Origin of the sequence: Paradesulfitobacterium ferrireducens (assembly GCF_017310645.1) — a bacterium.
GTDB classification, from domain to species: domain Bacteria; phylum Bacillota; class Desulfitobacteriia; order Desulfitobacteriales; family Desulfitobacteriaceae; genus Paradesulfitobacterium; species Paradesulfitobacterium ferrireducens.
Genome location: NZ_JAFLRH010000040.1, coordinates 173,015 through 288,357 on the forward strand (window position 1 = coordinate 173,015; position 115,343 = coordinate 288,357).

Genomic DNA, 115,343 nt, shown 5'->3' on the forward strand with positions numbered 1-115,343 from the left:
GGTGTTCTGGGTGGTTGTGACGGCAGTGGCAGCAGTCATCTCCATGCTGGCGGGTGCGCTTGATCATCTGGGTCCGATGCTTACCTTCCAGGGAGTCTTCTTGTTCGCCTGGGTGGCTCTGCTTGCGGCTGATCTGCTGGTGGTAAAAGGGCTGCTAAAACTGGGGCCGATTCACATTGAACACCGGCGCGGCCATTTGCGTGATTGGAATCCGGTGGGCGTCGTTTCCCTGGTGGTTTCCAGTGGCATTGGCTCTTTAATGGCCTTTGGCCTGTTCGGCGGTTTCTGGGCTTCCATCTCAGCCTTTGCTGCGGCGGTCATTGCCTTTGTCTTGCATATTATTATGGCAGTGGCTACTCAAGGAAAATACTATGAAGCCAGCAAGTGCAAAGAGAACTTTCATGCGGAGGTCGTCGAGGTCAATCATTTCGGTGAGCACTTGGTCAAGTGCCATAAGTGCGGGCAGGCCTTTATTGCGGAGGATATGTTAACTTGTTGCGTGCATAAAGAGCCTTACTGTTCCCAGTGCTGTGCCGAAGCCGCCTGTGCAGCCGCCTGCCAGGCCTAAGAAATAAAGGCCGTCCCTGATTCATTGTTTGATAATAGTTAGTTAGATAGGTCTTACAATGTTGAAAGGACGGTCCTTTTACACTTTTTCGAAGGGGGAGAGAAGATGCAGCCCAAAGATTATCACGTCATCTTGGACAGTCTGGCGGAAGCCGGTTCACGGCCGCAAGTGCTCTTTCGGCAAGCCGGGGATGGTTTTCTGCAGGTAGAGTATGGGGAGAACCCTAGGTTTAATCTGGTGGATTCCTTTCGCGTCTTAACGGTTAACGGAGCGGTCAAGGGTAAAAGAATTCCCGGGTTGTTCGAAACCGTTCCCGGGATAAGGACCAATCTCTATCACTTTGACCCTGAGGTTCTCTCAGTGCGGAAATTGATTGGGGAGATCAAGGAAGTGGAAGAATCTATTTCCGAAGTGATGGAGATTGAATTTGAATCCAGGTTAATTACCTTGCCCATTGCTTTTGAAGACAGCGAAACCAAAAAATGCGTTCAGAAGTATGTTAAAGAAGTACGGCCGGATGCCCCCAATGTGATCAATGGTTATAACATTGAATACATGGCTCTTTGCAACGGGGTATCTGTGGCTGAAATCAAAAATATGGTCTGCAGTACCGAATGGTATAACAGCGGCAATGGCTTCTGGCCCGGCGGAGGATTCTTTTGGCCATTGGATCCGAGGCGTGCCATCGTAGTGCCTAAATATAACCCGCCCCGGACCTGGACGCCGGAAGGGACGGTTGGGATCGGGGGGCCATGTCTGTACGTTTATCCCACTCCAACGGGCGGAGGTTACCAGGTGTTTGGGCGCACCATTCCCATCTTTCAGTTCAGTCAAAAACATCCCTTGTTCAAGGATAACCCGACTTTTTTCCGGGCGGGTGACAGGATTAGATTTTTCGAGGTTCCGGAGGAAGAAATCTTGAGAATCTACCAGCATGTGCATGTGGAAACAGACTATGAGTATGACATTAAGAGCGGGACGTTCGTGGTTAAGGACTGGCTCGATTTTTACAACTCGGGCTCCGTGCAGCAAGAGGTGGGGGAACTCCTAGCCAAGCAAGAGGCCGGAACCAGAATTGCGCCCAAGGTTTGAGAAAAGGGGGGATATAGATATGCTAAGCGTGTTAAACGGAGGAATTGAAACAGTGGTTGAGGATTGGCCCGGCCGGATTGGATATTTGGATAACGGGATGTCAGCCTCCGGTGCCTTTGACAATGTGGCGCTCGGATTGGCCAATTTATTAGTAGGCAACTCCCCCGGAGAGGCTGGTTTGGAGATTACCGGGGGATACTTTGAAGCAGAGTTTGGAATGGATACCGTGATCAGTGTGACCGGGACGGACATGAAACCGACGCTCAATAATCAGGCGCTGCCTTTGTGGGAATCAGTCAAGGTAACAAAAGGGGACATCATCAAGTTCTCCCATTTTGGGGAGTTCGGCTTTAGAGCCTATCTGGGGGTCGGCGGTGGGGTTGACGTTCCGCTTTACCTGGGGAGCAAGTCTACCTGCCTGTTCGGCAGTTACGGCGGGTACAACGGCCGCAAGCTCCAGGCGGGGGATGTCATTCGCTTTGGACCTGTCACCCAAAAGCTTGAGGCATTGGCGGGAAGAAGGGTCAAAGAGAGTGCCCGGCCCCGGTACGTGAGGGAATGGACGTTAAGAGCGATCCCCGGACCCAATGCCTCTCCGGATTACTTGACGGAAGAGGGGATGGATTTTCTCTTTAGTACTCCCTTTAAGATCCAGCATAGTTCCAACCGGTCGGCTTACCGCCTGCAGGAAGCTCAGGGGCTTTCTTTTGCCAGGCCGGATGGAGGAGTTGCGGGAAGCCACCCCTCGAATGTCTTAGACCACGCTTATGCCATTCGGGGTACGCTCAATATTTGCGGTAATACTCCCATTCTGCTGGTGGCCGATGGCCCGACCTTAGGGGGATATATGTGCGCCCTTAGTGTGATTAACGCGGATTTATGGAAAATCGGTCAAGGTACTATCGGCAGGGATTTTATAAAGTTTGAGTATTGCACCCAGGAGGAAGCGATTCAGGCACGGAGTGAGCAAAGAGCGTGGCTGAGCGAGAGTTCCTTAACTTAACGTAGCTTAGAGGAAAGGGGTATGTGGTATGGATTTGAACGTGGATATGGGTGAAAGTTTCGGCAGGTACCAATTGGGGAATGACGAACAGGTGATGCCGTTTATTACCTCAGCCAACATCGCCTGCGGGTTTCACGCAGGAGATGCCCTGGTGATGTATCACACCGTTCAACTTGCAAGACAGCACGGGGTCGCAGTGGGTGCTCATACCGGGCTGCGGGATTTGCAGGGGTTTGGACGCAGGAGGATGGAAGTCACGCCGGAAGAGTTAAGCGCGGATACTCTGTATCAGCTGGGAGCATTACAGGGAATTGCGGGCAGCGCCGGACTGAGGCTGCATCATATCAAGCCCCATGGCATCCTTTACCGTATGGTGTCAGATGAAGAAAAGTATGCCCAAGCTTATCTTGGGGCGGTGAAGCAATTTGACCCGGAATTACTTATTTATGTGCCCCGGGGAACTTTAGCCTGGGATATGGGCAAGAACATGGGATTTAGGATGGCTGCCGAGATTCTGGTTGATCTTAGCTATGATGATGAAGGCAATTGGCTGTTGGAGCGAAACAAACAGGCAAGGTCGCCGGAGGAAGTTGCCGAAAGGGCCCTCATGGTGGCACAGGAACAATTAATCCCGACGGTCAGTGGGAAGAAGATTCCGGCCGCAGCCGATACGATTTGCTGTCATGGGGATTCCCCCAATGCGGCCGAAGTCGTGGCCAAGATTAAAGCAGTATATGAAGATAAAGGGATTTTATTGAAAGCCATTTAGTACACTTCAGGGTAGACAAATGGAATAGATTGCAGGGAGGAAGATAACATGGAAAAGACTGTCCAGGCACATATGCCGGGTCTGGTTGCTAGAGTCGTGGTGAATGAAGGGGAAAGCGTGCACAAAGGGCAGGAAGTGGCGGTGATCAACTGCATGAAAACGGAACTGTCTGTTACCGCTGAATGGGCGGGGGTAGTTAAGAAGATATTAGTCAAAGAATGGGACGAGATGGAAGTGGGGAGTCCCATGGTGGTGATGGAAGTAAATTGATCCCCTTGCTTCAGCCGCTTTTCCTGGGGTATAATAGATTCAACCCTTACCTCGGACTGTACTTGAGAGTAAGGTACGGACACGGTTGGAGGATACCCTATGTTTGAGCTTTTCAGCCCCGGCTATCAAGTGGATTCCATTGACAGCATCAAGATCGAGATGCTGAAGCAGGCAGGAATTCGGGGTTTAATGATTGATCTGGATAATACCATGACCCCATGGAACGACGTGGAAGTAGGGCCGAAAGTTGCGGATTGGTTTAAGCGGCTGCAAAAAGCCGGTATCCGGGCCTGTATCCTTTCCAACAATAAAAAACGCCAGCGCGTGGCGATTGTGGCGGAAAAGCTGGGGATTCCCTTTGTTTTTAGGGCCAGCAAGCCCAGGCAGCGCGCCTTTCAGGCAGGAATGGATATTTTAGGTACAGGGCTTAAGGATACGGCGGTCATTGGGGATCAGTTGTTTACGGATATTCTGGGCGGAAACAGGATGAGGCTGTTGACCATTCTGGTTTTGCCCATCAGTGAGCGCGAATGGATTGGAACCCGTTTTATGCGGCAGCTGGAACGGGGACTGGTATGGGCGATGAAACACTTTGCCCGCTATCAACTCCATGATTCTAAAGTGCGCTAGAATTTCTTCAGAGTGTGTACGGAATGGCTAGGCCATTCCGTTTTATGTCTTAGATAGGGCAAGTTTTTGCCTTTTTAGCTAATTAGTAGAATGGAAGGACGGGATGTGTTGGTGGAGAAACACTTTGCAGTGATAGGGGATCCGATCGGGCATTCTCTATCCCCGGTAATGCATCGTGCTGCTTTTAAGGCGAAAGGAATCGAGGCTGAATACCAGCGCTTTAGAGTTAGCCCGGAGCGTCTCAAGGAGGCGGTCGAGGGGTTGGTGTCTCTAGGATTTGACGGTTGGAATGTGACCCTCCCGCATAAAGAAAAAATCATTCCTTTTTTGCATGAACTGACTCCGGAAGCTGAAAAAGCCGGAGCTGTCAATACAGTAAGAGTAGATCACGGAAAACTGACCGGACATAATACCGATGGACTGGGGTTCGTGCGTTCGATTGAAGAAGATACATCTGGACTCGCTGCCGGGAAAGACAGCCGATCTCACGGAAAATATGCGGTCATTCTAGGGGCCGGGGGTGCGGCCAAAGGAATCGCTTTGGCCCTTGCGGACCGGGGGCTGAAGTTACATATTTTGAACCGGACGGCGGGGAAAGCCGAGGAATTGGCGGGCTTGGTCCGGGCCCGGGGCGGAGAGGCTTCCTGGGCAGAACTGGTGCCGGGAGCATGGTTGGGACAAGCTGATCTTATCGTCCAGACCACTTCCGTGGGGCTAAAGGGAGAAAAGTTCTTATTTTCGTTGCAAGGGATTAATCCGCGGGCGTTGGTCGTGGATATTATCTTTCGTCCGGCGGAAACCCTCTTTCTTAAAGAAGCCAAGTCCTATGGCTGCCGAACGCTTAACGGATTAGGCATGCTGCTGCATCAAGGAGTTCTGGCGTGGGAGTATTGGCTCGGGGAGCAGGCTCCCGTAGCGGAAATGTGGACTGCCTTAACTAAGGCCGTTGCTGCGGACTAAGTAGGCCGGTCATTGAAGTTATGGTTGCAGGACTCGAAAGGGTTGAATCTCATGACGGCTGAACTGGGAATGGAAAAAGGAACGCTCTGCCCAACCGTAGGTGCAAGTGGTGTTGTCGGGGTAACAGGTGCTGCCCGTGCAACAGCTGCTGCCCGTGGGACAGGTATTTCCGGAGCGACGCTGCTGGAGCTGATGCTGGCGCTTGTCATCCTGGCTGGGAGTACCTTTATCTTAGGGGTGAAGCTGCCCGGGTACTTGCAGGAAGCGCGCCTGGACCAGGCGTCCACTCAGCTTCTGGAAGAATTGAGAGATGCCCGCCAGGCTGCGATGGCTGAGAATACCTGGTATCAGGTGCGTTTTTTCCAAGAGGGCAGGTACTACCAGATCCTGCGCGGGGGTACCCAGATGCGCAATATCCGTTTGCCGGAAGGGGTTTCTTTTGTGACCGTACCCCAAGATTTACAGTTCAATGCTGTCGGAACCCCGAATATTGGAATGACTATTTTGCTCAGGGCTAAGAACGGGGAAGAGCGCAAGGTGATTGTAGCCCCGGTGGCAGGCCGGATACGCGAGGAATAGCAGCTCATCACATGGGAAATAGATGAAACAGGATTTACAGAATGAGATAGGTTAAGAAAGAATAATGCAGAAATAAAGCAGGATGAAGGAGCGAACAACATGCGTTTTCTGACAGCCGGAGAGTCACACGGCCCCAAGCTGATCGGCATCATTGAGGGTCTTCCTGCCGGGGTTAAGCTGAATAAAGCGGAGATTGACCGGGCATTGCATCAGCGCCAAGGCGGCCCTGGCCGCGGCGGGAGAATGAAAATCGAACAGGATGAAGTGAATATTGTCTCCGGTGTGCGCGGGGGCCAAACGACCGGGGCTCCTGTGGCCTTGGAATTGGAAAACCGGGACTGGGTTAACTGGGAGCAGATCATGACTTACCGCGAGGATGCTGACCTTGAGAGCCGCAAGGTAACCGCTCCCCGGCCGGGGCACGCCGATTTAAGCGGAGCTTTGAAGTACCGGACGGAGGTGCGCAATATCCTGGAACGGGCGAGTGCGCGTGAAACGGCGATGCGGGTCGCGGTGGGAAGTGTGGCTCGCCAGCTTTTAAGTGCGCTTGGGGTGATAATCCGGGGCCGGGTTGTGGCTGTAGGAGGTGTCCACGCTTCAATTGAAGAGACTCCGGAGTATTGGCAGAAGGTTGAATCTTCGGAATGGTCGGTGGGTGACCCGGAAGCGGAAAAAAAGATATGGGAGCGTTTGGACCAGGCGCGGGCTGAGGGGGAATCTCTGGGAGGAATCATTGAAATCCAGGCACTTAACTTGCCCGCCGGACTGGGGTCTCATGTCCAGTGGGACCGCAAGCTTGATGGACGCTTGGCCCAGGCAGTCTTATCCGTTCAGGCGATCAAGGGAGTTTCGTTCGGGCGCGGCTTTGAGTTGGGAGATTTGCCGGGTTCCCAGGCGCACGACCCGATTGTCTATACAGCGGGGTCGGGTTATAGCCGGCTTTCTAATAACGCAGGTGGTATTGAAGGTGGGATGACCAACGGGCAGCCATTAATACTTAAAGCTGTAATGAAGCCTATTCCGACATTATATAAGCCATTGGGAACCGTCGACTTGGAAACGAAGGAACCAGTTCTGGCCAGCATTGAACGTTCCGATATCTGTGCCGTTCCGGCGGCTAAAGTAGTCTTGGAGCACGTGGTGAGCTGGGTTTTAGCGGATGCTGTGTTAGAGAAATTCAGCGCGGATAGTTTTGTGGAATTGGAGAGTGCTTGGCGCGAGTACGCTGATTACTTGAGAAATTGACAAAGGGTTATTGACTTTTCATGATAGGACAGGTGCACTATGAAGAAAGTCCGAAATATCATTTTAACCGGTTTTATGGGTTCCGGAAAAAGCACGGTCGGAAAACGTTTAGCCCGCACGCTGGGTTGGGAATTTATCGACACGGATCTTGAAATCGAAAGAATTACGGACATGACGGTAGCCGAAATTTTTAAGCGTCACGGGGAAACCCGTTTTCGTTCTGAAGAAAGCCTGATGGTTAAAAGGCTGATGGACCGGGAAAACTGTGTGATTGCGACCGGAGGCGGTACCGTACTTAATCCGGAGAACCAGACCCTTTTGGCACAGATGGGTGTGGTTATATCTCTCTATGCTCCCGTAGAAACAATTCTTGAAAGGGTAGGGCACCGTACGGACAGGCCTTTGCTCAAAACTGGCAGGGAAGAGATAGAAGCTCTGTGGGAAGCCCGGCAAGCGGCGTATGCCCGCGCGGATTACATTGTAGATACTACAGAGAAAAATATTGAGGAAGTAGAGAAGGAAATTCTAGTTTATCTTGAGGAGGAGGACAAACTTGGCAAATCTGCAAAAGATTGAGGTGGCAGCAAGCCGCCCGTATCCGGTGTTTTTGGGTGTTAGACTTGAAGATTTGGGAGAATACCTTCAAACCCGCCAGACTTTAGGCAGCCAGATATTAGTCATAACCCAGCCGGTCATTGCTGAGCTCCATGGGGAGCGTCTAGCCGAAGGTCTTAAAGATTTTAAGGTGGATATCATCAACGTTCCGGAGGGAGAAGGGGAAAAGTCGCTTGATCGCTTAAGCAGCCTGACGTCAGAGGCCGTACGCCTGGGGGTGGACCGCTCTACCTTGGTTGTGGCACTGGGAGGTGGAGTGATCGGAGATTTAGCCGGTTTTTTTGCCAGCGTCTTCATGCGGGGGATTCGCTTTGTTCAAGTTCCAACGACTTTGCTCGCTCAGGTGGACAGCAGTATAGGCGGGAAGGTAGCTGTGAATCATCCGGCCGGTAAAAATTTATTGGGAGCTTTTTATCCGCCGCTGGCAGTGTGGACTGATTTCTCTGTGCTTGCAAGTTTGCCTTGGAATGAAGTGCAAAACGGCCTGGCAGAAACAGTAAAGCATGCTCTGATTGCAGATGCCGACTTGTTTGCTTTCTTAGAGCAGCACCAGGAGCAAATCAAAGAGCGGGAGCAGGGAATTTGGCGCGAGATGGTTACCCGGTCCGTGGCCGTGAAAGTAAAAATTGTATCTCAAGATGAACGGGAAGCGGGGATCAGGGCCTTGCTCAACTTGGGTCATAGTTTCGGACATGCCCTGGAAACCGAGATGGAGTTTCAAGGGATTTCTCATGGACAAGGGGTTGCTCTGGGAATCGTTGCGGCCGCAGGACTGGCACAGGCACGAGGCTTTATTACGGAAGCGGAAGTTGAACGAATTGTGCAATTGCTGAAAAGTTTTGGGCTGAAGACAGAAGTTTACGATAAATCCGCCGCGAATCTTTTGCACCTCATGGAAGCGGACAAAAAAAACCAGGGCGGCCGCAAAGTGTTAATCCTGCCCAAAGGAATAGGGCAAGCGGTGGTTGTAAAAGATTGCAATGATGAGGAAATTCTCAGTGCTTGGGAGAAAGTGATACGGTAAAACGGGGTAAAAGGGGCAATATCTTGTCCCGTTTCTATAAAATATTTGGTATAATATGTGAGGGATATGGGGTGATCTTTTGGATAACGATAAGTTTCAGGAACTCGTGCTTGAACAATTAACGGATATGTCCAAGAGGTTTGATTCGGTAGATGCCCGGCTGGACAAGATCGAGACGCGTCTTGATGGGATAGACGAGCGTCTTGATGGGATAGACGAGCGTCTTGATGGGATAGACGAGCGTCTTGATGGGATAGACGAGCGTCTCGATGGGATAGATGAGCGTCTCGATGGGATAGATGAGCGTCTCGATGGGATAGACCAGCGTCTCGATCAGGTTGAAATGCGCCTCGATAAAGTCGAAACAGGCCTTGACAAAGTCGAAATGCGCCTCGATAAGGTGGAAACGCGTCTGGACGGAATGGATCAGCGCTTTGACGCCATGGAACAACGCCTTGACGGGATGGATCAGCGCTTTGACGCCATGGAACAGCGCCTTGACGGGATGGATCAGCGCTTTGACGCCATGGAACAGCGCCTTGACGGGATGGATCAGCGCTTTGACGGGATGGATCAGCGCTTTGACGGGATGGATCAGCGCTTTGATACTCAGGAGACTTTGTTGGAAACAGTAGCCAGAAAGGTAAATCAGTTGGAGGTAGGACAGCTGCAAATTACGAAACAGCTGGCCCAGATGGCTAATGTCCAAAGTGAAATGGCTTATTCTCTAAAAGTTTTGGTGGAGTCGGATAGGCTTCAGAATGAGAGATTAAGTATTCTTGAAAAAGCAGTATTGTAATTGGGATACCTAAAATTGTCTGAATTAATAAAAAAGTATATAAACATGCAAAACTGCACAACTTTTGCCTGATTTATGTCGATATTAGACAACCTCTGTCGTGCAAACAGGATTTTCCCGAGCAAAATAGAAGTAAATGAGGGAAGCCTATGCAAAGACTGAAGCAAAGGCTTTGCGAAAGATTTGTACATAAAGAAGAGGGCTTTACCCTGTACGAAGTATTGCTCGTACTCTTGCTAATGGGTCTGGTGCTTCGTTTAGCGGTGCCCAACTTTGCTACCTCACATGACGGAATAAAGCGGAATGTGGATGAAGCGAACATCAAGAAAATTGAAGGGGCCGCCCAGCTCTACCGCCTGGATGTGGGTGCGTTTCCCGGTTCAGTTGCTGATCTGATGGAGCCCCCTGCGGGAGTGAGCGCTTGGAACGGCCCGTATCTCGAAAAGTTGCCTGTCAATCCGTTTGAGCCGACTCAGTCCTATGAGTTAAACTCTATCGGGCAGGTTAGGGAATTACATTAACGAGGACAGAATTAAGATACAGTACACAGTAGTCAGTAGTCGGAATTAAGAATTCAGAAAACCAGCAGAATAAGTAGGAAATCAGGGTTTGTGGATGGAAATTAAGTTATATGCGGACAGCTAAGTCAAAAGGATATGTATTGCTTGATGCTCTGATGGCGATTCTTTTCTTCAGCTTGAGTTTTGCTGTCCTTTTCGGTTTAACAGAATCGGCCGTACGGGAAACGGAGCATGCGCAGGATTTGACCCAAGCGGCAAACCTGGCACAAAAGAAAATTGAAGAATTGGCAGCCAAGCCCTGGAGCCAGAATTTGGCCCAGGGTCTAGTAGTCCCCGGTGAAAGTGTCGGGGGCCAGGAAGGAAAGTTCCAGTGGTCGCTTAACTCTGAGTGGGAGGTTCCTTCCAGCCTTATTTACATAAACGTACTGGTGAGCTGGCCGGAACAGGGGAAGGCTCGTACTTATAATTTAAGAAGTGTGTTTTATGTAGATGACTAATGTTTTGCATGCATAGGAAGATATGCTGGGGATGAAATATGCATTATAAGTTCATGCATTATAAGTTCATGCAGTATAAGTTAAAGAAAACGTCTGCTGGAATGACGTTGCTTGAGGTAATGGTTGCGCTCCTTATTTCCGGGATTTTTCTGTCTACTGCGCTTTATTTCCTGGTGGGCCAGTGGCGGACGGCCAAGGAACTCCGAGAACGGCTCGAACTTCAGTATGCGGTGGTCTCGGCAGGGAAAACAGTCTCTGACGCAATTCGGACGGCTCGAGCCTTGCGCTGGGTTGAACCTGGGGTTTTAAGGGTACAACCCCCGGAGTCAGTGGTGACTCCTGATCAGTATTATCTTGACGATAAGGACTTTGATGGCATCATTGACTTGTACTGGGATCATCTAAATGTTCCTAATCCGGTAGCAAGCAGGATTAGTGCCTGGGAATGCAGGGAGGTGGAGCCAGGGTTATGGAAAATCAGGCTTCAAGCTTCTCAAGGAAGCCAGCGAGTGGAGTGGGAAGGGTTGATCCGGCAGCGCGCTTACGTTGTGCCCGCAACTTGAGTCAGAGCGGGTTCGCAAGTTTAATCGTCCTAATTATCCTGACGACGGCTGTGTCCTTGGGGATGGGGATCTATCTCAAAGCCAATGGAGAAAACCGGGTAGCCGAGCGGGAAGTCCAGGGAAGGCAGGCTGTCTATGCAGCAGAGGCCGGGATTGAGTGGGCGAAGTATCAACTGGGGCAAAATCTGTCCTGGCGCGGAGGAACGTTCACCTGGGAGGGTGGCCAAACAGTGGTCACGGTTGCAGCGGTCAACGGGACTTACCAGGTCACGGCAAGTGCCCAAGCTTCTTTAGCCAGAAGAAAGATCCAAGCCGACCTTAAGTTAGATGAAGGGGTTTGGGTTACGAGCAAATATCAGGAACTACATTATTAGGAACTATTGTTCAAGCAATGAAGCCAGGTGATAGGATTGAACGGTCAGAACCCGATACTTAAGCCTAACCCAAAACCAGTTGTTGAAGAATTTGGACAATTCCTGGTGAGGAATGGCTATATTGACGAACAGGCATTGATCAAGGGGCTGCGGGAGCAAATAGGATCGGGAGGGAGAATAGGAGAGACCCTGGTCCGCTTGCACTTTCTAACGGCGGAACAACTGACCGATGCCCTAAGCACATATTTAAACATACCCAGAGTATTTCTGACCCAAGTCAAAATTGACCCAACGGCGGTTCGGTTGATACCGGAAGAGTTGGCCCGCCGGCATCTTTTGTTGCCCTTGCGCGTATCAAATGGCGAGTTAGAGCTGGCTATCGCCGACCCCACCAATGTCCGTGCCCTCGAAGATGTTCAACTGAAAACAGGATATAGACTGAAGCTGATGCTGGCCATGGAGCAGGACATTTTGGCTGCAATCCGTCAGCATCTTACCGTGGAAACATCACTGGCCCAGCTGTCTTCTTTGCCAGGTCGTTTAGGAGAAGACCCCGGCGCTTGGGGGACACCCGGCACCTTGGTGTCAGATATTGGGGAGCATGTAAGTCAGGACGGTCCCACAGTCCGGATCGTTGATTCCCTTTTAGAGCAAGCGATTGAGCTGGGAGCAAGTGATGTGCATTGGGAACCGGGAGAAAAAGAATTCTCCGTCCGTTTCCGGCTCGACGGCCAGCTTCACCTCGAGCGGCGTCTCCCTCTTTCCGCAGCCCGAACCGTAACTGCCCGCCTAAAAGTGATGGCAGGGATGGATGTGGCTGAACGAAGGCTCCCTCAAGACGGTCGGATTGTGCTGCCCGTCAAAGCCCGTCATATCGACTTGCGGGTATCCTCCCTGCCCACAGTGTATGGGGAAAAACTGGTCGTAAGGATTCTTGACTCCGAAACAGCACACCGCTCTTTGAATGCGTTAGGAATGCGTTCGCCGGTTGAAAAGGAATTGAGATCCCTGCTTACCCGTCATCATGGGTTGATTCTCGTAACCGGGCCTACGGGGAGCGGAAAAACCACAACCCTTTATGCGTTGCTCAGGGAATTGAATGCAGAACGCTTGAATATTGTGTCGGTAGAAGATCCGGTCGAATACAGGCTTGCCGGAGTAAGCCAGGTTCAAGTGCATACGCGCATTGGTTTGACCTTTGCTGCGGGTTTAAGGGCTATCCTGCGCCAGGACCCGGATGTGATTATGGTCGGCGAAATCCGAGATGAAGAGACGGCAAGGATGGCGATTGGAGCGGCTTTAACCGGGCATTTGGTCTTGTCTACCCTTCACACCAATACGGCGGCTGAAGCCATTACCCGCCTGCTTGATATGGGCATAGAACCTTATTTTTTGGCCAGCGCCGTCAGCGCTGTGCTTGCTCAGCGCCTGGTCCGGAAATTGTGTGAGCAATGTAAAACAGAATATATGTTAGATGAGGCTGAACAAAAAGCCTTAGCGCTCGAGGCCGGGACGCTCTTTCGTCCTCAGGGCTGTCCGGCATGCAGGGGCACCGGCTTTCAAGGAAGGATTGGGGTTCATGAGCTTTTATTATATAATCAAGAAGTCAAGGAATTGGTCTTAGCCAAACACAGCTCGCAAGCGCTCGAACGCGCGGCCATAAAAACAGGAATGGTTACCTTGCTTAAGGATGGACTGTTAAAAGCAGCCGCCGGTTTAACTTCTTTGGATGAGGTATTGGCGTTAGGGATAAATGAGTAATTAGGAGGCAAAACAGAATGATGTTCCTGCAAAGTCTTCTCCAGGAAGCGTTTGAGAAAAAGTGCTCAGATATTCACCTTACGGTGGATAGCCCGCCGGTTTTTCGCATTGATGGTTCACTGGTGCCCCTTCATTATGAAAAACTGACTCAAGCCGTCATGTCTGAAATTGTGAGCTCAGTGATGAACGCGGAGCAGCTCAAACGTTTTGAAGACATGGGAGAGCTGGATTTTTCCTACAGTGTGCCCGGCGTTGGGCGCTATCGTATGAATGCCTTCCGCCAACGCGGATCGTTTGGCATGGTTATCCGGCTTATCCCCTTTACGATTCCGGCGCCCGAGACCCTGGGGCTGCCGCCGGTCAGTCTGGAGTTTGCGCGGATGCATAAAGGGTTGGTGCTGGTGACCGGACCGACCGGAAGCGGCAAATCGACCACGCTTGCTTCCCTCATTAATTACATCAATACCAACCGCGCTTGTCATATTATGACGATTGAAGACCCGATTGAATATTTACATACCCACCAGAAAAGCCTGGTGAACCAAAGGGAGTTGGGCAGTGACACCCATTCCTTTGCCAACGCTTTGCGGGCGGTTTTGCGCCAAGACCCGGATGTGATTTTGGTGGGAGAGATGCGGGATTTGGAGACGATCAGCACAGCCATCAGTGCCGCGGAAACCGGACACTTGGTCTTCAGTACCTTACATACGAATGATGCCACACAGTCCGTCGACCGGATTATCGACGTCTTTCCTCCGCATCAACAACAGCAAATCCGAGTTCAGTTGGCGGCAGTCCTCCAGGGGGTTATGTCCCAGCAGCTTTTGCCGAAAGCTTCCGGCAAGGGCCGGGTGGCAGCAATTGAGGTTCTGCTGGCGACAGCCGCAGTGCGCAATCTGATCAGAGAAGGAAAAACCCATCAGATTCCGACCGTATTGCAAACCGGGGGCAAGTTAGGCATGCAAACCATGGATAAAGCACTTCAGGACTTGGTGCGTCAAGGGCTTGTCAACCCGGAGGTGGCTCAGGAAAAAATGTTAAACCCTGAAGGAATGAGGCGATGAAGCTCTTAGGCTATGCTTGGAAGGCTGTGGATGAAAGCGGGCGCTTGCAAGAAGGAGTTTCGCATTTGGGCGGAGTGGAGGAAATCCGTGCCTGGTTAAGGGAACAGGGTTACTTTCCTGTAAGCATTACTCCCCGGCGCCAGGCGCTGGCAGTGCTTGGGAGCTTTAGTCAATCACAGGATGTATGGGTCAGCGTCATCCGCCGGTTGGGCTTGCTTTTAGAAGCCGGCATCCCCTTGTTAAAATCTCTGCAGATTCTGGCCCTTGAAGAAAAAGACAAGCCTAAGCGGGAGCAGTGGCAAATGATTGCTGCTAAAATTGAATCAGGGAGTGATTTATCGGAGGCATTTAAGCTTCTGACACCTGCGCCTACGGTTTACCTTACGGCCATGATCCAGGCGGGGGAACGCACCGGACGCCTGGCTGAATTCTTGACGGAAGCAGCTGCGGAATTGGAGCAGGAGTACCGGTTCCGGCGCAAAGTCCGGGGGGCTTTGGCTTATCCCCTGTTTTTACTGGCGGGAAGCATCGCCATCATCCATCTCTTAAGCTGGTGGGTGCTTCCGATGTATGAACAACTGTTTTCCGGACTGGATGCCGAACTGCCTCTTTTGACCAGGGTCATATTTGGATTGGGTAAACGGATTCCTGTCCTTTTATGGATTCTTACCGCTATCCTCGGCCTTTTCTTAGTGGCAGGGCAGTTTGATTACCGAGCCGGTTGGAAACTCCGGATGGAAAAAACATTAGCACTGATCCCGTTTTTTGGTTCCCTCTACCGTGAAGCTGATTTAGTGCAATTTAGCCGTATTCTCGGCGGGCTTCTAAACGCAGGAATTCCCTTGCTCGAATCCCTCCGGCTGGCGGCCGAGAGTGTGCGCAGTCTGGAAATGAGACGGTTAATTCATGACCTCGGTCAGGGGGTAAACGAGGGCAAACCATTGGCACCGGTCATTAGAGCCAGCCGTCTTTTCCCGGTTGTTGCAGTTGAAATGATTGTGATCGGGGAAGAAACAGGGCGCCTTGACGAGATGTTTAAGCATTTGGCGAAAATCCAGCGCGGCGAACTGGAAATAAAGCTGGAACGGCTGGTGCGCATGCTGGAGCCTGCCTTTATTAGTGTTCTCGCTTTTGTAATTGGGCTTACCGCTGTCGGAGTACTGCTCCCGGTGTTTGAAGCGAGTGTGCATTTGGGATAAATCGATTGAGTGCGAGGAGAACAGGCGGATGCTTATTTTACCGGAAGGAAAAAATGTATCAGAGGTTAAGAAGCAGCACAACCAGGGATTTACCCTGGTTGAAGTGATGGCTGTAGTCGTAATCTTAGCGGTTCTGGCAGCGGTCGCAATACCCAAACTCACGTCTGCCGGGGAAACCGCGCGCGTCAATGCGGATATTGCCACCGGGCACCAGGTGAAATTGGCCTTGGACCGCTACCAGGTAGAAAACGGGGTGTACCCCACCATCGATGAGATGGATGACTCGGTTAGCAACGGGGAGATTGTTAATCCTAATTTCATTCCGCTATACATTAGCAAACTGGACAAGTCAACGACCCAGCAGCGGGCGGCCGATGATGTCAAAGGATTTGGAGTGAAAGCCATTCCTGCCGGCTGGCCGGATACGACGCCCACTCACCTGATTATGGTTTACCTGACCACGGATGGCTCGGCGGCTGAGGTCTGCACCTATAATTCTGACCTCAGTCAAGTGTTATGGACATCCGCGAACTAGCCATCTATCCAATGGCTTTTGTCCAAAGCAAATTGGTTCAGTACCCGTTATGACTAGGAGGTGCCCTAAGATTGCTTTACTACTATACTAGCGTTTGTGCTCTCTTCGGACTTCTCATAGGAAGCTTTCTGAATGTCGTGATCTACAGGGTTCCGCGCGGGGAATCGATCGCTGTTCCTCCCTCCCATTGTCCGAGTTGCGGGCATTTCCTTAAACCTTGGGAGTTAGTGCCGGTATTTAGTTATCTTTTCTTAAAAGGGCGCTGCCGCCAATGCCATGCCCGGATTTCCTGGCGTTATCCGGGAGTGGAATTATTAACAGCCGCCTTATTCTTGGCCGCCGCTTGGCAGAATCAGGGGGTCTTAAACTTGCGGTTAGGTCTGAACTTAATCTTTATTTCTATTCTCATTGCTTTAACTTTCATTGATATTGATACCTTAACCTTGCCGGATGTCCTAGTTTGGCCGCTGCTGGGGATTGCTTTGGCGGCAGCTTTTTTTGTTCCCGGAGGGCCATCCGGGTGGGTAAGCCTGGTCAGCGCTGTCGGAGCAGGGGCATTGTTTTGGCTGATCGCCCTGATTTATCCCCAGGGAATGGGTTTAGGGGATGTAAAACTGGTGGCCGCATTAGGCGCAATGCTGGGGTTTCCGCTCATTATCTTAGCAGTCTTTTTGGCCAGCTTTTTCGGTTCACTGATCGGCGGCAGTCTCTTGCTGCTGCGCAAATTGAAATTTAGGCAGCATATCCCGTTCGGACCGTTCCTGGCCGGGGGAGCAGTGATCAGCCTTCTCTGGGGTGAAAGGATCATTGCCTTGTATTGGTCTGTTATTTTTCCCTCCTGAGAAAGGAGAATGAGATTGAACAAAGAAGGTTTGATCGTTGAAATTACGGATCAAGAAGTCCGGTTGCTCCTTTTTTCTTTCAAACGAAAACCTGGCAATGGTCAAGGTTTATCTGACATTGCCCTAAATAAGAATTGGGTCATTTATGAACGAGTTCAATTAGATGAGGGAGTTGTTGCCCAAGGTCTTATTCAACAGCCGCAAGTGTTGAGTTCGGCACTGAGAGCATTCTTGACGAAACAGAGCCGCAAATTGAGCAAACTTCCGGTGTTTCTTGCCCTTCCCGCTCAGCATGGCTTTATCCGGCATTTCTCCCTGCCCTGGATTGCTCCGCATTTGAGGGCGAAAACCCTGTGGCATCTGGTAGAGGAAGAAGTTCCTTTCCCGGAGGGAGATAAGCTGTATGATTATCTGACCTTGGATGAGAGCGTGCAGGAGAACAGATGGCACGTTCTTATCCTTGCAGCCCGGGATTCCCTGGCCCAAGCGTACGTCAGCCCGCTTGTTCAAGCCGGTTTGCGGGTACAGGGAGTTGGTCTGCCCATTGCGCACCTCGGACACACCTTGGAGCTTGAACCGGATGAACATCTTGTCTATTTGAACGTCGAGCAGGGGCACATTCAATTTGTGATGTATCACGGGAAGATACCGGAAATTGTCCGGACACTGGCTGTGGATACCGATCTTTCTGATCAGGTCGCGTTCGTGAGAAGAGTTCTATTATACTATGCGCTTCAACAAACCCCGGGCAGAATACGCAAGATTATTGCGGACGGGGAAGAGGCCCGGATGCTGGCAGCCCGTCTAGTGGAGCAAGAGGTCGCACCCCTGTGGGAAGGGGCTGAAAAGCCATATCTAACGCTTTTCAGCTATGCGGAGGCTTTGAGCGCCAAAGGCAAAAGGCTCAATCTTTGGCGCGAGCATGAGCAAGCGCGCAGAAAGCTTAAACGAGGGCGTGCCGTTCTGGCCCTTGGAATGATATCTCTGGTATTAATGAGCGCAGCCCTTATTCCTTTAATCAGGGAAAAATCCGGTTTGGCTGCAGAGGTGCAAGTCTTGCGAGTGCAAGGAGAGCGCATGCGCCAGGAGCAGGAAAAGCAGGCTTCTTTGACCCAAGCTTGGCAGAATGTTCTGTTTCATCCCGTGCCAGTCGGAGAGAGTCTAAAAAAAGTTCAAACAAGTATTTCCCCCCGGGTTGCTTTAACAGACCTTGAATACAAGCAAGGCGGGCTCAATTTAAAAGGAAAAGCTTCCGCTCCGGGAGAAGTGGAAGCTGTGATGAAAGGACTGAAAGAGATAGGCTGGGGCCAGCCCATTCTCACCTCATACCGGCAGGAGGGAGAAATCATTGAATTTGACATTAGTACCTCGATTTCTTCAAAGAAATGAATCCCGCGCTCAGCCGAAAATTCAATTAACAATGGATTTAACCTGGCAGCTTATGCTGGCAGGGACTGCTCTCGTCGGATTAGCCCTCTTGTCATTGGCATGGTTCAAGCTAAAGCCGACTTTGAATGATATTAATTCCCTGACCCAAGAAAGAATAGCTTTGACCGAATTTATCTCAGACAAATCCTCACACTTTTCGAAGGCTGCACAGCTGCCGCCGGGGATTGTAGATCTGCCGGAAATTGTAGGTCGATGTGAAGAAGCTTTTCGGTCCCAGGGAGTCCATGTTACCAGTGTGAACATGGAAAATATCGGGAGTAAAAACTTAACCCAAGGGCAAAAGCAATATAGTGCTCAAAGACAAAGCGGCACCCAGAAATCGGACCTGTTGGAGGCAGGCTTGTTTCGTTTTCGGGTAAAGGGTCAGTGGCCGCAGATTCTGGCCGCGGTGAGTGCGTTAGAGAACAGCGAGACCTATGCTATTCATGTTCAAGAGATTATCTTGGATGAAGCCGGCGGGAATTTGCTCCTGCAAATATATTATACCCCCGAAAAATGATCTTCGGAGGATTTAATCTAGCGTATCTGCTTCACGATTTCTTCTTACGAGCCATATAAATACTTTGATCTTCTCCCGGAGTCAAATTGCCAATAAACATAATTTCATTACCGGAAGGAGAAAAAGCGTATGATCTAATATTTAAGAAATCCGGGGTCACTATTTCACTAGTGTTTGTGGCCACATTCAACACCACAAGTCTTTCCGGGGGATACTTACCCTTTTCAAGTTCGCCCTGATCTTTGTGAAGATAGAGTACTTGATCTCCGAAAGGAGATGAATCCATTTCGACATCGCCGGTGGTTTGATATTCATGGACTTCGTCATTGCCGGTATCAATTACCGTGATCTTTGGAATTAAACCAATAACTGCCCCGGTACTAAAGGTCACAAACCGTTTACTATCATCAAACCACCAGCCAGATTCTAAGTTGCTCACAGTAAACGATTTTTGTTTTCCGCTAATAGGGTCTAAGATCAGCACTTGATTGAGAGCTTGATTTGCGTGATTGTAAAGAAAATAACTGATTTTCTTATCATCGAAAGACCAAAGTGGCTTTGTAGGTACCGGTTGATTTTCCCTGGTATCTCTTTTATAAATTAAGGTATCTTGGGATGAGGGAGAATTCAGAGTATGTAAGTAGAGGCCGCCTTCATTGTTATATAAGACTTGGGATTGATCGTGTGAGGAGTCCTCCTCATAAGTGCCTTGGGGAAAAGGTATTAATCCCTTTAATTTGAACGTATCTTTCTCAATTTCTAATGCCGAAATACTTCCTTCTATGAGAAAATTGCCTAGGTTTGTTTGTTTGAAATTAGCTATCCAATTATTTCCGAGAAATTTTCCTTCGAATACCAGAGATTTATTTTTCGTCTCTAAATTATAGATATAAACTCTATCGATTAACTCTGAGTGTGGTTTACCAGGAAATTTATTGTTTAGGATGACTGCCATATTTTGATCATCAAGTAATTTAACAAAAAGCGGACGAAAATCAGTAATACTGAATTCAATTTTTTCAACCGTATATTTCTCTGTTTCCATTGGACGGTTTTGATTTGAATTAGCATGATTCACATTGGCTTCTTGGTTATTTGAAGGTGATGGAGTATTGGCTGAGCATGACACCGAAGTAAATACTATTAAAATAAGTAAAGCGTATCGCCAGATTTTCATATACTCTCCCGCCCTTTTACTTAAAAGAAGGGGGCGTGCCCCCTTCTTTAATAAATATACCAAGTCATAATACTATAGGGGCTACGGGTTGACAGCGTATTATAGCTTGCTGCAGGGATAGAAGTCGTTTTTCCGTCTACAGCTTGAAAGCGCGTATGCCCCGTCGAAGAACTTTGATAACCAATTGGATCGCCGGCCATTATATACTGTCCTTTACTTACTTTTGGCTCACCAATGTGCATATAGGTAACTGTCGCATCCAAATAGGAGTCATAAACCTGAACATAGCCGTAAAGCGACGTCCCCGTAGCAATTACCTCTCCCTTAAATAAAGAGTTTCCTATTACGTTCTTAACCTGTCTGCCGTTACTATCGGTTTCCCTTTTCTTTAAGTATACCTTTTAAAATAAAGATAGTCACAATACAAAATCCTTGACATTCTACCGAATGTCGCTAAATTTCGAGAAAGAAATTACTTCATTGACTGCAAAACAACTGATTCGACTCGACTGGGAATGAGCCCTTGTAGGTATGCAATTGGACTAAGATTTGATATAATAGTATTTGGAGGATATATTTGGTATCCGTTTTATGGTACAAAGGATGTGAAATGATGAGCATAGAAAAAGTGTCCAAGGAGCTCTTTTTGGAGATTTTAGAGGTATTGGATCAAAAACTTGAAGAGAATCGATTAGAGCTAACGTTAAACCTGTATGGGGGAACCGTTATGATGGCCTGTTTTGATGCCCGACCCGCCACAAGAGATATTGATGCTTTATTCGAAACTTCACCGCTTATTGACAACATATTAGCCGATATAGCTGAAACCTACGATTTACATAAAGATTGGATCAATCAGGATATTAAGGAACCTTTAAAATACCTTAAACAAGAGAACTTAAACGAAATTTACGCTTTTAAAAATCTTAGGGTTCTGGCACCAAGTGCTGAACAAATGCTTGCCATGAAAATATTATCAGCCAGGACTGAACCCTATCGAGATTTTAGTGATGCAGAGTATTTGATAAAATATCTGAAATTAGAGACTCTCGAGCAAGTCTTAAGTATCTTTGACAAATATATCGGAAGAAAAAATTTAGGAGACCGGCAAAAGATGTTTTTGAATTATGTTGGAAAGGATTTAAGAATGTCATGGAAAGAATTCTCGGTATAATTAAAGCAGAAGATTTTAACTTAGCCGTGACGAATTTACTTATTGATCTTTATTCTCCTGATTATGAGAAATACTTTGAAATGCTTTGGTTTGACCCCGCCCAGATCGGTCAATTGACACTAGAAGAAGTGGATAAACTAACGAAGTTAGCGGCAATTATCGAATATGTTGGGAACAGGCAACCTAAGGCAAAGTTGTATGAATGGATTTATTCAGATCAATTAAAGCTACAAGATCCTTATACACCCGGAGTGGAGAACGAGAGTCTACAGAGGATCAGAAGGATCTTTTCTGCGCCGAGGGAGTTTTGTTTAAGAAATGTATTCTATGATGAGAAAACATTAAGGCCAGTTTGACGTTATATTAATACACCCCAAACGGAGGTGTATTTTTTTGGTGCGCCAAATTTTCAACCTGTCACAGGACATTCTCCTTATTCCATAATCTGGATAAGGAGGGATGCGTATGCGCAGGGAATATATCATTCAGCCTGGGGACAACTTCTTTCTCTTAGCCCGGCGTTTAGGGGGTACGTGTGAGGACTGGGTGCGCGCCAATGCCCACCTGGACCCGGTGATGCTGCAAGTGGGGCAGAAAGTAGTGATGCCTGAGATTAAAGCCGAGCTAAAAAATAAAGAGCAGTATGCCCAAATGAGCACAGCCGCCGGAGAGGAATTCGCCGGGGAGCACTTTGATGAAATCGCCATGGAGATTGCGGGAGTCCAGTTTAAAGTCAAGCGCATCGGGGAGAGCAAAATTCCGCATGAAATCCATTTAATTATGCCCCGGGCTGAAATCCGGCAGATACAGCCTTCAGGGCCGAACGGGCCGACCGAGGTGCAGATTATGCTAAGCAATGTCAATATTGTCCATTCTCCGCGCCTAATGAGCGAAGGCGTTGATAAAGCCGAGCGGGCAGAGACGGCTCAACGGGCCGGGCGGGCAGAGAGAGCTGAGGGAGCAACAAAAGCCGGCGCGGCTGAGGGATTCAGTGCGCAAACGGAAAGTGCGGATAGAGGCTATACCATGATCATTCCGCCAGGGCAGCAGTTCCGCTAGAATACAAATTTAGTGACTAAATTCCGTTAATCGCGGAAAAGACTATGCTAAGGCGGGGAATTGTGTTAAAATTTTGGGGTGAGTGGCAAGGAAGTGGTTTGCGTGCAAAAAATAAGCGTGTTCCATGGTCCGAATCTCAATCTGCTGGGTCGCCGGGAGCCGGAACATTACGGGCGCTTAACTTTAGAAGAAATTAACGCCCGCTTGAAAGAGATGGCACAGGCGGCCGGATTTGAAGCAGATTGCCGTCAGACCAACCACGAGGGAATTCTCTTGGATTGGATTCATACCCTTACCCCAGAGGATTTTCTTATTCTTAACCCCGGGGCTTTTACCCACACTAGTTATGCTTTGCGCGATGCGATTGCCGGAGTGAATGTCCCCGCACTTGAGGTGCATTTATCAAATATACATGCCCGGGAAGAGTTTAGATCGCGCTCCCTGATTGCCCCGGTCTGCCGCGGGCAGATCTCCGGCTTAGGAGCGGAAAGCTATGTCCTGGCGATGGATTATGCCATTCGCTGGCTTCAAGGTCAGGGGGTGAAAAAATGAGCCGTCTAACCAAACTTCGCACAAAAATGACTTCGGAAAAGTTTGACGCTTTTTTGTGTATGCGCCCTGAAAATAGGCGCTACCTTAGCGGGTTTACCGGCAGCGCGGGGATGCTCTTAATTACCCAGGATCAAGCGTTTCTCTTGACCGATTTCCGCTATCTGGAGCAAGCTGCGGCTCAAGCTCCGGAATTCCAAGTCGTTAAAATCGGAAATGAGCCCTTTAAGACGTTGGCTGAGTTGGATCAGGGCATTGAAGTGCTGGGGTTTGAAGGGGATTTTGTTACCTTTGAAGAATACGGCAAGCTGGAGCAAAACTTTGCCCGGACCCGTCTTGTTTCGCGTCCGGAGCTTGTGAACCATTTGCGCTCCGTCAAGGAACCCTCTGAAATCGAGCTAATCAGGGAGGCTGTACGCATTGCCGATGATGCCTTCTCTGAGATTCTGCAGTTTATCTCAGTCGGCCAAACGGAAGCAGAGATCGCACTGCACCTGGAATTTTCGATGCGCCAGGCCGGTGCCAGCGGTCCGTCCTTTGATTTCATTGCTGCCTCCGGCTGGCGTTCCGCCATGCCGCACGGGGTTGCAAGCTCAAAAAAGGTGCAGCAGGGCGAATTTCTGACCCTGGATTATGGTGCGATTTATCAAGGGTATTGTTCAGACATAACCCGTACTGTGTGCCTGGGAGAACCGGATGAGAAACAGCGTGCTCTTTATGACACCGTGCTTGCCGCCAACCGGGCAGGTATCGCTGCAGTAAGGCCGGGGCTCACCGGGAAGGAAGTTGACGCGGCCGCCCGCAAGTTGATTGAGGATGCCGGGTATGGGGAGTATTTCGGCCACGGCCTTGGCCATTCCGTAGGGCTCGCGATTCACGAAGGCCCGAACTTAAGCCCGCGGGAAGAAAGAGTACTTGAACCGGGAATGGTGGTGACCGTTGAGCCCGGAATCTATCTGCCGGATTATGGCGGCGTTCGCATCGAGGATATGGTGCTGGTAACCGAACAGGGTTGTGAAGTCTTGACGAAAGCGCCTAAAGACTTGATAATCATTAATTAGGATCAAACAAATCAGGAAAAACCGTTCACGGATATTTCCGGCTTGAACATGGATAAACTAAGTTATAAGTAGAATTTAGTAGTCAGAATTCAGTAGTCGGAATTCAGAATTCAGAATCTCGAGAAATACTTACAGATGATAAACAGGTTTATTGCAATACTATTTTTTAGGGGGAAAGGGAATTATGATTTCTTCAAATGATTTCAAAACCGGTCTGACCATTGAGCTTGACGGAGATGTGTTCACAATTATCGAATTCCAGCACGTAAAACCTGGCAAAGGGGCGGCTTTCGTACGCACCAAGCTTAAAAATGTCAAAACCGGAGCCGTGATCGAGCGCAAATTCAATGCGGGCGAGAAAGTTCCGAAAGCCCATGTGGAGCGGAGGGAAATGCAGTACCTCTATAAAGACGGGGATCATTATGTGGTGATGGATACAGAAAGCTATGAGCAAATGTCTCTGACCGCCGAGCAAATCGGGGACGGGATTAAATATTTGAAAGAAAACATGAACTTAGGAACCTTGTTCTTTGGCACCAATGTAATTGGAGTTGATTTACCGAATGCGGTAGTCCTGAAAGTCGTGGCTACAGAGCCTGGAATTAAAGGAGACACTGCTTCCGGCGGTTCCAAGCCTGCTACTTTGGAAACCGGCGCAGTGGTGCAGGTCCCGTTCTTTGTCAATGAAGGAGACGACCTTATTATTGACACGCGTACAGGCAGCTACGTACAGCGCGCTTAAGTAGTACAATTTACGAAGCATTAAATGACCTTCTGCGGGGCAAGATTTGAATGTATTTGCCAGTGCAGGAGGTTTTTCATTGCTATGAAACTGAGCGTAATTCCCCTGGGTGGAACGGGAGAAATCGGAAAAAACCTGATTGTCTTTGAATACGGGGAGTCGATTGTAGTCATCGACGGCGGGGTGAAGTTCCCGGATGACGAACTTTTGGGAATCGACTTAGTGATCCCGGACATTTCGTATTTAGAGAAACGCAAGGATAAAATTAAAGGATTGTTCCTTACGCACGGGCACGAGGATCATATCGGGGGCTTGCCCTTTATTCTGCCGAAGCTGAATATCCCTGTTTACGGAACGAAATTAACGATTGGTTTGGCCCGGGAGAAACTTAGAGAAAACAGCGGCTATCCCGAATCTTATTTACATATCATAGAACCCGGGGTGCCTGTGCGCACCGGGGATTTTGAGGTCGAAGGGTTTAGGGTGACTCACTCCGTGCCGGATGCTCTGGGCTATTCCCTGCTCACTCCGGTTGGACGGGTGATTTATACGGGGGATTTCAAAGTCGATTATACTCCAATTGATGGGGTAGAGATGGACTTGGGCAGGCTTGCGGCTTGGGGTCAGGAAGGGGTTTTGGCCTTGATCTGTGATTCCACCAACGCTGAACGGCCGGGCGTGACTATGTCCGAGAAAGTGGTGGGAGGTACCCTGCACGACTGGTTTGGCAAGGCCCAAGGGAAAATAATTATGGCCACGTTCGCATCCAATGTTCACCGTATTCAGCAAGCGATTGACGCCGCCGAGCACTACAAGCGCAAGGTTAGCGTTGTCGGGCGCAGTATGGAGCAAGTGGTTAATGTAGCCCGGGAATTAGGGTATCTTCAGGTGCCGGATGACATCCTGATCGATAGTGCCGATGCCGCTAAAATCGCCTCTTCGCGCTTGCTTGTTCTAAGTACGGGCAGCCAGGGTGAGCCCATGGCCGCTTTAACCCGGATGGCTACCGGAAATCACCGGCAAGTGAATGTGATGCCGCAGGATATGGTGATTATTGCTGCGACTCCTGTACCGGGAAATGAGAAACTGATAGGGCGTACGATCAACCGCCTGTACCAGATTGGAGCAGAAGTGGTAAGCAAAGACCTGGCGCAGGTCCATGTCTCCGGGCATGCCAGCCAGGATGAGATCAAACTGGTTGTCCGGCTGACAAAACCCAGGTTTTTGATTCCGCATCACGGGGAGGTGCGCCACCAGGCGGCTTTCCGGCGGCTGGGCCATTCTTTGGGCTATAGTGACAAGGAGATTGCCATTACCGAGCTGGGTTCAAGGGTCGAGCTTTCTCCGGATGAGCTGTATCTTGGGGAAAGCGTGGAGGCAGGAAGCGTGTATGTTGACGGGTTGGGCATCGGAGACGTGGGACAAATTGTTTTGCGCGACCGGCAGCAGCTATCCCAGGACGGAGTCGTGGTCGTAGTCGCGGTGCTCAGCAAAAGCAACCCCTACAAGATTTCCTCCGGACCGGATATTATTTCGCGGGGATTTACCTTTATGAAAGGTGCCGGGGAGCTTGTAGAAGGCGGGAAAAAGGTGGTCGCTTCCGCTCTGGAAGCCCAGCTCAGTCGGGATAACTGGGAATGGGGCACCTTGAAAAGCGCAGTCTACGAATCCCTCAGCGGTTATCTGTGGCTGAAGACGCGGCGCCGGCCGATGATACTGCCGATTTTGCTCGAGCTATAGCAACGCCCCCGAGCCTGGTATTAAGAACCAGGCCCTTTCTATTTTAAATATGGAGATTCTGGGAGTAAAGCATGTCTAAAACTGACTTTAGGAACATACCTTTCTATCAAGGAGGGACAAAGGTTGTTGCTGCATGTTAATTCATCCTTACCTTTTGAATGGATAAAGATAGCTCACTGGTTTGGAGGGAATTTAAGCAGAATCTTCGCCCATACCTCTAGGATTTCTGCAGCTGATATCGAGGAAATCCGGCTGCGGATCGGACAACCTCTGTTGCTTCAAGGGTGTAAGGGTGATATTTTCCTCAATGCTTCCGGAAATCCTTGCCGCCAGAAAGAGGCTTATTATATCACCCATGAAGACTTGGCCTTGACTCTTGAACGCCTGACCCAAAGCTCATTGTATGCGGCTGAGGAAAAACTGAAACAAGGTTTTTTGACTCTCCCGGGAGGGCATAGAGTCGGAGTTGTGGGAGAGGCGGTGCTGCGGGGGCGAGAAATTCAGACCTTGAAGCACATCTCGGCCCTTAACTTCCGTTTGGCGCGGGAAATCAGGGGCAGGGCCAGAGAGTTAATCCCTTATCTTCTTAAACCGGACGGGGAGTTGTGTCATACCCTTATCCTCTCGGCGCCAAGGGCCGGCAAGACCACCTTGCTGAGAGACCTGATCTGCTTTTTAAGTTCAGGTGTCCCGGAGTTGGGTTTGCGCGGGCAGACCTTAGGAGTTGTGGATGAGCGCGGAGAATTAGCGGGGATGCACCAGGGAATTCCGACGTATGATCTTGGACCGCGTACCGATATTTTGGATGGATGCCCTAAGGCGATAGGCATGAGTATGCTGGTGCGTTCAATGGCTCCCCAAATTATTGCAGTGGATGAACTGGGGCATGTGGATGATGTCCAGGCGCTCACTGACGCGATTCGAACCGGAGTAAAAATATTAGCGACCGCTCACGCCTCTTCCCGTGAGGAAGCCCTTGAGAGGCCGACTTTGGCAGGCTTGTTTAAAGAACAGGTGTTTTCCCGGATAGTGCTCTTAAACCGTGAGCAAGGGCCGGGAACAATCGCCGGGGTCTATGATACCTTGAACGGAAGAAACCTTTACACGAGAACAGAGTGAACGGTTAATAGCTCGATTAAGAGGAGGAATCTATGCTTGTTCTAGGATATGTAGGGCTAATCGCCGGCTGCGGCGGAATCGGCCTCATTATAGCAGCCCGCATTAAACGCAGGCCCCAGGAACTGCGGGAATTCCTGACCGCTCTTGCCCTTTTGGATACCGAGATTGTCTGGGGGGCGACTCCGCTGCCGGAGGCTTTTGCGACCTTGGAAGAACGCCTGGAAAAACCTTGGCAGGGATTTTTTGCTGAGCTAAAGGAGCGGCTGTTAAATGGAGAAAGTGCTGCCGTGGCCTGGAAAGGTGCCATCCGCTCCCAAAAGGGGCAGTTTGCCTTGAATAAAGAAGATTGGCTGGTGGTTCAAGACGTCGGTAAAGGATTGGGGCAATCTGACCGCCAACAGCAGCATAAACAATTGGAGCTGGTGCAGAGACAACTTACCTTGCTTCAGGAACAAGCAGGGGCTTGGGCGGAAAAACAGGGGAAAATGTGGAGCTATCTCGGGTTTCTCTGTGGGCTCGCAGTCGTAATTATTCTTGTCTAAATACGGAACATCAAGGAGGAGAAGGGTATGAGTTTTAACATTGTACTGACGGTAGCCGGAATCGGGATTTTAGTTGGAATTTTAGTCATGCTTCTCAATGAATCAGGACGTAAGGAAATGGCACAGGCTGTGACCATTTTAGGTGTAGTGGTCGCGCTTTACATTGTTGTGCAGTCGATTTCTGACTTGTTTAGCTTGGTTAAGAGCGTATTCCAGTTATATTAGGAGGACGCAAGGTGGATATCTGGCAAATCGTAGGCCTAGCATTGATTGTTACAGTAATTGGCGTTGTCTTGCGCCAGTTCCGGCCGGAAATCGCCCTCCAATTAACGATTCTTGCCGGAGTCACTATCTTTCTGCTTATCCTGGGGAAGATCAAGATCATCATCGAGCTTCTGCAAAACTTAGCTGACCAAGCCAGCATTAGCTCCTATTATTTACTGATTGTGCTTAAGATTGTGGGAATAGCTTATGTGTCAGAATTCGGGGCCCAGATCTGCCGGGATGCCGGGGAAGGGGCCCTGGCCAGTAAAGTGGAGATTGCAGCCAAGGTGACGGTGCTGATCTTAGCTATTCCTATCATTACAGCGATTCTGGAATCCTTGATCCGGCTTTTGGGGTGAGGTGAAAAAATGGCTCGTGTGCTCGTAATGTTTTTCTTTTTTTTGATTTTCAGTGGGACAACTGCCCCGCCACCGGTTTATGCTGGAGAACAAACTCAATCCGAAAGTGTGGATATTGCCCAGGAACTCGATCTGACTCAAATCCGGGCTTTCCTGGAGAAAATTGACGCGGATGTCGAGCAGTCTTTGCCCGGGTTTTCTCTAAGCCAAATGTTCGAGGACGTAAAGGCGGGAAAGTTAAACTGGCAGCCGGATCAATTAGGCAAAGCTTTGCTTACTTTTTTAACCCGTGAAATTCTGAATACCGGGCCTTTAATCGGGAAATTGCTTATTCTCGCTGTTTTATGTGCTGTCCTGACTCAACTGCAGTCCGCTTTCGGTGGCAGTATCGGGAAAATGTCCGAGATGATGGCCTATCTGGTGCTGCTCGGAATCGCTCTCGCTTCCTTTCAAGTGACGATGGAGATGAGCCGGGGTGCGATCGATCAAATGGTTGGTTTGATGCAGGCCTCTTTCCCGGTGATGCTGACCCTGCTTTTAACCATGGGGAATATAACGACAGCCGCCTTGTTTAAGCCGCTGGTCATGGGCAGTCTCACTTTTTTGGCTACCTTGGTTAAAACCGTGGTCCTCCCTCTCTTTTTCCTCAGTGCGGTGCTGCATTTATTCAATAATATCTCGGAACAGTTCAAAGTCAGTAAATTGGCCGGGTTTATGGAATTTATCGGGAAAATCAGTCTGGGCTTGACTTTGACGCTGTTTATCGGGTTTATGGCTATAGAGGGGGCGACCGGCGGGGTAGCAGACGGAGTGGCCTTACGCACAGCCAAATATTCAGCCGATTTGATTCCGGTCGTGGGCAAATTTTTCAAAGATGCGGTGGAGCTGGTGGTGACTTCCGGGCTCTTAATCAGAAATGCCCTGGGGATTGTAGCGATTATTGCGATTGCGTTCATCACCTTAAGCCCGATCGTCAAGATTTTGGCCATGATGTTTGCCTTCCGCATATCGGCGGCCCTGATCGAGCCGCTAGGAGAGAAGTATTTGGCAGACAGTCTCCAGACTATGGCTAAAAGCCTGATCTATATATCCGGTTCGGTGGCCACAGTAGGGATTATGTTTTTCGTCATGGTGGCCGTGGTTGTCGGGGCCGGAAATTTAAGCGTGATGCTGCGTTAGATCCTGATGCTGCGTTAATTAGGCAGGTGTTGGAGAGATCATGGAAACATTACAGAACTTAGTACGCAACCTGGCAGTGGTGCTCCTGTTGGCAGGCTTTCTGGAAATGCTCTTGCCCAATAGCTCAATGCGCGGTTTTGTGAAACTGGTGATGGGTTTATTCGTCATATCTGCCGTACTCGGACCGGTTACTGATTTTTTGCGGGCTCCGCTGGCCATGGGGGTGCCGGCTTGGAACATGACTGCCTCCCAGGATTTGCCGGTCATGGCCAACGGACAGGAAGTGAAAGCAGGTCAGAATGCGGTGCAGGAGCAGTTCCGGAGAATCATTGTGAACCAGGTTCAAGCTTTGGTGGTGACGGTAAAGGGTGTAAGTGACGCCCAGGTAGAGGTGGAATTTGAAGAGGGCGCGAAGGGACTGACCGAACAGCCACGGATTGCCTGGATCCGAGTTAAGCTGGACGGAGTGAGGCCGATTGAGCCGGTGAAGATCGGAGAGGCTTCACCGGAGCTTTCCGCGCGGGCAGGGGAAGTGCGGCGGCAGGTCGCGTTATTTATGGGGCTGCCGGAAGACAAGGTGATTGTGGACGAATAGGCATCGAGTATAGACAATTGAAAACCATTAAAAGGAGGAAGAGCTATGAGCAAGATTATGAATCAATTTAATTTTTGGGGGAAAGACAAACAAGACCCAAAGAAAGAAGAGCTGAAAAAGGATCAAGGGAAAAGTGATAAAAAAACTCAACCGGTTCCGCGCGAGCTCATGATGCTGGTTCTCGCCGCTGTGGTCGTGGCGGCCTCGGGCGGGCTGGTTTTCTTTAGCAAGGACAGTGCCGTACCCACTGCCGCTCCGCTTAAAACGGCTCCGGAGACCGCCCAGAGCTCCAAACTGAATGCCTTGGAAAAAGAGTTGGAAAATAAAATTCAAGCGACCATTGCCCGTATCGAGGGCGTCGGTCAAGTGCAAGTGACCGTAACTTTGGAAACCAGCCTCAAAAGCGAGTATGTGCGCAATGAAAATGTAACCAAACGGACCAGTGAAGAAACCGATAAAGAGAGCGGTACCCGGAAAACGACTGAGGTCAATGAAAATAACCAGGTAGTCATTCCCAACGGGGCTTCGCAGCCGGCGATTGTGATGGAAGCGCGACCGGAGATCGCCGGGGTTTTAATCGTGGCGGAAGGAGCGCGCAATGCCCAGATCAGAGAGGCCATTCACTCTTCTGCCCGCATTCTGCTTAACATTCCGGCATCTAAAATCTCGGTGCAGCCGATGGGAGGAGTCTAAATGGCCAAGATCGAACGGCCGCTGATCATGTTTATCGGGCGGCGCAGCATCCTCTTGGTTATTGCAGTAGCAGCAATTCTGGTTGTGGCAGGGCTGTTTGCCTTGGCAGCCCAAAAAGAAGAGGTTCCCGGTTCTCCCGAGAAGAACAGCCTGCCCGTCAATGCCAGACTTTTTAATAATGAAAGTATTAAACCTTCTCCTGATATAGTGTTTGAAAGTGAGATTATCCAGCCGGAAGGCAAGGGGCAGAGCTATTTTGTCAACTATCGTTTGCAAAGGGAAAATGTCCGTCAGGAAAATAAAACGATGCTGGCAGCGCTTTTGAATTCCCCTCAGGAAGGAACAAGGCGGCAGGCTCAGGAAAAATGGCTTGAACTCAGCAATAAAATTGAAAAAGAAGGGGAGCTGGAAAACCTTCTTAAAATCAAGGGATTCCAGGACGTGATCGCCAATGTAAGCCCAGATAGTGTGAGTATTGTGATTTATGCACCGGCTCTTAGGCAAGAGGAGGTAAAGATTATTCGCGATGCAGCTGAGCAGGTAACCAAAATCAAGGGGGATCAGATTTGGATTTCTTTACGCTATTGAACGAGACTTCATTCAGAGACGAAAGTGTCCTGTGGACACTTTTGCCGAAAGCGCTTAGCCATTACCTTACGCTATTGCGCTGAAGGATGGATTAAACCCCCGCTGAATGTTAGTCGAGTCCATACTGGACCTAACCGCCCTTGGCACCCGCATTTAAGGCGGGGGACTTTAGGGCGGGTTAGTTCAGTGTTAATGTACGGGCCTCATCACCGGATTAATGGATACAGAACTTTAGAGATTGGGAAGGAAATTTTGATTTGAGCACGAATCTTCTATATTAATCTCATGAATGAAAACAGGCAAATTATTCTTGCAGGCAATTTCAAAGTAGATACCTTCGCTGCTTAAATCAAGAGAGAGAGGTACCCGGGTATGAGCACTATTCTCGTAGCCGATGACGCCAGTTTTATGCGTTTGATGATTCGGCAAATCCTAGCCCGCCAAGGTTACACGGAAATTTTCGAAGCGGAAAACGGAAAAGTGGCTGTAAGCCTTTTTCAAACGCATAAGCCTGATCTGGCTTTATTAGACATTACCATGCCTGAGTTGGACGGCTTGGCGGCATTGAAAGAAATTCTTGCTTTTGAGCCTAAAGCTAAAGTTGTAATGTGCAGCGCGATTGCTCAGGAGAACATGGTACGGGAAGCACTAAAACTCGGTGCCCTTGATTTTGTTGTAAAGCCCTTCCGCCCGGAAGAGCTGTTGAAGACCGTCACGAAATATCTGTCTTAGGAAAAAAGGTTGCCCGCAAGTTTTAGTAAACAGCCGCCATGAGTGGGCGGCTTTTTCTCATTCTTGATACATCGATACACCGGGGGTCCGACTCCTAAAATTTTCTTAAGTTGTTAGGAACTCCATTTACTGATAAAATAATTGTAAGGGACACATGCAGAAAGATAGGAGGAACTAATGAAGAAAAAACTTGTTTGGCGCTACCTCAAAAAATACAGCTTTTTGCTTTTAGGGGCAGCCTTTGCCTCGATAGGTCTAGAGATATTCTTAGTTCCCAATAATATTATTGACGGCGGAATCATCGGGATCTCCATTATCTTAAGCTATCTCTTCCGTCAACCCTTAGGGATTTTTATCCTTGTCTTGAATCTTCCTTTCCTCCTTCTTGGCTACAAGCAAATTGGGAAAACTTTTGTTTTATCCACGGCTTTCGCGGTTACCGGGCTTGCGATCGGAGTGTCCGTACTGCATCCGGTACCCGGTTTGACCCAGGATGAACTGCTGGCAGCCGTTTTCGGCGGGATTATCGTAGGCATTGGAGTAGGACTCATCATTCGGTACGGAGGATCCTTAGATGGTACGGAAATTGTCGCCATCATTTTCTCGAAGAAGTCAGGCTTTTCCGTTGGGGAAATTGTCATGTTCTTCAACCTGTTTATTCTGAGCAGTGCCGGTTTCGTGTTTGGCTGGGACCGGGCGATGTACTCTTTGATAGCGTATTTCATTGCCTTTAAGGTGATTGATTTGACCATTGAAGGGTTGGATGAGTCTAAAGCCGTGATGATTGTCTCGGATCATCCGGAACTGATTTCTGAACGCTTAATGGCCCGGTTAGGCCGGGGAGTGACTAGACTGGAAGGAAAAGGCTGCTACAGTAAAGAAGCCAAAGGAGCCTTGTATTCCGTAGTAACCCGTTTGGAAGTTGCGAAATTAAAATCAATTATTGACGAGACCGATCCCAATGCTTTTGTCACGATTACGGACGTACATGATGTGATGGGCGGAAGCTTTAAGAAACGGGCCATTCATTGAACTATTAAAATTTCTAGAATCACAAATACTGTATACTTCCCTCAATTGAATTGAAAAAGAACGTTCTCAACCATATAATAAAGAAGACTTACTTCGAGATGGAGTTTCTGACTCCATCTATTGTTTAGTAGGCTATAGAATTGTTTCCCAAGGTGAAAAAATTCACTCCTAAGACCAAAAACACTGTATCAAACATAAGAGAGGAGAAGGGCAGTGAAATCGGTTAAGATCACAGACACTACCCTAAGAGATGCCCATCAAAGCCTATGGGCCACCCGGATGCGCACGGAAGACATGCTGCCGGTTTTAGCGGAATTGGATGCGGTAGGATATCACTCCTTGGAGGTCTGGGGAGGTGCGACCTTTGACGTCTGTATGCGTTACCTGGGCGAAGACCCTTGGGAGCGCCTGCGTACGATTAAGCGGTATGTGCACAAAACTCCGCTCCAGATGCTCTTGCGGGGGCAGTCTTTGGTCGGGTACCAGCATTACCCGGATGACGTGGTGGAGGAGTTTGTCTCGCTGTCCGTGAAAAACGGGATTGACATCATCCGTATTTTTGATGCCTTAAATGATGTGCGCAACATGGTGGTCCCGATGAAGGCCGCCAAAAAAGCCGGAGCCCATGTCCAGGCGGCGGTGGTGTATACGGTAAGCCCGGTGCATACCATCGGGCATTATTTGGAGACGGCGCGCGAGCTGGTGGAATTAGGTGCGGATTCGATTTGCATTAAAGATATGGCCGGGCTGCTGACGCCCTTCAAGGCTTATGAGCTGGTATCTCTGTTCAAACGCGAACTGGGGGTAATGATCCAGCTGCACAGCCACTATATCGGCGGGATGGCAGTCGGGGCTTATTTGAAAGCAGCTGAAGCCGGAGTTGACGTGATTGACACCGCCAGTGTATCATTGGCCTTCGGGGCCAGCCAGCCCCCGGTGGAAACCGTTGTCAGAGCCTTGCAGGATTCCGAGTATTCCTCCGGGCTCGATATCCAACAGTTGTTCAGACTGGCCCAGTATTTTGAGAACCTGCGCAAGCATAAAGGGTTTGAGCGGGGAGTTACCCGGATTTCCGATATGCGGGTATTTGAGCACCAAGTGCCGGGAGGGATGATCACCAACCTGATTTCTCAGCTGGAAGAACAGAAGGCCCTTGACCGCATTCATGATGTCCTGTCCGAGATTCCGAAAGTGCGGGCTGATCTGGGCTATCCGCCTTTGGTCACTCCCACCAGTCAAATTGTGGGTACCCAGGCTGTATTAAATGTGCTCAGCGGGGCACGCTATAAATTAGTGCCTGGAGAAGTGAAGAATTATGTGCGGGGATTGTACGGCCGCCCGCCTGCCCCGATTAGTCCGGAGGTTCAGAAAAAAATCATCGGGGATGATGAAGTGGTGACCGTCAGGCCTGCTGATTTGCTCGAACCCGGTTTGGCCAAAGCGGAAAGGGACAGCGCCTCATTCGCCCTCTCGAAGGAAGATGTCCTCAGCTATGCGCTCTTTCCCCAGGTGGCCAAGAAATTCTTGGAAGAGAGGCAGGAAGGCGGTTCCCAGGCTGCAGCAGCCAGTGCAGCAGGTGCAGCGGGCACACCAGGTAAAGCAGGCATGGCGGGTGCAGCTTCAGTACCGGCTTCCGCGCCGAAGCCGGCAGCGACCCTTAGATCAAAGGAGGATTCAAGTAAAATGAACTTAAATGAAATTAAAGAACTGATTAAAATTATAGATGGAACAGAAATCTCAGAACTTAACCTGGAAAGTGAAGGGGTAAAAGTCTCCATTCGTAAAGGAAGCGCCATCACTGCCGCTCTCCCGGTGACAGCTCCAACGGCTGCGGTTGCGGTCAGCGCCCCGGTGCAGTCTGCTCCAACTATTAGCTCGGAGGCTGCCCCAGTAGCGGCAGAGGAAGAGTTCGATGAAGCGGATTACATTACTTCCCCGATGGTGGGAACTTTCTACCGGGCCGCCGCTCCGGATGCCCCCGCTTTTGTGGAGTTGGGACAGCATGTGCGTGAAGGGCAAACCGTCTGCATTATTGAGGCCATGAAGCTGATGAACGAGATTGAGGCGGAAGTTGAGGGCAAGATCGTAGAAATATTGGTGGACAACGGGCAGCCGGTTGAGTATGGCCAACCCCTCTTCAAGATTCAGAAATAAGGAGAATTTGGATGTTTAGAAAAATCCTGATTGCGAATCGGGGCGAGATTGCCCTGCGCATCATCCGGGCTTGCCGGGAATTGGAGATTGAGACCGTAGCGGTGTTCTCGGAAGCGGACCGGGATGCCTTGCATGTGAGAGAAGCGGACCAGGCGGTGTGTATCGGCCCGGCTCCCAGCGTCCGGAGCTACCTTAATATCCCGAATATTATCAGTGCCGCTGAATTGACGGGTGTCGATGCGATCCACCCCGGATATGGCTTCTTAGCTGAAAATGCGCGCTTCGCTGAAATCTGCGAGTCCTGCGGCATCACCTTTATCGGCCCTTCAACCACCGCCATTGAGATCATGGGGGATAAGGCCAAAGCGCGCAAAACCATGATTGAGGCAGGAGTTCCGGTCGTTCCGGGATCGAAAGAGTTAATTACGGATGTCGGGACGGCCTCCAAAATTGCGGCGGATATCGGGTATCCGGTTATGATTAAAGCCTCCGCAGGCGGCGGGGGCAAAGGAATGCGCATTGCCCAGAATTCCAAAGAACTGGCTAAATCCATTCAGGCGGCTCAGGCTGAAGCCCAGGCGGCTTTCGGCAATTCCGAGATATATCTCGAGAAATATGTGGAAGAGCCTAGGCACATCGAGTTTCAGATCATGGCCGACAAGCACGGGCATGTGATTCATTTAGGGGAACGGGATTGTTCCCTGCAAAGAAGAAATCAAAAGCTTTTAGAGGAGGCTCCATCCAGTGCCTTAACTCCCGAGCTGCGGGCGCAGATGGGAGAAGCCGCGGTCAAAGCGGCCCAGGCTGCCAACTATTACAGTGCCGGTACGATTGAATTTTTGCTGGATAAGCACGGGAATTATTACTTTATTGAAATGAACACCCGGATTCAAGTGGAGCACCCGGTCACGGAATTAGTGACGGGACTGGATCTGGTAAAAGAACAAATCCGGATTGCCGCCGGAGAACATCTGAGCATTGCTCAGGAGGATGTGCAAATCCGGGGTTGGGCGATTGAGTGCCGGATCAATGCGGAAAATCCGGATAAGAACTTCATTCCGATGCCCGGAACCGTGGAAATTTACCATCCGCCGGGGGGGCCGGGAGTCCGGGTGGACAGTGCCGTGTATCAGGGGTATACGATTACTCCTTACTATGATTCGATGATTGGGAAAGTGATTACCTGGGGTGCTGACCGGGAAGAAGCCATCATGCGCATGAAGCGGGCTTTACAGGAATTCGTGGTGGAAGGCGTGCCTACAACCATTCCCTTTCACCTAAAAGTATTGGACAATGCCTTTTTCCGCAGGGGAGAAGTGTACACCAACTTTATTCAGCGCCGGATTTTAGGGGAATAAGCCCTTTGCCAGGCATACGTTATTCTGCTATAATTGTTATAGCAATGATTTGGTTAAATTCGGTAAAAGAGGTGACGGCATGGAGAAACAGGCAATGGGAGGAACGCTGGGGGCAATCAGGATTGCGGATGAAGTGGTGGAAATCATCGCTGGGTTGGCTGCTTCTGAAGTTGACGGGGTTGCGGGTATGAGCGGCGGCTTTGTCGGTGATTTGGCGCACATGCTCGGGCGCAACAAGAATTTAGCCAAAGGGGTTAAGGTGGAAGTCGGGGAACAAGAAACCGCGGTGGATCTTTTCCTAGTTGTGGAATACGGGGTATCGATTCCGGAAGTCGCGGTCAAAGTTCAAGAAGTGGTGAAAGATGCGATTGAGAGTATGACCGGACTGGCCGTTGTCGAAGTCAATGTACATGTACAGGGTGTAAACTTCCGGGCCTTGCCAGATAAAACCGAAGAAGAACACCGACTGAAGTAATCAATAACCCCCCCTGGCAAGCCAGGGGGGGTTTCTGAAAGAGGTGTCAAAATGTTAGGATATGTCATTGGGGCTTTGCTGGTACTGATTGCGGCTTGGATCTTCGCGATTGCCACCGGCTGGATTTGGCCGTATGCGGTGCTTGTCGAAGGCTTGGATTGGTTAAAGTATAATACCTGGGAAAGCGCTGCCGCAGCTTTAGTGCTTTTGCTGGCCGGACTTTTACTTTTTTTCCGCCCGCGCGGAGTTCCTGCCATGGTCTTTAATACCCTCTCCAGTCACGGGGAAGTAAGAGTAACCCAGGAGGCTATCCAGGAGATTATCAGTCAAGGTGCCCAGAGTGTCCAAGGGGTGCGGAGTGTTTCCTCCAGCCTTAAACCGCGTGAGGACGGTCTGGAGATAACGGTTGTCAGCCAGTTTAACCCGGAAGTAGTGATCCCGGCAACGGCTGCGGAGTTGCAGCTGAGAGTCAAGGAAGATGTCGAGCATTATACGGGAATCCGGGTAGCCGAGGTGAAGGTGCTGGTGCGCAGTCATGAAAACATGCGCCCGGCCCGGGTGAAATGAGCAGCTTTTGGGCCCGATTGGGAGAGAAAATTTCCCGGTTTTTTCTCTGGGCTTTAGAAAATCACCCCGGGAAACTCATCGGCACAGGGTCAGGCTTTCTCTTGGGAATTTTAGTCGTACTCATCGGATTCTGGCAGGCGCTTATTTTGGCCTTGTTTGTTGCCGTTGGCTTTTTTCTGGGCAAACGCCATGATGACCACCGGGATTTGCCCGCCTGGCTTGACCGGATAGTGAATAATACACAAACAGGAGGCAGAAGATGAGCAGGAGATTGGCCCGCGAGACGGCTTTACAGGTTTTATTCCAGCTGGATTTAACTAAAGAATCTCAAGATGTGGAGGCCGTCGTCAAACACTGGGCCGCAGAATTCGGCGTGCCTGAGACCAGTATTCCTTTTGCCATGGAACTTGTTCAAGGGACTCTGGAGAATTTGGCGGAAATCGACCGCAGGTTGGGAGAATTGGCCCCGGAATGGAAAATTGAGAGAATGGCGGGAGTAGACCGTAATCTCTTGCGCCTGGCAGCCTTTGAAATCCTTTACCGTTCGGATATTCCCGGACCGGTCAGCCTGAATGAAGCCATAGAATTAGGCAAGCGTTTCGGCGGAGCGGAATCGGCCAAATTCATCAACGGAATTCTGGATAAGCTGTTAGCCAAGAGCGGGAAGCTAGAGTCTTAAGTTTTATCTCAAGGTTTCGAGGGAGATCCTATTTCATGAACTACTTGGGAATTGACACCAGCGTCTACACAACATCTTTGGCGATTGTGGATGAAAGCGGGCTGATCTGGGAGGCGAGACGTGTCCTTGATGTTGCGCAGGGGGAGACGGGCTTGGCCCAATCAGCTGCTTTTTTTCAGCATGTCCGGAACCTCCCTCTGCTGGTGCGGGAAGTGCCGCCGGCCTTGTGGAAGGAACTGGGCGGGGTGGGTGTGAGTCTAAAGCCGCGCCCTCAGGAAGGTTCATATATGCCGGTTTTTACGGCCGGGTACGCGGTGGCTGCGGCCATTGCCAGCGCCCGGGGACTGGCTCTCTTTGAAACCACACACCAGGAAGGGCATACAGCGGCAGGACTTTATTCCAGCGGTCTTTCGAAGGAGCTTTCTAATAAGATATTGGCAGTTCATCTTTCCGGAGGCACAACCGAACTCCTGCTGGTAGAAAGAGAGAAACCGGGCAGCCTCAAGATTGAGATTCTCGGCGGCACCACTGATCTCCATGCCGGGCAGTTTGTGGATCGGGTTGGAGTGCTGCTTGGTCTTCCGTTTCCGGCCGGTCCCGCTTTGGAAAAGCTGGCCCGGCACGCGGGCCCGGGTGCGGAGACTATGCTGCCGTCTTCGGTTCAGGGGTTTCAGGTGAGTTTTTCCGGGGTGGAGACGGCGGCTCGCCGCCTGTTGGAACAAGGAACAGCTCCGGAAGATGTAGCCCGGGCGGTGGAAGGGTGTGTCGCCCGCACAATCAGTAAATTAATCTTAACCGGAATGGAACACACAGGCCTGGGGCAGGTTCTGGTGGTGGGCGGAGTGGCGGCCAACCGTTTTGTGCGCGCTGAAATCGAGCGCCGCTTATCTAAATACGCCAAATTACGTAGCCATCGTAATCGGCCTCGGCTTTACTGGGCCGAACCCAATTGGAGCCGTGACAATGCGATTGGGGTAGCCTTTTTGACAAGGGAGAGAGTTAAATCTTTTTTCTCATTTAGTTCTTTTTAAAATCAAAAAATGTGTTATAATAGACAAGGTGGTTAAGGGATCAAAAACGAGCCGATTTTTCCGAATTAGGCTCGTTTTTCGGTGTGCTTACTATAAATAATGCTCTTATCTACGTAGTTTTTTATGCTATTTTTTCAAGGCCAAGTTTATACTAAAAACTGTACCAGCTTTAAGATCCCTTTATCAGAGAAAACATCATAGTCCTAACAGATTATCCGGGGAATGTCAAGAACAATACAAGGAGGAGTGTAGAGTGTACCGCGTAGTCAAAAGAAGACAGCTGGCCCCCTCGATTGTCCTGTTGGAGGTCGAAGCACCGGCTGTGGCGGCCAAGGCTGAGCCTGGCCAATTCGTCATTGTACGCATGGATGAGAAATCCGAACGTATTCCTCTCACTGTGATGGATTTCAACCGAGAAAAAGGAACCATCACGATTGTAATCCAAGACGTAGGTTATTCTTCGGCGCTCATCAACCAAATGGAAGAAGGAAGCGCATTCCTTGATTTTGTCGGTCCCTTGGGCGTGAAGACCGAGATTGAAAAATACGGCACCGTTGTCTGTATCGGCGGCGGGCTTGGAATTGCTCCGGTTCACCCGATTGCCAGGGCTTTGAAAGAAGCCGGCAATAAAGTGATCTCCGTTCTTGGTTCCCGCAGTGCGGATCTTCTGATTTTGGAAGATGAAATGCGGGCAGCCAGTGATGAAATAGTGGTTGCAACTAATGACGGCAGTATGGGCATTCAAGGGTTTGTCACCGACGGGTTGGCCCATGTCTTAAACCGTGGGGAAAAAGTAGATATTATCTGGGCGATTGGTCCTATGATCATGATGAAAGCCGTATGCGACTATACCCGTCCCTTAGGAATTAAGACGATTGTCAGCTTGAACCCGGTCATGGTTGACGGCACCGGGATGTGCGGAGCCTGCCGCGTCAGCGTTGGGGATGAGACGAAGTTTGCCTGTGTCGACGGTCCGGAATTTGACGGGCATTTGGTCGATTGGGAATTGGCGATGCAGCGCCTGGCGTATTTCAAAGATGAAGAGAACCGCGCTAAAGCCAGACTTGAGTGTGAAGGGGGGCATCACTAATGGCACTGAAAGTTCCGCGTCATGAAATGCCTTGCCAAGACGCGCAGGAAAGGGCGCATAACTTTGACGAGGTTGCTTTAGGATATACCAGAGAAATGGCGGTTGAGGAGGCTCAGCGCTGTCTCCAGTGCAAGAACCCTCTCTGCCGCACCGGCTGCCCAGTTGAAGTGTTGATTCCGGATTTCATCAAGAAGGTCTCGGAAGAGGACTTCCTGGGAGCGGCCGAAGTCCTGAAAGTTAAAAACTCTCTGCCTGCGATCTGCGGCCGCGTCTGCCCGCAGGAAAACCAATGTGAAAGCAAGTGTATCCTGGGTATTAAAGGGGAGCCGGTGGCCATTGGCCGTCTGGAACGTTTTGCCGCCGATTATGAAATGAAGCACGGTGATGGTACTGTTGAAAAAGTACAGCCCAGCGGCAAGAAGGTTGCCATCATCGGTGCCGGCCCGGCCGGACTTGCCTGTGCCGGGGATTTGGCCAAAGCGGGGCATGCAGTGACTGTGTTTGAAGCCCTGCATGTGGCGGGCGGAGTACTCATGTACGGGATTCCCCAGTTCCGTCTTCCGAAAGAAATTGTGCAAAGAGAAATCGGCAACCTGGAAAAGCTGGGTGTAGAAATTCTGACCAACCAAGTGGTGGGTAAAGTAACTTCTGTGGATGAATTAATGGAAAACGGCTATGACGCGGTCTTTATCGGGACCGGAGCCGGGCTTCCTTACTTCATGGGCATCCCCGGCGAGAACTTAAACGGGGTGTACTCCGCCAATGAGTTCCTAACGCGGACCAACCTGATGAAAGGGTACAAGTTCCCGGAATATGCGACCCCGGTTAAAGTCGGGAAAAAGGTGGCGGTTTTAGGCGCGGGGAACGTGGCCATGGACGGTGCCCGTACCGCTTTGCGTTTAGGGGCCGAAGAGGTATCGATTATTTACCGCCGTTCGCGCGAAGAAATGCCAGCCCGTAAAGAAGAAGCTGAGCATGCGGAAGAAGAAGGGGTTCAATTCCGCTTGCTGACCAATCCGGTGGCGATTCACGGAGATGAGCGCGGCTGGGTTAAGAGCATGACCTGTCTCCGCTACGAACTGGGCGAGCCGGATGCATCCGGACGCCGTTCCCCGGTAGCGATTTCGGGTTCTGAGTTCGAAATTGAAGTGGACACCGTGATTGTCGCCATCGGTCAAGGACCGAACCCGCTCGTAACCAAATCTACCCCCGGACTTGAACTGAATAAGCGCGGCAATATTGTGGCCGATCCAGAAACTCTGGCTACTTCCAAGCCTGGGGTTTTTGCCGGCGGCGATATCGTTACGGGTGCAGCTACGGTCATTCTGGCCATGGGTGCCGGCAAGAAAGCAGCTGCTTCCATTGATGCTTATCTCAAAAGCAAGAATTAAGAAATAGGGTACCATACTAAATTTGCAGCTCGGAATGGGTGCCGGGCCTTTGGCCCGGCACTTACATACAGTGATCCTCTTGAGGTAAACTGAGATATGATTATGTGGAAGGAGTGAACTGATTTTGGCTCAATTACTCGACGGGAAAGCAGTATCCAAAGTTCTGAAAGAAGAGATTCAACAGGAAGTGGCACAGTGGAAAGAAAAAGGTGTCAATCCTAAATTGGCGGTTATCCTGGTGGGGGATGACCCGGCTTCCGTGGTCTATGCCAAATCCAAGCAAAAAGTAAGCGAAAACTTAGGGATAGCCTTTGAACTTTTCACTATGCCGGGAGACACTCCTGAGGCGGAAGTGCTTGGGCTGATCGAGCGCTTAAATCAAGATAAAAACGTACACGGGATTATGATTGAACTCCCGCTGCCTAAACATATTTCGAAAGAAACCGTGATGAAAGCGGTTCTCCCCGAAAAAGATGTGGACGGAGTGCACCCCATCAACCGCGGGTACATCTTAAGCGGGGAAGAGGGATTGTTCCCGGCCACTCCCCAAAGCTGTATTGAACTCATGCTTCGTTCCGGCGTGGAGATTTCCGGAAAGCATGTCGTGATAGTCGGCCGGGGAGAAACCGTTGGCAAGCCGCTTGTCTTCCTGATTCTAAAACACAATGCCACGGTTACGATCTGTCACTCCCGGACCCCGGATCTTGGAGCATTCACTCGTCAGGCAGACATCGTGGTGGCTGCTGTCGGCAAAGCAAAGCTGGTTAAGAAAGATATGATTAAGCCCGGTGCGATTGTGGTTGACGCCGGTATTAATGAGACGGAAGACGGAATCTGCGGAGATGTGGATTTTGAGGCGGTTAAGGAAGTTGCCGGCATGATCTCCCCGGTCCCGGGCGGAGTCGGCTCTTTGACCACAGCCCTTATCATGAAGAATGTGCTGAAGGGAATTAAACTGCAAGGAGTGGGTAAGTAATGGATGTTTGGCAATGGAGTACTGAGGAATTCTTAAACCAGGCCGCCAGTGCTGCCCCGACTCCCGGCGGCGGCAGCGTCTCCGCCTACGTAGGCTCGTTAGCGGCATCCATGGTTTGTATGGTAGCCAACCTAACGGTGGGCAAAGAAAAGTACAAAGATGTGGAACCGCAAGTACAGGAGATTCTGGGCCAAGGGCAAGCCTTGCTTGATTCCCTGAAAAAAGGGTTGAGCCAGGATATCGCCGAGTTTTCGAATTTCATGGCAGTCCTCAAACTCCCCAAAGATACCGATGAACAAAAAGCTGCCAGGGCAGCAAAGATGCAGGAAGTATTGGTTTCAGCAACCGATACCCCGCTTGGCATTGCCCGCAACTGCTTTGAAGTGTTAAAGCTGGCCCATGCTTTAGCTCCTATCGGCAACAAGGGAGCGATCAGCGATGTCGGTGTAGCTGCTTATTTAGCAGAGAGCGCCCTAAAATCCGCTATGTTCAGCGTGGATATTAACCTGCCTCAAATCAAAGACGAGTTGTACCAGAAGAAGGTCAAAACGGAACGGGCCCAAATGTTTGAACAGGCCGCCAAGCTGGCGGCAGAGGCCGTGGAAGTCGTGCAAAGCAGGCTGTAGCAACGCTAGCGGCATAGCCTAAAAAGAAGAACCCCCAGCTGTATTTCCATAAATACAGCTGGGGGTTTTGTTCTAGCAAAAACCAATTTGTCAAAGGTAGGGATGAGATGGCAAAAAGCATTACTATGAATAAGATACATAAACTGAAAGAGAACAATTTGTTAGAGCAAATTAATCTTAACGGAAGGTGAGGAACTTTGAAACGATGGATTTTTGTAATCTTGCCTATTTTGTTCGCCCTGCTTATCGGTTTCCGAATGTTATGGGGGTCTGGGTATATTGGATATATAGACGGTAAAAGTGTATCAGTTAGCGTTTTTGATTATGCTATTATGCACCAAGCGTGGAATTTGCTACTTTGGCCCATTGGAATATTTTTACTATCCATTGTGTCGAGTATAGGGATATATCGGCGTAAAGTTATGCTGATTGGCATTCCTGCCTTAATCCTTCTAGCTATATCCTTTTTAGGGATAATGTGTTTTGGTCCTCTGCTTTTGCCCTTGGGAATATTTCTCATTATATATTCGTTCCGGTTAAAATCTCTGACGGCATAGTCAAATATTTTGCGAAATGATCTATGGTTTATTTTAGAGAATAGAGAGTGAGACCGAATAAATCATCTAACTCAAAAACCTTGCAAAACTTCACTAATTGCAGAAAGGAAGTGATTTGCGTGAAATCTTAAACCCTGCAGCAAAGGCGAAAATGAATAATAAGTTAGTTTATGGGATGAAATAGGCGGATTAGCAAAGTAACCCGCCCCTTCTTGCTGTCTTTGACAGAGCCCTTGCGGATGATATATCCGAGAAAGGGCACGTCATTATCAGCGGCAGGTGTGTTAGGCTACTGTTAGGGCTCTCTGCCATATGCCAAGAACGGCACTTAGGCAGGTCACGTTTGACAGCTCCATATAGTGTCTCCATACGTAGGTATCCGGTTGGTCGTTACCCTGCTTATCGCAGGTGCGTCAATAGGCCTGCTTATCCCCAATCCTTCTTATATTGGAGATACCCATTGATACCGGTGTTTTACGTCCGGCAGCGTTCCACAGCCACAGACCCGGATTCAGCCCACAGGCTTTACCATATATGGCCTGACTCGCCAGGCTACTCGACAGCAGTTGCTTTCTGATCCTGACTTTACCGACATGCTGTTGTCCCCCAGAGGCTTTCGCATGAGGTTAGTCGGTTGTCTTACATCGCATCGCAGGAGCGATGATTTCTGGGAAATGTATATGAAGCGCACAACGTGCGCACAAAAGGAAGTTATTCAGCATCAGTAACAGTGGTAACATATGATCCGGTTTATGCAGATTTAGCCAGAACATCACAAAGTTTAAGTTGGGCAGTTCTAATAGACAATACTGCTGCTTTCAGTAATAGAAGTAAATCAGTCTGGGCTGCAAATCCTTCATCCTTAGGAACCCACTGGTATGTAAACCAGGACTATTGGGTAGGGTCTGTTTCTTATGCTTCAGGCTATCAATCCCTTTCTTCAACCAATTATGCATCTTATTATAACTGGGATTTTCAAGATAATGATCAGATAACCGAAGCTTGGCATCAGGTTCAAATCATTGGACTCAACTCCGGCTCGTACGATTACAATTATTGGTTTGATCATACAGGTGAATATGCAAATTTATTAAGTGTCCAGGTTTGGTTAAGCTAAGTTGAGATTATTGCAAGACGTTCAATAAGTAAAGCTTATTGAAAGTCTTTACTTTTCGACTCTTCGATATTGCTAATCAGCTGAAACTTGCCATAACCGCCCTTTTTTGTGTATGATGGACATGAGGTGATCGTGTGCCGAAAATCTGGACGATTTCTGAGCTTGCAAGTGAAATTACGCGCACCTTGAATGAAAAGGGGACATTCCAAAGCTTATGGGTCAGTGGGGAAATATCCAATTTTAAAAACCACCGGCCATCCGGCCACTGGTATTTTACTCTGAAGGATCAGCATGCGAGTCTTAAGGCCGTGATGTTTAAAAGCAGGGCGGAACGGATTGGATTTATGCCCCAAGACGGGATGAAAGTATTGGCCCGCGGCGGAGTGCGCATGTATGAACGTGACGGGAGCATTCAGCTGTATGCCGAAGAACTGCAGCCCAGCGGTGTAGGGGCATTGTACTTGGCTTTTGAGCAGCTGAAAGCACGCTTAGCCGCCGAAGGGTTATTTGAGCAAAGCCGCAAAAAACCCATTCCGCGCGTGCCGCGCCGCCTCGGGATTGTGACCAGTCCTACAGGGGCTGCTTTAAGAGATGTGCTTAATATCCTTAGCCGCCGCAATCCGCGGCTCTCCTGGGTCTTAGCCCCGGCGGCCGTGCAGGGAGAGGCGGCTCCGCGGGAAGTCGCGCAGGCTCTGGGGCGTCTTAACCGCTGGGGCGGGGTCGATGTCATTATCGTCGGCCGGGGCGGCGGATCTTTAGAAGAATTGTGGGCCTTTAATACGGAAGAGGTAGCCCGGGCGATTGCCGCCTCTGAAATTCCGGTCATCTCTGCCGTGGGGCATGAAACCGATGTGACCATTGCCGATTTTGTGGCCGATTTAAGGGCACCGACCCCGTCCGCTGCCGCTGAACTGGCGGTTCCTCTGTTAAGCGACCTTTATGCTGAAGTAAACCTGCTGTCCCAGGGCTTAAAGCAAGCTATGGCCGCCCAAATTTCCGGCAAACGGCAGCGGCTTGATTTTTTGGCAGGGAGAGGCCCTTTGGCCAACCCTTTCTGGCGCGTCGAACAAAACCGCCAGCAGTTGGACCAACTTGCAGACAGGCTTACCGGCAGCATGACTAGATTTGTTTCGGATAAAAATGGTATACTAAAGCTATTGGCTGCTAAACTTGATCTTCTCAGTCCGTTGGCGATCCTGGGGAGGGGTTATTCCCTGACTTATGATGCCGGAGGGAAACTGATCCGTTCTGTCCGGGAAGTGGAAGTGCAGACGGAAGTAAGAGTGCGTTTGGGGGAAGGATCCCTTAAATGCCAAGTTCTGGCAAAGGAGAATGAAGCGTGAGCGCGAAACGACAAGAGATTCAGCAAGAACTCTTCGGGACAATAGAAAATGATGATGCGTCGGCTACGAACGGCGTTAAGGAGAATCAAGATCTGAAGTTAACGGAAATGATTGACTCATCCGATCAGCTTGAGGTTGTGGATACCTTAGACAATATATTAGTAGTGAAAGAAGAAAAACCTAAGACTCAGATAGAGGCTCAAGGAAAACCTACCAAGGGTGGACTGGGGTTTGAGCAAGGCGTCGGGCGCTTGGAACAAATTATTGCAAGCCTGGAGCAGAAGGACATTCCGCTCGAACAGGCGTTGGCCCTCTTTCGTGAAGGGGTAGAGCTGGTGCAAGAATGCAACCGCATGCTGGACCAAGCGGAAGCCCAAATGCAAATACTGCTTGAAGGTCCGGACGGGGGGCTGAAGGTAGAAAAAGCCAACCTCTAGCCTTGAAAACAAAACGCCTACAAGCATGCGGAAGGATGAAGCCTGAAAATGTTCGTGGATCAGTATCGGTCTTATCAGGAGATGATAGAAAATTATCTTGAGAACTTACCCTGGGGTGAGGGTATCTTAAGTGAAAGCATGTGCTATTCCCTTTTAGGCGGGGGCAAGCGCATTCGGCCGGTGTTGGCCCTGGCATCGGGAGCGGCTTTGGGCGGGAAGTCGGAAGACTTTTTGCCGGCAGCGTGCGCCTTGGAAATGATTCATACTTACTCCCTCATCCATGATGACCTCCCGGCGATGGATGATGATGACTACCGGCGGGGCAAACTAACCAACCACAAGGTTTTTGGGGAGGGAATCGCCGTCTTGGCCGGAGATGCGCTTCTTACTTATGCCTTTGAGCTCCTGGCTGAGCCGTTGCCGATTGCGCCCGAGCGCCAGCTGCGAGTCCTAAGGGAAGTGGCGGCAGCTGCCGGCAAAAGCGGGATGGTGTTCGGGCAAGTTCAGGATTTGGCCGGAGAGGATAGGAGCCTGACTCTAGAAGAGATTGAACAAATCCACCGGGATAAGACCGGGGCTTTGCTGGTCGCTTCCGCCCGCTTAGGCGCCATTCTGGCAGGGGGGTCAGAGCCGGAGCTCGAAGCGTTTACCCTTTATGCCCAAGCTCTCGGACTCGCTTTTCAAATCAAAGATGACATCTTAGATATCGAAGGAGACAGTAAACTCTTAGGGAAAACGGTTGGCAGTGACCTGCGCCGGCACAAAGCCACTTATCCTTCCTTGCTTGGTCTGGAGGGTGCCAAAGAGCATCTGCACAAGCAAATTGCGAAAGCGAAACAGTCCCTTAAAGGGCTTGGCCCAAATGCAGCTTTCTTGAACGGTTTTGCAGACTACATCGAACAACGTCAACACTAAGGAGTTTCACATGACCATTTTTCCTGGCATTTTGCACAATACCATTCTCCTTTCAGCCCTTACGGCTTGGATTATTGCCCAGGTGTTAAAGGTTGGGATTAATCTATTAATTCAGCAAAAACTGGACTTGGCTCTGCTTTTAAGTTCAGGAGGATTTCCGAGTTCCCATTCAGCCATGGTTTCTGCTTTGGCCCTGGGAATCGGGAAGTATTCCGGCTGGCAGTCCCCCCTGTTTGCCGTGGCGGCGGTCTTTGCCCTCATTGTGATGTATGATGCTGCCGGGGTTAGGCGGGAAGCGGGAAAACAAGCGGAAGTCATCAACCAGCTGGTCGAACGTTTTCATCAAAGTTCTGATCTGGCCCAAGAGCGCTTGAAAGAGCTGATCGGGCATACTCCCTTAGAAGTGTTTGGGGGTGCCTTGCTGGGAACGATTGTGGGCTTGCTGGCTTGATGGTTTGATGGCATGATTTTGGGAGGGTAGTGATTGGGGTCTAAGAGAACAAAGGGATGGAAGCATCTGCTCTTGATATTTGTCGGCACCTTCCTGACCGCTGCTTTGGTCGGGATAGGCTCGGAACTGCTGGTACGCCATTCTTCACTGTTGGCGGCAGGAGTGTTCTTGCTGGCAGTGATCGGGACAGGGATTCTGTTCGACATTATCGGGATGGCAGCGACTGCGGCCACCGAAGCCCCGCACCATGCGCGGGCGGCGAACCGGGTGTTTGGAGCCCAGCAAGCGGTGTATCTTATTCGCAATGCGGATGTCGTGGCCAATTTTTCCAATGATATTGTCGGGGATGTGGCCGGTACCCTTAGCGGCGTCACTGCGGCTACCATTGTTTTAGATCTGATACGCTACTCCCCGGCGTTGTCAACCTATGAAATCTGGCTTAATACGGGAATGCTTGCCCTGGCCGCATCTCTGACGATCACAGGCAAGGCGGCCGGGAAAACCTTTGCGATTCAGGAGGCCAATGAAATTATTGCCTTAGTCGGAAGATTGATTGCAACGGTGGAAAAACTTACGGGATGGACGTTGACCAAGCCCAAAAAGCGCAGGGGGAGAAAAAATGAGCCTACTCGAAAAAATTCATAAACCCCAGGATTTACGGGCGCTCACATATGCCGAACTGAAACAGCTGGCCGCAGAAATCAGAGAGGAAATGATCCGGGTGGTCGCCGCCAATGGCGGGCATCTGGCCCCTAACTTAGGTGTAGTGGAGCTAACCTTGGCCTTGCATCGCACCTTCGCCAGTCCCAAGGACAAAATCATCTGGGATGTTGGGCATCAGACCTATGTCCACAAATTGATAACCGGACGGCGCGAAAGTTTTAAGACCCTGCGCCTCTATCACGGGATATCAGGTTTCCCCAAACGGGCGGAAAGCGAGCATGATTGTTTTGAAACCGGACATTCGAGTACCTCGATTTCAGCGGCAGTCGGCTTTGCCAAAGCGCGGGATTTGACCGGGGATGACTATCATGTGGTCGCGGTCATCGGAGACGGGGCCATGACCGGCGGTATGGCTTATGAGGCCTTGAACCATACCGGACATAACGGTACGAGCCTGATTGTGGTTCTCAATGACAATGAGATGTCAATTTCTCCGAATGTTGGGGCCATGTCCTCCTATCTTAACCGCCTGCGCACAGACCCCCGGTATGACAAGCGCAAGGCCGATCTTGAAACCATGATCAAAAAGATCCCCGGCATCGGCTCTAAAGTTGCGAAAGCAGCGGAAAAGGCCAAAGACAGCCTCAAATACCTCTTAGTACAAGGTCTTTTATTCGAAGAGCTGGGCTTTACTTACCTTGGCCCGATTGACGGGCACGATCAGATGCTGATGGAGCAAGTCTTTGAACTGGCCAAGCAGAAAAAAGGACCGGTTCTGGTCCATGTGGTGACGCGCAAAGGGAAAGGATTTGGACCGGCCCAGAACAACCCGGATGTGTTTCACGGGGTCGGGCCGTTCAATTCGGAAACGGGTGAGATTCCCAAGAAATCCTCCCCTCCGACTTATACCCAGGTCTTTGGGGATGCTTTGTGTGAGCTGGCCCGCCGCGATGATAAGATTGTCGCGATTACGGCAGCCATGCCCACGGGCACGGGTTTGGGGCTGTTTGCCAAGGAATTTCCTCAGCGCTTTTTTGACGTGGGGATTGCAGAGCAGCATGCAGTGACCTTTGCTTCCGGGCTGGCCTTGGCGGGAATGAAACCAGTGGTGGCGATTTACTCGACCTTCTATCAGCGGGCGTATGACCAGGTATTGCATGATGTCTGCCTCCAGGGTGCCAAGGTCGTGCTGGCTATTGACCGGGCCGGGGTTGTCGGGGATGATGGCCCAACCCACCATGGAGTTTTTGATATTTCCTTTCTGCGCGTGATTCCGAACTTAGTTTTGATGGCCCCTAAGGATGAGAACGAGCTGCGTCATATGCTCTATACCGCCATGCGCCACGAGGGGCCGACGGCCGTGCGTTATCCGCGCTCAACAGGGCAGGGCGTTGAATTGGATGAGGACTTTCAAGGGATCCCCATCGGTAAAGGGGAAGTTGTGCGGGATGGACGGGATTTAACCATCATCGGGGTCGGGCCCCTGGTTAACACTTGTGAACTGGCTGCTCATGAGCTGCGTCACCGCGGGGTCGACGCCGCCGTCATTAACCTGCGCTATTTGAACCCGCTTGATCGTGAACTTATTTTGCGCTATGCCCGCCTGACCAAACACGTTATCACCGTGGAGGATCACGTGTTAAGCGGAGGCATGGGCAGTGCTGTGCTTGAAATATTGGCTGACGAAGGGTTAAGCGGGGTTGCCGTAGAACGCTTAGGCTATCCCGGGTTTGTGGATCAGGGGTCGATCCCGATACTGCACCAGGCCTACGGACTTTCGGTGAAAGGGATTCTGGGAGCGGCTGAACGCTTGCATGTCGGACGGCGGGCTGCCAGGTCATGAGCAAAGGGAAAGAGCGATTGGATTTGTTGTTAGTGCAAAAGGGTTTGGCCGCAAGCCGGGAAAAGGCGAAAGCCGCGGTCATGGCCGGATTGGTATATATCGACGGGCAGAGAGCGGACAAGCCCGGCATGGAAGTCCCGGAGGGTGCTCTGCTGGAAGTCAAAGGAGACAGTCTCCCTTATGTATCCCGGGGCGGCTTGAAGCTGGCGAAAGCGGTAGAAGTATTTAACTTAAACTTTAACGGGTTGATGGTGGCCGACATCGGCGCCTCGACCGGCGGGTTTACAGACTGTGCCTTGCAAAACGGAGCCCAAAAAGTGTATGCCATCGACGTGGGCTATGGGCAGCTTGACTGGAAATTGCGCACCGATCCGCGCGTAGTGGTGTATGAACGGGTAAATGCCCGTTATCTCGACCGTGAGTCGTTGCCGGAGGCGGTGGACTGGGTCGTCTGCGATGTGGCTTTCATCTCCGTCACCAAGATATTTGCCGCCATGGCCGCCATCCTCAAACCGGACGGGCAAGTCATGACCCTGATTAAACCCCAGTTTGAAGCCGGGCGCGAACATATCGGAAAAAAAGGTGTCGTCAAGGATAAAAGTGTCCAGCGGCAAGTTCTATACGACGTGCTGACAGAAGCCGAACACCAGGGTTTCAGCGTGCGCGGCCTCGACTACTCTCCGATTCGCGGCCCGGAAGGAAACATCGAATTCCTCGCCTGGCTCACCCGCACCCCAGCCCCCGGTCCTGCCTTCGACTGGAGAAACAACCTAGATGAGCTAGTCAATCAGGCTCATCAGAAAACTACTTAGACTTGCAGCACCCACTAGAAGAATAAAATCAGGAAGTTGCATTTGCTTAGCGAACCGTCTGAGCAGAGGAGCGTTAAGCGAGTGCAGTTGGCGTAGCGTTAAACGCACCGACGGGACTAGTCCACGGAAACAAGTGCGTTAGTCCGTGCAAGGACTAACGGGACTGATGCCGCGTGTGCCATGGACGGCACATAACGCGGCGCACATGCAGAAAGCAGAAGGGTTTCGGATGCGTTAGCGAAGCCAACAAACTCGATCCTTCGGCGAACAGCTTCACGCTGTTCGAGCATCCGGCACCCAGGTGAGCGGGGCTGCGGCTTGGCCATCCCACCAAATTACCTTAAGGAGACATCCATGAACATTGTCGGCCTCTGGCCCAATCAAAGCAAGCCCGAAACTGAAAACTTATCCCTCCAACTCAAGCACTGGTTCCGGTCACGCCAGTGGGAGGTTGTTCCCAAATGGCAGGAAGGTGCGCGCGAGAAAGTTAACTTCCTGATTTCTCTAGGCGGGGACGGCACCCTTCTGGAAGCGGCGCGGGAAGCCGCTCCCTTAGGCATACCGGTGCTGGGGGTTAACTTTGGCCGCTTGGGGTTTCTATGTGAGATTGAGCGGGATGAAGTGTTTGTGTCCTTGGAGAAAATCCTGCGGGAAGACTTTGTGGTGCAGGAACGCTTAATGCTGGAAGCCAGCTTGCGCGGAAGCGGAGAGGGCAGCTTCAGCACCACGGTTTTAAATGATGTGGTCTTTATGCGCGAAAGTTCAGAAGGGCTGATAACCTTACAGGCCAATTTATCCGGAGAGCCGTCCGTCAGCTATCCGGCCGATGGTTTGATTGTAGCCACGCCCACAGGGTCAACGGCCTACTCTCTCTCAGCCGGGGGACCGGTAGTGAGTCCGGATGTGGAAGCGATTATACTTACTCCTTTAGCCGCTCATTCATTGTCGGCCCGGCCGATGGTCGTATCTCATGGAGAAGAGATTGAAATTCTATTAGCACGGGGCCGTACCTGTGATGTAACCTTCGACGGCCAGCATCACCTGGTGCTGCATCCCGGAGAAACCATCTGCATCCGCCGCTCTGCCCTTAAGGCTTTGCTTATTCGTTTGGGTAGCCGGAGCTTCCCCAGGGTGGTGCGGGAAAAATTGAGGGACCGCTGGCATGATTGAGCGCATTCAAAGGATTCAAGATATTCAGGGGCTTTTGCGCTTGCTCTTAAAGCAATTTATTGCAGAAAGGGATGTCGTGCTTGATGCCACGGCCGGACGCGGGCGCGATACGGTATTTCTGGCCGAGTGCGTTGGCGCTGCCGGAAAAGTCTATGCTCTGGATATTCAGGAAGAGGCCATACGTGAAACCGGCCAACTTCTTGAGATATACGGGCTTAAGGACAGAGTCATGCTATATCTGCTCGACCACGCTGCCCTGGACCAAGTCGTTCAGGACAAACTGGCGGCAGCCGTGTTTAATTTGGGTTATCTTCCCGGCAGTGACCATCAGATTACGACTGAGCCCGCCTCAACCCTTGCAGCTATCCGGGCTGTACTCAAACGGCTGAAGCCGGGCGGGGTGCTGGCGTTGACCCTGTACCGGGGGCATCCGGGGGCCGGGGCAGAGGCAGCAGCCGTTGAAACCCTGCTTCAGTCTTTACCGCCTAAAGAGTACAGTGTCTTAGCCGGAAACTACTTAAATCAGAAGAAAGAAGCGCCTTCATGGGTGCTTGTGCAAAAGATCGGAGAGGATTGAGCATATGAAAGCCCGCCGCCATATGAAAATCCAAGAATTGATTAGCAAGGAACCGGTCCATACTCAGGAAGAGTTGGCCGAAAAACTGAGGGAAGCGGGTTTTGATGTCACCCAGGCCACAGTCTCCCGCGATATTAAGGAATTGGGCCTGATCAAAATTCCCACCAGTGATGATGAATACCGCTACGCCATTCCGGGTGAAAAGCACCCGTCCAACCTCCATGAACGCCTGAAACGCATGCTTCGGGAAACGGTCGTCTCAATCAATGACAGTGAAAACCTGGTGCTTATCCGTACGATTCCGGGCAATGCCCATGCCTTAGCCTCCCTTTTGGATAACAGCAACTGGGTAGAAGTCATCGGCACCGTGGCCGGGGATGATACCATTCTCCTGGTGATTAAGCCCAAAGAAGCCGTCTCCGCGGTTTTGGAACGGATTAACCAGCTGCTGTAAGGGGAGATTGAGATGCTCTTAGAAATGCGCCTCGAGAATTTTGGCTTAATGGAAAAGGTTGAGCTGACTTTCGGCAAAGGCCTCACGTTATTCAGCGGGGAAACGGGTGCCGGAAAATCCATGCTGATCGATGCCCTGGGCGTTCTGCTGGGGGGCCGAGGGAGCGCTGATTTGATCCGGCATGGGGAAGAACAGGCCCGCCTGGAAGGTGTGTTTGCAGAATTGCCTGCGGAAGTCATGGATTACCTGGAAAGTGAAGGATACCCGGCAGAAGAGGGCCAGCTCTTCCTTTTTCGCGAGCTGAACATTTCCGGCCGCAATATCTGCCGGATTCAGGGCCGTTCCGTGCCCTTATCTCTTTATAAAACCCTTTGTCACAACTTGGTGGACATTCATGGGCAAATGGAGCAGCAGTCCTTACTGCGGGCGGACAATCACTTAAAGCTCCTGGATGCTTTAGGCGGGCCCAAGCAACAGGAGTTATTAGACAAGGTTCGGGCCTTAGCCCGTTCCTATAAAGAACTGGTGCATCAAGAACAGGAGCTGAAGCTTTCCGAGCAGGAGCGGGAGCGGCGCGAGGATTTGCTCCGATATCAAATCGAGGAAATCGACCAAGTCGCCCCGGTTCCGGGAGAAGAAGAAATCTTGGAACAGGAGAAGAAGCGCCTGAGCAATGCGGAACGGATTATGAACCTAGTGGGACAATCCCACGCGCTGCTCTACAGGGGGGCTCAGGGTACCCCGGCGGCTTATGACATCTTGGGGCAGGTGCACAAATTCATGCAGGAACTGGTGCGCATAGACGAAAGCTGCACCGGTCTGCTTGAATCGCTGGAGAATGTATATTACACCGTCGAAGACTTGGCTGATCAAATCCGGGCTTATCAATTGAGTTTTGACTTTGAACCCGGACGGCTGGATGAGATCGAAGACAGGTTAAACCAGCTCCACCGCCTGCGCAAATACGGGAATCAGGCAGAAGAAGTGTTGAAAACGCGCTCTGAACTGGCTCAAGAACTGGATCAGATCACGCATATGCAGGAAAAGCTGGAAGAGATCGCTTTGAAAAAAGCCGGGCAGCTTAAGGAATACGAGCACTGGGCCCAAAAACTCAGTGCTGCCAGAAAAGAGCAGGCCCTGCTGCTGGAACGCGGGCTTGAAAGTGAACTAAAGGATTTGGCTCTGGAACAAAGTAAAGTAGAAGTGCGTTTCAGCGAACGGACTGAGCCGGGACTTAGCGGCAGCGAGGACGCTGAGTTTTTCTTCAGTGCGAATCCGGGAGAGCCGCTCAAACCATTGTCCAAGGTTGCATCCGGCGGAGAAATCTCGCGCCTGATGCTGGCTTTTAAGAGCATGCTGGCCCAGGTCGAAACGGTAGGCACCTTTATTTTTGATGAGGTAGACAGCGGGATTGGCGGGCGTACCTTAATTAAAGTCGGAGAAAAACTGAGTAAAATCGCCTGTTATAAACAAGTATTCTGTATTACCCACGCGGCCCAGGTTGCTGCTTTTGCCGAGGAGCATTACGGAATTTATAAAGACATATCAGGCGGCCGTACCCGAACCCATGTTAAAAAATTAACCGTGGAGGAACGGGTTCAGGAACTAGCCCGCATGCTGGGCGGGGAACAAGAGGAGATTACAAGGCAGCACGCGCTTGAGCTCTTGCAGCATTTTGGTTCAAATTCGAATTATAGTTTTTGAAATATATTCTAAGAATAATAATAACGAAGTTAGCAAAGAGGCAGTTGATTAAAATTGAGCGTTAAGGCTCAATTTTTTTATGGGAATTTAGCAAAGCACTAGAAAACGTGGAACGGATTTTAGAGGATGAAATCAAAGATATCTGGACATTTTAAGATTAGGTTTCGTTAAACAAACAAAAATGCAAGAATTCGAGGGGAAATGGAAGAACAATGGGGAGAAAAATAGGTGGAGGGATAAGAGAATGAAGATCAGAAGAACCATTGCTCTTCTCAGCATCCTTCTCTGTACCTTCCTCAGTTTTGCTCCCGGAATTTTGAATCTGACTCAAGTCCCGGTTGTGCCTGGCCAAGTTCCCCAAGTTTCCGGAATGCTTTCAAAAATTGTCTCGGTTGTACCGGTATCAGCCGCTGAAGCAGCCAGTGTGAGCACGGTAAACCGGCCCCAAGTCATGGAAATATCCTATAAGCTGTTCGGAATCTTTCCCTTAAAAACGAATAAAGTTGAAGTGATGCCGTCTTTAATGTTAATCCCAGGCGGCCAATCCATTGGAGTCAGTCTTCAAACTCAAGGAGTGATTATTGTTGGTCAGGCTCCTGTCATGGGTCAAGACGGAAAAAAACGCTATCCCGCTAAGGAGGCGGGAGTAGAAATCGGAGACGTTATCTTAAAAATTGACGGCAAAGAGGTACACTCCGATCAGGAAGTTGCCGAAGCGATTCACCAAGCCGGCGCAAGTCAAGGAAAAGTGGGGTTATTATTAAAGCATAAGGGAGAAATTATAGAAAAAAGTGTCGCTACTGTTTATTGTCCTGAAACCTCGAGACATCGGATTGGTCTTTACGTTCGAGATGAAGCCGCGGGAGTTGGAACTTTAACCTTTATTGATCCTGTCACCAGAAAATATGGTGCCTTAGGTCATATCATCAACGATGCCGATACCAATCAGAGAATCGAAGTGGCGGATGGGAAAATTGTAAACTCATCGATCTATGGGATTGAAAAAGGAAGCCGGGGTCACCCCGGGGAAAAAGTTGGTTCCTTTGATACGAATTCAATGTTCAGTGGCAGTATCGAAAAAAATACCATGACCGGAATCTTTGGAGTATTAAACGGTCAGATTTCCAATCCTTATTTTGAAAGGGCGATTCCGGTAGGATGGGAATCGGAAGTTAAAGAAGGACCGGCTAAGATTTATACTGTAATCCAGGGAGACCGCATCCAGGAATATGATGTAAACATTGAACGGATTTTAAGCCATCGTACGGACGCGAAAAATATGGTCATCCGAGTGACCGATCCGGAACTCATTAAAGCGACCGGCGGCATTATTCAAGGGATGAGCGGCAGTCCGATTGTGCAGGATGGTAAACTAATTGGAGCAGTGACCCATGTTTTTGTTAACGATAGTTTGCGAGGATATGGAGTCTTTATGCAAAACATGTTAAGGGAATCCGGAATCCTCGAACGAAGCGAAGCGGCTTAGTTAAAGGTATAAGACTGTCCAAGAAAATAGGTTGGACAGTCTTTTTTTAAATTAGAATCAATTTTTTTTGCCATAAAAACATTTTTCTAAGCTAAAAGCAGAAGGAATAAAGAAAGAATTGTCGAAACATTAACAGGATAGGACCCACTTAAGGGAGGCAATAGGATGGATAGGTCAATACGCGTATTAGTGGCCGATGATAATCGAGAATTTGTTGAAGTCTTGAAAGAGTACATACAAAGACAAGATGATATGAATTTGGTAGGGGCAGCCTATCATGGGAACGAAGCTTTAGATTTGATCTTTCGCGAGTCACCGGATGTCGTTGTGCTGGATATAATCATGCCTCACTTGGATGGGTTAGGGGTGTTGGAACGGCTCCAGAATGAAGCTGACAAACCCCACGTCATTATCTTAACCGCTTTTGGCCAAGAGAGTATGACTCAGCGTGCCGTGAATTTGGGAGCCGATTATTACATATTAAAGCCTTTTGATTTGGATACGTTAGGTAAACGGATTCGCCAGCTTTACGAACAAAATTTCGTATCTAATCCTGCAACGTCCCTGAATCGTGTCATTAACAGCTCTGGTTTTGCTAACCCTGCCGTTGCCAATTCGGTTTTGCCGCAAATGTCCAGCAAAAACCTAGAAGTTGAAGTCACGCGCATGATTCATCAAATGGGTGTTCCTGCGCATGTGAAGGGCTATCAATACTTGCGCGATGCCATCGTAAGCGTAGTCCAGGAAGTTGCTCTTTTAGGAGCAGTGACTAAGGAACTTTATCCGATGATAGCCACAAAATATCAAACCACGCCCAGCCGGGTGGAAAGAGCGATCCGGCATGCAATTGAACTGGCTTGGGACCGTGGAAATGTGGATTTTATGAACCGCTTCTTTGGGTATACCATCAATGTCGACCGCGGAAAGCCTACAAATTCCGAGTTCATTGCCATGGTTGCCGATAAGCTGAGAATGTCCAAACTGTTTTAATTTCATGATGTCACGATGAAATTTTCGCGGCCGCTTATTAAGCGGCTCTTGTTATAAGGGGGCATTTTTGGATGCATGACACTCCGCGGGCCAATAGGCTTCAGATTGCGATTTTCGGACGGCGTAATGCCGGGAAATCTTCACTAATTAATGCTTTGACTCATCAGGAGATTGCACTGGTATCAGAGACACCGGGTACAACGACCGATCCGGTCTTTAAAGCAATGGAAATTTTGCCGCTGGGTCCGGTATTGCTAATTGATACAGCGGGGATTGATGATGAGGGAGTTTTAGGGGAACTGCGCACCGCCCGAACCTGGAGGGTGCTGGACCAGGCAGACTTGGTGCTTTTAGTTGTGGATAGCGTTAATAGAGATCTAACTCATCGGTTAGGGGATTATGAGCGGGAAATCATCGGCCGTTGCCAAGAACGAAAGATCCCGGTGATTGGGGTATTAAATAAAATCGATCTAACGGATCAGCTGATTCTATCGGAAATGACGGTACTCAAAGCCGGCCTGGGCATTCCATGGGCGGCTGTTAGTGCTACTGAAAGCGAAGGAATGGAAGAACTGATCCGGCTTATGATCGCCCACGCTCCCCGGAATTGGGATGAACCGGTACTGGCTGGGGATTTGGTTTCTAAAGGGGAGCTGGTCGTGCTGGTTACCCCCATTGATGCCTCGGCTCCCAAAGGACGGCTGATTCTGCCCCAGGTCCAGACCATTCGTGATTTGCTGGATCATGATCTCTGGACCTTGGTGGTCAAAGAAACCGAATTGGAGGAACTGCTGGCCCAAGTCTCACCCAAACCCGCGCTGGTGATTACCGATTCCCAAGTCTTTCCCCTGGTTGAGCGCCTGACTCCTCCGGAAATCAAGCTGACTTCATTTTCGATCTTAATGGCGCGCGCCAAAGGAGATTTGGGGACATTAGTCCGGGGAGCGTTAGCGATTGCTGATCTGCGGCCCGGTGACCGGGTCTTGATTGCCGAGGGGTGCACCCATCACCGCACGGATGATGATATCGGCAAGGTGAAAATACCGCGCTGGCTTGAGCAGAGAGTGGGAGAAACCCTTGAATTTACCTGGGCCAGCGGCACGAGCCTCCCGCCGGATTTAGAATCCTACCGATTAATCGTGCACTGCGGCGCCTGTATGCTTAATAAGCGCGAGATGCTTTCCCGGATCATGCATGCTCAACAGGCCCAAGTTCCTATCGTCAACTACGGCGTGTGCATCGCCTATCTGCACGGGATACTTCCGCGAGTCTTATCCCCGTTCCCGGAGGTACGAAGGCTACTGGGGAACAGTCTTGAGTAATATATTAACTGTAGGAGATGAGGATTTCTTGGAAAGAGAACGGGCAGACTTTATCAACGAGTCTGAGATTCAGGACATTCTGGCGCAGGCTCGCGTGGCCGGTCCGGAGGAAGCGCACAGAATCCTGGACAAGGCGGAACACGGAAAAGGTCTCAGGGCTGAAGAGGCGGCGGTGCTCTTAGAATTAGCGGATTCAGAACTCTTAAAGCGCATGTATCACCTGGCTGCAGTGATTAAAGAGAAGATTTACGGCAAGCGGGTGGTTTTATTTGCTCCGATCTATATTAGCAATTTTTGCGTCAATAACTGCCGTTATTGCGGGTATCGCCATCAGAACGAGCTCAACCGCCGCCGCCTGAGTATGGAGGAATTGGCGGACGAGGTCAGGATTTTGGAAAGTTTGGGTCATAAGCGTCTGGCCTTGGAATGTGGGGAAGACCCGGTTCAGGCTCCCATCGAGTATGTCCTGGAGGCCATCCGCACCATCTATCAGGTGAAGGAGGAAAACGGAAGCATTCGCCGGGTCAATGTCAATATCGCGGCCACCACGGTGGATGAATACCGTTTATTAAAAGAGGCGGGAATCGGTACCTATATTCTGTTCCAAGAAAGTTATCACCGGGAGACCTATACCAAAGTTCATCCGTCCGGCCCGAAACGGGATTATGACTGGCATACGACGGCCATGGACCGGGCCATGACCGGTGGCATTGATGACGTGGGCTTAGGGATTTTGTTCGGGCTTTATGATCATAAGTTTGAGCTGATTGCCTTGCTTAAGCATGCGGAGCATTTGGAAGAGCGGTTTGGCGTGGGCCCGCATACCGTGTCTTTCCCCCGGCTAAAACCGGCCCAGGGAGTGGAAATGGGACAATTCTCCTTGGTTCAGGATGATGATTTCCGCAAGCTGATTGCCATTACGCGCTTGGCTTTGCCTTATACCGGAATCATTTTATCCACAAGGGAAAAAGCTGAACTACGGGATGAATTGATTAATCAGGGTGTATCTCAGATTAGTGCGGGCTCCTGCACCGGCGTCGGCGGTTATAGTCAGGAACATGCTAAGCAGCTGGTTAAGCAGCTTGATCCGCAATTTACGGTGGAAGACGTGCGGACACCGGACGAAACCCTGCAGAGCGTGTGCCGGGCCGGATTTATCCCGAGCTATTGCACTGCCTGCTACCGTCAGGGGAGGACGGGTGACCGCTTTATGGCTTTGGCCAAAAGCGGGCAAATCCAGAACGTGTGCCAGCCCAATGCAATATTGACTTTTAAAGAGTTTTTACTTGACTACGCTTCTCCCGAGTTAAAAAGGATCGGGGAGCAAACGATTCAGGCCCATTTGGAGCAGATCGCCGATCCGCGTATCCGAGCTCTCACCGTAGAAAGACTTGGGCGGATTACGGCGGGAGAGCGGGATTTTTACTTTTAACCTAGGGGGAGTTACCGGTATGGACTTGAAAGAAAAACGCCTTGACGGAGAAGTCTTGTTCGAGGGACGCATTCTGCGGCTGGAACGGGACCGGGTGGAACTGCCCAATGGACAGGAGTCTATGCGGGAAGTTGTGCGTCATCCGGGGGCCGTGGCTATTGTGGCTTTGAAAGGGGAAGAGCTGCTGTTGGTGCGCCAGTTCCGCTATGCTCCCGGGTGCGAATTGTTGGAGATTCCGGCCGGAAAACTGGACCCGGGAGAATCCCCCAGGGCTTGCGCCGAACGGGAATTGCGTGAGGAAACAGGCTATCGCGGGAGTCTCGAACGGCTGGGGACTTTTTATATGACCCCGGGTTATACCGATGAAGTGATTCATATTTTCTACGCCACAGACCTGGTGTACGATCCCCTGCGCCAGGATGAAGACGAATTTCTGGAGGTGGAGAGTATTCCTTGGTCCAGGGCTTTGACCATGGCGGCTCAAGGGGAATTTAATGACGGTAAAACCGCTCTTGGAATACTCTTAGTACAGGAGAAACTCAAGTGATTTATGCGGACTTGCACATACATATCGGGCAGAGCCTGGATGGGCGAGCGGTCAAAATAACCGCCGCCAAATCTCTGAGCCTGCCCAATATTATCGAGACAGCCCAGGAAGTGAAAGGCCTGTCACTAATTGGAGTTGTTGATGCCCAATCTCCGGGCGTACGCAGGGATTTGACGGCACTCCTCAGTGCAGGGGTCTTGCATCCGCACAGCGGCGGCGGGTATACAACCGGCAAACTGACGCTCATCCCGGGGACGGAAATTGAATTGAAGGCAGGAACAGGCAGCGCTCATTTCCTGGCCTTTTTTCCTGCGCTTGAGCAGCTTGAGCGCTATGCCAGACGCTTAAGCCCCTATGTCAAGAACTTGCAATTAAGCTCGCAGAGGGCGTATCTAGCCGTGCCGGATTGGCTGGAGATTGTACAGGAGACCGGAGGGATCTGGCTTCCGGCCCATGCCTTCACCCCGCATAAGGGGATCTACGGGAACTGCTGCCGCCGTCTGGCCGAGGTTCTGCCAGTGCTTCCCCAAGCGCTGGAAATCGGCTTGAGTGCAGACCGCTCTATGGCCTTGTCTGTAAGTGAACTGCAAGGGGTGCAGCTGTTCAGTAATTCCGACGCCCATTCCCTGCCTAATATTGCGCGCGAGTATAACGCCCTCCGTTTGGGAGACAATTCCTTTCAGGGACTGGAAGACCTGTTCGCAGGCAGGGCCGGGGAAATCACGGGCAACTATGGTCTGCCTCCGATCGTCGGCAAATATCATCGTACCTACTGTCTGGTGTGTGAGCAGGTAGTGGAGGAAGAACCGCCCCGATTAACCTGCCCCCGCTGCGGCAGCAGCAAGGTGGTCATGGGAGTCCTGGACCGTTTGCGGGTGATTGCCGACAGAATTCCTCCGGATGATTTCCGCTACCACTATCAGGTGCCGCTAAGCCAGCTTCCCGGGATTGGACCTAAGACCTACGCCCATTTACTGAAAGCCTTCGGCACGGAAATGGCTGTACTGCATGATGCGCCTGAAGGGGATCTGGCCCGGGCAGGCGGGGAGAAAGCTGCTTACTGGATTATGAAAGCCCGCTCCGGAGAGCTTAATTTCAGTCCCGGCGGGGGCGGTATTTTCGGGCATGTCAAAATGTAAACTGTGGACATACTTTTCCCTGGCTCTGAATAAACATGTCCTAGAAACCTGCGGGAGGAGCAAAAGGCCATGTGGACGAAGCTGGGGGAGCATATCAAGCAGTATTGGGTGATTTATTTAACGCTTTCCTGTGTTTATTTAGCGGGAGTGATTTTTGGAGCGGTTGGGGTAGAGGCTTTGGGGGTTTCGGAACAGGGCCAGCTGGCGAAATTTTTGGATTCCTTGCTCCAAAGCCAGCCGACGGCCTTAGATTCCGGCTTCCTGGAGCAACTGGCCAGGGATACGTTTATTATGATGGCGGGAATCTGGGTCTTGGGGCTCACGGTGATCGGCGCCCCCTTGATTTACTTGATCGTCTTTACCCGTGGCTTTATTCTCGGGTTTACCGTTAGTTTTTTCATAGAAGCTAAAGGCTTGCTCGGTTTGGCTTTGACCCTGGTGTCCGTGTTCATCCCGTCCTTATTCGTAATACCTCTATTGCTGCTGGGGGCAGGGCTGGCGACCGTCTTTTCCGTTTTGCTCTTAAGAGGAAAGAACAGCGGTCAGTCCCTCAGGGGGGAATTTCTTTATTACAGTATGGCGGCGGCTTTGGTTTCCCTGGGTGCGGTAGCCGCCGGAGTGACACAGGGGTATTTTTCTTTGCTGGGGGTGCGGTTGTTTCTCGGGTAATTCTTAAAAATGTTTTATAGGAAATTGAATGACTTTTAACTTTTACGCAGAAAATAAGGGAGTGTTCGCTCCCTTTTGTTTTTTATATCACTTCAGTTATAATTTACTAATAGGGGGTTAGTTAAAATGATTATCGGCTGTCCGAAAGAAATCAAGAATAACGAAAACAGGGTTGCAATCACTCCGGGCGGAGTGCACGACTTTGTTCAGTCCGGACATAAGGTGCTGGTCGAGAAGTCGGCCGGGGAAGGAAGCGGTATCCGGGATGAGGAGTATACGGCGGCCGGTGCTCAGATTGTCAATTCAGCTGCTGAGGCCTGGGGCGCGGATATGGTGATTAAGGTCAAAGAGCCCCTGGCTCAAGAGTATAATTTCTTTAGAGACGGTCAGATTTTATTTACTTACCTTCATCTCGCACCTGAACCAGAACTAACCAAAGCTTTAATGGATAACAAGGTTGTGGCCGTCGCTTATGAAACGATTCAGCTGGATAACGGATCCTTGCCTCTGCTCGTTCCGATGAGTGAAGTGGCCGGAAGAATGTCCATCCAAATCGGAGCCCAGTTCCTGGAAAAACCCCACGGGGGCAAAGGGGTGCTGTTAGGCGGTGTTCCAGGAGTGCCGCCCGCTCATGTAACGATTGTGGGCGGTGGGATTGTGGGAACCAACGCCGCCAAGATGGCAGTCGGCTTAGGTGCGGATGTGACCATTCTGGAGAAGAATCCCCAGCGCTTGCGCGAACTGGATGATTTGTTTAACGGGCGTGCCAAAACGCTCATGTCCAATACTTATAACATTCGCAACGCTGTGGCTCAGGCTGATCTATTGGTGGGGGCGGTTCTGATTCCGGGTGCACGCGCTCCGCGCCTGGTCACGGAAGATATGGTGAAAAGCATGACCCCGGGAAGTGTGATCGTGGATGTGGCGATTGACCAAGGGGGCAGCATTGAAACGATTGACCGGGTGACCACGCACAGTGATCCTACCTTTGTCAAGCACGGGGTGGTCCATTATAGTGTGGCCAATATGCCGGGCGCGGTTGCCAGAACATCGACCTTTGCCCTGACCAATGCGACCCTTTCTTATGCTCTGGAAATTTCAAATAAAGGCTATCTGAAAGCGATTAACGAAAACCGGGCGTTGCGCAAGGGAGTCAATGTGATTAATGGCAAACTGACGTATAAGGCTGTGGCCGCGTCGCTCAATATTCCTTACACCCCGTTGGAGGAAGCGCTGATGTAAAGAATGAGAAAGTATCCGGCACTCTTCTTTACCCGCTCACCACGCGCCGGAGCTGTTCGCTTGTCGACTCTGCTACCGCGCCAAACCTTTGGGTAATACCTGGATTGAAATCCACTTGCTAATGCCCTGCCGGGCGCAAGTGGCGTTAGTCCACACCGTGGACTAACGTGTGGCGCGGCTTCACGCTTCGTCGACTACGCTCTCGACGCTCCTCTGCTCGAACGGTTCGCTAAGTAAGGAAGAGTGCCTGGTACGATCGTTTTTAAGTTTTTTGCTCTCTGCTGTGGTGTGGCAGGGAGTTTTTTTTGTCACTAATTTCCTAGGAAGTAGAAGGCTTGAGACGTGCTTTCCCGGCATAAATTCTTATGGATGGGGGGGAGAGGGATGCGTCAAGCCGGAGTGCGCGAGGTGATTCTTTACGTTGGCAGAGTGTTCTTGCTGCTTTTATTATTGGCCGTCCTCTTGCCGAAGCTGGCCGGGATTGCCAACACCTGGCTGGGTTCTGTCGGCCGCGATGAAGAAAAGCCAAGCGGGAATCCCATGCGGGTGGAAAAGCTGCCCCTAAGTGAATTTGTGCTTCATCTGTTCACCGGGAATGAACGTTAAAGGAAAAACAGGAAAAAATCCTTCCCGTGTAGAATTTAACTGGCAGGGGGAGGATAAGCATGAAGCACTCGAGCCTTCTCAAAAGCTATTTGAACTTTCTCTATGTGGAAAGGGGTTTGGCGGAGAATACCCGTGAAGCCTATGCCCGGGATTTGCGGCGGCTGGAAGAGTTTCTGGAGCGCAAGGGCAAAAACCCGGGTGATTGTGATGCCAATGATTTGTTTGTCTTCCTATTGGAACTAAAGAAAGAAGGCATGGCGGCACGCACAGTGGCACGGGTCACGGCTGCGCTGAGGGGTTTTTTTGCCTTTCTGGAGGCGGAAGGATTACGTGCGGATGATCCAACGCCCTATTTAACCAGCCCTAAACTAAATGAAGTGATCCCAAGGGTGTTGTCTGAGAAGACAATGGACAAACTATTAACTGACAAGCTTGAGGCCGGGGAGTTAGCCGTCCGTGACCGGGCGATTATGGAGGTCTTTTATAGCAGCGGCTTGCGAGTGTCGGAGTTAACCACGGTGCGGATAAATGATATTGAACTGGAGCTTGGGTACGTTAAATGCCGCGGCAAGGGAGGAAAGGAGCGGATTGTTCCCCTGGGGGAAGAAGCCGTGGCCGCTTTGCGCAGGTATCTGGGGAAGGCACGCCCGCTCTTGACCAAAGGGAGAAGCGTTGAGACCTTGTTTCTGAATGCCCATGGCCGGGCACTCACCCGCCAGGGAGTGTGGCTGATCCTTAAGAACTGGGCCAAAAGCCACGGCATCGAGGAAAATATTTACCCGCACATGCTGCGCCATACCTTTGCCACCCATCTTCTGGAGCACGGAGCGGATCTGAGGTCTGTGCAGGAAATGCTTGGGCATGCCGACATCGCGACTACCCAGGTGTATACACATTTGACGCGCAAGCGCCTGCTGGAGGTGTTCCGGCAAGCGCACCCGCGCGCGGATTGAACGAGACTTCATTCAGAGGGGAAATCAAGTCCCACTGAATGTTAGTCGAGTCCATACTGGACTTAACCGCCCTTTGGCACCCGCCGCCTATAGAGGCGGGGGACTTAGGGCGGGTTGGTTTAGTGTTAAGGAGGGATTTCGTGGGACGTCGAGCGATTGTGATCGTTCTGGACAGCGTGGGAATCGGAGCTTTGCCCGATGCCCGCGAGTATGGAGATGAAGGCAGCGATACCTTAGGGAATATCGCTAGAGTGCAGGAAGGGCTTACTCTGCCCAATCTGGAAAAGTTAGGCTTAGGGAATATTAAGCCGCTGCAGGGGGTGAAGCCGGCTTTAGAGCCTGCAGGGAATTACGGCAAGATGGCAGAAGCTTCCGCGGGCAAGGACACAACCACCGGGCACTGGGAAATGGCCGGGGTCATTCTCAAGCAGGCTTTTCCTACTTTCCCGCAAGGGTTTCCGGCGGAGTTTATCTCGGAGTTTGAGCAAAAGATCGGACGCCGGGTGATCGGAAATGAAGTGGCTTCCGGGACGGAGATTATCCAGCGCTTAGGGCCCGAGCATATGAAAACCGGGAAACCGATTGTCTATACATCGGCCGATTCCGTGTTTCAGATTGCAGCCCATGAGCATGTGATTCCGCTGCCGGAGTTAATGCGCATTTGTACCATAGCCCGGGAAATGCTGGCGGGGGAGCTGAAGGTCGGCCGGGTGATTGCCCGACCCTTTGTGGGTGAGCCGGGGAATTTCACCCGCACCGCCAACCGCCATGATTTTGCCGTGTCTCCGCCCCACCCCACTTTGCTTGATTATGTGCAGCGGAAAGGGCTGGCTGTGCAGGCGGTTGGCAAAATCCGCGACATCTTTAACGGCCAGGGTGTTACGGAACATAAGCCCAGTAAGAGCAATGCCGAGGGTGTGGACAAGACCCTGGAATTCATGATGGAGCACCAAGACGGCTTGATCATGACGAATCTGGTGGATTTCGATATGCTCTACGGGCACCGCAATAATGCTGAGGGGTATGCCGAAGCTTTGAAAGAATTCGACCGCAGGCTGCCGGAAATTTTACATAACTTGGAGGATGATGATCTTTTAATCATCACGGCGGACCACGGCTGCGACCCGACCACCTCCAGCACGGATCACTCCCGGGAATATGTGCCGCTCTTGGTCTATGGGAAAAAGCTGCGCCGGGGAGTTGATTTAGGAATCAGGAACACTTTTTCCGATGTCGGAGCGACCGTAGCCGAGTATCTGGAGACGGAAGCCTTTCCCTGGGGGAAAAGTTTCTTTCGATCAATAAGCAGATAACTGAACTCTAAAATAATGTTATATTATAAGAGGCAAGCTTCCTTGCAGAGCGAATTTCAAAAGGAGTGTGATCATTATGCTGCCGGAGCAGGAGCAAGTGAACCGGTTGGCGGAAACGCGCCGCTTTTTAGTTGGAAAAACAAATCTAATGCCGGAGATTGGGATCATTCTCGGTTCAGGACTTGGCGGTTTTGCTAGTTTAATTGACGAGAAAACCGTAATTCCCTATAAAGAGATTCCGCATTTCCCGATTTCTACGGTCGAAGGCCACGCCGGGCAGCTCGTATTCGGCAAGGTCAGCGGGAAAAGCGTTGTCGCCATGCAGGGGCGCTTTCACTATTATGAAGGGTATAACATGCAGGAAGTGACCTACCCGGTGCGGGTGATGCAAGTCTTAGGCGCCACCGGCTTAATCGTCACCAACGCTTCCGGAGGGATAAATCCCGCTTACCGGCCGGGTGATCTGGTCTTAATCCGGGATCATATTAACTTAATGGGGGAAAATCCGCTGCGGGGAGCGAATCTTTCAAGCTTGGGGCCCAGGTTTCCGGACTTGAGTGAAGCCTATGATCTGGAATGGCGGCAAAAAGTCCTGCCCCTGGCGCAGGAACTCGGAATCACCCCGCAAGAGGGAATTTATGCGGCCTTAAGCGGGCCCAGCTACGAGAGCCCGGCGGAAATCCGCTACCTGCGGACGATTGGGGCGGACCTTGTCGGGATGTCGACCGTACCGGAAGTGATTGTCGCCAATCACGGCGGAATGCGGGTACTGGGGATTTCGTGCGTTACCAATATGGCGGCCGGGATTTTGCCGCAGAAGCTCTCGCATGCTGAGGTAATCGAGACCACCGAGCGCATTGAGAAGCTGTTTGTGCGCTTTATGCAGGCGCTGCTGAGGGTACTGTAGAAAGAATTGGGGATAGAGATATGCGGATGGTTGATCTGATAGAGAAGAAAAGAGATGGGAAAGCGCTTACCCGCGAGGAGATCCGGTTTATCATTGACGGATATGTCGGCGGAGAAATTAAGGACTACCAAATGTCAGCCTGGGCGATGGCTGTATTTTACCAGGGCATGAATGCGGAAGAAACGGCGGAATTAACCCTGGCGATGGCCGAAAGCGGGGAACAGCTTGATCTTTCCACCCTTGAAGGCAAATTCGTAGATAAGCACAGCACGGGCGGAGTCGGAGATAAAACCACCTTAATCCTGGCGCCGATGGTTGCCGCCTGTGGAGTGCCGGTGGCTAAAATGTCCGGCCGGGGGCTGGGGCATACAGGCGGCACCATAGATAAGCTCTCATCCATTCCCGGCTTCCAAGTTGAACTGGAGCGGGCAAGCTTTCTATCCCAGGTCGAGCGGATCGGGCTCGCTGTCATGTCCCAATCCGGGAATTTGGTGCCTGCGGATAAAAAGCTTTACGCTTTGCGCGATGTGACTGCCACGGTCGATTCCATACCCCTGATCGCATCTTCCATTATGAGCAAAAAGATTGCAGCCGGGGCGCAGGGGATCGTGCTTGACGTCAAATATGGTTCCGGCGCTTTTATGAAAGACCTGAATGCAGCCCGCACCTTGGCGGAGGCCATGGTGCAGATCGGGAACTCCTTAGGACGGCGGACGGTTGCACTCTTAAGTGATATGGAGCAGCCTTTGGGCCGGGCTGTGGGCAACAGCCTGGAGGTTTTGGAAGCGATCGACACCCTGCAGGGTCAAGGCCCGGCGGATTTAGTTGAGGTTTGCCTGGAACTTGGCGCCTGGATGCTGGTTGCCGGCGAGAAAGCCCCGAATGCCGCAGCCGGAATAGAAGTTGTACGGGAAGCCCTTGAAAGCGGAGCCGCCTGGGAGAAGTTCCTTGAGCTTGTCAAGGTTCAAGGCGGGGATGTGCAAGCGGTACAGGAGAAAAGGTTAGCTGTATCCGCTGAGCGGGTGCCCTTCCCGGCCCCTCAAGCCGGGTATGTCCAGAAAGTGGATGCGCGGACGGTGGGCAACCTGGCGATGGTACTCGGTGCCGGGCGAGAAACCAAAGAATCAGCCATTGACCTGGGAGCGGGTGTGATCGTCCGCAAAAAAGCGGGAAAATGGGTAGAAGCCGGGGAAACGCTGCTGGAGCTTTACAGTGCGGACGAGAAGAAAATGGCTGCGGGCCTAAGCCTTGCCCGCGAAGCCGTGACGCTGGGAGCGGAGCCTCCTGAGCATAAACCGCTAATCGCAGAGGTAATACTTTAGGTCTAGTTCTCTGTCCCCCCGCGTATGGTGTAGGAGAAAGCTTACGCGGGGGTGTCTTTTTTGGCACGCGAGAAGAAGATATATACTCTGGCAGAAGGGCTGACAACTGCCCAAAGCTTTGCGGTCCTGGGCAGCGAAGAAAAGTTCAAACGCCATAAACACGCTTGGCAGGTCTGGCGAACCTTAAAAGAATTTGGATGTAAGGTTTATCCGGTGGCTGCTGGAATCAAGCGGCTGGACGGGTTTAAGTTTTATGCCGGTTTGAAGGAGCTGGAAGGGAAAGTGGATGTGGTTGTTCCCTGTCTCCTACCGCCGGATGCTCCTACGTTGGTGGAAGACGCAATGGCGGCCGGGGCGAAATATATTTGGTTTCAGGAGCAGACCTGGGCTCCGGAATTTGAGGATAAGTGCCAAGAAGCGGGAATAATACCAGTACAGGGGTGTGTGCTGAAGCATAAAATCTATCGCAAGCCGTGGGGATTCTTGCATCCCTGCTATTGGCACGGTCTCCATGCGAGTAAAGCGGTAAGCCGGAGGTTTTAGAACTCCGGCTTTTTTCTTTTTTCGATAGATTTTCTGTTTCCGGGAATAATAATCATATCAATTGTTTGAGGAGGGTGTAAGATGCGCAATAAGCTTGCAGTCATGTTAGCGTTGGTGCTTGCCTTAAACCTCGGGGTAGCGGTGCAGCCTGCATTTGCGGCCGAGATCGAGACGGAGGCGACCAGCGCTATTTTAATGGATGCCGCGACCGGCAAAATTCTGTATGAAAAAGATCCTCATAAAGAACTGCCTCCTGCCAGTGTCACCAAGCTCATGACATTACTTGTGGCGGCGGATGCGATTGAGAGCGGGAGAGTAAAGCTAACGGATAAAGTGACAGCCAGTGAGAAAGCCTGCAGTCTCGGAGGGTCGCAAATCTATCTTGAACCCGGAGAAACGTTCTCCCTTGAAGAAATGCTGATTGCGATTGCGGTTGGATCTGCCAATGATGCCTGTGTTGCGGCAGCTGAACATATCAGTGGCACCCACGAAGCCTATGTTGAAGAAATGAATAAAAAAGCTCAGGAGCTGGGTCTGCAGCATACTCATTTTGTCAACAGCTACGGCCTCCCGGCTGACGGACACTATACCAGCGCCTATGACCTGGCTGTCATGGGGCGGGAAGCTTTGAAATACCCACTGATCCGAAAATTAACCAGCATGAAAGAATATGACCTGCGCGGCGGCCAATTTAAGCTCTGGAATACCAATAAGCTCTTGTGGTGGTATCAGGGAGCGGATGGTTTCAAGACCGGTTGGACCAATGAAGCCAAGTATTGCCTGGCCTCAACCGTGGAGCGGGACGGCTTGCGCCTGATTGCCGTGGTGATGGGTGTGCCTCAACCCCGGGGGCATTTTGCCGAGTCTATGAAAATCTATAATTACGGCTTTGCTAAATATACATTCAAAGAATTTGCCCCCGCCAAGTCGAAACAAGGAACGGTACTTGTGCGCAAAGGGAATGGGGCCGTGATCAATGCCGTAACCGAAAAACCATTGGGAGTGACCGTGGAAAAGGGTAAAGATAAAAAATTCTGGGTTGAGACGAAGCTTAACCCAGAAATAACAGCCCCGGTGCAACAAGGGCAAAAAGTAGGGGAAATCTTGCTTTACCTGGATGATCAAGTGCAGGCTTCTGTAAACTTAGTCGCAGAAACCGCAGTCCCGCGTGCAGGGTTGTATCAGCAGTTAACCCAAACTTTAAAATCGGTGCTCGGTTTTTAAGAATCTCCTACCACACTCTAAGAACTCCGCGGCGGCTCGGGTACTTGCATCAGTTGGCGGATGCGGTGCAGGGCCGCCCGTTCAATGCGCGAGATTTGGACCTGGGAAAGTTTGAGTTGTGCTGCAATTTCGCTCTGAGTCTTGTCTTCAAAAAAGCGCATGAGCAGAACTTTCTTTTCCCGCTCAGGGAGTTTATCCAGGACTTCTTTGAGCGCAATTTTTTCAAACCAGCTGCTCTCCTGGTCTTTTTCCTGAGTCAACTGGTCGAGGACGTAAATTGGATCGGAGTCGTCCTGGTAAAGGGTGTCGTGAATGGAGGTCGGGCTTTGCACCGCTTCCAGCGCAGCCACGATTTCTTCCCGGTCCACTCCGATATTCTGCGCGATTTCTCCGATGGTGGGATCACGTCCAAGCGTGGCGGACAGCTGATCACGGGCGCGGTTTACTTTGTACACTAATTCTTTATAGGAGCGGGGCACTTTGACAGGATGATCATCCCTCAAAAATCTCCGGATTTCTCCGATAATCATGGGCACGGCATAAGTGGAGAATTTAACTCCATAACTAAAGTCGAATTTGTCAATCGCTTTGATGAGGCCAATGGTGCCGATCTGAAAAAGGTCTTCGATTTCATACCCGCGGTGGGCGAAGCGTTGCACCAGATTAAAAATTAGTTTAAGGTTGCAGTTAATTAATCTTTCCCTGGCTTCCTGATCTCCTTCGCGCGCCGCCCTGAGTAACTTCATCATCTCATCGTCGGAGAGGAGTGGGAAACGGGGCAGGTTCATTTCTGTTAAGCGTTGGATCATATCTTTTCCTCCTAATGCGAGGAGGGCTTGGTGCGGTCAAGAAACTTCACCATGGTGACCGTGGTGCCGTTGTTCACAACGGATTCAACCTGAAGATCATCCATGAACGATTGCATGAACACAAACCCTAACCCCATCCGCTCCGGATCCGTGCTGTAAGCCGGCTGCAGTGCCTGCTCAATGTCCGGGATACCGCAGCCGTTGTCTTTGACTGTGATTTTTAGGGCTTCGGGATCAATATCCAGGGTTAGATGGACAATATGGCCGGGTTCATTGTGATACCCGTGAATAATGGCATTGGAAACAGCCTCTGAAACGACAACTTTCAGCTCTTCGATATCGTTGAGGGAAAGATCGAGCTGGGCCGCAACAGAAGCGATTAACATGCGGGCAATACTTACATTTTCAGCGAGACTGGTAAACTTAAGCGTTAACTGGTTGCTTTTCATCCTTTAAGCTCCCCTTCCTTCTTCCGATGCCAGAGTTTCATCGGGATAAAAATTAATGATTTTCGGCAGACCGGATAATTCCATGATTTTGAAGATATGAGTCGGGACATTCGTGATTTTCAGCTTGCCGCCTAAAGGTAAAAGTTTCTTATAGCGGCCGAGCAGAACTCCCAAACCTGAGCTGTCAATAAATTGGACGTCCTGAAGATTGAGGATAACGGTGCGGACACCCCGCTTGTCGATCTCGGTGTCAATTGCCACGCGCAAAGAATCGGCCGTTCTTAAGTCGAGATCCCCTTTCAAGCGCAAAAGCAGCGTTTGGCGCTCGAGTTTTTTCTCAAACTGCATGGTCACTCCCCCTGTTGAACAATTCTCCCTAAAGAATTCGACGACATCCATAATTTTCCTGCTAGCCTTACAGGAAAATATTTACGTATAAACCGCCGGTTCCAGAATCATACTAAAGATTAGTTTTCCTTAACGTGAAAACGGCATTGGAAAGGAGGAGGGACAAAATGGCCAGCCAAAATCTGCGTCAGCCGACGATTGGAGTGACTCCGGATGAGTATCAGAATCTGAGTAAGCAATTTACACCCAAGCCTACGGTGGTGAAGAATACGGTGCGGGCTTTTTTCATCGGGGGCCTAATTTGCGCCATAGGTCAGGTCATGATTAATCTGATGGTTATGGGCGGAATGGCATTGACCCAGGCTCAGACCGTTGCCACAGCCGTGTTAATTTTCTTGGGAACCTTGCTCACCGGTTTGGGCGTATATGACGAGATTGCCAGATTTGGAGGGGCGGGTGCCTTTATTCCGGTCACGGGATTTGCGAATTCCATCGTATCCCCGGCCCTTGAATTTAAGCGCGAGGGGTATGTGGCCGGGGTAGGGTCACGTCTGTTTATGGTGGCCGGACCGGTTTTGGTCTATGGCATTTCCACCTCAATTCTTGTAGGTTTAATTTATTACCTGCTTCTAATTTTCTAGACCTGGGGGTGATGCGGCTTGAACTTAAAGCGTGTTGGGAATCAGACGGTGGTCTTTGGCATGCCGCCGGTCATTTTGGCTTCGTATACTGTCGTCGGTCCAAAGGAAGGTCAGGGTCCCCTGGGTACAACCTTTGATGAGGTTTGGACAGATAATATACATGGTGAAAAATCGTGGGAGCGGGCAGAGAGTAAGCTTTTGGAAACGGCGATGCAAGGGGCATTGAAGCAGTCCGGGCTAAATCCGGAGCACGTGGATTATATGCTGGCCGGAGATTTGCTGAATCAGATCATTTCCTCTAATTTCAGCGCCCGTACCATGGCCTTGCCCTACATAGGGCTTTATGGCGCTTGTTCAACCATGGCCCTAAGTATGGCTGTTGGAAGCATGCTGATTGACGGCCAGTTCGCACGCAATGTTCTGGTGGGGGTATCCAGCCATCATGAAACGGCTGAACGCCAATACCGCCTGCCTACAGAGCAGGGAATGCAAAGACCCATGAGTGCCCAGTGGACAGTGACGGGTGCGGGAAGTTTGGTCCTGGGGCAGAGCGGCGCTGGGCCGAGAATTACGGCTGCTACCATCGGCAGGGTGCTTGATTATGGAGAAAAAGATACCGCCAATATGGGCGCAGCGATGGCCCCAGCTGTAACTGACACTTTAGTAAATCACTTTAATGATCTTAATCGAAAGCCCCAGGATTACGATCTCATTGCCTCCGGTGATTTAGGAATGGTTGGATTGGCCCTGTCTCAGGAACTCTTAAAACGCAGCGGCATAACCTCCGGACCCGAATTCACGGATTGCGGGGTGCTAATCTATGACAAAAACCAAGACGTGCATGCGGGAGCCAGCGGGTGCGCCTGCTCCGCGGTGGTATTTGCGGGTAATATCATGCAGCGGTTAAAGGCCGGGGAACTGAAGAGGGTTCTCTTGGTTGGAAGCGGAGCTTTACACAGTCCGACTTCCCAGCAGCAAGGGGAGTCCATTCCCGGAATCGGGCATGCAGTCGTGATTGAGGCGTAAAGGGGGCATAGACAATGTTTGAAATGGTGATTCCGGCGTTCATTGTCGGTGGGCTTATTTGCGTAATCGGTCAGCTTCTCATGGATCTGACCAAGCCTTCTTTCACTCCTGCTCATATGATGGTAGTCTTTGTCACCGGCGGGGCCATCTTGGGAGCCTTCGGCTGGTATACTCCATTGGTAAAAATCTCCGGAGCCGGGGCCATGGTTCCTTTATCCGGGTTTGGCTACAGCCTTTCCAAAGGGGCTATGGAAGCTGTGCGTCAAACCGGGCTGATCGGGGCTTTTTCCGGCGGAGTGCAGGCTACGGCAGTCGGGATTGCGGCGGCAGTGCTTTTCGGGTATTTGGTGTCGGTGACGTTTAATCCGAAAGGGTGACGGGAGACAGGAGACAGGAGTCAGGAGTCAGAATGAGATAGCTTAATCGTGGGTCTTTTTAGCTGGACTTTTAAGAGCACGGCAAAGCGTGGCATGATCATCTACTGATTACTGAATTCTGAGTACTGAATACTGCTGAAAGGAGGGGATTCGTTAGTGGATGCACCCAGTGAGAAGAATATGCCGGTGAGCAAAAACTATCAGGAAAACGTGAATTTCCTTAATAAGCAATTCGGTATTCCTGAGAGTTTTGATGTGATGCTGAGGGAAATGACGATTGGCGGCAAAAAAGTCGCTATCTATGCGATTAATGGCATGGTGGATGCCCAGGTTGTGAGCTTGGTTCTGGACGCCTTAATTGAGCTTGAGCGTGCGGACTTGGTGGTAAACGCCCTGGATAAGCTGGTAAAGGGCCGGATTATCAACCTTCAAGTATCTGAAATTGATACCATGGATAAGGTGATCTATTTTATTCTTTCCGGCCCGATGGCTATTTTTGTTGAGGGCCAGCCCAAGGCAATTATTGTAGATTTACGCAGCTATCCCGGCCGCAATTCAGAAGAGCCGGATATCGAGCGGGTAACCAGAGGGTCAAGGGACGGCTTTACGGAAACGCTGGTCTTCAACACGGCTTTAATCCGCCGCCGCATGCGCGATCCAATGCTGCGTACGAAGCTGATTCAGGTAGGGAGCCGCTCAAAGACCGATGTTTGTGTGATTTACATAGAAGATGTCACCAACCCCCAGATGGTTCAGGAAATCATCGAGGAGGTACAGAAAATAAAGATTGACGGGATTCCCATGGCCGAGAAAAGTGTGGAAGAGTTCATTCTCGGCAGCAAGTTTTGGAATCCCTTTCCGCGCGTACGCTATACGGAGCGTCCGGATGTAGCGGCAATTCATTTACTGGAGGGTAATGTGATTGTTATTGTGGATACGTCGCCCTCGGTCATGATTGCCCCGGTCACCTACTGGCACCATGTCCAACATGCCGAGGAATACCGGCAGGAGCCTGTGGTTGGTGCGTATTTGCGCTGGGTTCGGTTTCTTGGAATTATTATCTCGGTATTTTTGCTTCCACTATGGCTCGGAATCGCTCTGAATCCGCAAGCGGTACCGGAGTGGCTTCAGTTTTTGGGAGTGGAAAAAGAAAGTAAAGTCGGGCTGCTCCAGCAGGTCGTAATCGCAGATTTAGCCATTGATCTCTTACGGATGGCAGCTATTCATACCCCGTCTCCTCTGGCCACGGCTTTAGGTTTAATCGCTGCCTTTATGATGGGTGAGGTGTCGATCAAAGCCGGACTCTTTGTGCCGGAAGTGGTCATGTATGCCGCTTTCTCGGCGGTGGGTTCATTTGCAACCCCTAGCTATGAATTGGCTCAGGCTAACCGGCTGGTCCGCTTGTTTCTCATCCTTTTGACCGGATTTTTCAACTTTACCGGATTCTTTATTGGAATCCTTTTAGTCTTTTTCTTGTTGCTTAGAACCAAGTCCTTTGGGATACCCTATTTGTGGCCGCTCATTCCTTTAGATCTAAAGGCGTTAGGGACAATTATCGTCCGCTCACCGGTGCCTATTAAGAACAAACGTCCCAGCATCTTAAAGCCTAAAGACCGCATCCGGCAGCCTGAGGGGCGCAAAGAATAATGCAAGAGGTGATCCTTTGAAAATCGGGTTTCCACGGGCAATGTTTTATTATGACACGTTTCCGTTTTGGGCGGGGTATTTCGAAGCATTGGGGATTGAGTTAAAGGTATCTCCCCGGACCAACCGGGAAGTATTGGAAAGAGGATTAAAAAAGGCAAGCGATGAAACCTGCCTGCCAATCAAGCTTTTAAGCGGACATCTGGCGTCTCTGCCATCCGATGTTGAGGCAGTGTTTCTGCCACGGATGGTGAGCATCGAGAAAAAGACCTATATGTGCCCGAAAATCCTGGGTCTTCCGGAAAGTGTCCTGGCCTCCGTTCCGGAAGGGTTGCCGGTCATCAGCGTCGATATTAACTGGCGGGAAGGTAAAGCCCAGGTGCAGAAGGCTCTGGAAAAGTTGGGTGAGCAGCTGGGCAAGAGTAAAGGTGAGGCCCGCAGGGCTTTTGCCAAAGCTCAGAAATATCAGCAGGTGTATGAAGAGATGCGGCGCTCGGGGCAGGGTTTCGAAGAGAGTATGAGGTATTTTGAAGGCCTGGGCAAGCCGGATGGGAAGGGTGTTTCCGACGCCGGCTTGGGGTCGTACGGCGGTTCACACTTGACGTCTTCAGAACGGCTGCCGACGATTGCCTTGATCGGGCATCCGTATTTAACATACGAGTCTTATGGCAATCTTAATTTGCTTTCCAAATTAAAGGCTAAGGCTAAGCTCGTATTCATGGAAAATGTGGAGCAAGTCCAGATTGAAGATCATTTGAAGGATTTGCGCAAACCCCTCTTCTGGAGTCAGGGCAAGCGTCTTCTGGGGGCTGGGCATTCATACGCCATCAATCAGTATGTGGATGGGGTCATTTACCTTTCCTGTTTTGGCTGCGGTACGGATTCCATGACCCAGGATATGCTGGCACGCCGGGCGCGTACCCATCATAAGCCTTATATGGTGCTGACCCTTGATGAACACAGCGGGGAAGCCGGTGTCATCACACGGGTGGAGGCTTTTCTAGACATGATCGAACGCAAAAGGATCGGATTGTCAAATAAGTCCGGATACAGTTCGAGTTCAATAGGGGAAATTAATCGCTAAGGAACGGTTGTCAGCATGGAGGAAGATTAGATAAAGATATTCTGAAAAATATACGGAAACGAGGGGAAGTGTCGTCTTGTCTACGCAAAATAGATATTTTCTAGGGGTAGATGTGGGCTCGGTCAGTACAAATTTGGTTCTGTTGGGCTCGAACAACGAAGTTGTACAGGCTCTTTACCTGCGCACCCAGGGACGGCCCATGCACACGATTCAGGAAGGGATCAAAATCCTGCGTGAACAGATTGGGTCGAGCGCCGAAATTATCGGGGTCGGAACCACCGGAAGTGCCCGCCAATTAGCAGCCACCCTTTTAGGGGCAGATGTGGTCAAAAATGAAATCACTGCCCACGCGGTGGCGGCGTCGCGGGTGCGCCCGGGAGTACAGACCATCCTGGAAATCGGGGGGCAGGATTCCAAAATCATTATTCTCAGAGACGGGGTCGTAGTAGACTTTGCCATGAATACGGTGTGTGCGGCCGGAACCGGCTCTTTTCTCGACCAACAGGCTTCCCGTTTAGGTATTGAGATTGAGGAATTCGGACCGCTGGCCGTTCAGGCTGAGCACCCCGTCCGGATTGCCGGGCGCTGTTCCGTGTTTGCCGAGTCGGATATGATTCATAAGCAGCAGCTGGGTCATCCCCTGCCCGATATTTTGGCCGGGCTGTGCCAGGCCATGGTGCGCAATTACTTAAATAATGTCGGTAAGAATAAAGACATCCAGGGGCCTATCCTCTTTCAAGGGGGAGTGGCCGCTAACCCCGGTATCCGCAAAGCTTTCGAACAGGAATTAGGCCAAGAGGTCATTGTGCCGGAGCACTTCGCCGTGATGGGTGCTTTGGGTGCAGCCTTTTTAGCCCAGGAAAGGGTTAGCATGCAGGGACAAGAGCAGACCCGCTTCCGGGGCCTGCAGCTGGCGGAAAGCAGCTTCCAGGCCCGCAGTTTTGACTGCAACGGCTGTGCCAACCATTGTGAAGTGGTGGAAATCCTGCAGGAGCAAGAGACCCTGGCCCGCTGGGGAGACCGCTGCGGTAAGTGGTCCGGGACGTTAAAGAATGATGAGCGGGTATCGGAAGCAAGGGCGTAGGAATATGGGAGAGAGATTGATGCTTTAAGTATGTAAAGTGGCAGTAAGCCCCTGGTATAGAATTGTCCGAATCTACGATTTGGTGCCAATTCTTACCCTGGTGAGGGATAAGTCAACTAAACTTCAGAAGGGCTATTCGCCCCTCTGAAGTAAGTTTTCTTTACCCGATGGCTAACTGCCACTAGGCTTCTGCTTTAAGTATGTGAAGTGGCAGTAAGCCCCTGGATAAGTGCAACTAAACTGCAGAGGGGGTTACTTCCCCCTCTGCAGTAAGTTTTCTTTATGTGGGCGGACTAGGATGAGGTCGAGTGCGGCAAGAATGAGAATCGCAATAAGAATGGCTTCAAGTCCTTTATCTGAGATAGAGTGGATCGCATGGCGGGCGGGCCAAGCCGTTAGGCCATAAGAAGCGGGAAGCGCGTGGGGAAGTGTGCTGGGAAAAGCTTGCCCAGGGTATGAATTATAATAAGGCAAATGACCGGTGGAAGGGATTGAATGATAGTAAGGATTGGTGTAAGTCGAATAATTCGGCGGATAAGAGTTTGAAGGAGAAATGGGAAGAGGAGGAGCACAACCTTGCGACCGCCTTGAAACGGAAGAATAAAGCGGATTTGTATTAGGAGCGGCGTATGGTTGGAGTTGTGGGTGCGGTTGTGCTTGCGGGTAGGAAGCGCGTGTGGGAGCGCTCCGGAAAAGATGGGGAGAAGAAACGCTATAGTTGTAATATGGATTCATTCTTTACCCCCCAACTTTAATAAACTTAGCGTTAGCATATTTCATCCCAAAGGAAGGGGGCCCGGTTCAAAGGAACTGGGCCCTAGGGTCATTGGGGACCGGAAGATGAGGATGCCTGCTCCTCGACGATGGCCCTGTGTTTGCGAAAGAGCCCCACTGATTCAGTTTCCGGTGCCCAAGCTTCATTTTCATATGATGTCTCCGGCCCAGAGAATTTTTGATTGCGGAAGAACATTCTGCCGAAAACGCCCGTGGTATTTGTAGGTGCTGCTGGAGCTTCAGTTAGTTCAGCTGTATTGGTTTCCGGCACGGTGACTTGCTCTTGCCCGGCCGAATTTGGCTGGTTGGGCTGAGTTTTAAGAGATTTTTTATTGAAGAACATTATTGCATCCCCCCTGTTCTATTGGTAGTATATTCCAGATAATAGCGGGTGCTACAATTTCTTTTAATTCTAACTTAGTGTTTAACGAGTTGCTTTAATCCGTTTCATGCATAGTGAATTACCCCCCTGCCTATACTAAAACGGGTGATGGCTGTGAATGGAAAAAATAAAGTAATTGACTTAAACCGGACCTTATATAATTTAACGGAGGAATACCCCGAACTGATTAAGGTCTTTTCGGACTTGGGGCTGGCCGGAGCCGGGAATGCGCTTTTGCGCAAGACCTTAGGCCGGAAGGTAACAATTAAGGAAGGAATCGAGCGCAATGACCTTTCTCTGACCGAGGTTAAGCAGCGTTTGGAAAAAGAGGGTTTCACAGTGGAGGATGAACGGCGTGCACGCAGGGAAACTTTAAAGGAAATTATCCGGGATATCCACCGCCAGAAAAGTCCGGAGGAACTGAAAGAACGGTTCCGTGATCTAATATCGGATGTAGGGGCGACGGAAATCGCGCAACTGGAACAGGAACTTATTCAGGAGGGTCTGCCGGAGTCTGAGGTCAAGTCTTTGTGTGATGTGCATGTGGCCGTCTTTCAAGAGGGTCTGGAGAAACAAGAACGGCCGGAAGAACAGGGCGGACACCCGGTGCATACCTTCCGCAAGGAAAACGGGGCGCTCACCGAACTGATCGGAAAATATAAACCGGTGCTTGAACGGGTTCTGGCCGCGTCCTCTGCAGATGAAATGCATATACTTGTCCAGGAATGGCAGGCACTACACCGGCAGTTGTCCGAGATTGAAAAACACTACAGCCGCAAGGAAAACATTCTCTTTGCCTATCTGGAAAAGCATGGCGTAAGCGGACCGCCCAAGGTGATGTGGGCCATCCACGATGACATTCGGGAGCAGCTGAAAGAAGTGAGAAATACCCTAACCGAAGTCGGGGACATCAATGTGACTGCCCTGCACAATGTAGCGGAACGGACGGCCCAGCCTATGCTCAAGGCGATCGAGGATATGATCTATAAGGAAGAAAATATCCTCTTTCCGATGAGCCTGGAGACTTTAACTGAATGGGAATGGGCTGCTGTTGCCGAGCAGAGTGCCGACATCGGCTACGCTTTGATTGAGCCGGATCAGGGTTGGACAGCCAGCGTGCCTCCCGAACCCATTGCTCCGGGAACCTATCTAAAGCCGAGCACAGAGGCGGGAGAAACCTTAGATGCAGGAGCGGAAGCAGAATCAGTGAAGCCTCTCGCCTTCGAGACCGGGGTGCTTACTCCGGAACAAATCAGCCTGATTTTTAATCATTTGCCGGTAGATATTACCTATGTGGATGAACATAACAGCGTCCGTTATTTTTCCCTGGGCAAAGAACGGATTTTCCAGCGCTCGAAGGCGATTATCGGGCGCCAGGTGCAGAACTGTCATCCCCCGGACAGCGTGCATATCGTGAACAGGATCGTGGAGGATTTCCGCAGCGGGAAGCGGGATGCGGCCCATTTTTGGATTCAGTTAGGCGGTAAGTTTGTCTATATCCAATACTTCGCGGTCCGGGACCAAGAAGGCAGGTACCGGGGGGTGGTGGAAGTGACGCAGGATGTGCAGGAAATCCGCCACTTGGAAGGGGAAAAAAGGATTTATTCTGAGGAATAAAGAATCTGCCTCAATAGGGATATAAATTCATGTCTCAAAAATGAAAAGCCTATTTATCGAAATACGGGATATGAGACCTTAGGTTCTATATTTGAAACATTATGTTTCATCTATTGAATAGCACCTTTCTGTTTTGGGAAAGGTGCTATTTTCTATTGCCGGGGATGGTTCGCCATTCAAGGCGCGAAACAGTGTCTTCGGGTACCGGATTCTGCTATTCAGGCCGGGAGACATGAGATTGGTACAAAGATTGCTCTATAGAAAAGGTAGACCGGAAAGGGGGGATAAGGTTGAAATTATATGAATACATGGGTAAAGAACTTTTTAACTCCTATGGCTTGCCGGTTCCCGAAGGGACTGTGATCAAGAGTGCCGCAGAGGCCAAGCAAGGGTTTGCTGCCATTGGCAGTCCAGCAGTGGTTAAGGCCCAAGTTCTGTCCGGCAAACGGGGCAAGGCCGGTGGGATTAAGTTTGTCGATACCCCCGAGGAAGCGGAGCATGCTGCCGCTGAGCTTTTGCACATGAGCATCCAGGGATTAGCCGTTGACCAATTGCTGATGGAAGAGAAGCTGAAGATTGACCAGGAGTACTACCTGGCTGTGACCATTGATGCCCGGGCCGGGAAGCCGGTGGTGATCGCCTCTGCAGCCGGCGGCATGGATATTGAAGAAGTCCCGGAAGATCGGATCGTCAAGAAACACGTAGACATCAATTTGGGCATCCAGCCCTATCATGCCCGGGAAATCAGCTACCGTCTGGGCCTGAAGGCGGAATTTTTCCCGGAGTTTGCCCGCATTCTTACGGGTATTTTCCTAATTTTTAGGGAAAAGGACGCGGAACTGGTGGAAATTAATCCCCTGATTTTGAGCGGGGATCATTTCGTGCTCGGGGATGCCAAAATCACGATTGATGATTCCGCCCTGGCCAAACATCCGGAGCTGCCAAGGGTTGAAGAAAAAACTGAGAATGAAAAACTGGCCAATGCCCTGGGACTGGCTTATGTGGAATTAGACGGAGATATTGCGATTATGGCCAATGGGGCCGGGATTACTATGGGTACGATTGATGCCATTCAATACCACGGCGGCCGGGCGGCCAATTTCCTGGATGCGGGCGGAGGGAGCAATAAAGAGGCGACAGCCAAGGCTTTGGAAATTTTGCTGATCAGCAAGCCGAAAGCCATCTTTATCAATATCTTCGGCGGAATTACCCGCTGTGATGATGTGGCAGGAGCCTTTGCCCAAGTGAAAGCGGAAAAAGGGATCGAAGTCCCGGTCGTGATCCGCTTGGTGGGCACCAATCAGGAAGAGGGGCTGCGGATTCTGCGCGAATGCGGGATTGAAGCCTATAAATCCATGAACGAAGCGGCAATGAAGGTGGTTGAGCTGGCGAAGCTTGCGTGAGAGGGGGTGAAGGAATGGCAGTGATATTGGATGAGACAGCGCGGGTTGTAGTTCAGGGAATTACCGGACAGCAGGGGCTTTTCCACACCAAGCGCATGCTGGCATACGGCACCAAGGTGGTCGCAGGGGTGACTCCCAGCAAAGGCGGCCAGGCGATTGAGAATGTGCCGGTATACAATACCCTGGCGGAAGCAGTTCAGGAGCAGGGTGCCAATGTTTCCTGTTTATTCGTTCCGGCGCGCTTGGCCAAGGATGCCGCCCTGGAGGCGATGGACGCGGGAATCAAGGTTGTGGTGGCGATTACGGAGCATATCCCGGTGCACGACGCGATGGAAATGGTGGATTTTGCCCGGCGCCGGGAAGCCGTTTTGATTGGGCCCAATACGTTTGGCATTATTTCACCGGGAAAGAGCAAAGTGGGAATTCCGCCTGACCAGTACTTTAAGCCCGGACCTATCGGCATTGTGGCCCGCAGCGGGACCTTGACCTATGAGATCGTGGCGAATCTGACGGAGGCCGGCTACGGCCAGTCCACGGTGGTGGGGATGGGCGGCGACCGGGTGGTAGGACTGTCCTTTATTGATATGCTCCAGCGTTTTGAGGAGGATCCCGAGTCCAAGGCTGTCGTTCTTATCGGAGAGATCGGCGGCAATGCCGAAGAGGAAGCTGCGGAGTACATCAAAGACATGAGTAAGCCGGTCATTGCCTATATCGCAGGCAAGAACGCGCCGCCCGGCAAGCGCATGGGCCATGCCGGGGCGATTATTGAACGGGGCAGAGGGACCTTCCAAAGCAAGGTCAATGCCCTGAAGGCTGCCGGGGCTCTGGTTGCGGAACTTCCGTTCCAGGTGCCGGAACTGCTGCGCACGCTTAAGCTTTAATGATATTGTGTCTGGGAGCTTGGCTAGTGTCATTGCCATAGAAGCAATGAGAGACCGTGCTGAGTTTTCTATAGAAAATTTTTAATCAAAGGGAGGATAAAACATGCCTGAAAAAGACATTACCAGTCTGAGAAGCACCTTAGAGTATCTCAAAAATGAAGAAGGAGAACTGCTGGTTTCCGACGTGGACATTAATCCGGAATTGGAATTAACCGGAATCCAAAAATCGTTTGAAGGCGGACCGGCCCTTCTGTTTGAGAATGTGAAAGGGTATCCCAATGCCCGCTTGTTTACCAACTTGTTTGCCACTGGAGAAAGATTGGCCAAGATTTTCGACGTGGATGACATTAGCAAGATGAAGTTCAAAATTGCCAATGCCCTTAATAACCCGATTCCTCCGCGCGTGGTGGATGAGGCTCCTTGCCAGGAAATGGTGATCACGGAAAATATCGATGTCTGGCCGATTATTCCGATGATCCAGCACACCCCGAGTGACCCGGGCCGGACCTTGGGCGGCGGCAATACCTTAGTCACCGGCAAATACTTCTGGGGCGGCACTCATATCAGTTATAACCGGATGAATTTCCGCGACAATAAAGATTTCTCCAGCTTCCAAATCTCCCCGGGTTCCCATACAGATATGATTGCCACCGAATGGTATAAAAAAGGCCCCATTCCGATGACCATTAACATGGGCGTTCCCCCCGCCTGCACCCTGATGGCCGGCAGCGGCTTTATGTACGCCATTCTCCCCAAAGGCTGCGATGAACTGGGTGTGGCCGGGGCCATGCAAGGTTCCCCAATTGATATCGTCAAGTGTAAGACCATTGATGCTTACTCCATTGCCCAAGCTGAAATCGTCATTGAAGGCTATCTTGACACCACGGAGCACGTGTGGGAAAGCCCGCTGGCCGAGAAAGACCAAAAACAGGGGATTTATCCCTTCCATCCGGAGTGGTCGGGCTACATGGGCAAAGCCTACCGTACCTATAAGTTCCAAGTGACTGGGATTACCCACCGCAAGGATAAGCCCATCTATTATCCGCTGGCTGTCCACAGCTATGATGACCACTACATTGACTGTTCCGTACGGGAAGCCACCTTCTTCGAATTGGCCGAGCGCATCGTTCCCGGACTCGTGATCGACACCCATATCCCGCTGGGCATGACAGACTGGGGCGGTGTTATCTTCCAAGTGAGGAAGCGCCGCAAGCGGGATGACGGCTGGCAGAAAAATATCATGGCTGCAGCTGCCGCTCTTTCCCAAGGACTGCGCTTAACTATCGCGGTCGATGAAGACGTCGACATTTATAATGCGGAGGATGTGCTGTGGGCTCTGTCTACCCGGGTTGATGCGGATAAGGATATCCAGGTCATCGCTGCCGGCGGCATGGGCCAGACCTTCCAACCGGCAGAGCGCAGTGCAGCTGCTCCCGGGGCGCAGTGGGTGCGTTCTGAGTCCAAGTATTCCGGTGCTATCGCCATAGATGCCACCGTTCCGTTTGAATTCAAGTGGGCTTATGAGCGGGCCGGATATCCGGTGGATAAGGTCAACTTAAGCAAGTGGTTTAAGGAAGACGACATCAAACGCGCTTTGGAATCCGCCAATCCGTATTCCAAGTGGCTGGCCTTAAAGGGCATCTAAGCCTGAAATCTATTTGGAGTGTATTCGAAGGACTGGAAGCAGGGATTTCCCTGCTTCCACCGTCAATCACGAAAAACAATATCCCTTTAATCTTTTTTCCTTAAAATTCTCTTGGAGGTGGTGGTTATGGCTTCCCAAGGGCAGCAGGGATTACTGGAAGGATACCGGGTCCTTGATCTCACGGATGAACTTGGTTGGCTGACGGGAAAAATTATGGGCGACCTGGGAGCCGATGTAATCAAAGTAGAGAAGCCGGGGGGAGATCCGGGGCGCAACATTGGGCCGTTTTACCATGATATCCCGCACCCGGAAAAGAGCCTGACATGGTGGACCTATAACAATAATAAACGCGGCATTACCTTAGATATTACAGTGCCTTCCGGGAGGGATTTGTTTTTGCGCCTGGCCGAAAAGGCTGATTTTATCATTGAGGGATTTCCGCCGGGTTATCTCGAGGAAATCGGGCTGGGATACGGGAAACTGCACCAGCTTAACCCGGGACTAATCTTAGTATCCATTACCCCCTTCGGCCTGAGCGGTCCCTACAGCAACTACCGGGCTTCCGATTTGGAAATCATGGCCGCGAGTGGGCTTTTAACCTTGTTTGGCAGCCCGGATCGTCCTCCGGTGCGGGTGGCTGTGCCTCAGTCTTATATGTGGGCGGGAATGAGCGCCGCCATGGGAGCCTTGATTGCCAACTATTACCGGGGGGTAAGCGGACGGGGCCAGCATGTGGATTTATCCGGGCAAGCCAGCTGCCTGTGGGCGGTGACTCCGGCCCAGGCTAACTGGGATGTCCTGGAGAAGGATTTGACCCGGGACGGAGAATTTATTACCGGGCGCAGCACCACCGGAGCCAAAATGCGGGCCATTTATCCCTGCCGCGACGGGTATATCAACTTCATTGTGTATGGCGGGGTAGCGGGGCGCGCCACCAACAAGGCTTTGGTCGCCTGGATGCAAGAAGATAACATGGCGCCCCAGTTTCTGCTGGATAAAGTATGGGATACATTTAACATTGCCACGGTCACCCAGGAGGAAATCGATGAAATCGAGAAGCCCATTGCCGCTTTCCTGGCGACCAAAACCAAAGCGGAATTTTTTGAAAATGCGATTAAACGGAGAATGCTGGGTTATCCCGTGGCCACAGCCGCCGATATTGTCACTGACCCGCAGCTTAAAGCCCGCAGCTTCTGGCAGGAAATCGAGCATCCGGAGTTAGGGGTTAAGATCACTTATCCCGGAGGGTTCGGCAAGTTTTCGGGCGCCCCGTGCGGGATCAGAAGGCGGGCCCCGCTCATTGGCGAGCACAATCAGGAAGTGTATAGAGAAGAACTGGGATTGAGTTCAGCTGAACTGGTACGACTGAAAGAGAGCGGCGTAATCTAAGGGGGGAGAAGGATGAACAGACAGGCTTTAGCCGGACTTAAAGTCGCGGAATTTGCCGCCTATGCCGCAGGGCCGGTCACCGGCAAGCATCTGGCTGACTTTGGGGCTACCGTTGTGCACATCGAATCCGGCGGGAGGCCGGACGGCTTTCGCGTCCAGTACCCCCCGTTTGCTGGAAACATTCCCGGAGTGAACCGCTCCGGTACCTTTGCGGTGTGCAATAACAATAAATACGATATTACGATTGATCTCAAGGCCCCGGGCGGAATTGACTTAGCCAAAGAAGTCGTAGCCTGGGCTGATGTGGTGATCGAGAATTTTACGCCGGGAACCATGGACCGCTTGGGGCTCGGCTATAAGGAACTCAGCCGAATAAACCCCGGTTTAGTGATGCTCAGCACCTGCAACCAGGGCGCGGACGGCCCGCATGCCAGCCACCCGGGCTTTGGCTCCCAGCTCACTTCTTTGTCCGGTTTTACCTATTTGACTGGATTCCCGGATGGACCGCTTTCCCTGCTCTTTGGTCCGTATATTGATTTTATCGGGGTGGGCTACGGGGTGATAGCGGTTCTGGCAGCCCTGGATCACCGGCGGCGTACCGGAGAAGGGCAATATATCGATTTAGCCCAGTATGAAAACGGGCTGCAGTTCCTGGGCCCGATTATATTGGAATACAATGCGAACGGCCGGGTGTGGGAGCGCGCGGGCAACCGCTGTGATTATGCCGCACCTCACGGGGTGTATCCCTGTCAAGGAGAGGACCGCTGGTGCGCCCTCAGCGTTTTTTCCGATGAGGAATGGCAGAAGCTGCGCGTGCTCATGGGCAATCCGGTCTGGGCTGCGGACGCAAAATTTGACACCCTGCTCGGACGCAAGCAGCATGAGGATGAGCTAGATGCGAAGATGGCGTTCTGGACGGCACAGTATACCCCGGAAGAACTAATGGCTAAGGCTCAGGACGCGGGTTTGCGTGCCGGGGCGGTCAACCGCATCCGGGATGTCTATTCCGACCCGCAGTATGCCCACCGTAACATCTGGCGCGGGCTGGAACATGCGGAGATGGGGATTTTCCATTTCCAGGGGCCGCCGTTTGAGCTGTCTGAGACTCCGGCGCTCATCGACCGGCCGAGCCCGCTCTTGGGCGAGCACAATGAGGAGTTTTTCTGCGAGATTATGGGGATGTCCAAGGAGCGGTTCCAGGGGTTGGTGGAACGTAAGGTTATTGCGTAGGACCCACCTTGGAGTAAAATATTAGCTCAGAATTCAGGAGTCAGAATTCAGGAGTCAGGTGTGTAGCCTATGTCGTATATGTGGTTAGGTTAATATTTAGTTTTGTTACAAAATGAAGTTTATTTTAACAAGCCTTCCTTCTAAGTGCTATTTTGTGAGCGCTATGGGAAGGCTGTTTTCTAATTCGAGTTACGTTTTCTTAACTAAGAAATTTCTATTTCTTAAACACTTTGAGCATATTTAGTCTGCGTTATCCTGGAGAGTGAATTTAGTAAAGAGGGGGCGAAGATTTGAGTGCTGAGATGAGAAACGGTGCTACTTTAATACGCAGGGAAACTTGGGAGAAAGTGACCGGGGAAGCGGTGTTCGCCGCCGATTTTGAGCTGCCGCAGCATCTTGAAGGCAAGGTGCTGCGCAGTCCTTATCCGCATGCCAGAATTGTCAGGATCGATACGGTTAAGGCCCGTCAGCTGCGGGGGGTTCATGCGGTGATTACCGCCGATGATATCCCCAACGTGCGCTTCGGCAATGGGGTGGCTGATCAGCCGGTGCTGGCCCGGGGCAGGGTTTTATTCGCGGGGGAAAAGGTGGCGGCGGTGGCGGCCGTGGATGAGGACACTGCTCTTGAGGCTTTGTCCCTGATTACAGTGGAATATGAGGAACTCCCGGTGCTGGCAGATCCGCTGGCAGCCATGCGGGAAGGGGCGCAGGTGCTGCATCCCGAACGCCGCAACTATCGCCATAACCGGGTTCTGGAGAAAATACCCGGGCTGGAAATGATGAATATCGGCGACCACGCCCGTTACGGAATTGGGGACGTTGAGGAAGGGATGGCCGAAGCGAATATAATTCTCGAGCATACTTTCCGCACCCAAACTGTGCACCAGGGCTACCTGGAGCCGCATTTCACCCTGGTGCAGACCGGGAGGGACAAAGGGGTCAGGGTATGGACGAATAACAAAGCCCCCTTTCAGCTGCGGGGTGAGCTGGCGAAGGTACTAGGCCTTCCTGTAACCGATATCGAGGTAAACTATGGTTTCATCGGGGGAGATTTCGGCGGGAAAGGAGCAGTGATGGATGAACCTGTCTGCTATTATTTAAGCAAAGCCAGCGGCCGGCCGGTGCAGATGGTGATGACAGCCCGGGAGGAATTGCTGGCGGCAAACCCGCGCCATGCGACGGTGATTACCCTTAAAAGCGGGTTGAAGCACGATGGGCGGCTGCTGGCGCGGCAGGCCACAGTGGTGTTTGAGAGCGGGGCTTATGCCGGGGCCAATTCCCATCCCTTGGTGGGCGGCCTGCGCCGCGCCCTCGGGGCCTACCGCATTCCCCATACCCTGATCGACGGCTATGCGGTCTACACCAATTCCGTTCCGGCGGGGCACTGCCGCGCTCCCGGGGATCCGCAGGTATTCTTTGCCGTTGAATCCCATACCGATTTGCTGGCAGAAGCAGTTGGCCTGGACCCGTATGAATTCCGCCGGCTTAATGTCCTGCGTCCGGGGGAACTGTCCCCGAGCGGGCTCAAGTGGGCGGGAATCAATGCGTTGGAAACCTTGGACTTAGCCGTGGAACGTTCGGAATGGGGTAGGACGAAAAATAGGGGGGAGAAAGAAGAAAAAGGACAGAAAGGACAGAAAGGACAGGAAACGACGGTTCCTCCCGCAATATCCAGCGATCATAGAGAAATTGAGTATATTTCCGGTAAGAACAAATTACCAGAAGCGAATTGGAAAACGTCCCTCGGGACATATCAATATGGTATCGGGATGGCCTTGACGGAACGCGCGACAGGACTGGGAGGCTCTGCGGCCGTGGTGGCAATCCATACGGACGGCAGTGCAACGGTAATCAGCGGGGCAACGGACCCCGGCACCGGGAGCCAGACCATCCTGCGGCATATCGCCGCGCAGGAGCTGGGGCTTCCGTTAGCCAAGATCAGCTTTCGGGGCGGGAACACCGGCATGGCCCCGTATGATAACGGGAGCGGCTCGAGCAGGGTTACGCACGTCACGGGACAGGCGGTGAGACTGGCGGCACAGGATGCCCTGAATCAGGTCAGGGAGCTGGCTTGTGCACAGTTTGGATGTACCCAAGGTGAATTGTCCTATGACCATGGATTGTTCAAAAGCCCCCAAGGAAATTCCGGCACGATGGCCCAGATTATGGCCGGGTCCGGGCGAAGCAAGAACATTATTCTGGGCCGGGGGGGTTATGCAGCCGAAAAAGGGGAGAGCACTTGTTTTTCAGCCCAGGTTGCGGAAGTGCTGGTAGACACGGATACCGGTCAGGTGAGGGTTTTGAGGGTGACTGCGGTGAATGATATCGGGCAGGCTTTGAATCCCGCAGCAGTCCAGGCCCAGGTTGAAGGAGCAGTCGTGCAAGGGATGGGTTTTGCCCTCAATGAAGAACTGCCGCGGGTCAACGGCCGCCCGCAGGTGCAAAGTCTGGCGGATTATAAAATGGCAACCGCTCCGGATGCGCCCAGCGTTAATAGTTATCTGCTGGAGGGTTCACCCGGACCGGGTCCGTTCGGTTCTAAGGCGATCGGGGAGCAGGGCATCGCGGCCACCGCCCCGGCTATCGCCAACGCCATTTATCATGCGGCGGGAGTCAGGATTTTCGATTTGCCCATAACAGCCGAAAAAGTTAAAAAGGCATTGGATGAGAAGCGAACACGGAAGGTTGGCCGGGAACGTGGGGAAGAGAAAGGACAGGCCGGGGAGAAAGGACAGGCCGGGGAGAAAGCGGGTGACAGGCATGAGATTTAAGCTGCTCGAACCTTCGACTATAGACGAAGCGCTGGACTTTCTGGCAGCAGCCGATGTGCCTATATTGGCGGGGGGTACGGACCTGCTCCTTAAAATAAAACGAGGGCTGATATGGCCTGAGGCCATTCTATCCCTTCACCGGATCCCGTCCCTGTACTGCCTGTCATATGAAGAAGGGACAGGATTATCTATCGGGGCTTTAGTGACCCATGTCCGGGTAGCTCAGAGCCCGATTGTCAAAGAAAAGTTCCCGGCATTAGCTCAAGCTTGTGCCCTGGTAGGCTCACCCCAGATCCGCAATCTTGGAACAGTGGTTGGCAATCTCGCCAATGCTTCACCGGCTGCAGACTCGGCTTCCGCCCTCTTGGCGCTGGGCGCTCAAGTCATTGTAAGAAATTCATCCGGGGTACGTCAGATGTCGCTGCCTGATTTCTTCCTAGGCCCGGGCAAGACTTCCATTAGGCATGGGGAAATCATTGAAGCCATCACCGTTCCCGAACCTTTAGCGGGAACAGCCTCGGTCTACCTCAAACTCGGCCGGCGTCAGGCACTGGAGATTTCCATCTGTGCTGCCGCCTTATCGGCGCGACGGGTACAAGGTCACTGGCAGGACGTTAAGCTGGCTTTAGGGGCGGTTGCTCCCACGCCCCTGTTGCTTCCGGAAACAGCTTCTTATTTGGAAGGGAAAGAATGGACCAGTGAAATGCTTGAACAAGCCGGCCGTTCGGCTGCAGCTTTATCCCGTCCGCTCGATGACCAACGCGCTTCGGCTGAGTATCGCCGGGAGATGGCCGAAGTGCTCGTGAAAAGGTGCGGTCTCGCTCTCATTGAAAGCGCCGCAGGGAGGAATGCGCATGAATAAGACATTGATATTGCATGTGAACGGGCATGACCGGCGGGTGGTCTGTGAGGAAGGGAAGACCCTGCTTGAGGTACTGCGGGACCACCTGGGGCTAAAAGGGACCAAAAAAGGGTGTGATGAAGGGGATTGCGGCGCCTGCACCGTTCTCATGGACGGCCAGCCGGTCAATTCCTGCCTGGTGCTTGCGGCCAGAGCGGAAGGGCATGAGATCATAACCATCGAAGGACTGGAGCAGAAGGGGCAGCTGCACCCGCTGCAAGAGGCCTTTGTGGAAGAAGGAGCTGTACAATGCGGCTACTGTACTCCGGGAATGGTGCTCTCAGCCAAAGCCTTGCTTGATCTAAACCCGAGCCCTGATGAAGAAGAGATCCGCCACGCCCTTTCCGGGAATCTATGCCGCTGCACCGGATATGTCCGGATTGTCAAGGCCGTGCAGACCGCCGCTGAGCGGATGCACGGGCAGGGATAGGGCACGCTTTTTATAGGACGGTAGAATCATTTCTGATAATTCGCCGTCTTTTCTTTTGCCTTACAAAGTCCTATTTATGTATGCGCACACGGTGCGTATTATTAATACTTTAACTTACTTCAGCCGACCTTCCATATAAGAAACGAATTCTTTCGTGATGGCGGGGACAGCGCGGTGCCTGTACCGCAATAAGGCGAATTGTGTGTATAAGCTAAACCCTTCCAGGGTGATAGGAAAAAGTTCTCCGCGCTGTATGTCTTCCCTGACGCTGATTTCGCTTAAAATCGATGCTCCGCAAAAAGTAGAAAGGGCTTTTTTTAGAGCCTCGGCAGGTCCCAGATCCATCACAATATGGAGTGGGTAATCGCGCAGCTGCCTATTGATATTCTTTCTTAATGGGCTGGTTGGAGGCGGCAAAATTAAAGGTAAGTACATCAAGTCGGAGGGAACAAGGACATTTCCTCCTTTCAGAACCGGGATTTTGGCTTTATTTTGGGTGGAAGCTACGAGCACTAAGTTTTCCCGGTGAAGGAATTCGACAACCAAGTCTTTGGTATCGATCACTTCTTTGCTGACTTCTTCGGCAATTTCCTCCCATTGGGCAAAGCCGAGGTCGATCGAACCTTCTTTCAGAAAGCGGATAATCTGACTGGCAGTATTGGCCTGAATCGAAAATCTGATTGAGGGATAAGTCTTGGTAAAATGCATGATTATCGGTGGAAGCAGGTAACTGGCGGGGGTGGAACTGGCCCCTACGGTTATGGTAGTCCCGGGTTTGACATAAATATGCTGTTTTAATTCCGTAAGCCCTAAGTCCAGGTTAGTAAGTTCCTGGATTATTTTTTTAGCCGCTTGATAGACGAGCAATCCGGCCTCCGTTGCTTCGATTCCTTTGCGTCCCCGTTTTAGAAGCCGAACTTGGAAATGATCTTCCAAAGCTTTGATATGGGCGCTCACTGTAGGCTGGCTCAGCCAGTAATCCTGGGCTGTGCGGGTGAAACTTTTATTTTCTATGACGGAACAGAAGACTCGAAACTGATAGATATTCATAGCCCCTCCCTCAGAAATCATCTAAAACATAGAAAGAAATCTATATTTATATAATTATTCAGAATTATCCAAAATCCTTTTTATTTGTTAGGATAAAAATGTAAAAATCGTAATTTTTTTCGGAGGTGATTCCCTTGCGGGATGTTAAAGGTTGTTTGGATTTTCTAGAGGAACATTACCCCGAAGAGGTCGTCCGGGCGAACGTAGCCATTGATCCCAAGGAGTGCGATCATGCGGCTTGGCAGGAACTATTAGCGGAAAAAAACCGGTTCCCGTGGGTGGTTTTTGACAATGTGAAAGCTTGGGACGGGTCACGTTGGCCGGGATATTTTACCAACGTCAACATGTCCAACTTTCGCAGGGTCGGCCTTCTTTACGGCCTCGATATCAGTAAGTCAACCCCGTTTGATGTGGTGCTAAAGCATTATGAAGGGAAACAAAACCCGATTCCCCCGCTGGAAATCTCCACCGGGGCGGCTCCTGTTAAAGAAGTGGTTTTAACAGGGGATAACGCCAAATTAGATATTCTTCCGATCTGGCGCAACGCAATCTATGATTCGAGGCCTGGATGGTTAACTCCTATTTGGGGAGTACGCGATCCGGAGACCGGACGGTATAATTTTTCATGGCACCGCGGGCAATGCCTTGATTCCAAACGCACTGCCGTACGCTTCTACCCGCCGCGTCATATTTACAACTACTATCAGGCTTATAAGAAATTAGGAAAGAACATGCCGGCTATCGCTGTCCTTGGCCATCACCCGGCATTTTATGCAGCAGCCAGTACCAGCTATTCCCTCGAGTTCGATGAATACAACGGCATCAGCGGCATTGTGAATGCTGCAACCGGGGAGCCACTGCGGGTAACGGAATCCTCTACCTGGGGCAAAGACTTTTTAATCCCGGCGGATGCCGAAGTGGTTTTAGAAGGTGAAATCGATATAAACGAAATGGCCGAAGTCGGTCAATGGTGTGATGCCTGGCGTTTTTACGCACCGGCCTCCCAGATGAATGTCTTTAAGCTTTCCGCTATTAATATGCGTTCGCGTCCTATCTTGGAGGGAGTCATTCCCAAAGACCATATCATCCCCAACCTTACTTATGCCGCAGATGCCTATGAGGTTCTGAAGCACCGTTTTCCCGGTGTCAAAAGTGTTTTTGTTCCATTCATTCAGACGTTGATCGTTTCAATTAAACCCAGTTCCCCGGCGGAAACGTCCAATATTGCCTTATCCCTCTATCAACTGGGTTCGGACCGGGTGAAACACGTTATTCTGGTCGATGAAGACCTTAACCCTTATGACCTGGGGGAAATCTTCTTTGCTATCGTGACCAGGGTGGATGCCCGTCAGAGTGTGCAGATTGTCAACACCATGACCAATCCCAATGATACGGCAGCCAAGGGGTATTACTCGGGAAGAGCCCAGCAGGTCGGGGGACTGATCATCGATGCCACCAGGCCCTATGAGCCGTTCCCGATCGTGGGGGTATCCTCGCCGGAGGACCGGGAACGCAACTTGCCGGCTCTGATGGAGATGTTAAAAGGAATTTCAGTATCCTCTAAGTGGAATTGGTAAAGGCTGCGTAAGTGCAGAGGGGGTGAAAAAACTGTTCGATTGTCTGGTTAAGAATGGAAAATTGGTGATTCCCACGCAAGGGATCGTCGAGGCAGCCCTGGGAATTAAAGACGGCAAGGTCGCAGCCCTGCTGGATCCGGGGGTGGATTTACCGGCGGGCAAGGTGATTGATGCCGGGGGAAATCATATTTTACCGGGTGTCATCGAACCCCATTCCCATTTGGCGTTAGGAAACAGGGTTGAAGATTTTGCAACGGAAACCAAGAGCGCTGCTCTGGGTGGAGTCACCACCATGTTTACCTACCTGCGGCGGCAGGGCCTATACGACGAAATGTTCCCTGTGATGAAGGAAGAAGCGGAAAGCCGCGCTTATGTGGATGTCGCTTTTCACTTCGGGCTGATGTTGAGCGAACAGGTGGATCATCTCCGCCGCTGTTTTGAAGATTACGGAGTATCCTCTTTTAAGTTTTTCATGGCCTACAAAGGAGAAGAAGGACGGGCCATGGGAATCATTGGCTGTGATGACGGCCTTATGTACCGGGGGTTTCAACAGGTTGCTCACATGGGCCAAGGGGTGGCTTGTGTACATGCCGAAAATGTAGAGATTATTGATACCCTTAAGCCTGCTCTTAGAGCAGCGGGCCGGGATGATTTGGCTGCATGGTCGGAAGCCAGGCCCGGATTCACCGAGGCGGAAAGTATTCAAAGGGCTTTTTTCCTGGGACGGGAAACGGGATGCCCGGTGTATATTGTTCATTTAAGCTCGGCAGCCGGGCTGGAGATAGTCCGGGAGTGGCGGCAGAAAGAGGGAGTCAGGTACGTAGAGACATGCACTCATTATCTTACCCATACGCTGCGGGCTAAAGAAGGAAAACTGGCCAAGGCCAATCCCGCTTTGCGGCATGAGCAGGACCGGGAAGCGCTGTGGCAAGGACTTAAGGATGGTTCGATTCATACGGTCGGCACCGATCATGTTCCGTTTACCAAGACTCAAAAAATGGTCAGCATCTGGGACAGCCCGCCCGGGTTTCCCGGCAGTACCACACTGCTGCAGGTTCTCTTAAGTGAGGGCTATCATAAGAGAGGATTGTCCCTTGAGAAGATTGCGGAGATCACGTCATTCAATACAGCCCGCATTTTTAACCTTTATCCCAGGAAAGGAACCCTTCAAGTCGGAGCGGATGCTGATCTGGTAATTGTTGATTTAGAACTGGAACGGCAAGTGCAGGCCAAGAATTTATTGTCTTATTCGGATTTTTCCATCTATGAAGGTGAAATCCTTAAAGGCTGGCCAATCTTAACCATGGTGCGGGGTCAGGTGGTCATGGAAAAGGGAGAAATCGTCGGGCCGAGAGGTTTTGGCAGGTATATTTATCGTAATTATACGAGGGGGTGAAATCATGAATTTTGACAAGTCCGTTTTATTTACTCTTCCCACCAAAATAATTTGGGGTTATCAGACGGCGGAGCAAACCGGTGCGGAAGCTAAAAAGGCCGGGCTTACCAGGGTTTTGGTCGTCACAGACAGCGGTATCAGAAAAGCCGGGGTTTTGGAACCTGTCCTGCGTTCTTTAGAGAAGGCGGGTCTCGGTTATGAGATTTTTGACGAGGTCCCGGAGGATCCCGGAACTCAAGTTGTAGCCAAGGGGGAGGAACAACTAAAATCAGCATTCTGTAACGGGATTGTCATTGTCGGGGGAGGAAGCCCGCTCTGCGCCGGCAAGGCAATCGCGTTAGTTGCGACCAACGGGGGGAATATCAAAGACTACGAAGGGTTTGAACAATTTAAAAAACCGCCCTTGCCGGTCATTGCCCTTCCGACCACGGCCGGTTCGGGGAGCGAAGTTTCCGCCGCTTTAATCATTACGGATGAGGAACGGAATTACAAGATGACGATTGGCGGCTGGGCTTGCCATCCCACGGTTGCAATTCTTGATGCCATGCTTCTGAGAACCCTTCCGGCGAGACAAATGATTATTTCCGGAATGGATGCCGTTACCCATGCAGTGGAAGCTATTTGCACCAACCTGGCAACACCCCTTACGGATGCGGTGGCTTACGAGGCTTTACGCTTAATGGTCGAAAACCTGCCGGCAGCAGCTTATAGCGACCATTTAGAAGCCATAAACTTCCAGTTATATGGCAGTGCCATGGCCAATATCGCCTGCGGCAATGCCAAACTGGGCCTGGTGCATGCTTTATCCCAACCGTTAGGGTCTTACCATATTTCACATGGACTGGCCAATGGCATTCTCCTTCCGTATGTAATGGAGTATAACCTGCCGGTGTGTGAGGATAAATTTGCCCGTTTAGCCTTAGCCCTTGGCGGCGGGAAAAAAGCCGGAACCAAAGCGTCCTTGGCACGGGAAGCCATTGAGCTGATTAAGGAACTTTATACTATAGTGGATTTTCCGGACCGGCTGACGGAAGAGATCGTACCGAAATCGGAAATCCCCCGTATGGCTAAAATAGCCATGAGTCGATCCCAGGTTAAATTTAATCTGCGCCAGGCCAGGGAGTCTGAGTTGATTGAAATCTTCGAGCAAAGCTATAAAGGTTGGAGGTAAAAAAACAAAAAGGAAGGGAGTTTCAGGTGAATGAGCTTTAAAGACCTGCGTGATTGGCTGGAACAAATAGAGGCTTACGGTGAACTCAAAACGGTCGAGGGTGCGGATTGGAACATGGAGATCAGTGCGATTTCAGATCTGGTGGCTAAAAATCCGGCTGACAAAAGATGCCTGCTCTTTGATAGCATTCCCGGATACCCGAAAGGCTACCGGGTGCTGACGAATATTTTGAATTCAGCGCGCAGACTGGCCTTAACCCTGAATCAGAACCCCAGCCCCAGTGACCGGGAGTTTGTGGAGACTTGGCGCCAACGGAGCAAAGAAATTGTTCCCATCAAACCGAAGTTCGTAGCTACCGGGAGTGTCATGGAAAATGTGCACCTGGGGGATGACGTGAATTTATGGGAATTTCCCACTCCCTTATGGCATCACCTGGATGGGGGACGCTATATTGGCACCGGCAGTGTGACCATAACCCGTGATCCGGATGAAGGCTGGGTTAACTTGGGGACTTACCGGGTGATGATTCACGATGACAAGACCCTTGCTTTCTTCGTCTCGCCCGGGAAAGATGGACGGATTCATAGGGATAAGTATTTCGCGCAGAACAAGCCGTGCCCGGTAGCCATTTCCTTCGGGCAAGATCCCCTGCTCCTTGTCACTTCAATCATGCCCTCCCCCTATGGGGTCAGCGAGTATGACTATGCCGGCGGAATTCAGGGCCGGCCGGTCGAGGTGATTGAGGGTAAGGTTACAGGGCTGCCTATTCCGGCCCACGCGGAAATAGTCATCGAAGGAGAATCTCTGCCTCATGAAGCCAAGACAGAAGGCCCCTTCGGGGAATGGACCGGGTACTATGCCAGTCATTCCCGCCCGGAACCGTTAATCAGGGTGAAGGCGGTGTACCACCGGAATAACCCGATTATTACCGGAGCCACGACCGCCATTATGCCCAACGATTTCGGACACGCTTACGAGCTGATGCGGGCGGCCCAGATCTGGAATGAGATTGAGGCTGCCGGTGTTCCCGACATTCAAGGAGTGGCCTGTCACCAGCACCGCTTTATTACGGTGGTCAGCATTAAGCAGCGCTACCCCGGGCATGCCAAACAGGCAGCGATGCTGGCGATGCAATGTCATGCCGGAGCGTACCTGGGCCGTTATGTGATTGTGGTAGATGAGGACATCGATCCCTATAATTTTGACGAGGTCATTTGGGCCTTGGCCACCAGGGTTGATCCCCAACGCGCGATTGAGATTGTCAAAGAGTGCTGGAGCGGTCCCCTTGATCCGGTTATTCCGGTTGAGGAAAAGGGGTATAATTCCCGTGCCCTAATACTTGCCTGCAAGCCTTACCACTGGAAAGATAAATTCCCGCCTTCTATCCAATACAGTATCGAAATCAAGGAGTATGTGAAGCGGAAATTCGCCGGGGACGTATTCTAGAAGCCAGTCCTTGTATTCTCGTAACCGTTCCTTTTATCAATGTTAAACGGGGAGGTTAATTAGATGTCTAAAAGAAAAAGTAGGCTAATTCAAACGCTAGCGCTAATGCTCTGTGCTTCGATGGTGCTAGTAGGTTGTGCCTCATCCACGGCCCAAGCGCCGGCCAACAGTGCCCAATCACCGGTCAAGAACGGCTCGGAGGGAGGGTCAAATCAAGGGAAAATCCTGCGGATTGCCGGCGCTTCTCTTTCGAGTTCCAGTTATAGCATGGCTCTGACTATGGCAGATGTACTGAGCAAAGCCGGGATTCCCGCTACGGCTGAACCGTCGGGGGGATCCACCCAACAGCTTGAATTGTTAAGGAGCGGTCAGGTTGACCTGACCATTACCACGGCGGGAAACGCCGAATCAGCTTTTTTGGGTACAGACGAGTTCTCCAAGTCACCTCCTTTTAAAGACATTCGGACGATCATACCGCTGAATACATCCTATTTCACTGTAACTGTTGCGGATAAGACCGGCATCAAATCTCCTGCTGATCTAAAAGGGAAAAGAATTGCAACGGTGATCTCAACGCCCAGTTATAAGAAAGCTTTATCCGCGATTCTTGCATCTGCGAACTTAACGCTCGAAGACACTAAAGTAGTTTCTGTCGCAGAAATTGGGGAGGCAATCGAAAAAGTGGCTAATAGGGGAAGTGACGGTTATGCCGGGACCCCTGGCGGAAGCCGGGCGGCCGAATTGCACCAGAAAGATCCGCTTAAATTAATTGTTTTTCCGACAGATGAGTCAGCCGTGAAACGGGCACAAAGCGCTTACAGCCCCATATATGCCACTTCATACGGTCCCGACCCCTTAGTCGGATTATCTGAGAAGATTCCGATGTACGGCTATGACTTTCTATTGTTAGGATCAGCCAAAACCAGCGAGCAGACGATTTATGATGTGGTCAATATCATTTTTAAGGAAAAGGACAAATTGATCAGCGGGCGTAAGGAATTTAAAGAAGTGACTTTAGACCGTGTAAAAAGCTCTCCAATTGTAGTTCCATATCAAAATGGCAGCATCAAGTACTTAAACGAGCAGAAAGTATGGAATCCTAGCCTGGAGCAGGCTCAGGCATCTGTTCTGGCTAAAGCCAAATAGGTTTAACGCAGTTTAGCAGGAGGGCCATGGACAGGGCTAACCCTGCCCCCGTTTAGACTCCTGCTTATGATGGAGGTGCTCACGGTGTTAATGGAGCGCGTCATGAAGGTTGCAGATTGGCTGGCTGCTTTGACTACGGTTTTTATCGTGTTATACACGGTGCGATTCTTTGATTTATTTTCGGATTATTTTGAAATCTTCCCCATGGGTTTTGTGGCCTTGACCAGTGGCTTGATTTTGGCACAGGCTTTTTTGCGTAAGCGCACCACAAAGTCCGGAGAGAATAGTACTATTCCGTGGTATGACTTGATCTTAGCCGGTTTTAGTATTCTAGTAGGCGCCTATGTCATGATAAACGCCGAACGGATTGTGACAACGATGGGTTTGCCCAGTGCAGGGGAAATTGTCTTGGGTTTCGCCGCTATTTTGCTGTTTATGGAAGGCGCCCGGCGAACGGTTGGCTTAGCCCTGACCATTATCGCCGCCATCTTTGTAGCCTACGCTTTCCTAGGTTCTTACATCCCTGGCCCTTTGAACATCGCTGAGTTTGGTACAGCAAGGATCATTGGACATCTCTATCTTTTTTCGGATGGCATGTACGGCGTGATTGCCCGCACCATCGTGACCATGGTTGCCGTTTATATGTTGTTTGCCCAGTTTCTGACGGAAACAGGGCTCGGCAAATTCATCATAGACATCAGCAATGCCTTAGTAGGCAACGTCAGAGGAGGCCCGGCCAAAATAGCGATTTTTGCCAGCGCGGGCTTTGGCATGATCTCAGGAAGTGCGGTAGGGAATGTAGCGACGACGGGGGTTTTTACCATCCCGTTAATGAAAAAACTTGGTTACCGGGCCGAGTTTGCCGGAGCGGTAGAGGCTGTCGCTTCCACCGGGGGGGCTATTATGCCCCCGATTATGGGGACGGTAGCCTTTATTATGGCAGATATGTTGTCGGTTCCTTACCGCCAAGTCATTACCATGGCCATCATACCGGCCCTGCTCTATTACATGACTTTATTCATTCAAGTTGACCTGGAGGCAGCAAAGCTAAATTTAGTAGGAATTGAAAGGGAAAAGCTGCCGGATCTGCGCTCGACCTTATTAGGGGGCTGGTATTATGCCATTCCGATGACGGTGTTTTTTGTCGAACTCCTCTGGTTTAAAAATGACGCGATTCTATCGGCTTTAATTACCATTGCAGCCCTGATTATATCCAACCTTTTGTTCGGCAAAGAAAAGCTGAACCTGAAAAAAATCTATAACGCTTTGAAGAATACCGTGCTGGAATCAATGGTGTCAATTATTGGAATTGCCGGTGCAGCGGGGTGTGTGGTAGCCGTAGTTTCTCTTACAGGGTTAGGTGTTAAACTCTCCGGTTTTTTAGTTGATGTTTCCAACGGTTCATTGTTATTGCTTCTACTGTTCACGGCCATCGTCAATTATATCTTGGGCATGGGCTTACCCTGGTCAGCCAGTTTCCTGCTCTTGGTGGTTCTGGTGGCACCAGCCCTGGAAGCAGCCGGGGTGGAGCAAACGATTGCTTATTTTTTTATTCTCTGGACCGGGTTATATTCGTTTATCACCTGGCCTGTTGCCGTTGCCGGGTATGTAGCCTCTTCCATTGCTGAGAGCAACGTGGCAAAGACTTGCCTTACGGCGATGAGGCTGGCCATGGCCAGTTATATTATTCCGTTCGCCATGATATTCAACAGGGGGTTGGTCATGCAGGGAGGAGGATTAGAAGTTCTTCACTCCGTAGTGACCGCAATTGTGGGATTGGGAGTAGGCGCTATTGGATTCAGCGGTTATTTTGATATCGGCGGCAAGCTAACCCGGTTTGAACGGGCGCTTTACATCCTGGGTGGTATCTTGCTGGCGGCTTCTACCAATATTGTGCTGGAAGGAGTTTCCAGTGTTATGATTCTTACAGCTTTGACTAAGAATTGGAGCCGTCATAAAACCTTAAAGTCCGAAGCCAGCATCCAAACCATGAAACTATGAAAGTTGAGATTAAATTTTACGGCGGTATGGAAAATTTCATCGTAAAGACCGGCCCTGATTCCGGAAAGAAGATGGAGGCAGAAGTCATCAAGGGGTCTACGGTCCGAATGCTGCTGAGGCAACTCGGCATCGCGGAAGGAGAGGTTTTCTTCCTGTTAAATAATGTCTTTCAGGATCTTGAAACTGCCTTGGCCGAGGGAGACCAAATTTACATTTTTCCGGCAATTTTCGGCGGCTAAAGAGAAGATTATTCTATCGAAGAGGGTGATAAGGTGTTAGGTTATGCAGGGCGCTGGGCCCAGGTCGATCTGACGAATCATTCAGTAGACTATATTGAGCTACCGGACAAGATGTTGCGGGATTATTTAGGCGGGACCGGAATCGGAGCCCGGTTATTATATGACCGGGTTCAGCCGGGAGTTGTGTGGGACAGTCCCGAGAATCACATTGTCATCGCCGGAGGCCCCTTAAACAGTACCCACTTGGCCGGGGCCGGGGCATTTTCAGTGATCACCAAAGGCCCCTTGACCAATGGTGCGACTTCCACCCAGGCTAACGGTTTTCTGGGCGCGTATTTAAAAACCTCCGGCTTTGACGGCTTGATCATCCATGGATCCTCCGCTTCCTGGGTCTATCTCTACCTACACGATGGCATTGTGGAAATCCGGGAAGGCGAGCTGCTGAAAGGGCTTGATACGTTGGCATCGGAAGAAAAGGTCAAAGAGCTGATTCAAAGGCCGGGTCTTAAAGCCAGTGTCTTCAGTATTGGGCCGGCCGGGGAGAACTTGGTCAAATTTGCCGCTCTCGTCGGGGATCGTGGTCATGTTGCTTCCAAAAACGGAATTGGGGCTGTACTCGGAAGCAAAAAACTAAAAGCCATCGCGGTCGAACGTGGAGCCTATAAGACGGCGATCCATGATGCGGAAAGGATGTCTGCACTAGCCCGGTCTATGGTTGAGCAAACCAGAAATGACCCCAAAAGCGGGAAAACGTTCAACCGGGGCACCTCCCACCTGCTTGGGCTGTATTTTAACACCGGTCTGCTTCCGTATAAGAATCTAACGTCCAATGTGATTGGGCAAGAGTACCTGAAGCTGGGAGGTGAATATTACCGGGAGCGCTTTGAGTTAAAACGGGATTCATGTTGGGCTTGCCCCAGCGGCCACTGCCATGTCATTAAAGTAACCGAAGGCCCTTATACGGGTTTTATGGGGGATGAGCCGGAATACGAGCTTTTTGCCGGGATGGGAACCCTGATCGGCCAGAGCGACCCGGGAGCCGTGGTGATGCTTTCCAATCTATGCGACCGCTTGGGTTTCGACGGTAATGAAGCGAGTTGGCTGACGGCTTTTGTAATGGAGTGTTTTGAGCGGGGACTTCTAAGTGTGGAAGATACGGATGGCCTGGAATTACGGTGGGGCAACGTGGAAGCAGTTCGTTCCTTATTGACTAAAATTTCCAAACGGGAAGGGATTGGCAATCTTCTGGCCGAGGGGGTGATGCGGGCCGCAGAAAGCATTGGCGGGGAAGCGAAGAATTTAGCTGTATATCTGAAGAAAGGGTATGCTCCCCGGGGACATGATCACCGGGCACGCTGGTTTGAAATGTTTGACGCGGCGACTTCCGGTACAGGGACGATTGAGAGCATTGGCCTGAATATTCCCGATGCCTTTTCCCCGGCCGCGCTAGCCGAAGGAATTGTGCATGGAAAGCCCAGAAATTTTGTGGATTCGTTAGTAGTTTGTATGTTTCCGACACGCACCATGACTTCGGCCGGGGTTGATCACCTGGTTGAGATGCTGAAGGCGGTGACCGGGTGGGATTATACTCCTGAAGAAGCGTTTAGGATGTCCCTGAGAGTGGTTACTTTGCTGCGGGCATTTAATTCGCGGCATGGAATCAGGCCGGATGTTGAATACCCATCCCCAAGATATGGTTCAGTCCCGGTAGACGGTCCTGCCCAAGGCAAGGATGTCATGAAGATTTGGGATGAAACGCTGGATCAGTATTACCAGCTGATGGGCTGGGACAGAATATCCGGCAGGCCAAAGCCGGATACCTTACAAAATCTCGGCTTGGATGCAATCGTAAAGGACTTATATTGAATCGTCACTTCTAATCGGTAAGAGAAGTCAAGTCAGGAATAACAATGTGGAGGTGGGCACCTATGAGGGAAGAAAAAGAGAAGGCGCATGTTCACGCAGAAGAAAAGTGGGAACAGTGGAAAAAGGAACGAACGTATGTGAGGGCGCTTAAAGGGGTTTACGGTGAGGTGTACAAACAGCTGTTGGAACAACCCCGGGTTTACAAGAGCGGAAACTGGAAGTGGAAAGGGGGCCCCCGTTTTTACCACCGGGCGGTGATTAACCCGGAAAGTGTTGAAATTACCCAGATGATCGAGGGCCACATTGACGTAATCGCTCCGGGCTCAGCCGGACAAAAACACGGCCACATGAACAGTGCTGTGTTCGTGATCCTGGAAGGAAAAGGCTATGATATTCATGACGGGGTGCGGTATGACTGGGAGGAAGGGGATGTCTGTATCGTAGACAATGCCTCGGTTCACCAGCATTTCAACAGTGATCCGGAGAAGCCTGTCAAAGTGATTGTATTTAAGGCGAAACCGCTTTTCCTATTTGCCCATATGATTTTTCAAAAGGTTGTGGAATACCCGTCCAAAGACCCGGTGCCGGGATTCCCGAATTTTTATCCGGAAGGTTAGTATTTACCCCGAACTTGTCGGCAAGCTAAGTTCAATAAATAACGGTTTGTTAGGGAGAGGTGGACAGAATGTATGGCTGGCGCGCCCGGATTGGGCATATATCCCCTTCCCGCGGGGATACCATGGTCCACGAATTTTACCAATTAGCGCCGGACGGGGTGATGTTTCTCAACACGACTGGGCAAATCAGGAAACTGGATCAACAAGACCTCAATAAGCAATATGAACAGCTTGAGTCTGCGGCTAAAGACCTGGTTGAAGCCGGCGCTCATGTAATTTTGCTGGGAGGTGGACCGATATTCTCGGGCAAAGGGTATGAAAAGGCGCGGGAAATATGCCTAAAGCTTGAGGATGAGCTGGGGGTTCCGGTCCAGACTACAATCTGTGCGGCCGTGGACGCCATGAGAAGTCTTTCCATTAGAAAAGTAGCAATTGCTTCCCCCTATGAAGAGGAACATAATCTTAAGACGAAGGCCTTTCTGGAAGAGGCCGGGTTTACCGTCTTATACGCCAAAGGATTGGGGATTAAGAAAAATTCGATTATCGGTAATTTACCGGAATATGCTTCTTATCAGCTGGCTAAAGAAGCATTTTACCAGGCAGAGGACGCAGATTGTGTATATATGCCATGCGGACGCTGGCCAACCATACGGCTTATCGATGTTTTGGAAAGAGATATGGGTAAACCGGCTGTTAGCAGTACTTTGGCCACTTTCTGGTATGCTTTTGCAGCATTAAAGATTCAAACCCCTATAAAAGGGTTCGGGATGCTGCTGGATTCCCTGGGAAAATAAGATTTTAGGTTGTTTGCGTGAAGATTGACACGATAAAATTTAATTTATGTAAATAAACTATATTTACGAAGGAGTTGTGAAAAAATGATAAGAAAACATCTAAGAAATATTTCGAAAATTCTGGTTTTAATTTTGATTTTGTCACTGCTGCTAGCCGGCTGCGCATCGGATAAAACTCAAAGTGAAAGTAAGAAAGAAACAGCGGCAGCGAACACTGCGGTCAAAGCGGACTATGAGTTCTTTAACGGCAAGACCATAACTTTTATCGTCGCCACAAAAGCAGGGGGCGGCTATGATACGTACGCCCGGTTTGTAGCTCCCTACCTGCAAAAATACCTTCCCGGAAGTACGGTCATTGTCAAGAATGTTCCGGGGGCCGGCCATGTTATCGGCGCCAATGATTTGTATACAGCGAAGCCCGACGGTTTAACCATAGGAACTTTTGATAAGGCTTTGATTATAACCCAGCTGATAGGCCAAGAGGGGGTTAAGTTTGATTTAAATAAGTTTACGTGGCTGGGCAATGCGACCAGTGAACCGAGGGTTTTCATCGTCGGAACCAATAGTTCTTTCAAAGCGATCGAGGATATGAAAAAGGACAAAGCGGTTAAGCTTGGAGGAACAGGACTAGGAAGTTCCAGCACGAACGATGCATTGTTTCTAAAAAATATTTTAGGACTAAATATTCAGTTAATTAACGGGTATGGCGGGCAGGAACAAGACTTGGCCATGATGCGTGGTGAGATTGACGGGCAAATCGGAACCTTAAGTTCTATGCAGTCAATGCTAGATAATAAGGAGGCGGTCGCTGTCTTATCGATTGGGAAGAAGCTCGATAATATTCCGTATCTGAGGGACATTGCCCCTGCGGATAAAAAACCTTTAGTGAGTTTATGAACGGGGAAGAAACCGGCAAATTGGTAAGCAGCGCTTTGAATCAGACTCCGGAAATGAAAAAACTGATTAAAGAGATTACGACAGGAAAATAATGTAGGGGAAACCTCGTTATTTATTCGTGAAGAGATACACTGTGTTCTTAAGGTAAGGTTACGATAGCATATTCATAAGCATAATAGGAAACAGATAGCTGTAAGAATTTATAGTTATCTGTTTTTTTGCATATCAGATTCCCATGCCGCAATGCGGCACCACTTGTAAATGAAAATTTTGCTTTTGAATAGCAAGCTACATACTTTAGCTGCGAAGTAATTTTGCGAGTATGTTCGAGCTATGAATTAGAGAAAACCTTATTCCTTACTTTTTGATATTTTCATAATTCACAGGAATTTCGAACTACTATGTAGAATTATTTTTTATATTGTTAGAAGGGGGAAAAGGGAATTGTTTAAAATTTTACGCCTGATTGTAATAGCTACTATCATCATAACTCTTGCCGGTTGTAGTGTTTCTTCAACAGAAGAATCTAAGGTTAAAGTAGTATCGCAAAAATATTTAACTGATTCTTTCGAGTTTAATTACCAAATGACAAGAGAAATGCCAGGTTTACAATATGTCACATCTGAATTCAAAGAAGAATTAACGAAAAGGTTTTCTGATTTATTAACCGCAACTACGGGTGCTAACTTAATTCAGAGGGTTTTAGATTTGAACTTAAGTTCGATACAATTATCCAGTGAAACCTTAGCAAATGTTAGTTATGAAGTTAAAGTGAATATATCGACAATAATCAAACCTGACTACACTGAAACTTATAAAGGAACTTTATACCTCCGAAATAAGAACGGACAATGGCAGGTTAATGGGAACCAACTTGAAAATCATGATTGGATATTACCTTCGTTACCAACGATACAAAAGACAATAGTTTTAGGTGAACAAGAAGAATCAGAAAAACTTCGTATAAAACTTAATGCTTCCGGCTTTTCTTCTAGGAATTCTTTAATACAACCATTAGTCGAAAATGCCGAAATGGTTGTATTAATCGCTTACCCCGAGTCAGCTCCTGCCCCTTTTTATTAAGATTACTTTAAAGATTTACAAGCAAAAGACAAAAACTACATAAATATTAAGAAAAAGAACGGTCAAACGCTTGTATACATTAAGGGAGAGAATAAGGAAAATGTATTAAAACTAGTCGATCTTATTGACGATTATAATAATGAAACTTACAAAATACTTCCTTAAGGAACACACACTCATCTAATCAGTATGTTTTTGCCTTTCCCTCGCTCGCCCAAACCCCACATAAAGCAAAATCGCAATCCCGGCCGGAACCATGGCCCAGAGATAAATCGCCTGGTACCCGGTAAGTTCGGCGACTGCCCCCCAGATCATCGACCCCAGTCCAATTCCCAAATCAAACCCGACCATAAACGTGGCATTGGCCGATCCGCGGCGAAACGGGGGAACTGTGCGTACGGCCATGGCCTGTAAGGAAGGCTGGACCGCTCCGAATCCCAGGCCGTAGATCACTGCTGCCGCGAGAAAGGCGCTTAAAGAAGCGGAGAAATAGAGAATGAGCATCGTGGCTAGGACGCCGAGCATACCGGGAATGATGGCTGCGGAATACCCTTTGCGGTCAGCCAGGCGACCGAAAGCCGGGCGGGAGACCATCAAGGCGATGGCATAGACGGTGAAAAACAAGCCGATGTTCTGGACTCCGCGTGAGTCGGCATAGAGAGCGATAAAAGCGACCACGGAGCCGTAGGTCATGGTTACAAAGAGGATGACAACTCCGGGTAATAAGGCAGCCTTCTCAAACATGTTTGACTTCTGAGGTGAGGCTCCCCGGTCGGGTGTGTGATATTTTATTGGAAACGCAAGAAGTATAGTCATGATGACTGCTGTCGTCGAAATAATAAACACCGTGTCAAACCCGGACCATTTCATGATGCTTAAACCCAAGGCCGGAGCCAAGGCCATGGACAGGGAGTTGGTCAGCCCAAAGAAACCCATACCTTCACCGAGACGGGCTTTGGGGATAATATCCGAAGCGATGGTGCCGGAAGCCGTGCTGGCCGCGCCCCAGCCGAAGCCATGGATAAAACGGAGAACAAGCAAGATCAAAACGGTCGGCACCCAATGGTAGGCAATCACAGATAAGAGAAACAGAACCAGCCCGCTGAGATACACGCCTTTGCGCCCGTGCTGGTCCAGCAAACGCCCGGCGATTGGTCTCATTAGAACCGCAGATAGGGTGAAAACTCCAACGACCAGCCCGGCTGAGGCGTCAGTGCCACCGAGTTTGGTGGCATAAACGGGCAGGACGGGGAGAAGCATTTGGAAGCCGAGGAAGATAAAGAAGTTGGCCAAGGTGATCAGTATAAAATCTTTGGTCCATAATGGCTGTTGCTTCTCTATGTTCGGATTCGAGGACAAGAAAACTCCCCCTCTCATGTTCCTTATTGATTCATCTCGCCGTTAAAGCTTCTAAGGAATTCAATAGGCGTATACACGGCAAAGTGTTCTTTGATTTCTTGTGTGTGAAAATCTTTATCCCCAGTTACTAAGATATCAGGTTGTGCAAGGATAGCAGATACAAGAATAGGAATATCTTTGGCATCTCGAATGTACGGCGTCGGGAAAGAGGAAATATCAGAAGGCGTATACGCTAACTCAAATTCAAGCTGGGTTAAAAAACGATCCCATTCCGCTAGTTTGTTTGGAAATCTCCTACTTATGATTCGTGATACTTCCGTAATAGAATAACTACAAATAATAAGATGGTGTTCCTCGGCTAGAAGGAATAATAACCTTCTAGAAACTGAAGTTTGGGATTGCATGGCTGAAATTAATACGTTAGAATCAACGAAAACGCGAAAGCTGTTACTTTTTTTGCTCATTCCACAATTCCTCCCGGACTTGTTCCAGGTCATTTAACAATTCTTCCTCGGTTATCCCTCTATCTTGGGCTTCTTTACTTATGGAATCAAAAAAATCGCGTAAAGCTATAATACTGGATTTGGTAATAACAATATTTCCGTCTTTTTCAATAAAGGCAACTTTATCTCCTTCAGTCAAATTTAAGCGTTCACGGACAGCTTTGGGAATAGTGATTTGCCCTTTTGACGTAACCCGCGAAACTTCCATATTCATATTTATCTTACTCCTTTCTGAAATTCCTTACCTTCCTTACTATAGTTTAACATAAATTTTAAACTGTATATAGTCAATATAGAAATTTCCATTTTGGAGAAAGGCGGCAGAACCCTTTAGCAAGGGTTTCCGCCTTTTTAATTTCTGCGGAATAGAAATCCGCTCTCAATGAGTGCGCATTAGAACTGGGACTCTCCAAGCCGCTGCTAATTAAGACACGGAAAAGATACCGTCCGCCTCACTATCTCTGCCGTTGGCACATAATTTTTTTCTTCCCCCGGGATTTGTCCCGGGGGATATTTTCTGGGAACGATAATCCCATTTTTTGAGCAAGATTGTTAATTGTGGGAAGGGGAAGCGGAGGATATAATGCTGTAAACTTGGTCGGTGTATGCCAAAAAAAGATTCTCTTAGACAGGCGGTGGTCCAAGATGAGAAAATATCCGGACATCCAGGAGCATCTTAAGAACTTGGAAGAAAAGGGACTGTTAATCCGGGTAACCCGGGCTATTAACAAAAATACGCATTTGCATCCCCTGGTGCGCTGGCAGTTTCGGGGAGGAATTGCGGAATCTGAACGCAAGGCTTTCCTGTTTGAAAATTGCAGGCAGCCTTAGTGGTGGGGGCGCCCCCGGTGGTTTCGTATGCCGCGGTGCAAAAGGTTCCGTACGGACTGAATGAAATGGAGGTGGCCGGAGGCTTAGCCGGGGAACCGATTCGAATGGTCAAATGCAGGACAGTTGATCTCGAAGTTCCGGCCGATGCGGAGATTGTCTTCGAGGGTATAATCCACACGGATGTGCTCGAACCGGAAGGACCGTTTGGGGAATCCCATGGGTATATGCATCCGCGCCACTTAAGCGCTTTTATGGAAGTAACCTGCATCACCCATAAACGGAAGCCGGTCTGGGTTTCATTTATCAGCCAGGTGACTCCGAGTGAAAGCAGTGTCATCAAGAAAGTTGGGTACGAGCCTTTGTTCACTGACTACCTGAAGCGTACCCTGAATTTGCGCAGTGTGGTTAAGGTTTCGATGCACGAGCCCCTGACCAATTTGCGCAAAGTGATTATCGTCCAAATGCGCAAGCCCAAGGAGGCCGAGGTATGGCGGGCCTTGTTCGGAGTGCTGAGCTACCGTCAGGAGCTTGGCAAATTGGTGATCGCGGTGGATGAGGACATTGATCCGGAAAATATGGATGCGGTGATGTGGGCCTTAAGTTACCGCATGAAACCCCACCGGGATGTCCGGATTATTGAGGGCAAGGTTAAAGGGCATGCGCCCCCGTTTCTCGATCATGGGAGTATTGAAGAAGAAATCAAACGGGCCGATGCGGCGGATGACTCTTCTCTCTTGATCAACGCCATTCTGAAAGAACCCTTTCCCCCGGTGTCCCTCCCCAAAAAAGAATATATGGAAGAGGCCTTGGCAATCTGGAATGAGTTGGGCTTGCCAAGCCTAAAACCCCAGGCACCTTGGTTCGGCTATTCCCTGGGACAATGGGATGAGGAACTGGAAGAAGAAGCGCGGCTGGCTGTCCGGGGGGAACATTACCTAACCGGAGAAAAACTCGCAGCACGGCAGGTTCGGCTTAAATAATAAGACCCAAAAAGGCAAGGTATTACCAGTGACCGTGCCAGCGGGCAAATTTCCCGAAAGGAGGCTAATACATGCTTGTACTCAGTAACGAAGAAATAAGCGAGCTGCTGAATATGCCGGATTGTATGGCTGTGCTGGAAGAGGCCTATCAGGATCTGGCGGCGGGGCGTGCTTTATATTCCCTCGGAAGGGATAATCTCGCTCCCTGCGGGCGGGAGGATGCGTACTACGCTTTCAAGCACACCGGCGGGACGTGGCCCTCCCGCCGGATTCAGGCTTTGCGCATCAAATCCGATATCATCAGCCATCCGTTCGTTGAAGGAACCCAGTGCCGGGTAAAACTCCCTTTGGCCGGAGGGCGTTGGGTTGGGCTCATCTTATTATTCAGCACGGAGACCGGGGAACTGTTATCGATTTTCCCGGATGGGGTGGCGCAGCGCATGAGAGTGGGCGGCAGCAGCGGCTTGGGGATTAAGTATATGGCGCGTACGGATGCGCGGACGCTGGCCTTGTTCGGAGCCGGGTGGCAGGCGGGTTCGCATTTGATGGCTGCCCTGGCCGCGCGGCCGATTCAAGAAGTGAAAGTTTACAGCTTGCGCCGGGAGAGTAGAGAAAGTTTTGCCCGGGAAGCGGCGGCTCGCTACGGGATTTCTGTTCGGGCGGTTGATTCTCCTGAGGAATGTGCGGAGGGGGCGGATATCATTCTGGCGGCCACGTCTTCCATGGTCCCCGTGATCAAGCCGGAGTGGCTTAAGGAAGGAGTGCACATCGGGTTTATCAAGCCGCAGGAAATTGACGGGGTGGTGCTTGACCGCTGTGACCGGGTGGTGGTTCATGTCAACGATAAAAGCCAGCCGGATAATGTCGTGACCGGTACTCCTGCTGTTTTTAAGAACAGTGGCTGGTGGCAGGAGGAGAAGTACCGGATGGAGAAGTTCCCGAACTTGGCGGACCTAATCTCCGGACGGGTTCCCGGCAGGGAAAAGGCCGGGGATGTGACTTGTTTTTATAACAATGACGGGCTGGGTTTGCAGTTCGCAGCCGTTGGGTCTTTGATTCTCGCTCAGGCTGAGGCCCGGGGCAAAGGGAATGACTTGCCCCGTGAGTGGTTTACGGAATCTGTCCATCCATAGAACTTGGAAAGGAGGAGTGTTAGATGCGCTGGATGAAGGCAGTTTTTGGCCTGCTGCAGGCCGGCAGGCACCGGAAACCTGACGGGTTTTGGCGTTATGCCGCGATAGCTCTGGCTCTGATGACCGCAGTTTTTGAATTCGTTGCTCTCACCCGCTTGAGGCATAATCCCTATATTTTAGGGGTTGCGTTTTTGAGCTTAATGCTCCCTATCGTATTTATTCTGCACGGGGCCAGACCTACGAGCAAAGAGAAACCATCTGTTCCCGATATCATCCTGATCCTTTTATCCCTTGCAGCCGGGATTTATGTCGTGAGCCACAGTGAATATTTTCTGACGCGCTGGCCCATGGCCAGTCCGCTTTCCCCTGCGGATTTGTTTTTTGGCGTGGTCATTTTTGTCATATCCTTTGAAAGCTGCCGCCGTACGTTTGGCACGGGCCTGACAAGCGTCGTGCTGGTGGCGGTGCTGTACGCGGTCTTTGGGCATCTGCTCCCGGGGGCTTTTTCCCATACAAAAATATCCCTGCCGGGCTTCATCGACCAAATGTCCTATACTTTGAACGGAGTGATGGGCTCTCCTTTGCAAACCGCAGCGACCTATATTTTTGTCTTTGTAACTTTCGGCATCTTTCTGGATGCTTCCGGAGGAGGGGAATTCTTTTTTAACCTGGCCAACGCTGCGGCGGGCAAAGCCGTGGGCGGGCAAGCCAAAGTGACGGCCATCGCCTGCGGGTTATATGGCATGATCTCCGGCAGCCCGACCTCAGATACCGTTACGGTGGGCTCATTTGCGATCCCCAATATGAAACGGGCCGGGTATGATTCCGTATATGCCGGGGCAGTAACCGCAGTCGCCGCCACCGGGGGAGCGATTGTACCGCCGGTGATGGGGGCGGCAGCTTTTCTTATGGCTGAACTGACCGGGATTCCGTATGCGGATATCGCAGTCGCCGCCATCATCCCTGCCGTTTTCTATTACCTGGGAATTCTGCTGCAGGTGCATTTTCATACCCTGCGCACCAATCCGCTGACCGACACAAGCATCGACACTGAATCATTGAAAGCGGTGTTAAAGCAGAGTTATTACCTGCTTCCGCTAGTCATACTGGTTATCATGCTGTTTAAGGGGTTTACCCCCGTCTATGCCGGAATTATCGCCATCCTGAGCACGGTGGTCGTGAGCTGGACCAGGAAGCAAACACGGATGGGGCTTACTACGCGTCCTTGTCAGCCATCACCCCGCCGGTGGCGGTGGCGGCCTATGCGGCGGCAGGAATAGCCAAGGCGGATCCCTGGGCCATCGGGTGGCAGGCTTGCAGGCTCGGCATCGTGGCTTATATTGTTCCTTTTATCTTCATGTTCCAGCCGGCCCTGATTCTCCAAGGGACGCCCAGCGAGGTTATTTTGGCCTTGATCACCGGAACCTTGGGGGTGGTGGCTTTATCGGCTGCGGTTGAAGGTTGGCTGCGCAAAAAGATGTTGGTCTGGGAGCGGGTGTTGGCTATAGCCGCAGCGCTCTTGCTGATGTATCCTGGACTGTTTACAGACGCCATAGGCTTAGGCTTGATCGTGATCAGCTTCTTTCGGCAATATGCGAGTATCGGTTCAGCAAAGTTAAAGGTTGGGGGGTGAGCAAGAAGCTTTGAGAAGATTTCTAAAAGGACGTCTCTATTCATGAGGAGGTATTATTTAATGAAGACAAAGAAAATATGGCTGGCGGCGGTTCTTATTATCAGCTTGCTATGGTTAAGCGGATGCGGCAGTGGAGGAAGTGGTGCCAAGCCGTCGTCGGCTCCGGCTGATTCAAGTTCGGCAAAGCAATCGTCAACGGCAGGGACAGGGGATAATAAGCTCGGCCCGGTTAAAGTGACTCTGGCCGGGGGCTCCGTGGGCGGAAGCTGGTCGGCAATCGGGGAGGCGATCGGGGAAGCTATCCGCAAAGTGGCCCCTGGATCATCCTTCGGGTATCAGCCCGGCCAAGACGGGGCAAATGCGATTACAGTCGCCACCGGCCAGGCTGAACTTGGGTTTGTGTTCAGCGTCATGGCCAAGGCGGCCTATGAAGGAAACCCGCCGTACAAACAGAAATTCCCGGATTTGCGGGCGATCGGCATTTTCGGCCCTTTAACCTACCAAACCATAGCTACGGAAAGCTCCGGAATTAAAACCTATGCCGATATGAAGACTAAGCCGGTCATCCTGTGTGTGAACACCAAAGACAGTACCCAGGAGACTCTGGCCAAGGCTCTCTTGCAAGAACACGGCATCACCTATGCCGATATTGAAAAAAACGGGGGCAAAATTCTCTACCTCTCCAGCAGCGCCGCCCTCGACCTGATGAAAAACGGCCGTGCCGATGTCCGGATCGGAATGGAGATTGCCCCGGAAGCCAAGCTGGCTGAAGCCGCCACCACAACTAAAATGGTAATGGTGCAGCCCGACGCCAACGCAATTAAAAATGTAATCAGTAAGTACCCGGTACTCCCTGTGACCATAAAGGCGAACACGTACAATTTCCAAAAGGAAGATCTGTCTACCTTTGAAGTACCCGCAACTTTAATTGCCAGCAAAAATTTACCGGATAATGTAGCCTATACCGCTACCAAAGCCCTTATAGAGCAGCTTGATTACTTAAAGACCGTGGTTCCGAGCCAGATGGCCAAGGATACCCCGGAGAGCATTGCCAAGACCAGCATTCCGCTCCATCCGGGTGCGGAGAAATATTATAAGGAGAAAGGGCTGCTGAAGTAGAGCCTTAGGTAAAAGTGCAATTAAATGAGCAAGATCTTTAATAGTGTGAAGATTCAGTTAAGGATATAA

The 115,343-nt window shown here is 50.7% G+C and carries 120 protein-coding genes (1 of these 120 cut by a window edge); 111 read left to right on the forward strand and 9 right to left on the reverse strand.

From position 1 onward, the window contains the following. The 23 genes from J0X21_RS13515 to J0X21_RS13625 all read left to right on the forward strand — a co-directional run. On the forward strand, positions 1-568 hold the final stretch of the coding sequence (locus J0X21_RS13515; protein ID WP_206812721.1) for a purine-cytosine permease family protein. Its footprint begins 974 nt before the window's first position; only the last 568 of its 1,542 coding nucleotides appear in the window; its start codon lies off the left edge, out of view; it ends in the stop codon at positions 566-568. A gap of 105 nt (positions 569-673) precedes the next feature. After that, the gene (locus tag J0X21_RS13520) at positions 674-1,660 is read left to right on the forward strand and encodes a carboxyltransferase domain-containing protein (protein ID WP_206812722.1); all 987 of its coding nucleotides are present in this window, start codon (positions 674-676) and stop codon (positions 1,658-1,660) included. Positions 1,661-1,679: 19 nt separating this feature from the next. Then, positions 1,680-2,663, forward strand: a complete 984-nt coding sequence (locus J0X21_RS13525) for a 5-oxoprolinase subunit C family protein (protein ID WP_206812723.1) — start codon at positions 1,680-1,682, stop codon at positions 2,661-2,663. A gap of 28 nt (positions 2,664-2,691) precedes the next feature. Next, positions 2,692-3,432, forward strand: a complete 741-nt coding sequence (locus J0X21_RS13530; protein ID WP_206812724.1) for a 5-oxoprolinase subunit PxpA — start codon at positions 2,692-2,694, stop codon at positions 3,430-3,432. Positions 3,433-3,480: 48 nt separating this feature from the next. After that, entirely contained in the window at positions 3,481-3,702 is a 222-nt protein-coding gene (locus J0X21_RS13535) for a biotin/lipoyl-containing protein (protein ID WP_206812725.1), read from the forward strand. Between the two features lie 99 nt (positions 3,703-3,801). Then, positions 3,802-4,332: a YqeG family HAD IIIA-type phosphatase gene (locus J0X21_RS13540; protein ID WP_206812726.1), complete on the forward strand. Its 531-nt coding sequence runs from the start codon at positions 3,802-3,804 to the stop codon at positions 4,330-4,332. Between the two features lie 111 nt (positions 4,333-4,443). Beyond that, positions 4,444-5,292 carry a shikimate dehydrogenase gene (gene aroE, locus J0X21_RS13545; RefSeq protein ID WP_206812880.1) on the forward strand — a complete coding sequence of 283 codons (849 nt, stop codon included), beginning with the start codon at positions 4,444-4,446 and terminating at the stop codon, positions 5,290-5,292. A 12-nt stretch (positions 5,293-5,304) separates the two neighbouring features. Then, a complete protein-coding gene (locus J0X21_RS13550; protein WP_236006256.1) occupies positions 5,305-5,871 on the forward strand; it encodes a prepilin-type cleavage/methylation domain-containing protein in 567 nt (188 codons plus the stop codon). 99 nt (positions 5,872-5,970) lie between these two features. Next, positions 5,971-7,116 (forward strand): chorismate synthase, encoded by a 1,146-nt coding sequence (gene aroC / locus J0X21_RS13555; protein ID WP_206812727.1) that lies wholly within the window; start codon positions 5,971-5,973, stop codon positions 7,114-7,116. Between the two features lie 39 nt (positions 7,117-7,155). Next, complete coding sequence (locus J0X21_RS13560; protein ID WP_206812728.1) at positions 7,156-7,692, forward strand: shikimate kinase; 537 nt, start codon at positions 7,156-7,158, stop codon at positions 7,690-7,692. Continuing rightward, the gene (gene aroB, locus J0X21_RS13565; RefSeq protein WP_206812729.1) at positions 7,670-8,755 is read left to right on the forward strand and encodes a 3-dehydroquinate synthase; all 1,086 of its coding nucleotides are present in this window, start codon (positions 7,670-7,672) and stop codon (positions 8,753-8,755) included. Before J0X21_RS13560 ends, aroB begins: the two co-directional genes overlap by 23 nt. Positions 8,756-8,834: 79 nt before the next feature. Beyond that, positions 8,835-9,554 (forward strand): LA_3659 family protein, encoded by a 720-nt coding sequence (locus J0X21_RS13570; RefSeq protein WP_206812730.1) that lies wholly within the window; start codon positions 8,835-8,837, stop codon positions 9,552-9,554. Positions 9,555-9,703: 149 nt separating this feature from the next. After that, the gene (locus J0X21_RS13575) at positions 9,704-10,075 is read left to right on the forward strand and encodes a type II secretion system protein GspG (protein WP_206812731.1); all 372 of its coding nucleotides are present in this window, start codon (positions 9,704-9,706) and stop codon (positions 10,073-10,075) included. A 110-nt stretch (positions 10,076-10,185) separates the two neighbouring features. After that, positions 10,186-10,572 carry a type IV pilus modification PilV family protein gene (locus tag J0X21_RS13580; RefSeq protein WP_206812732.1) on the forward strand — a complete coding sequence of 129 codons (387 nt, stop codon included), beginning with the start codon at positions 10,186-10,188 and terminating at the stop codon, positions 10,570-10,572. Between the two features lie 38 nt (positions 10,573-10,610). Further along, a complete protein-coding gene (locus tag J0X21_RS13585) occupies positions 10,611-11,135 on the forward strand; it encodes a PilW family protein (RefSeq protein WP_236006257.1) in 525 nt (174 codons plus the stop codon). Continuing rightward, entirely contained in the window at positions 11,087-11,509 is a 423-nt protein-coding gene (locus tag J0X21_RS13590; protein WP_206812733.1) for a hypothetical protein, read from the forward strand. The genes J0X21_RS13585 and J0X21_RS13590 overlap by 49 nt, the downstream gene beginning before the upstream one ends. A 36-nt stretch (positions 11,510-11,545) precedes the next feature. After that, on the forward strand, positions 11,546-13,270 hold the full coding sequence (locus J0X21_RS13595) for a GspE/PulE family protein (RefSeq protein WP_209011423.1): 1,725 nt from the start codon (positions 11,546-11,548) through the stop codon (positions 13,268-13,270). 17 nt (positions 13,271-13,287) lie between these two features. Then, a complete protein-coding gene (locus J0X21_RS13600) occupies positions 13,288-14,334 on the forward strand; it encodes a type IV pilus twitching motility protein PilT (RefSeq protein ID WP_206812734.1) in 1,047 nt (348 codons plus the stop codon). After that, entirely contained in the window at positions 14,331-15,533 is a 1,203-nt protein-coding gene (locus J0X21_RS13605; RefSeq protein ID WP_206812735.1) for a type II secretion system F family protein, read from the forward strand. Before J0X21_RS13600 ends, J0X21_RS13605 begins: the two co-directional genes overlap by 4 nt. 28 nt (positions 15,534-15,561) lie before the next feature. After that, a complete protein-coding gene (locus J0X21_RS13610; protein ID WP_206812736.1) occupies positions 15,562-16,068 on the forward strand; it encodes a type II secretion system protein in 507 nt (168 codons plus the stop codon). Between the two features lie 71 nt (positions 16,069-16,139). Then, positions 16,140-16,910 carry a prepilin peptidase gene (locus tag J0X21_RS13615; protein WP_206812737.1) on the forward strand — a complete coding sequence of 257 codons (771 nt, stop codon included), beginning with the start codon at positions 16,140-16,142 and terminating at the stop codon, positions 16,908-16,910. A gap of 15 nt (positions 16,911-16,925) precedes the next feature. Continuing rightward, a complete protein-coding gene (locus tag J0X21_RS13620; protein WP_206812738.1) occupies positions 16,926-18,299 on the forward strand; it encodes a type IV pilus biogenesis protein PilM in 1,374 nt (457 codons plus the stop codon). After that, positions 18,259-18,858 (forward strand): hypothetical protein, encoded by a 600-nt coding sequence (locus J0X21_RS13625; RefSeq protein ID WP_206812739.1) that lies wholly within the window; start codon positions 18,259-18,261, stop codon positions 18,856-18,858. The genes J0X21_RS13620 and J0X21_RS13625 overlap by 41 nt, the downstream gene beginning before the upstream one ends. Before the next feature lie 31 nt (positions 18,859-18,889). On the opposite strand, the gene J0X21_RS13630 is transcribed toward J0X21_RS13625, so the two are convergent. Beyond that, positions 18,890-20,035, reverse strand: coding sequence for a hypothetical protein (locus J0X21_RS13630; protein WP_206812740.1), 1,146 nt, complete (start codon positions 20,033-20,035; stop codon positions 18,890-18,892). 613 nt (positions 20,036-20,648) lie between these two features. Between J0X21_RS13630 and J0X21_RS13640 the strand changes: the two genes are divergently transcribed. From J0X21_RS13640 to J0X21_RS13910, 55 genes are all read left to right on the forward strand, one after another. Further along, complete coding sequence (locus tag J0X21_RS13640; protein ID WP_206812741.1) at positions 20,649-21,209, forward strand: DUF6036 family nucleotidyltransferase; 561 nt, start codon at positions 20,649-20,651, stop codon at positions 21,207-21,209. Further along, on the forward strand, positions 21,188-21,565 hold the full coding sequence (locus tag J0X21_RS13645) for a hypothetical protein (protein WP_206812742.1): 378 nt from the start codon (positions 21,188-21,190) through the stop codon (positions 21,563-21,565). The genes J0X21_RS13640 and J0X21_RS13645 overlap by 22 nt, the downstream gene beginning before the upstream one ends. A gap of 109 nt (positions 21,566-21,674) precedes the next feature. Next, positions 21,675-22,268 carry a LysM peptidoglycan-binding domain-containing protein gene (locus tag J0X21_RS13650; protein ID WP_206812743.1) on the forward strand — a complete coding sequence of 198 codons (594 nt, stop codon included), beginning with the start codon at positions 21,675-21,677 and terminating at the stop codon, positions 22,266-22,268. Positions 22,269-22,370: 102 nt separating this feature from the next. Then, positions 22,371-22,820 (forward strand): type II 3-dehydroquinate dehydratase, encoded by a 450-nt coding sequence (gene aroQ / locus J0X21_RS13655; protein WP_206812744.1) that lies wholly within the window; start codon positions 22,371-22,373, stop codon positions 22,818-22,820. Next, the gene (locus J0X21_RS13660) at positions 22,817-23,878 is read left to right on the forward strand and encodes an aminopeptidase P family protein (protein WP_206812745.1); all 1,062 of its coding nucleotides are present in this window, start codon (positions 22,817-22,819) and stop codon (positions 23,876-23,878) included. The genes aroQ and J0X21_RS13660 overlap by 4 nt, the downstream gene beginning before the upstream one ends. A 184-nt stretch (positions 23,879-24,062) precedes the next feature. Beyond that, on the forward strand, positions 24,063-24,620 hold the full coding sequence (gene efp / locus J0X21_RS13665) for an elongation factor P (protein ID WP_206812746.1): 558 nt from the start codon (positions 24,063-24,065) through the stop codon (positions 24,618-24,620). Positions 24,621-24,704: 84 nt separating this feature from the next. After that, entirely contained in the window at positions 24,705-26,360 is a 1,656-nt protein-coding gene (locus tag J0X21_RS13670; protein ID WP_206812747.1) for a ribonuclease J, read from the forward strand. Positions 26,361-26,483: 123 nt separating this feature from the next. After that, positions 26,484-27,479 (forward strand): stage III sporulation protein AA, encoded by a 996-nt coding sequence (gene spoIIIAA, locus J0X21_RS13675; RefSeq protein ID WP_236006258.1) that lies wholly within the window; start codon positions 26,484-26,486, stop codon positions 27,477-27,479. Positions 27,480-27,511: 32 nt separating this feature from the next. Beyond that, positions 27,512-28,021 (forward strand): stage III sporulation protein AB, encoded by a 510-nt coding sequence (locus tag J0X21_RS13680; RefSeq protein ID WP_206812748.1) that lies wholly within the window; start codon positions 27,512-27,514, stop codon positions 28,019-28,021. A 27-nt stretch (positions 28,022-28,048) separates the two neighbouring features. Further along, positions 28,049-28,246: a stage III sporulation protein AC gene (gene spoIIIAC, locus J0X21_RS13685; protein WP_206812749.1), complete on the forward strand. Its 198-nt coding sequence runs from the start codon at positions 28,049-28,051 to the stop codon at positions 28,244-28,246. An 11-nt stretch (positions 28,247-28,257) separates the two neighbouring features. Beyond that, positions 28,258-28,644, forward strand: coding sequence for a stage III sporulation protein AD (spoIIIAD, locus tag J0X21_RS13690; RefSeq protein WP_206812750.1), 387 nt, complete (start codon positions 28,258-28,260; stop codon positions 28,642-28,644). 9 nt (positions 28,645-28,653) lie between these two features. After that, a complete protein-coding gene (spoIIIAE, locus tag J0X21_RS13695) occupies positions 28,654-29,823 on the forward strand; it encodes a stage III sporulation protein AE (RefSeq protein ID WP_206812751.1) in 1,170 nt (389 codons plus the stop codon). Between the two features lie 40 nt (positions 29,824-29,863). Next, positions 29,864-30,418, forward strand: a complete 555-nt coding sequence (locus J0X21_RS13700; RefSeq protein WP_206812752.1) for a stage III sporulation protein AF — start codon at positions 29,864-29,866, stop codon at positions 30,416-30,418. 45 nt (positions 30,419-30,463) lie between these two features. Further along, on the forward strand, positions 30,464-31,111 hold the full coding sequence (locus J0X21_RS13705; RefSeq protein WP_236006259.1) for a stage III sporulation protein AH: 648 nt from the start codon (positions 30,464-30,466) through the stop codon (positions 31,109-31,111). Beyond that, on the forward strand, positions 31,112-31,699 hold the full coding sequence (locus J0X21_RS13710; protein ID WP_206812753.1) for a SpoIIIAH-like family protein: 588 nt from the start codon (positions 31,112-31,114) through the stop codon (positions 31,697-31,699). 372 nt (positions 31,700-32,071) lie between these two features. Then, entirely contained in the window at positions 32,072-32,431 is a 360-nt protein-coding gene (locus J0X21_RS13715) for a response regulator (RefSeq protein ID WP_206812754.1), read from the forward strand. A gap of 177 nt (positions 32,432-32,608) precedes the next feature. After that, positions 32,609-33,463 (forward strand): YitT family protein, encoded by an 855-nt coding sequence (locus J0X21_RS13720; protein WP_206812755.1) that lies wholly within the window; start codon positions 32,609-32,611, stop codon positions 33,461-33,463. A gap of 213 nt (positions 33,464-33,676) precedes the next feature. Further along, positions 33,677-35,617, forward strand: a complete 1,941-nt coding sequence (gene accB / locus J0X21_RS13725; RefSeq protein ID WP_206812756.1) for an acetyl-CoA carboxylase biotin carboxyl carrier protein — start codon at positions 33,677-33,679, stop codon at positions 35,615-35,617. Positions 35,618-35,628: 11 nt separating this feature from the next. After that, positions 35,629-36,975, forward strand: coding sequence for an acetyl-CoA carboxylase biotin carboxylase subunit (accC, locus tag J0X21_RS13730; protein WP_206812757.1), 1,347 nt, complete (start codon positions 35,629-35,631; stop codon positions 36,973-36,975). A gap of 79 nt (positions 36,976-37,054) precedes the next feature. Beyond that, positions 37,055-37,450, forward strand: coding sequence for an Asp23/Gls24 family envelope stress response protein (locus J0X21_RS13735; RefSeq protein WP_206812758.1), 396 nt, complete (start codon positions 37,055-37,057; stop codon positions 37,448-37,450). 51 nt (positions 37,451-37,501) lie between these two features. Next, entirely contained in the window at positions 37,502-38,017 is a 516-nt protein-coding gene (amaP, locus tag J0X21_RS13740) for an alkaline shock response membrane anchor protein AmaP (RefSeq protein ID WP_206812759.1), read from the forward strand. Further along, the gene (locus J0X21_RS13745; protein WP_206812760.1) at positions 38,014-38,280 is read left to right on the forward strand and encodes a DUF2273 domain-containing protein; all 267 of its coding nucleotides are present in this window, start codon (positions 38,014-38,016) and stop codon (positions 38,278-38,280) included. Before amaP ends, J0X21_RS13745 begins: the two co-directional genes overlap by 4 nt. Next, complete coding sequence (nusB, locus tag J0X21_RS13750) at positions 38,277-38,696, forward strand: transcription antitermination factor NusB (protein ID WP_206812761.1); 420 nt, start codon at positions 38,277-38,279, stop codon at positions 38,694-38,696. The genes J0X21_RS13745 and nusB overlap by 4 nt, the downstream gene beginning before the upstream one ends. Before the next feature lie 35 nt (positions 38,697-38,731). Next, entirely contained in the window at positions 38,732-39,727 is a 996-nt protein-coding gene (locus tag J0X21_RS13755) for a tRNA (adenosine(37)-N6)-threonylcarbamoyltransferase complex transferase subunit TsaD (protein ID WP_206812762.1), read from the forward strand. A gap of 253 nt (positions 39,728-39,980) precedes the next feature. Beyond that, positions 39,981-40,817 carry a sulfide/dihydroorotate dehydrogenase-like FAD/NAD-binding protein gene (locus J0X21_RS13760; protein ID WP_206812763.1) on the forward strand — a complete coding sequence of 279 codons (837 nt, stop codon included), beginning with the start codon at positions 39,981-39,983 and terminating at the stop codon, positions 40,815-40,817. Further along, the gene (gltA, locus tag J0X21_RS13765) at positions 40,817-42,208 is read left to right on the forward strand and encodes an NADPH-dependent glutamate synthase (protein ID WP_206812764.1); all 1,392 of its coding nucleotides are present in this window, start codon (positions 40,817-40,819) and stop codon (positions 42,206-42,208) included. Before J0X21_RS13760 ends, gltA begins: the two co-directional genes overlap by 1 nt. Before the next feature lie 124 nt (positions 42,209-42,332). Continuing rightward, the gene (locus J0X21_RS13770; protein WP_206812765.1) at positions 42,333-43,184 is read left to right on the forward strand and encodes a bifunctional 5,10-methylenetetrahydrofolate dehydrogenase/5,10-methenyltetrahydrofolate cyclohydrolase; all 852 of its coding nucleotides are present in this window, start codon (positions 42,333-42,335) and stop codon (positions 43,182-43,184) included. After that, positions 43,184-43,810 carry a cyclodeaminase/cyclohydrolase family protein gene (locus tag J0X21_RS13775; RefSeq protein WP_206812766.1) on the forward strand — a complete coding sequence of 209 codons (627 nt, stop codon included), beginning with the start codon at positions 43,184-43,186 and terminating at the stop codon, positions 43,808-43,810. The genes J0X21_RS13770 and J0X21_RS13775 overlap by 1 nt, the downstream gene beginning before the upstream one ends. A gap of 1,251 nt (positions 43,811-45,061) precedes the next feature. After that, positions 45,062-45,484, forward strand: coding sequence for a hypothetical protein (locus J0X21_RS13780; RefSeq protein ID WP_206812767.1), 423 nt, complete (start codon positions 45,062-45,064; stop codon positions 45,482-45,484). A 134-nt stretch (positions 45,485-45,618) separates the two neighbouring features. Then, the gene (xseA, locus tag J0X21_RS13785; protein ID WP_206812768.1) at positions 45,619-46,827 is read left to right on the forward strand and encodes an exodeoxyribonuclease VII large subunit; all 1,209 of its coding nucleotides are present in this window, start codon (positions 45,619-45,621) and stop codon (positions 46,825-46,827) included. After that, positions 46,824-47,264: an exodeoxyribonuclease VII small subunit gene (gene xseB, locus J0X21_RS16120; RefSeq protein ID WP_328812958.1), complete on the forward strand. Its 441-nt coding sequence runs from the start codon at positions 46,824-46,826 to the stop codon at positions 47,262-47,264. Before xseA ends, xseB begins: the two co-directional genes overlap by 4 nt. Positions 47,265-47,312: 48 nt before the next feature. Continuing rightward, positions 47,313-48,179 carry a polyprenyl synthetase family protein gene (locus tag J0X21_RS13795; RefSeq protein WP_206812769.1) on the forward strand — a complete coding sequence of 289 codons (867 nt, stop codon included), beginning with the start codon at positions 47,313-47,315 and terminating at the stop codon, positions 48,177-48,179. Between the two features lie 10 nt (positions 48,180-48,189). After that, entirely contained in the window at positions 48,190-48,630 is a 441-nt protein-coding gene (locus J0X21_RS13800; RefSeq protein ID WP_206812770.1) for a divergent PAP2 family protein, read from the forward strand. Positions 48,631-48,663: 33 nt separating this feature from the next. After that, positions 48,664-49,275, forward strand: a complete 612-nt coding sequence (locus J0X21_RS13805; RefSeq protein ID WP_206812771.1) for a hypothetical protein — start codon at positions 48,664-48,666, stop codon at positions 49,273-49,275. Beyond that, positions 49,250-51,136, forward strand: coding sequence for a 1-deoxy-D-xylulose-5-phosphate synthase (gene dxs / locus J0X21_RS13810; RefSeq protein ID WP_206812772.1), 1,887 nt, complete (start codon positions 49,250-49,252; stop codon positions 51,134-51,136). The genes J0X21_RS13805 and dxs overlap by 26 nt, the downstream gene beginning before the upstream one ends. Further along, on the forward strand, positions 51,133-51,948 hold the full coding sequence (locus J0X21_RS13815) for a TlyA family RNA methyltransferase (protein ID WP_206812773.1): 816 nt from the start codon (positions 51,133-51,135) through the stop codon (positions 51,946-51,948). Before dxs ends, J0X21_RS13815 begins: the two co-directional genes overlap by 4 nt. A 354-nt stretch (positions 51,949-52,302) precedes the next feature. Beyond that, on the forward strand, positions 52,303-53,118 hold the full coding sequence (locus tag J0X21_RS13820) for an NAD(+)/NADH kinase (RefSeq protein ID WP_206812774.1): 816 nt from the start codon (positions 52,303-52,305) through the stop codon (positions 53,116-53,118). Beyond that, a complete protein-coding gene (locus tag J0X21_RS13825) occupies positions 53,111-53,695 on the forward strand; it encodes a class I SAM-dependent methyltransferase (RefSeq protein WP_206812775.1) in 585 nt (194 codons plus the stop codon). The genes J0X21_RS13820 and J0X21_RS13825 overlap by 8 nt, the downstream gene beginning before the upstream one ends. A 4-nt stretch (positions 53,696-53,699) precedes the next feature. Continuing rightward, positions 53,700-54,149 carry an arginine repressor gene (argR, locus tag J0X21_RS13830; RefSeq protein WP_206812776.1) on the forward strand — a complete coding sequence of 150 codons (450 nt, stop codon included), beginning with the start codon at positions 53,700-53,702 and terminating at the stop codon, positions 54,147-54,149. A 12-nt stretch (positions 54,150-54,161) separates the two neighbouring features. Continuing rightward, a complete protein-coding gene (gene recN / locus J0X21_RS13835; protein WP_206812777.1) occupies positions 54,162-55,853 on the forward strand; it encodes a DNA repair protein RecN in 1,692 nt (563 codons plus the stop codon). 244 nt (positions 55,854-56,097) lie between these two features. Next, positions 56,098-57,339 carry a SpoIVB peptidase gene (gene spoIVB, locus J0X21_RS13840; RefSeq protein WP_206812778.1) on the forward strand — a complete coding sequence of 414 codons (1,242 nt, stop codon included), beginning with the start codon at positions 56,098-56,100 and terminating at the stop codon, positions 57,337-57,339. Positions 57,340-57,504: 165 nt separating this feature from the next. Continuing rightward, the gene (gene spo0A / locus J0X21_RS13845) at positions 57,505-58,329 is read left to right on the forward strand and encodes a sporulation transcription factor Spo0A (RefSeq protein WP_206812779.1); all 825 of its coding nucleotides are present in this window, start codon (positions 57,505-57,507) and stop codon (positions 58,327-58,329) included. A gap of 71 nt (positions 58,330-58,400) precedes the next feature. Further along, entirely contained in the window at positions 58,401-59,651 is a 1,251-nt protein-coding gene (hydF, locus tag J0X21_RS13850) for a [FeFe] hydrogenase H-cluster maturation GTPase HydF (RefSeq protein WP_206812780.1), read from the forward strand. Positions 59,652-59,679: 28 nt separating this feature from the next. Then, positions 59,680-61,083, forward strand: a complete 1,404-nt coding sequence (hydG, locus tag J0X21_RS13855; RefSeq protein ID WP_206812781.1) for a [FeFe] hydrogenase H-cluster radical SAM maturase HydG — start codon at positions 59,680-59,682, stop codon at positions 61,081-61,083. 19 nt (positions 61,084-61,102) lie between these two features. Then, positions 61,103-61,630: an NUDIX domain-containing protein gene (locus J0X21_RS13860; RefSeq protein ID WP_206812782.1), complete on the forward strand. Its 528-nt coding sequence runs from the start codon at positions 61,103-61,105 to the stop codon at positions 61,628-61,630. After that, positions 61,627-62,769: an endonuclease Q family protein gene (locus J0X21_RS13865; protein WP_206812783.1), complete on the forward strand. Its 1,143-nt coding sequence runs from the start codon at positions 61,627-61,629 to the stop codon at positions 62,767-62,769. The genes J0X21_RS13860 and J0X21_RS13865 overlap by 4 nt, the downstream gene beginning before the upstream one ends. Positions 62,770-62,838: 69 nt before the next feature. Next, on the forward strand, positions 62,839-63,438 hold the full coding sequence (spoIIM, locus tag J0X21_RS13870) for a stage II sporulation protein M (RefSeq protein WP_206812784.1): 600 nt from the start codon (positions 62,839-62,841) through the stop codon (positions 63,436-63,438). 126 nt (positions 63,439-63,564) lie between these two features. Beyond that, the gene (ald, locus tag J0X21_RS13875; RefSeq protein ID WP_206812785.1) at positions 63,565-64,680 is read left to right on the forward strand and encodes an alanine dehydrogenase; all 1,116 of its coding nucleotides are present in this window, start codon (positions 63,565-63,567) and stop codon (positions 64,678-64,680) included. A gap of 384 nt (positions 64,681-65,064) precedes the next feature. Then, complete coding sequence (locus tag J0X21_RS13880) at positions 65,065-65,286, forward strand: hypothetical protein (RefSeq protein WP_206812786.1); 222 nt, start codon at positions 65,065-65,067, stop codon at positions 65,284-65,286. Positions 65,287-65,345: 59 nt separating this feature from the next. Beyond that, positions 65,346-66,239: a site-specific tyrosine recombinase XerD gene (gene xerD, locus J0X21_RS13885; RefSeq protein ID WP_206812787.1), complete on the forward strand. Its 894-nt coding sequence runs from the start codon at positions 65,346-65,348 to the stop codon at positions 66,237-66,239. Between the two features lie 140 nt (positions 66,240-66,379). Further along, positions 66,380-67,552: a phosphopentomutase gene (locus tag J0X21_RS13890; protein WP_328812964.1), complete on the forward strand. Its 1,173-nt coding sequence runs from the start codon at positions 66,380-66,382 to the stop codon at positions 67,550-67,552. Positions 67,553-67,628: 76 nt separating this feature from the next. Beyond that, on the forward strand, positions 67,629-68,459 hold the full coding sequence (locus tag J0X21_RS13895) for a purine-nucleoside phosphorylase (protein ID WP_206812789.1): 831 nt from the start codon (positions 67,629-67,631) through the stop codon (positions 68,457-68,459). Between the two features lie 20 nt (positions 68,460-68,479). Then, positions 68,480-69,781, forward strand: a complete 1,302-nt coding sequence (locus J0X21_RS13900) for a pyrimidine-nucleoside phosphorylase (RefSeq protein WP_206812790.1) — start codon at positions 68,480-68,482, stop codon at positions 69,779-69,781. A gap of 60 nt (positions 69,782-69,841) precedes the next feature. After that, positions 69,842-70,324 (forward strand): CoA-binding protein, encoded by a 483-nt coding sequence (locus tag J0X21_RS13905; RefSeq protein WP_206812791.1) that lies wholly within the window; start codon positions 69,842-69,844, stop codon positions 70,322-70,324. A gap of 81 nt (positions 70,325-70,405) precedes the next feature. Then, entirely contained in the window at positions 70,406-71,548 is a 1,143-nt protein-coding gene (locus tag J0X21_RS13910) for a D-alanyl-D-alanine carboxypeptidase family protein (protein WP_206812792.1), read from the forward strand. A 17-nt stretch (positions 71,549-71,565) separates the two neighbouring features. On the opposite strand, the gene sigF is transcribed toward J0X21_RS13910, so the two are convergent. The 3 genes from sigF to J0X21_RS13925 are packed head-to-tail and all read right to left on the reverse strand — an operon-like array spanning position 71,566 to position 73,154. Further along, positions 71,566-72,357 carry an RNA polymerase sporulation sigma factor SigF gene (gene sigF, locus J0X21_RS13915; protein ID WP_206812793.1) on the reverse strand — a complete coding sequence of 264 codons (792 nt, stop codon included), beginning with the start codon at positions 72,355-72,357 and terminating at the stop codon, positions 71,566-71,568. An 11-nt stretch (positions 72,358-72,368) separates the two neighbouring features. Next, positions 72,369-72,806 (reverse strand): anti-sigma F factor, encoded by a 438-nt coding sequence (gene spoIIAB, locus J0X21_RS13920; RefSeq protein WP_206812794.1) that lies wholly within the window; start codon positions 72,804-72,806, stop codon positions 72,369-72,371. A 3-nt stretch (positions 72,807-72,809) separates the two neighbouring features. Then, a complete protein-coding gene (locus J0X21_RS13925) occupies positions 72,810-73,154 on the reverse strand; it encodes an STAS domain-containing protein (protein WP_206812795.1) in 345 nt (114 codons plus the stop codon). Between the two features lie 167 nt (positions 73,155-73,321). Here J0X21_RS13925 and spoVAC point away from each other — a divergent pair, with 167 nt between their 5' ends. The 6 genes from spoVAC (at position 73,322) to J0X21_RS13955 (ending at position 79,010) form a co-directional block, all read left to right on the forward strand. Next, the gene (spoVAC, locus tag J0X21_RS13930; RefSeq protein WP_206812796.1) at positions 73,322-73,795 is read left to right on the forward strand and encodes a stage V sporulation protein AC; all 474 of its coding nucleotides are present in this window, start codon (positions 73,322-73,324) and stop codon (positions 73,793-73,795) included. 18 nt (positions 73,796-73,813) lie between these two features. Then, positions 73,814-74,821, forward strand: a complete 1,008-nt coding sequence (gene spoVAD / locus J0X21_RS13935) for a stage V sporulation protein AD (protein WP_206812797.1) — start codon at positions 73,814-73,816, stop codon at positions 74,819-74,821. 14 nt (positions 74,822-74,835) lie between these two features. Then, positions 74,836-75,198 (forward strand): stage V sporulation protein AE, encoded by a 363-nt coding sequence (gene spoVAE / locus J0X21_RS13940; protein WP_206812798.1) that lies wholly within the window; start codon positions 74,836-74,838, stop codon positions 75,196-75,198. Between the two features lie 180 nt (positions 75,199-75,378). Next, complete coding sequence (locus tag J0X21_RS13945; RefSeq protein WP_209011434.1) at positions 75,379-76,845, forward strand: spore germination protein; 1,467 nt, start codon at positions 75,379-75,381, stop codon at positions 76,843-76,845. Between the two features lie 16 nt (positions 76,846-76,861). After that, positions 76,862-77,926, forward strand: coding sequence for an acyl-CoA dehydratase activase-related protein (locus tag J0X21_RS13950; RefSeq protein ID WP_206812800.1), 1,065 nt, complete (start codon positions 76,862-76,864; stop codon positions 77,924-77,926). Positions 77,927-78,002: 76 nt separating this feature from the next. Next, positions 78,003-79,010, forward strand: a complete 1,008-nt coding sequence (locus tag J0X21_RS13955) for an acyl-CoA dehydratase activase (RefSeq protein ID WP_206812801.1) — start codon at positions 78,003-78,005, stop codon at positions 79,008-79,010. 823 nt (positions 79,011-79,833) lie between these two features. On the opposite strand, the gene J0X21_RS13960 is transcribed toward J0X21_RS13955, so the two are convergent. Then, positions 79,834-80,127 (reverse strand): hypothetical protein, encoded by a 294-nt coding sequence (locus tag J0X21_RS13960; RefSeq protein WP_206812802.1) that lies wholly within the window; start codon positions 80,125-80,127, stop codon positions 79,834-79,836. A gap of 153 nt (positions 80,128-80,280) precedes the next feature. Here J0X21_RS13960 and J0X21_RS13965 point away from each other — a divergent pair, with 153 nt between their 5' ends. The 9 genes from J0X21_RS13965 to J0X21_RS14005 all read left to right on the forward strand — a co-directional run bounded on the left by J0X21_RS13965 (position 80,281) and on the right by J0X21_RS14005 (position 92,433). Continuing rightward, entirely contained in the window at positions 80,281-81,783 is a 1,503-nt protein-coding gene (locus J0X21_RS13965) for a DUF438 domain-containing protein (protein WP_328812970.1), read from the forward strand. A 290-nt stretch (positions 81,784-82,073) separates the two neighbouring features. Further along, positions 82,074-83,186: an ADP-forming succinate--CoA ligase subunit beta gene (sucC, locus tag J0X21_RS13970; RefSeq protein WP_206812804.1), complete on the forward strand. Its 1,113-nt coding sequence runs from the start codon at positions 82,074-82,076 to the stop codon at positions 83,184-83,186. Between the two features lie 14 nt (positions 83,187-83,200). Next, the gene (gene sucD / locus J0X21_RS13975) at positions 83,201-84,067 is read left to right on the forward strand and encodes a succinate--CoA ligase subunit alpha (protein WP_206812805.1); all 867 of its coding nucleotides are present in this window, start codon (positions 83,201-83,203) and stop codon (positions 84,065-84,067) included. 103 nt (positions 84,068-84,170) lie between these two features. Continuing rightward, on the forward strand, positions 84,171-85,712 hold the full coding sequence (locus tag J0X21_RS13980) for a UbiD family decarboxylase (RefSeq protein WP_206812806.1): 1,542 nt from the start codon (positions 84,171-84,173) through the stop codon (positions 85,710-85,712). A gap of 126 nt (positions 85,713-85,838) precedes the next feature. Continuing rightward, a complete protein-coding gene (locus J0X21_RS13985; RefSeq protein ID WP_206812807.1) occupies positions 85,839-87,101 on the forward strand; it encodes a CaiB/BaiF CoA transferase family protein in 1,263 nt (420 codons plus the stop codon). A 12-nt stretch (positions 87,102-87,113) separates the two neighbouring features. After that, a complete protein-coding gene (locus tag J0X21_RS13990) occupies positions 87,114-88,331 on the forward strand; it encodes a CaiB/BaiF CoA transferase family protein (protein WP_206812808.1) in 1,218 nt (405 codons plus the stop codon). Positions 88,332-88,621: 290 nt separating this feature from the next. Beyond that, the gene (locus tag J0X21_RS13995) at positions 88,622-91,102 is read left to right on the forward strand and encodes a xanthine dehydrogenase family protein molybdopterin-binding subunit (protein ID WP_206812809.1); all 2,481 of its coding nucleotides are present in this window, start codon (positions 88,622-88,624) and stop codon (positions 91,100-91,102) included. Beyond that, a complete protein-coding gene (locus J0X21_RS14000; protein WP_206812810.1) occupies positions 91,092-91,964 on the forward strand; it encodes an FAD binding domain-containing protein in 873 nt (290 codons plus the stop codon). The genes J0X21_RS13995 and J0X21_RS14000 overlap by 11 nt, the downstream gene beginning before the upstream one ends. Continuing rightward, positions 91,957-92,433 (forward strand): (2Fe-2S)-binding protein, encoded by a 477-nt coding sequence (locus J0X21_RS14005; RefSeq protein ID WP_206812811.1) that lies wholly within the window; start codon positions 91,957-91,959, stop codon positions 92,431-92,433. Before J0X21_RS14000 ends, J0X21_RS14005 begins: the two co-directional genes overlap by 8 nt. Before the next feature lie 114 nt (positions 92,434-92,547). Here J0X21_RS14005 and J0X21_RS14010 read toward each other — a convergent pair whose 3' ends face one another. Next, positions 92,548-93,483, reverse strand: a complete 936-nt coding sequence (locus tag J0X21_RS14010; protein WP_206812812.1) for a LysR family transcriptional regulator — start codon at positions 93,481-93,483, stop codon at positions 92,548-92,550. A gap of 134 nt (positions 93,484-93,617) precedes the next feature. Here J0X21_RS14010 and J0X21_RS14015 point away from each other — a divergent pair, with 134 nt between their 5' ends. From J0X21_RS14015 to J0X21_RS14070, 12 genes are all read left to right on the forward strand, one after another. Then, complete coding sequence (locus J0X21_RS14015; protein ID WP_206812813.1) at positions 93,618-95,060, forward strand: UbiD family decarboxylase domain-containing protein; 1,443 nt, start codon at positions 93,618-93,620, stop codon at positions 95,058-95,060. 22 nt (positions 95,061-95,082) lie between these two features. Continuing rightward, a complete protein-coding gene (locus J0X21_RS14020) occupies positions 95,083-96,456 on the forward strand; it encodes a dihydroorotase (protein WP_206812814.1) in 1,374 nt (457 codons plus the stop codon). 4 nt (positions 96,457-96,460) lie between these two features. Beyond that, complete coding sequence (locus J0X21_RS14025) at positions 96,461-97,627, forward strand: iron-containing alcohol dehydrogenase (RefSeq protein ID WP_206812815.1); 1,167 nt, start codon at positions 96,461-96,463, stop codon at positions 97,625-97,627. A 30-nt stretch (positions 97,628-97,657) separates the two neighbouring features. Beyond that, positions 97,658-99,073, forward strand: coding sequence for a UbiD family decarboxylase (locus J0X21_RS14030; RefSeq protein WP_206812816.1), 1,416 nt, complete (start codon positions 97,658-97,660; stop codon positions 99,071-99,073). A 63-nt stretch (positions 99,074-99,136) separates the two neighbouring features. Further along, positions 99,137-100,219 (forward strand): TAXI family TRAP transporter solute-binding subunit, encoded by a 1,083-nt coding sequence (locus J0X21_RS14035; protein ID WP_206812817.1) that lies wholly within the window; start codon positions 99,137-99,139, stop codon positions 100,217-100,219. A 90-nt stretch (positions 100,220-100,309) separates the two neighbouring features. Beyond that, complete coding sequence (locus J0X21_RS14040) at positions 100,310-102,220, forward strand: TRAP transporter permease (RefSeq protein ID WP_236006275.1); 1,911 nt, start codon at positions 100,310-100,312, stop codon at positions 102,218-102,220. A 71-nt stretch (positions 102,221-102,291) separates the two neighbouring features. Further along, positions 102,292-102,459, forward strand: a complete 168-nt coding sequence (locus J0X21_RS14045) for a MoaD/ThiS family protein (protein ID WP_268939413.1) — start codon at positions 102,292-102,294, stop codon at positions 102,457-102,459. 33 nt (positions 102,460-102,492) lie between these two features. Then, positions 102,493-104,325 carry an aldehyde ferredoxin oxidoreductase family protein gene (locus J0X21_RS16125; protein WP_206812820.1) on the forward strand — a complete coding sequence of 611 codons (1,833 nt, stop codon included), beginning with the start codon at positions 102,493-102,495 and terminating at the stop codon, positions 104,323-104,325. Positions 104,326-104,387: 62 nt separating this feature from the next. Then, a complete protein-coding gene (locus J0X21_RS14055) occupies positions 104,388-104,942 on the forward strand; it encodes a cupin domain-containing protein (protein ID WP_206812821.1) in 555 nt (184 codons plus the stop codon). Positions 104,943-105,010: 68 nt separating this feature from the next. Further along, complete coding sequence (locus J0X21_RS14060) at positions 105,011-105,736, forward strand: maleate cis-trans isomerase family protein (protein ID WP_206812822.1); 726 nt, start codon at positions 105,011-105,013, stop codon at positions 105,734-105,736. A gap of 84 nt (positions 105,737-105,820) precedes the next feature. Then, positions 105,821-106,633 (forward strand): Bug family tripartite tricarboxylate transporter substrate binding protein, encoded by an 813-nt coding sequence (locus tag J0X21_RS14065; protein ID WP_206812823.1) that lies wholly within the window; start codon positions 105,821-105,823, stop codon positions 106,631-106,633. Between the two features lie 444 nt (positions 106,634-107,077). After that, a complete protein-coding gene (locus J0X21_RS14070; protein ID WP_206812824.1) occupies positions 107,078-107,716 on the forward strand; it encodes a hypothetical protein in 639 nt (212 codons plus the stop codon). Between the two features lie 180 nt (positions 107,717-107,896). Here the strand turns inward: J0X21_RS14070 and J0X21_RS14075 are convergent, their stop codons facing one another. From J0X21_RS14075 to J0X21_RS14085, 3 genes are read right to left on the reverse strand one after another with little or no spacing between them, the layout of a single operon-like run. Next, on the reverse strand, positions 107,897-109,075 hold the full coding sequence (locus J0X21_RS14075; RefSeq protein WP_236006260.1) for an MFS transporter: 1,179 nt from the start codon (positions 109,073-109,075) through the stop codon (positions 107,897-107,899). 23 nt (positions 109,076-109,098) lie between these two features. Beyond that, a complete protein-coding gene (locus J0X21_RS14080; protein WP_206812826.1) occupies positions 109,099-109,539 on the reverse strand; it encodes a putative toxin-antitoxin system toxin component, PIN family in 441 nt (146 codons plus the stop codon). Then, positions 109,523-109,792, reverse strand: a complete 270-nt coding sequence (locus J0X21_RS14085; protein ID WP_236006261.1) for an AbrB/MazE/SpoVT family DNA-binding domain-containing protein — start codon at positions 109,790-109,792, stop codon at positions 109,523-109,525. Before J0X21_RS14085 ends, J0X21_RS14080 begins: the two co-directional genes overlap by 17 nt. 431 nt (positions 109,793-110,223) lie before the next feature. On the opposite strand from J0X21_RS14085, the gene J0X21_RS14090 reads away from it, so the two are divergent. The 6 genes from J0X21_RS14090 to J0X21_RS14115 all read left to right on the forward strand — a co-directional run bounded on the left by J0X21_RS14090 (position 110,224) and on the right by J0X21_RS14115 (position 115,274). After that, positions 110,224-110,409, forward strand: coding sequence for a hypothetical protein (locus tag J0X21_RS14090; RefSeq protein WP_206812827.1), 186 nt, complete (start codon positions 110,224-110,226; stop codon positions 110,407-110,409). A gap of 17 nt (positions 110,410-110,426) precedes the next feature. Then, a complete protein-coding gene (locus J0X21_RS14095) occupies positions 110,427-111,389 on the forward strand; it encodes a UbiD family decarboxylase domain-containing protein (RefSeq protein ID WP_206812828.1) in 963 nt (320 codons plus the stop codon). Positions 111,390-111,460: 71 nt separating this feature from the next. Then, positions 111,461-112,522 carry an ornithine cyclodeaminase family protein gene (locus J0X21_RS14100; RefSeq protein WP_206812829.1) on the forward strand — a complete coding sequence of 354 codons (1,062 nt, stop codon included), beginning with the start codon at positions 111,461-111,463 and terminating at the stop codon, positions 112,520-112,522. A 23-nt stretch (positions 112,523-112,545) separates the two neighbouring features. Continuing rightward, positions 112,546-113,802: a TRAP transporter permease gene (locus tag J0X21_RS14105; RefSeq protein ID WP_206812830.1), complete on the forward strand. Its 1,257-nt coding sequence runs from the start codon at positions 112,546-112,548 to the stop codon at positions 113,800-113,802. After that, positions 113,748-114,155 (forward strand): TRAP transporter large permease subunit, encoded by a 408-nt coding sequence (locus tag J0X21_RS14110; protein ID WP_206812831.1) that lies wholly within the window; start codon positions 113,748-113,750, stop codon positions 114,153-114,155. Before J0X21_RS14105 ends, J0X21_RS14110 begins: the two co-directional genes overlap by 55 nt. Positions 114,156-114,215: 60 nt before the next feature. After that, positions 114,216-115,274, forward strand: coding sequence for a TAXI family TRAP transporter solute-binding subunit (locus J0X21_RS14115; protein WP_206812832.1), 1,059 nt, complete (start codon positions 114,216-114,218; stop codon positions 115,272-115,274). Positions 115,275-115,343: the final 69 nt, after the last annotated feature.

Coding starts and splice junctions, on each gene's coding strand:
- J0X21_RS14045 (WP_268939413.1), top strand. CDS start 102,292: ATGGAGGCAGAAGTCATCAAGGGGTCTACGGTCCGAATGCTGCTGAGG.
- J0X21_RS13520 (WP_206812722.1), top strand. CDS start 674: ATGCAGCCCAAAGATTATCACGTCATCTTGGACAGTCTGGCGGAAGCC.
- xerD (WP_206812787.1), top strand. CDS start 65,346: ATGAAGCACTCGAGCCTTCTCAAAAGCTATTTGAACTTTCTCTATGTG.
- J0X21_RS13860 (WP_206812782.1), top strand. CDS start 61,103: ATGGACTTGAAAGAAAAACGCCTTGACGGAGAAGTCTTGTTCGAGGGA.
- recN (WP_206812777.1), top strand. CDS start 54,162: ATGCTCTTAGAAATGCGCCTCGAGAATTTTGGCTTAATGGAAAAGGTT.
- J0X21_RS13640 (WP_206812741.1), top strand. CDS start 20,649: ATGAGCATAGAAAAAGTGTCCAAGGAGCTCTTTTTGGAGATTTTAGAG.
- sigF (WP_206812793.1), bottom strand. CDS start 72,357: ATGATCCAACGCTTAACAGAAATGAACCTGCCCCGTTTCCCACTCCTC.
- J0X21_RS13735 (WP_206812758.1), top strand. CDS start 37,055: ATGGAGAAACAGGCAATGGGAGGAACGCTGGGGGCAATCAGGATTGCG.
- J0X21_RS14040 (WP_236006275.1), top strand. CDS start 100,310: ATGGAGCGCGTCATGAAGGTTGCAGATTGGCTGGCTGCTTTGACTACG.
- J0X21_RS14055 (WP_206812821.1), top strand. CDS start 104,388: ATGAGGGAAGAAAAAGAGAAGGCGCATGTTCACGCAGAAGAAAAGTGG.
- accC (WP_206812757.1), top strand. CDS start 35,629: ATGTTTAGAAAAATCCTGATTGCGAATCGGGGCGAGATTGCCCTGCGC.
- J0X21_RS14105 (WP_206812830.1), top strand. CDS start 112,546: ATGCGCTGGATGAAGGCAGTTTTTGGCCTGCTGCAGGCCGGCAGGCAC.
- J0X21_RS13755 (WP_206812762.1), top strand. CDS start 38,732: ATGAACTACTTGGGAATTGACACCAGCGTCTACACAACATCTTTGGCG.
- J0X21_RS13795 (WP_206812769.1), top strand. CDS start 47,313: ATGTTCGTGGATCAGTATCGGTCTTATCAGGAGATGATAGAAAATTAT.
- J0X21_RS13825 (WP_206812775.1), top strand. CDS start 53,111: ATGATTGAGCGCATTCAAAGGATTCAAGATATTCAGGGGCTTTTGCGC.
- J0X21_RS14085 (WP_236006261.1), bottom strand. CDS start 109,792: ATGAATATGGAAGTTTCGCGGGTTACGTCAAAAGGGCAAATCACTATT.
- J0X21_RS13985 (WP_206812807.1), top strand. CDS start 85,839: ATGGCTTCCCAAGGGCAGCAGGGATTACTGGAAGGATACCGGGTCCTT.
- spoVAE (WP_206812798.1), top strand. CDS start 74,836: ATGTTTGAAATGGTGATTCCGGCGTTCATTGTCGGTGGGCTTATTTGC.
- J0X21_RS13720 (WP_206812755.1), top strand. CDS start 32,609: ATGAAGAAAAAACTTGTTTGGCGCTACCTCAAAAAATACAGCTTTTTG.
- gltA (WP_206812764.1), top strand. CDS start 40,817: ATGGCACTGAAAGTTCCGCGTCATGAAATGCCTTGCCAAGACGCGCAG.
- J0X21_RS13535 (WP_206812725.1), top strand. CDS start 3,481: ATGGAAAAGACTGTCCAGGCACATATGCCGGGTCTGGTTGCTAGAGTC.
- spo0A (WP_206812779.1), top strand. CDS start 57,505: ATGGATAGGTCAATACGCGTATTAGTGGCCGATGATAATCGAGAATTT.
- J0X21_RS13585 (WP_236006257.1), top strand. CDS start 10,611: ATGCATTATAAGTTCATGCATTATAAGTTCATGCAGTATAAGTTAAAG.
- ald (WP_206812785.1), top strand. CDS start 63,565: ATGATTATCGGCTGTCCGAAAGAAATCAAGAATAACGAAAACAGGGTT.
- J0X21_RS13605 (WP_206812735.1), top strand. CDS start 14,331: ATGAAGCTCTTAGGCTATGCTTGGAAGGCTGTGGATGAAAGCGGGCGC.
- J0X21_RS13540 (WP_206812726.1), top strand. CDS start 3,802: ATGTTTGAGCTTTTCAGCCCCGGCTATCAAGTGGATTCCATTGACAGC.
- spoIIIAE (WP_206812751.1), top strand. CDS start 28,654: ATGGCTCGTGTGCTCGTAATGTTTTTCTTTTTTTTGATTTTCAGTGGG.
- spoIIIAC (WP_206812749.1), top strand. CDS start 28,049: ATGAGTTTTAACATTGTACTGACGGTAGCCGGAATCGGGATTTTAGTT.
- J0X21_RS13945 (WP_209011434.1), top strand. CDS start 75,379: ATGCCGGTGAGCAAAAACTATCAGGAAAACGTGAATTTCCTTAATAAG.
- J0X21_RS13960 (WP_206812802.1), bottom strand. CDS start 80,127: ATGTTCTTCAATAAAAAATCTCTTAAAACTCAGCCCAACCAGCCAAAT.
- J0X21_RS13530 (WP_206812724.1), top strand. CDS start 2,692: ATGGATTTGAACGTGGATATGGGTGAAAGTTTCGGCAGGTACCAATTG.
- J0X21_RS13600 (WP_206812734.1), top strand. CDS start 13,288: ATGATGTTCCTGCAAAGTCTTCTCCAGGAAGCGTTTGAGAAAAAGTGC.
- J0X21_RS13580 (WP_206812732.1), top strand. CDS start 10,186: ATGCGGACAGCTAAGTCAAAAGGATATGTATTGCTTGATGCTCTGATG.
- nusB (WP_206812761.1), top strand. CDS start 38,277: ATGAGCAGGAGATTGGCCCGCGAGACGGCTTTACAGGTTTTATTCCAG.
- J0X21_RS13990 (WP_206812808.1), top strand. CDS start 87,114: ATGAACAGACAGGCTTTAGCCGGACTTAAAGTCGCGGAATTTGCCGCC.
- J0X21_RS13815 (WP_206812773.1), top strand. CDS start 51,133: ATGAGCAAAGGGAAAGAGCGATTGGATTTGTTGTTAGTGCAAAAGGGT.
- J0X21_RS13650 (WP_206812743.1), top strand. CDS start 21,675: ATGCGCAGGGAATATATCATTCAGCCTGGGGACAACTTCTTTCTCTTA.
- J0X21_RS13895 (WP_206812789.1), top strand. CDS start 67,629: ATGCTGCCGGAGCAGGAGCAAGTGAACCGGTTGGCGGAAACGCGCCGC.
- J0X21_RS13800 (WP_206812770.1), top strand. CDS start 48,190: ATGACCATTTTTCCTGGCATTTTGCACAATACCATTCTCCTTTCAGCC.
- argR (WP_206812776.1), top strand. CDS start 53,700: ATGAAAGCCCGCCGCCATATGAAAATCCAAGAATTGATTAGCAAGGAA.
- J0X21_RS14025 (WP_206812815.1), top strand. CDS start 96,461: ATGAATTTTGACAAGTCCGTTTTATTTACTCTTCCCACCAAAATAATT.
- J0X21_RS13645 (WP_206812742.1), top strand. CDS start 21,188: ATGGAAAGAATTCTCGGTATAATTAAAGCAGAAGATTTTAACTTAGCC.
- spoIIM (WP_206812784.1), top strand. CDS start 62,839: ATGTGGACGAAGCTGGGGGAGCATATCAAGCAGTATTGGGTGATTTAT.
- J0X21_RS13705 (WP_236006259.1), top strand. CDS start 30,464: ATGAGCAAGATTATGAATCAATTTAATTTTTGGGGGAAAGACAAACAA.
- J0X21_RS13700 (WP_206812752.1), top strand. CDS start 29,864: ATGGAAACATTACAGAACTTAGTACGCAACCTGGCAGTGGTGCTCCTG.
- efp (WP_206812746.1), top strand. CDS start 24,063: ATGATTTCTTCAAATGATTTCAAAACCGGTCTGACCATTGAGCTTGAC.
- J0X21_RS14090 (WP_206812827.1), top strand. CDS start 110,224: ATGAGAAAATATCCGGACATCCAGGAGCATCTTAAGAACTTGGAAGAA.
- J0X21_RS13980 (WP_206812806.1), top strand. CDS start 84,171: ATGCCTGAAAAAGACATTACCAGTCTGAGAAGCACCTTAGAGTATCTC.
- J0X21_RS13660 (WP_206812745.1), top strand. CDS start 22,817: ATGAGCCGTCTAACCAAACTTCGCACAAAAATGACTTCGGAAAAGTTT.
- J0X21_RS13575 (WP_206812731.1), top strand. CDS start 9,704: ATGCAAAGACTGAAGCAAAGGCTTTGCGAAAGATTTGTACATAAAGAA.
- spoIIAB (WP_206812794.1), bottom strand. CDS start 72,806: ATGAAAAGCAACCAGTTAACGCTTAAGTTTACCAGTCTCGCTGAAAAT.
- J0X21_RS13610 (WP_206812736.1), top strand. CDS start 15,562: ATGCTTATTTTACCGGAAGGAAAAAATGTATCAGAGGTTAAGAAGCAG.
- J0X21_RS13630 (WP_206812740.1), bottom strand. CDS start 20,035: ATGAAAATCTGGCGATACGCTTTACTTATTTTAATAGTATTTACTTCG.
- J0X21_RS14035 (WP_206812817.1), top strand. CDS start 99,137: ATGTCTAAAAGAAAAAGTAGGCTAATTCAAACGCTAGCGCTAATGCTC.
- J0X21_RS13560 (WP_206812728.1), top strand. CDS start 7,156: ATGAAGAAAGTCCGAAATATCATTTTAACCGGTTTTATGGGTTCCGGA.
- J0X21_RS14115 (WP_206812832.1), top strand. CDS start 114,216: ATGAAGACAAAGAAAATATGGCTGGCGGCGGTTCTTATTATCAGCTTG.
- J0X21_RS13670 (WP_206812747.1), top strand. CDS start 24,705: ATGAAACTGAGCGTAATTCCCCTGGGTGGAACGGGAGAAATCGGAAAA.
- J0X21_RS13775 (WP_206812766.1), top strand. CDS start 43,184: ATGGATGTTTGGCAATGGAGTACTGAGGAATTCTTAAACCAGGCCGCC.
- sucD (WP_206812805.1), top strand. CDS start 83,201: ATGGCAGTGATATTGGATGAGACAGCGCGGGTTGTAGTTCAGGGAATT.
- J0X21_RS14000 (WP_206812810.1), top strand. CDS start 91,092: ATGAGATTTAAGCTGCTCGAACCTTCGACTATAGACGAAGCGCTGGAC.
- dxs (WP_206812772.1), top strand. CDS start 49,250: ATGAGCCTACTCGAAAAAATTCATAAACCCCAGGATTTACGGGCGCTC.
- J0X21_RS13715 (WP_206812754.1), top strand. CDS start 32,072: ATGAGCACTATTCTCGTAGCCGATGACGCCAGTTTTATGCGTTTGATG.
- J0X21_RS14065 (WP_206812823.1), top strand. CDS start 105,821: ATGATAAGAAAACATCTAAGAAATATTTCGAAAATTCTGGTTTTAATT.
- J0X21_RS13525 (WP_206812723.1), top strand. CDS start 1,680: ATGCTAAGCGTGTTAAACGGAGGAATTGAAACAGTGGTTGAGGATTGG.
- aroC (WP_206812727.1), top strand. CDS start 5,971: ATGCGTTTTCTGACAGCCGGAGAGTCACACGGCCCCAAGCTGATCGGC.
- spoIVB (WP_206812778.1), top strand. CDS start 56,098: ATGAAGATCAGAAGAACCATTGCTCTTCTCAGCATCCTTCTCTGTACC.
- J0X21_RS13880 (WP_206812786.1), top strand. CDS start 65,065: ATGCGTCAAGCCGGAGTGCGCGAGGTGATTCTTTACGTTGGCAGAGTG.
- J0X21_RS14080 (WP_206812826.1), bottom strand. CDS start 109,539: ATGAGCAAAAAAAGTAACAGCTTTCGCGTTTTCGTTGATTCTAACGTA.
- J0X21_RS14010 (WP_206812812.1), bottom strand. CDS start 93,483: ATGAATATCTATCAGTTTCGAGTCTTCTGTTCCGTCATAGAAAATAAA.
- J0X21_RS14100 (WP_206812829.1), top strand. CDS start 111,461: ATGCTTGTACTCAGTAACGAAGAAATAAGCGAGCTGCTGAATATGCCG.
- J0X21_RS13820 (WP_206812774.1), top strand. CDS start 52,303: ATGAACATTGTCGGCCTCTGGCCCAATCAAAGCAAGCCCGAAACTGAA.
- J0X21_RS13745 (WP_206812760.1), top strand. CDS start 38,014: ATGAGCAGCTTTTGGGCCCGATTGGGAGAGAAAATTTCCCGGTTTTTT.
- J0X21_RS13900 (WP_206812790.1), top strand. CDS start 68,480: ATGCGGATGGTTGATCTGATAGAGAAGAAAAGAGATGGGAAAGCGCTT.
- J0X21_RS13925 (WP_206812795.1), bottom strand. CDS start 73,154: ATGCAGTTTGAGAAAAAACTCGAGCGCCAAACGCTGCTTTTGCGCTTG.
- J0X21_RS14030 (WP_206812816.1), top strand. CDS start 97,658: ATGAGCTTTAAAGACCTGCGTGATTGGCTGGAACAAATAGAGGCTTAC.
- J0X21_RS13910 (WP_206812792.1), top strand. CDS start 70,406: ATGCGCAATAAGCTTGCAGTCATGTTAGCGTTGGTGCTTGCCTTAAAC.
- J0X21_RS13710 (WP_206812753.1), top strand. CDS start 31,112: ATGGCCAAGATCGAACGGCCGCTGATCATGTTTATCGGGCGGCGCAGC.
- J0X21_RS13680 (WP_206812748.1), top strand. CDS start 27,512: ATGCTTGTTCTAGGATATGTAGGGCTAATCGCCGGCTGCGGCGGAATC.
- J0X21_RS14060 (WP_206812822.1), top strand. CDS start 105,011: ATGTATGGCTGGCGCGCCCGGATTGGGCATATATCCCCTTCCCGCGGG.
- spoVAC (WP_206812796.1), top strand. CDS start 73,322: ATGGCCAGCCAAAATCTGCGTCAGCCGACGATTGGAGTGACTCCGGAT.
- hydF (WP_206812780.1), top strand. CDS start 58,401: ATGCATGACACTCCGCGGGCCAATAGGCTTCAGATTGCGATTTTCGGA.
- amaP (WP_206812759.1), top strand. CDS start 37,502: ATGTTAGGATATGTCATTGGGGCTTTGCTGGTACTGATTGCGGCTTGG.
- J0X21_RS14005 (WP_206812811.1), top strand. CDS start 91,957: ATGAATAAGACATTGATATTGCATGTGAACGGGCATGACCGGCGGGTG.